91 protein-coding genes and 1 pseudogene (1 of these 92 cut by a window edge) are annotated in these 115,343 nt (G+C 52.0%); 43 read left to right on the forward strand and 49 right to left on the reverse strand.

Features of this window, described 5'->3' with window-relative positions:
- Positions 1–28 precede the first annotated feature (28 nt).
- Complete coding sequence (locus EYC82_RS14375) at positions 29–1,717, reverse strand: class I adenylate-forming enzyme family protein (protein WP_279250233.1); 1,689 nt, start codon at positions 1,715–1,717, stop codon at positions 29–31.
- Between the two features lie 173 nt (positions 1,718–1,890).
- On the opposite strand from EYC82_RS14375, the gene EYC82_RS14380 reads away from it, so the two are divergent.
- The 3 genes from EYC82_RS14380 (at position 1,891) to EYC82_RS14390 (ending at position 5,678) form a co-directional block, all read left to right on the forward strand.
- Complete coding sequence (locus EYC82_RS14380) at positions 1,891–2,367, forward strand: YaiI/YqxD family protein (protein WP_279250234.1); 477 nt, start codon at positions 1,891–1,893, stop codon at positions 2,365–2,367.
- Positions 2,368–2,529: 162 nt separating this feature from the next.
- Entirely contained in the window at positions 2,530–3,213 is a 684-nt protein-coding gene (locus EYC82_RS14385) for a glutathione S-transferase family protein (protein ID WP_279250235.1), read from the forward strand.
- A 176-nt stretch (positions 3,214–3,389) separates the two neighbouring features.
- The gene (locus EYC82_RS14390) at positions 3,390–5,678 is read left to right on the forward strand and encodes a TonB-dependent receptor (protein WP_279250236.1); all 2,289 of its coding nucleotides are present in this window, start codon (positions 3,390–3,392) and stop codon (positions 5,676–5,678) included.
- A gap of 116 nt (positions 5,679–5,794) precedes the next feature.
- On the opposite strand, the gene EYC82_RS14395 is transcribed toward EYC82_RS14390, so the two are convergent.
- Together EYC82_RS14395 and EYC82_RS14400 are read right to left on the reverse strand one after the other, a co-directional pair.
- A complete protein-coding gene (locus EYC82_RS14395) occupies positions 5,795–6,769 on the reverse strand; it encodes a nucleoside hydrolase (RefSeq protein ID WP_279250237.1) in 975 nt (324 codons plus the stop codon).
- 283 nt (positions 6,770–7,052) lie between these two features.
- Positions 7,053–7,547 (reverse strand): thermonuclease family protein, encoded by a 495-nt coding sequence (locus tag EYC82_RS14400; RefSeq protein ID WP_279250238.1) that lies wholly within the window; start codon positions 7,545–7,547, stop codon positions 7,053–7,055.
- Between the two features lie 72 nt (positions 7,548–7,619).
- Between EYC82_RS14400 and EYC82_RS14405 the strand changes: the two genes are divergently transcribed.
- A complete protein-coding gene (locus tag EYC82_RS14405) occupies positions 7,620–7,784 on the forward strand; it encodes a hypothetical protein (RefSeq protein WP_279250239.1) in 165 nt (54 codons plus the stop codon).
- 151 nt (positions 7,785–7,935) lie between these two features.
- Here the strand turns inward: EYC82_RS14405 and EYC82_RS14410 are convergent, their stop codons facing one another.
- From EYC82_RS14410 to EYC82_RS14420, 3 genes are all read right to left on the reverse strand, one after another.
- Positions 7,936–9,123 carry an alpha/beta hydrolase family protein gene (locus tag EYC82_RS14410; protein ID WP_279250240.1) on the reverse strand — a complete coding sequence of 396 codons (1,188 nt, stop codon included), beginning with the start codon at positions 9,121–9,123 and terminating at the stop codon, positions 7,936–7,938.
- Positions 9,124–9,239: 116 nt separating this feature from the next.
- Positions 9,240–9,710, reverse strand: a complete 471-nt coding sequence (locus tag EYC82_RS14415; RefSeq protein WP_279250241.1) for an FKBP-type peptidyl-prolyl cis-trans isomerase — start codon at positions 9,708–9,710, stop codon at positions 9,240–9,242.
- A gap of 68 nt (positions 9,711–9,778) precedes the next feature.
- Positions 9,779–9,988, reverse strand: a complete 210-nt coding sequence (locus EYC82_RS14420; RefSeq protein WP_279250242.1) for a cold-shock protein — start codon at positions 9,986–9,988, stop codon at positions 9,779–9,781.
- Between the two features lie 567 nt (positions 9,989–10,555).
- On the opposite strand from EYC82_RS14420, the gene EYC82_RS14425 reads away from it, so the two are divergent.
- From EYC82_RS14425 to EYC82_RS14435, 3 genes are all read left to right on the forward strand, one after another.
- Positions 10,556–11,806 carry a glycerophosphodiester phosphodiesterase family protein gene (locus EYC82_RS14425; RefSeq protein WP_279250243.1) on the forward strand — a complete coding sequence of 417 codons (1,251 nt, stop codon included), beginning with the start codon at positions 10,556–10,558 and terminating at the stop codon, positions 11,804–11,806.
- Between the two features lie 131 nt (positions 11,807–11,937).
- Positions 11,938–13,311 (forward strand): glutamine synthetase family protein, encoded by a 1,374-nt coding sequence (locus EYC82_RS14430; RefSeq protein WP_279250244.1) that lies wholly within the window; start codon positions 11,938–11,940, stop codon positions 13,309–13,311.
- Positions 13,312–13,321: 10 nt separating this feature from the next.
- Entirely contained in the window at positions 13,322–14,509 is a 1,188-nt protein-coding gene (locus tag EYC82_RS14435; RefSeq protein WP_279250245.1) for an iron-containing alcohol dehydrogenase, read from the forward strand.
- A 344-nt stretch (positions 14,510–14,853) separates the two neighbouring features.
- Here EYC82_RS14435 and EYC82_RS14440 read toward each other — a convergent pair whose 3' ends face one another.
- The 3 genes from EYC82_RS14440 to EYC82_RS14450 form a co-directional block, all read right to left on the reverse strand.
- Entirely contained in the window at positions 14,854–15,057 is a 204-nt protein-coding gene (locus EYC82_RS14440) for a hypothetical protein (RefSeq protein ID WP_279250246.1), read from the reverse strand.
- Positions 15,058–15,193: 136 nt separating this feature from the next.
- Positions 15,194–16,012: a CmcJ/NvfI family oxidoreductase gene (locus EYC82_RS14445; RefSeq protein WP_279250247.1), complete on the reverse strand. Its 819-nt coding sequence runs from the start codon at positions 16,010–16,012 to the stop codon at positions 15,194–15,196.
- Between the two features lie 90 nt (positions 16,013–16,102).
- On the reverse strand, positions 16,103–16,987 hold the full coding sequence (locus EYC82_RS14450) for an SDR family NAD(P)-dependent oxidoreductase (RefSeq protein WP_279250248.1): 885 nt from the start codon (positions 16,985–16,987) through the stop codon (positions 16,103–16,105).
- Between the two features lie 238 nt (positions 16,988–17,225).
- On the opposite strand from EYC82_RS14450, the gene EYC82_RS14455 reads away from it, so the two are divergent.
- From EYC82_RS14455 to EYC82_RS14475, 5 genes are all read left to right on the forward strand, one after another.
- On the forward strand, positions 17,226–18,107 hold the full coding sequence (locus EYC82_RS14455) for a TIGR03619 family F420-dependent LLM class oxidoreductase (RefSeq protein ID WP_279250249.1): 882 nt from the start codon (positions 17,226–17,228) through the stop codon (positions 18,105–18,107).
- An 880-nt stretch (positions 18,108–18,987) separates the two neighbouring features.
- Positions 18,988–21,051 (forward strand): SDR family oxidoreductase, encoded by a 2,064-nt coding sequence (locus EYC82_RS14460; RefSeq protein ID WP_279250250.1) that lies wholly within the window; start codon positions 18,988–18,990, stop codon positions 21,049–21,051.
- Between the two features lie 11 nt (positions 21,052–21,062).
- On the forward strand, positions 21,063–22,469 hold the full coding sequence (locus tag EYC82_RS14465; RefSeq protein WP_279250251.1) for a WS/DGAT/MGAT family O-acyltransferase: 1,407 nt from the start codon (positions 21,063–21,065) through the stop codon (positions 22,467–22,469).
- An 86-nt stretch (positions 22,470–22,555) separates the two neighbouring features.
- The gene (locus EYC82_RS14470; protein ID WP_279250252.1) at positions 22,556–23,467 is read left to right on the forward strand and encodes a phytanoyl-CoA dioxygenase family protein; all 912 of its coding nucleotides are present in this window, start codon (positions 22,556–22,558) and stop codon (positions 23,465–23,467) included.
- A gap of 68 nt (positions 23,468–23,535) precedes the next feature.
- Entirely contained in the window at positions 23,536–24,747 is a 1,212-nt protein-coding gene (locus EYC82_RS14475) for a DUF2855 family protein (protein WP_279250253.1), read from the forward strand.
- A gap of 205 nt (positions 24,748–24,952) precedes the next feature.
- Here the strand turns inward: EYC82_RS14475 and EYC82_RS14480 are convergent, their stop codons facing one another.
- The 4 genes from EYC82_RS14480 to EYC82_RS14495 form a co-directional block, all read right to left on the reverse strand.
- On the reverse strand, positions 24,953–26,203 hold the full coding sequence (locus tag EYC82_RS14480) for an EAL domain-containing response regulator (RefSeq protein ID WP_279250254.1): 1,251 nt from the start codon (positions 26,201–26,203) through the stop codon (positions 24,953–24,955).
- The gene (locus EYC82_RS14485) at positions 26,193–29,696 is read right to left on the reverse strand and encodes a PAS domain S-box protein (RefSeq protein WP_279250255.1); all 3,504 of its coding nucleotides are present in this window, start codon (positions 29,694–29,696) and stop codon (positions 26,193–26,195) included. The genes EYC82_RS14480 and EYC82_RS14485 overlap by 11 nt, the downstream gene beginning before the upstream one ends.
- Positions 29,697–30,100: 404 nt before the next feature.
- Positions 30,101–30,292, reverse strand: a complete 192-nt coding sequence (locus EYC82_RS14490; RefSeq protein WP_279250256.1) for a hypothetical protein — start codon at positions 30,290–30,292, stop codon at positions 30,101–30,103.
- A 193-nt stretch (positions 30,293–30,485) separates the two neighbouring features.
- Positions 30,486–31,094 (reverse strand): response regulator transcription factor, encoded by a 609-nt coding sequence (locus EYC82_RS14495; protein ID WP_279250257.1) that lies wholly within the window; start codon positions 31,092–31,094, stop codon positions 30,486–30,488.
- 308 nt (positions 31,095–31,402) lie between these two features.
- On the opposite strand from EYC82_RS14495, the gene EYC82_RS14500 reads away from it, so the two are divergent.
- A complete protein-coding gene (locus tag EYC82_RS14500) occupies positions 31,403–33,400 on the forward strand; it encodes an ATP-binding protein (RefSeq protein ID WP_279250258.1) in 1,998 nt (665 codons plus the stop codon).
- 166 nt (positions 33,401–33,566) lie between these two features.
- Here the strand turns inward: EYC82_RS14500 and EYC82_RS14505 are convergent, their stop codons facing one another.
- A complete protein-coding gene (locus EYC82_RS14505) occupies positions 33,567–33,815 on the reverse strand; it encodes a GlsB/YeaQ/YmgE family stress response membrane protein (protein WP_279250259.1) in 249 nt (82 codons plus the stop codon).
- Positions 33,816–33,835: 20 nt separating this feature from the next.
- Positions 33,836–34,069, reverse strand: coding sequence for a hypothetical protein (locus EYC82_RS14510; protein ID WP_279250260.1), 234 nt, complete (start codon positions 34,067–34,069; stop codon positions 33,836–33,838).
- Between the two features lie 460 nt (positions 34,070–34,529).
- Here EYC82_RS14510 and EYC82_RS14515 point away from each other — a divergent pair, with 460 nt between their 5' ends.
- From EYC82_RS14515 to EYC82_RS14560, 10 genes are all read left to right on the forward strand, one after another.
- Positions 34,530–35,471: a zinc-dependent alcohol dehydrogenase gene (locus EYC82_RS14515; protein ID WP_279250261.1), complete on the forward strand. Its 942-nt coding sequence runs from the start codon at positions 34,530–34,532 to the stop codon at positions 35,469–35,471.
- A gap of 12 nt (positions 35,472–35,483) precedes the next feature.
- Positions 35,484–36,338, forward strand: coding sequence for a sugar phosphate isomerase/epimerase family protein (locus tag EYC82_RS14520; RefSeq protein ID WP_279250262.1), 855 nt, complete (start codon positions 35,484–35,486; stop codon positions 36,336–36,338).
- A gap of 53 nt (positions 36,339–36,391) precedes the next feature.
- Positions 36,392–37,165 (forward strand): SDR family NAD(P)-dependent oxidoreductase, encoded by a 774-nt coding sequence (locus EYC82_RS14525; protein WP_279250263.1) that lies wholly within the window; start codon positions 36,392–36,394, stop codon positions 37,163–37,165.
- A 1-nt stretch (position 37,166) separates the two neighbouring features.
- Positions 37,167–37,820 carry an HAD-IA family hydrolase gene (locus tag EYC82_RS14530; protein ID WP_279250264.1) on the forward strand — a complete coding sequence of 218 codons (654 nt, stop codon included), beginning with the start codon at positions 37,167–37,169 and terminating at the stop codon, positions 37,818–37,820.
- A 25-nt stretch (positions 37,821–37,845) separates the two neighbouring features.
- Entirely contained in the window at positions 37,846–38,949 is a 1,104-nt protein-coding gene (gene dinB / locus EYC82_RS14535) for a DNA polymerase IV (protein WP_279250265.1), read from the forward strand.
- Between the two features lie 342 nt (positions 38,950–39,291).
- Entirely contained in the window at positions 39,292–40,578 is a 1,287-nt protein-coding gene (locus tag EYC82_RS14540) for a serine hydrolase domain-containing protein (protein WP_279250266.1), read from the forward strand.
- Positions 40,579–40,810: 232 nt separating this feature from the next.
- Positions 40,811–41,869, forward strand: coding sequence for a sensor histidine kinase (locus tag EYC82_RS14545; protein ID WP_279250706.1), 1,059 nt, complete (start codon positions 40,811–40,813; stop codon positions 41,867–41,869).
- Between the two features lie 9 nt (positions 41,870–41,878).
- Entirely contained in the window at positions 41,879–42,253 is a 375-nt protein-coding gene (locus EYC82_RS14550) for a response regulator (RefSeq protein WP_279250267.1), read from the forward strand.
- Positions 42,254–42,956: 703 nt separating this feature from the next.
- Positions 42,957–43,361 carry a hypothetical protein gene (locus EYC82_RS14555; RefSeq protein ID WP_279250268.1) on the forward strand — a complete coding sequence of 135 codons (405 nt, stop codon included), beginning with the start codon at positions 42,957–42,959 and terminating at the stop codon, positions 43,359–43,361.
- Complete coding sequence (locus tag EYC82_RS14560) at positions 43,358–43,768, forward strand: group I truncated hemoglobin (protein WP_279250269.1); 411 nt, start codon at positions 43,358–43,360, stop codon at positions 43,766–43,768. The genes EYC82_RS14555 and EYC82_RS14560 overlap by 4 nt, the downstream gene beginning before the upstream one ends.
- 217 nt (positions 43,769–43,985) lie before the next feature.
- Here the strand turns inward: EYC82_RS14560 and EYC82_RS14565 are convergent, their stop codons facing one another.
- On the reverse strand, positions 43,986–44,846 hold the full coding sequence (locus EYC82_RS14565; protein ID WP_279250270.1) for an NAD-dependent protein deacetylase: 861 nt from the start codon (positions 44,844–44,846) through the stop codon (positions 43,986–43,988).
- 866 nt (positions 44,847–45,712) lie between these two features.
- On the opposite strand from EYC82_RS14565, the gene EYC82_RS14570 reads away from it, so the two are divergent.
- Positions 45,713–47,302: a BCCT family transporter gene (locus tag EYC82_RS14570; RefSeq protein ID WP_279250271.1), complete on the forward strand. Its 1,590-nt coding sequence runs from the start codon at positions 45,713–45,715 to the stop codon at positions 47,300–47,302.
- Positions 47,303–47,833: 531 nt separating this feature from the next.
- Positions 47,834–49,075: a cytochrome P450 gene (locus EYC82_RS14575; protein WP_279250272.1), complete on the forward strand. Its 1,242-nt coding sequence runs from the start codon at positions 47,834–47,836 to the stop codon at positions 49,073–49,075.
- Positions 49,076–49,390: 315 nt separating this feature from the next.
- On the opposite strand, the gene EYC82_RS14580 is transcribed toward EYC82_RS14575, so the two are convergent.
- The 6 genes from EYC82_RS14580 to EYC82_RS14605 all read right to left on the reverse strand — a co-directional run bounded on the left by EYC82_RS14580 (position 49,391) and on the right by EYC82_RS14605 (position 55,234).
- The gene (locus tag EYC82_RS14580) at positions 49,391–50,224 is read right to left on the reverse strand and encodes an SDR family NAD(P)-dependent oxidoreductase (protein ID WP_279250273.1); all 834 of its coding nucleotides are present in this window, start codon (positions 50,222–50,224) and stop codon (positions 49,391–49,393) included.
- Positions 50,225–50,315: 91 nt separating this feature from the next.
- Positions 50,316–51,707, reverse strand: coding sequence for a hypothetical protein (locus tag EYC82_RS14585; RefSeq protein WP_279250274.1), 1,392 nt, complete (start codon positions 51,705–51,707; stop codon positions 50,316–50,318).
- Positions 51,700–52,779, reverse strand: coding sequence for a sulfotransferase family protein (locus EYC82_RS14590; protein WP_279250275.1), 1,080 nt, complete (start codon positions 52,777–52,779; stop codon positions 51,700–51,702). Before EYC82_RS14590 ends, EYC82_RS14585 begins: the two co-directional genes overlap by 8 nt.
- A 609-nt stretch (positions 52,780–53,388) precedes the next feature.
- A complete protein-coding gene (locus EYC82_RS14595; protein WP_279250276.1) occupies positions 53,389–53,958 on the reverse strand; it encodes a DUF3833 domain-containing protein in 570 nt (189 codons plus the stop codon).
- 96 nt (positions 53,959–54,054) lie between these two features.
- Entirely contained in the window at positions 54,055–54,597 is a 543-nt protein-coding gene (locus EYC82_RS14600; RefSeq protein WP_279250277.1) for a hypothetical protein, read from the reverse strand.
- A gap of 229 nt (positions 54,598–54,826) precedes the next feature.
- Positions 54,827–55,234, reverse strand: a complete 408-nt coding sequence (locus EYC82_RS14605; RefSeq protein ID WP_279250278.1) for a VOC family protein — start codon at positions 55,232–55,234, stop codon at positions 54,827–54,829.
- A gap of 491 nt (positions 55,235–55,725) precedes the next feature.
- Between EYC82_RS14605 and EYC82_RS14610 the strand changes: the two genes are divergently transcribed.
- The gene (locus tag EYC82_RS14610; protein WP_279250279.1) at positions 55,726–56,832 is read left to right on the forward strand and encodes an NADH:flavin oxidoreductase; all 1,107 of its coding nucleotides are present in this window, start codon (positions 55,726–55,728) and stop codon (positions 56,830–56,832) included.
- Positions 56,833–56,878: 46 nt separating this feature from the next.
- On the opposite strand, the gene EYC82_RS14615 is transcribed toward EYC82_RS14610, so the two are convergent.
- On the reverse strand, positions 56,879–59,338 hold the full coding sequence (locus tag EYC82_RS14615) for a TonB-dependent receptor (RefSeq protein ID WP_279250280.1): 2,460 nt from the start codon (positions 59,336–59,338) through the stop codon (positions 56,879–56,881).
- Between the two features lie 226 nt (positions 59,339–59,564).
- On the opposite strand from EYC82_RS14615, the gene EYC82_RS14620 reads away from it, so the two are divergent.
- From EYC82_RS14620 to EYC82_RS14645, 6 genes are all read left to right on the forward strand, one after another.
- On the forward strand, positions 59,565–60,218 hold the full coding sequence (locus tag EYC82_RS14620; RefSeq protein WP_279250281.1) for a TetR/AcrR family transcriptional regulator: 654 nt from the start codon (positions 59,565–59,567) through the stop codon (positions 60,216–60,218).
- A 144-nt stretch (positions 60,219–60,362) separates the two neighbouring features.
- Positions 60,363–60,743, forward strand: a complete 381-nt coding sequence (locus EYC82_RS14625) for an META domain-containing protein (RefSeq protein ID WP_279250282.1) — start codon at positions 60,363–60,365, stop codon at positions 60,741–60,743.
- 666 nt (positions 60,744–61,409) lie between these two features.
- Positions 61,410–63,308, forward strand: coding sequence for a glycoside hydrolase family 2 protein (locus EYC82_RS14630; RefSeq protein ID WP_279250283.1), 1,899 nt, complete (start codon positions 61,410–61,412; stop codon positions 63,306–63,308).
- A gap of 228 nt (positions 63,309–63,536) precedes the next feature.
- On the forward strand, positions 63,537–64,121 hold the full coding sequence (locus tag EYC82_RS14635; RefSeq protein WP_279250284.1) for a hypothetical protein: 585 nt from the start codon (positions 63,537–63,539) through the stop codon (positions 64,119–64,121).
- 194 nt (positions 64,122–64,315) lie between these two features.
- The gene (locus EYC82_RS14640; RefSeq protein WP_279250285.1) at positions 64,316–65,356 is read left to right on the forward strand and encodes a Coq4 family protein; all 1,041 of its coding nucleotides are present in this window, start codon (positions 64,316–64,318) and stop codon (positions 65,354–65,356) included.
- Positions 65,357–65,576: 220 nt separating this feature from the next.
- Positions 65,577–66,914 (forward strand): cytochrome P450, encoded by a 1,338-nt coding sequence (locus tag EYC82_RS14645; protein WP_279250286.1) that lies wholly within the window; start codon positions 65,577–65,579, stop codon positions 66,912–66,914.
- A gap of 50 nt (positions 66,915–66,964) precedes the next feature.
- Here EYC82_RS14645 and EYC82_RS14650 read toward each other — a convergent pair whose 3' ends face one another.
- Positions 66,965–67,924: an alpha/beta hydrolase family protein gene (locus EYC82_RS14650; RefSeq protein WP_279250287.1), complete on the reverse strand. Its 960-nt coding sequence runs from the start codon at positions 67,922–67,924 to the stop codon at positions 66,965–66,967.
- Between the two features lie 266 nt (positions 67,925–68,190).
- Between EYC82_RS14650 and EYC82_RS14655 the strand changes: the two genes are divergently transcribed.
- Positions 68,191–69,258: an NAD(P)H-dependent amine dehydrogenase family protein gene (locus tag EYC82_RS14655; protein ID WP_279250288.1), complete on the forward strand. Its 1,068-nt coding sequence runs from the start codon at positions 68,191–68,193 to the stop codon at positions 69,256–69,258.
- 136 nt (positions 69,259–69,394) lie between these two features.
- Here the strand turns inward: EYC82_RS14655 and ypfJ are convergent, their stop codons facing one another.
- Entirely contained in the window at positions 69,395–70,294 is a 900-nt protein-coding gene (gene ypfJ, locus EYC82_RS14660) for a KPN_02809 family neutral zinc metallopeptidase (RefSeq protein WP_279250289.1), read from the reverse strand.
- An 81-nt stretch (positions 70,295–70,375) separates the two neighbouring features.
- Here ypfJ and EYC82_RS14665 point away from each other — a divergent pair, with 81 nt between their 5' ends.
- The 3 genes from EYC82_RS14665 to EYC82_RS14675 all read left to right on the forward strand — a co-directional run bounded on the left by EYC82_RS14665 (position 70,376) and on the right by EYC82_RS14675 (position 73,725).
- Positions 70,376–71,839 (forward strand): helicase HerA-like domain-containing protein, encoded by a 1,464-nt coding sequence (locus EYC82_RS14665; protein WP_279250290.1) that lies wholly within the window; start codon positions 70,376–70,378, stop codon positions 71,837–71,839.
- Positions 71,840–71,957: 118 nt separating this feature from the next.
- Positions 71,958–72,389 carry a DoxX family protein gene (locus tag EYC82_RS14670; RefSeq protein WP_279250291.1) on the forward strand — a complete coding sequence of 144 codons (432 nt, stop codon included), beginning with the start codon at positions 71,958–71,960 and terminating at the stop codon, positions 72,387–72,389.
- Positions 72,390–72,681: 292 nt separating this feature from the next.
- Positions 72,682–73,725 carry a TIGR03857 family LLM class F420-dependent oxidoreductase gene (locus EYC82_RS14675; protein ID WP_279250292.1) on the forward strand — a complete coding sequence of 348 codons (1,044 nt, stop codon included), beginning with the start codon at positions 72,682–72,684 and terminating at the stop codon, positions 73,723–73,725.
- A gap of 50 nt (positions 73,726–73,775) precedes the next feature.
- Here the strand turns inward: EYC82_RS14675 and EYC82_RS14680 are convergent, their stop codons facing one another.
- Positions 73,776–75,710 (reverse strand): DUF3604 domain-containing protein, encoded by a 1,935-nt coding sequence (locus EYC82_RS14680; protein WP_279250293.1) that lies wholly within the window; start codon positions 75,708–75,710, stop codon positions 73,776–73,778.
- Between the two features lie 562 nt (positions 75,711–76,272).
- A complete protein-coding gene (locus tag EYC82_RS14685; RefSeq protein ID WP_279250294.1) occupies positions 76,273–76,767 on the reverse strand; it encodes a hypothetical protein in 495 nt (164 codons plus the stop codon).
- A 149-nt stretch (positions 76,768–76,916) separates the two neighbouring features.
- Between EYC82_RS14685 and EYC82_RS14690 the strand changes: the two genes are divergently transcribed.
- Positions 76,917–77,477: an NUDIX hydrolase gene (locus EYC82_RS14690; protein WP_279250295.1), complete on the forward strand. Its 561-nt coding sequence runs from the start codon at positions 76,917–76,919 to the stop codon at positions 77,475–77,477.
- A gap of 135 nt (positions 77,478–77,612) precedes the next feature.
- Here the strand turns inward: EYC82_RS14690 and EYC82_RS14695 are convergent, their stop codons facing one another.
- The 6 genes from EYC82_RS14695 to EYC82_RS14720 all read right to left on the reverse strand — a co-directional run bounded on the left by EYC82_RS14695 (position 77,613) and on the right by EYC82_RS14720 (position 85,207).
- Entirely contained in the window at positions 77,613–80,117 is a 2,505-nt protein-coding gene (locus EYC82_RS14695) for a penicillin acylase family protein (RefSeq protein ID WP_279250296.1), read from the reverse strand.
- A 264-nt stretch (positions 80,118–80,381) separates the two neighbouring features.
- Positions 80,382–81,191: a hypothetical protein gene (locus tag EYC82_RS14700; RefSeq protein ID WP_279250297.1), complete on the reverse strand. Its 810-nt coding sequence runs from the start codon at positions 81,189–81,191 to the stop codon at positions 80,382–80,384.
- 75 nt (positions 81,192–81,266) lie between these two features.
- Complete coding sequence (locus EYC82_RS14705; protein ID WP_341475063.1) at positions 81,267–82,394, reverse strand: choloylglycine hydrolase family protein; 1,128 nt, start codon at positions 82,392–82,394, stop codon at positions 81,267–81,269.
- A complete protein-coding gene (locus tag EYC82_RS14710; protein WP_279250299.1) occupies positions 82,351–82,638 on the reverse strand; it encodes a hypothetical protein in 288 nt (95 codons plus the stop codon). Before EYC82_RS14710 ends, EYC82_RS14705 begins: the two co-directional genes overlap by 44 nt.
- Positions 82,639–83,010: 372 nt before the next feature.
- Complete coding sequence (locus tag EYC82_RS14715; protein WP_279250300.1) at positions 83,011–84,390, reverse strand: endo-1,4-beta-xylanase; 1,380 nt, start codon at positions 84,388–84,390, stop codon at positions 83,011–83,013.
- Positions 84,391–84,739: 349 nt separating this feature from the next.
- Entirely contained in the window at positions 84,740–85,207 is a 468-nt protein-coding gene (locus EYC82_RS14720) for a nitroreductase/quinone reductase family protein (protein ID WP_279250301.1), read from the reverse strand.
- A gap of 481 nt (positions 85,208–85,688) precedes the next feature.
- Between EYC82_RS14720 and EYC82_RS14725 the strand changes: the two genes are divergently transcribed.
- Complete coding sequence (locus tag EYC82_RS14725) at positions 85,689–85,844, forward strand: DUF5993 family protein (RefSeq protein WP_279250302.1); 156 nt, start codon at positions 85,689–85,691, stop codon at positions 85,842–85,844.
- A gap of 10 nt (positions 85,845–85,854) precedes the next feature.
- Complete coding sequence (locus EYC82_RS14730; RefSeq protein WP_279250303.1) at positions 85,855–86,400, forward strand: disulfide bond formation protein B; 546 nt, start codon at positions 85,855–85,857, stop codon at positions 86,398–86,400.
- Between the two features lie 30 nt (positions 86,401–86,430).
- Here EYC82_RS14730 and EYC82_RS14735 read toward each other — a convergent pair whose 3' ends face one another.
- Positions 86,431–88,197 (reverse strand): acetate/propionate family kinase, encoded by a 1,767-nt coding sequence (locus tag EYC82_RS14735; protein WP_279250304.1) that lies wholly within the window; start codon positions 88,195–88,197, stop codon positions 86,431–86,433.
- 412 nt (positions 88,198–88,609) lie between these two features.
- On the opposite strand from EYC82_RS14735, the gene EYC82_RS14740 reads away from it, so the two are divergent.
- Entirely contained in the window at positions 88,610–89,539 is a 930-nt protein-coding gene (locus EYC82_RS14740) for an alpha/beta fold hydrolase (RefSeq protein WP_279250305.1), read from the forward strand.
- 8 nt (positions 89,540–89,547) lie between these two features.
- Here the strand turns inward: EYC82_RS14740 and EYC82_RS14745 are convergent, their stop codons facing one another.
- Entirely contained in the window at positions 89,548–90,582 is a 1,035-nt protein-coding gene (locus EYC82_RS14745) for an NAD(P)H-dependent amine dehydrogenase family protein (protein ID WP_279250306.1), read from the reverse strand.
- A 673-nt stretch (positions 90,583–91,255) separates the two neighbouring features.
- Here EYC82_RS14745 and EYC82_RS14750 point away from each other — a divergent pair.
- Complete coding sequence (locus EYC82_RS14750; protein WP_279250307.1) at positions 91,256–91,912, forward strand: LON peptidase substrate-binding domain-containing protein; 657 nt, start codon at positions 91,256–91,258, stop codon at positions 91,910–91,912.
- A 146-nt stretch (positions 91,913–92,058) separates the two neighbouring features.
- Here the strand turns inward: EYC82_RS14750 and EYC82_RS14755 are convergent, their stop codons facing one another.
- The 5 genes from EYC82_RS14755 to EYC82_RS14775 all read right to left on the reverse strand — a co-directional run bounded on the left by EYC82_RS14755 (position 92,059) and on the right by EYC82_RS14775 (position 98,377).
- Entirely contained in the window at positions 92,059–92,451 is a 393-nt protein-coding gene (locus tag EYC82_RS14755) for a VOC family protein (protein ID WP_279250308.1), read from the reverse strand.
- Positions 92,452–92,859: 408 nt separating this feature from the next.
- A complete protein-coding gene (locus tag EYC82_RS14760) occupies positions 92,860–94,536 on the reverse strand; it encodes an aspartate:alanine exchanger family transporter (protein ID WP_279250309.1) in 1,677 nt (558 codons plus the stop codon).
- Positions 94,537–94,747: 211 nt separating this feature from the next.
- Positions 94,748–95,656, reverse strand: coding sequence for a glutathione-dependent disulfide-bond oxidoreductase (gene yghU, locus EYC82_RS14765; protein ID WP_279250310.1), 909 nt, complete (start codon positions 95,654–95,656; stop codon positions 94,748–94,750).
- Positions 95,657–96,028: 372 nt separating this feature from the next.
- Positions 96,029–97,492, reverse strand: a complete 1,464-nt coding sequence (locus EYC82_RS14770; RefSeq protein ID WP_279250311.1) for an alpha/beta hydrolase — start codon at positions 97,490–97,492, stop codon at positions 96,029–96,031.
- 588 nt (positions 97,493–98,080) lie between these two features.
- Positions 98,081–98,377, reverse strand: a complete 297-nt coding sequence (locus tag EYC82_RS14775; protein WP_279250312.1) for a hypothetical protein — start codon at positions 98,375–98,377, stop codon at positions 98,081–98,083.
- Between the two features lie 432 nt (positions 98,378–98,809).
- On the opposite strand from EYC82_RS14775, the gene EYC82_RS14780 reads away from it, so the two are divergent.
- Complete coding sequence (locus tag EYC82_RS14780) at positions 98,810–99,340, forward strand: dienelactone hydrolase (RefSeq protein ID WP_279250313.1); 531 nt, start codon at positions 98,810–98,812, stop codon at positions 99,338–99,340.
- Positions 99,341–99,519: 179 nt separating this feature from the next.
- On the opposite strand, the gene EYC82_RS14785 is transcribed toward EYC82_RS14780, so the two are convergent.
- Positions 99,520–101,316, reverse strand: a complete 1,797-nt coding sequence (locus EYC82_RS14785; protein WP_279250314.1) for a carboxylesterase/lipase family protein — start codon at positions 101,314–101,316, stop codon at positions 99,520–99,522.
- 251 nt (positions 101,317–101,567) lie between these two features.
- Positions 101,568–102,818, reverse strand: coding sequence for a cytochrome P450 (locus EYC82_RS14790; RefSeq protein ID WP_279250315.1), 1,251 nt, complete (start codon positions 102,816–102,818; stop codon positions 101,568–101,570).
- A 539-nt stretch (positions 102,819–103,357) separates the two neighbouring features.
- Here EYC82_RS14790 and EYC82_RS14795 point away from each other — a divergent pair.
- Positions 103,358–105,091: an alkaline phosphatase D family protein gene (locus tag EYC82_RS14795; protein WP_279250316.1), complete on the forward strand. Its 1,734-nt coding sequence runs from the start codon at positions 103,358–103,360 to the stop codon at positions 105,089–105,091.
- 117 nt (positions 105,092–105,208) lie between these two features.
- On the opposite strand, the gene EYC82_RS14800 is transcribed toward EYC82_RS14795, so the two are convergent.
- From EYC82_RS14800 to EYC82_RS14830, 7 genes and pseudogenes are all read right to left on the reverse strand, one after another.
- Positions 105,209–106,240, reverse strand: a complete 1,032-nt coding sequence (locus EYC82_RS14800; RefSeq protein WP_279250317.1) for an alpha/beta hydrolase — start codon at positions 106,238–106,240, stop codon at positions 105,209–105,211.
- A 253-nt stretch (positions 106,241–106,493) separates the two neighbouring features.
- Positions 106,494–108,530, reverse strand: a complete 2,037-nt coding sequence (locus EYC82_RS14805; RefSeq protein ID WP_279250318.1) for a neutral/alkaline non-lysosomal ceramidase N-terminal domain-containing protein — start codon at positions 108,528–108,530, stop codon at positions 106,494–106,496.
- Positions 108,531–108,570: 40 nt separating this feature from the next.
- Positions 108,571–109,575: a class I SAM-dependent methyltransferase gene (locus EYC82_RS14810; protein ID WP_279250319.1), complete on the reverse strand. Its 1,005-nt coding sequence runs from the start codon at positions 109,573–109,575 to the stop codon at positions 108,571–108,573.
- Positions 109,576–109,785: 210 nt separating this feature from the next.
- Entirely contained in the window at positions 109,786–112,683 is a 2,898-nt protein-coding gene (locus tag EYC82_RS14815) for a hypothetical protein (protein WP_279250320.1), read from the reverse strand.
- A gap of 442 nt (positions 112,684–113,125) precedes the next feature.
- Positions 113,126–113,755: pseudogene (locus EYC82_RS14820) on the reverse strand (TylF/MycF/NovP-related O-methyltransferase); the annotation flags it as partial.
- A 925-nt stretch (positions 113,756–114,680) separates the two neighbouring features.
- Positions 114,681–114,818 (reverse strand): VOC family protein, encoded by a 138-nt coding sequence (locus tag EYC82_RS14825; protein ID WP_279250321.1) that lies wholly within the window; start codon positions 114,816–114,818, stop codon positions 114,681–114,683.
- A 185-nt stretch (positions 114,819–115,003) separates the two neighbouring features.
- Positions 115,004–115,343: the 3' portion of an SDR family oxidoreductase gene (locus tag EYC82_RS14830; RefSeq protein ID WP_279250322.1), read on the reverse strand. The gene runs 596 nt beyond the window's last position; only the last 340 of its 936 coding nucleotides appear in the window; its start codon lies beyond the right edge, outside the window; it ends in the stop codon at positions 115,004–115,006.

Below are 115,343 nucleotides of genomic sequence, written 5' to 3' on the forward strand. Positions count from 1 at the left end.
GTGTGAGTCAGGTTCAAAGTCCGTTTCGTCAGGCGGCAGTGTCTAACTGCAGCCTGGCTTGGAGATCTTTTTTCAGGAACTTGCCGCTGGCATTGCGTGGCAGGGGCTCATCGAGAAACCAGATGTATCTGGGGATTTTATATGCAGCAAGGAGGCCACGGCTAAACTCGCGCAATGCCTCTGCAGACACAGTGGCGCCTTCTGACAGGTGTATCGCGACTCCCACTTCCTCGCCCATTGCCTCGTCTGGTACTGAAAATACTGCCGCTTCAGTGACGCCCGGGTAGCGGTAAAGCACGGACTCTACTTCACCGCTGGCGATATTCTCTCCGCCTCGTAGCACCATATCCTTTGCACGATCCACGATATATAAAAAGTCATCTTCGTCCAGGTAACCGATGTCGCCGGTATGTAGCCAGCCGCTAACAATAGTTTCAGCGGTGGCCTCTGGGCGATTCAGGTAGCCCGAGATGATCTGCGCACTGCGCAATAGTACCTCGCCGCGCTCCCCACTGGGTACATCCTGATCATCAGTGTCAACAATCCGTATTTCAAATACCGGCATTGCCGGCCCGACACTGCCTGGTCTGTCCTGCAGATAAGGTCCAAAAGCTCCTGTGGCAAGACCACAAGTCTCCGTCATACCGAAACCTTGTGCGGGCGCAACCTTCGCCTTGCTGCCAATTTTCTCCACCAGATCAGGGTGTACTGGTGCGCCGCCACCGCCCAATGATTTCAATGAAGAGGTATCAGTGCTTTCAAAATCTGGATGGGCCAGAAGTTCTCTAGACATAACGGGTACGCCCGACAGTGCAGTAATCTGCTCTCGCTCTACCAGCTTGAGCGCCTCTCCTGCATCCCACTTATACATAAAGACTAATTTGCCACCAAGCATGCTGTTGGTGTGAGCGATAACGTTATTTGCTGTTACATGGAATAGCGGCGTCGTCAGCAGGACTGATTGGGTGCCACCGGTTCCGAACTCCTTGCCTTCCATAGACGAAAGAGCCTGAATTTGCGACAGGTTTCCAAACAGGCTGCTCATGATGTTATTGGTGCAGCCCCGATGAGTCAGTTGGGCTCCCTTGGGTCGTCCCGTTGTTCCGGAGGTGTAAAAGATGCAGGCGTCGGTATCCGTATCGATTTCGACATGGGGCATATCGGCCGCCGATTGCAGAACCACCGACCAGGGAACATCGTCCTCTGTAAGGATGTCATCACAGCGCACGCCGACCACCGTCATGGTGGGGCACGTGTTGCGAATTTCGTTGTAGCGCTGCAGGCGCTCACGATCGCAGATCAGAATGACGGGGGCGCTGTCATTGAAACCGTAGGCAAGTTCTTCCGGCACCCACCAGGCATTTACGCCAACAGCGACCGCTCCGATCGAGACGATTGCCCAATAGCTCAGAAGCCACTCCGGGTAGTTGCGCATCGCTATAGCGACCCGGTCTCCTGGTTTTACTCCATTGTCTGTGAGCCATCGTGCGATGCGACTCACCTGCTCGTGACTTTCGGCATAGGTCCAGCGCTCGTCATCATAGACCAGATAGGTGGCATCACCGTGCCCGGCAGTAGACAGCCAGAAGTCTCGAAGGTTGGCGGCAGCGTTTTTCCAGGATCGCACTGTAATACCGTTAATCTCAACATTTTTAAGTTCAAACGCTTGCCCCTCGGCACAGAGTTCAGCCCTGGCGCGGGCTAATTCAGCATACATACGATGTCTCCTTTTGAACGTGGTGTCGTGGCGCAGCGAGCTTCGCGAACGAAAACAGCTTATTATTGCCACAATGGCCACTCTAATCCAATGGCTGCGGGCGGTTTTCCGCAACCGGCTTCCGTTGCTTTTGCCTGTACAATAGCCGAAAGATGGCGCGATAATTGCAAGATATGTCTGATTACAACGCCATCTGGGTTGACGCCGATGCCTGCCCCAAGGTGATCCGGGAAATCCTGTTCCGGGCTGCACAGCGAGTAGAAATTCAGCTCATCCTGGTGGCGAATCACGCTCTGCCTGTGCCGAAGTCACCGCTGATTCAGTGCATACAGGTCGAGCAGGGGTTTGATATGGCCGACAACTTTATCGTACAGCACGTCAAAGCGAACGATCTGGTGATTACCTCTGACATACCGCTAGCGGCAGAACTCATAGAGAAGGGCGCACACGTCATTACCTCCAGAGGTGAGAAGTACACCCGTGATAATGTTCGTCAGCGGCTTAATATGCGCGATTTCATGGACACGATGCGTTCCAGTGGTGAAATGACAGGCGGCCCACCAGCACTGGGGCAGCGTGAGCGGCAGGCATTTGCCAACGGCCTCGATCAGTATTTGGCTGGGTGTGTCGGGAGATCAAGGAGTAAGTGATTTTGCGACAAATTCGATCTACCTTTCACAGCGAGAAGTGGGCGTGCGATAACGGACATGCGGGTTGTCAATAGTAAGCAATTCTCATCATTGTATAGACGCCCCATTGTGGATAAATTTCACTTATAGTGATGACATACCCCCAAAATCGGAATAGATTTTATGGTCACCCTGCACGGATTTTCCTCCAGCAATTATTACAACGTGGTCAAGTATGTGCTGCAATATAAGGAGGTCCCCCACGAGGAACACCTTGTTTATGGCGGCACTGAAGAGTGGTTATCGATTAGCCCTGTTGGCAAGGTCCCCGCCTTGACGACGGAAAGCGGGAATCACTTGTCCGAGACGGTGGTGATCTGTGATTACCTCGAAGAGGTTTATCTCGATAAGCCTCTGTATCCTTTCGGTGCCGAGGCGCGAGCCCATGTTCGGCAAATCATGAAAGTGATGGAGCTTTATTTGGAGCTTCCAAGCCGTCGCCTTATTCCTTATGCCTTTTCAGGTATGCCGGCGCCAGACGCTGTGCTTGCGGATGTGAAGCATGTGGCAAGCAGGGGAATTGAGGCAATGAAACAACTAACTGGCTTTACGCCGCACATAGCGGGAGATCAATTCACGCTCGCCGACGTTTACGTGCATTACTGTAACGCGGTTGTGCAGGGAATCGGCTCGAAAATAATGGATTGGGATATTCTGGCTGAAATTCCCGGTATGCGTGAATGGAATCGGAATATGCGCGAATCTGATATCGCGCGGGCTATAGAAGCAGACCGTATTGCCAATGAGCCGGAATTTCATGCTTATATCACTCAGTATATGGCCCGAAGTAGCGTCTCCGATAAGTAAGCTTGCCGGGCGATCGATGGTGGGCGGTTACGCCGGTATCGACCACTAAGGGCGTTAAGTGATAATCTGTTAACTCGAGCTGTAAAAAAATAATACGCTGTTGGTAGGCGCTCTCTTTAAGAATTAACATCCAGGGCGCACGACTGACACGTTTGGCTATGAGAGGACGCGCTGCCATGTCGCTGAACCCCCGCCTTTTGCCTGTTGCGATACCGCTTTTTTCGTTTTTTTTCTTTGTTAATGTGCCCGCATCTGCGGATGATGTAGAGATACCACTGGCGCTCGAGGAAGTGCTGGTTACCGCGCGTAAGCGAGAAGAAAATCTGCAAAATATTCCTATCGCGGTGAGTGCTCTTAACGCAACTCAGATCTCCAACGGAAATTTTAGGGATTTGCGGGATATCGCCAGCATGTCCCCCAATCTGATTATCGATCATATTTCTGCTTCGCCTCAGGCGGCGGCTATTTCCCTGCGAGGCATTAACTTTCAGGATCTGGAACGCAGTTTTGAGCCGACCGTTGGCGTCGTGCTCGATGGTATATTTCTGGGCACCAATTCAGGGGCCGAGTTGAAAATTTTTGACATGGAGCGTATCGAAGTGCTCCGCGGGCCACAGGGAACCCTGTTTGGTCGAAACACCGTTGGCGGCGTTATCAATATCATTCGCACCAACCCAACCGGCGAGTTCGGGCTAAAAACAAGAGGTCGCTATGGCAACTACGATAGCAAGGAGTTTGACGGCGTATTTAATTTTCCGCTTTGGGAGGAAAAGCTGGCCGGAAAGCTCACGTATGCCAACCGTAAGCAGAATGACGGCTATAACGAAAACGAGTTTAACGGCAAAGATGAGGCCAAAGTAGATTATAAGTCGTGGTCCGCTAATCTCCTCGCACATCCGAACGATAACCTGACGCTGGAATACATTTATCAACGGCAGGACGACAATAGCGAGGCAGGGCCAGTGTTTAATGTGTCGCGTCCAGCCGATCCCGCTAGCGGTTTCGCGGGCGACGACCTTTGTGTACGTTTTAATCAGTGCCAGATTAATCCGCGTACACCGCAGACCGGCGATCGGCACAAGAGCAATACTAACTTTCCGTTGGATGCATACTATAACGTCAACTCGCACACCTTTGAGGCCGCATGGAACGTTACGGAAACAGCCCGACTGACTTATATATTTGGTCGCATTGAGTCAGATGAAGAGCTTAATCAGGATTACGATGGTACCGATCTCGATTACTTTCACGTACGCCGGCAGCAGGACTACCAGCAAACCAGCAACGAACTGCGCTTGAACGGCGATGTTGGCGAAGATATTGAATACGTAGTTGGCGGCTATCTTTGGAAATCGGACTATCAACTCGACCAAAGTAGTTATCACCTATTCAGAATTTCCCTGACAGAAGAATTCTTCAATCCTACGAATACTCGTGGCGATGCCTTCACAGATCACGAAACAAAAGCCTGGGCCGGATTTGCAGAAGTTGATTGGGAGTTTATCGACCGCTGGACGCTGACGCTGGGGGGGCGCTATAGCCACGACGATAAAGAATTCAAACGCAGAACGGAGACATTTTTGCCCTTTGGCAGTGAAGTGCCGGTGAACGTTGGTGGATTTAACACATACGATAATCCCACCAAGGATGACTGGTCGAAATTCACTCCCAAGGCCAGCCTACGATATCAGTGGACGGATGATCGCATGGTCTATCTCACGTACTCGGAGGGTTATCGTAGTGGCGGCATGAATGGTCGTGCTAACACGCTGGAGAGTGCCACGCAGACCTACGATCCGGAGACCTTGAAGAGCTGGGAGCTGGGTATGAAGTCTACGTGGCTTGATAATCGCCTGCAGCTCAATTTGGCGGGCTTTCTGCAGAAGTATGAGGACAAACAGGAAGATATTGTTATCTCTGTGCCTCCCCCCATCAGTCAGGAAACGATCACGCTGAACGCATCTGAAGCTGACATTAACGGCCTTGAAATGGATTTGTTAGCTCTGCCGCTGGAGGGTTGGACTTTGCGCGTGAACGTAGGTTTGCTCGATGCACAATACGACGACTTCATCGCTGATTTGACTCAGGACGGTGTTGCAAATCCGCAAGATGTATCGAACTTGAAGTTGCGACGTACACCTGATTACAACTACAGCATAAACTCCGTGTATGAGTGGCAGTGGGGGCCGGGAGTTGCCAGCGTACAGGGCACATATTTCTACAGGGACGATTTCGAAACCGAATTCCTCAACCTGGAAGAAGGGCATGTCGATGGCTTCGGTATTCTCGATGCCTCGGTCAACTACGAGTGGCAGGACTGGCGCTTCAGTATTTTCGGGCGTAACCTGACCGATGAGGACGCTACCAGTACGGCGCTCAATATTGCCAATAATCTGACGTTTTCTGCCTATCGTCAGCCATTGACCTACGGCCTTGAGCTGACTTACACGTGGGCTCAAAACTAGCGAAGAAAGACTTTCAGCGAATATCAGACTGCAGTTATGCGGCGATCAGGACAAGGATTGCAAAGGCCAGCAGAACCTGGAATCTACTAACGTGTCGAACTCACTCACGTTCCGCATCATTTTCCTGCAATACGGTTTAGCACCCTCTCCTGAAAAAGACTGTTGAACCGCTCGATATTTACCCCCGTGGCCACCCTGGCATTTATATTTGGCTTTTGGAATACGATTCGCTGAAACGCCTTGTGGTGGGACACGCTCATGCCCTGTGCGGGCCCATTACCGGTCTCTATCGCTACGTGTGAGTCTTCTGTCGTAATGATATCTGGCTCCATGACGGCGGCAGCAGCCAGGCTATCGTAAAGATGCAGTGCATCGCTGCCTCCCGCGCCAGACATGACCTGAAACCAGGGCGCAGTCGCTTCTTTGACAAATTGTCCAAGCGCTGTGCCACCCTTTGCTGCCTCATCGACGTCTTTGGGATACAGGTGGGTTTGGTGACAGACGTCCAGCCCTACCATTGTGAGTGGTGCGCCGCTGTTGAAGACGATATCGGCCGCTTCGGGATCCTGCCAGAAGTTGAATTCTGCTGCGGGTGATATGTTACCGGCACAAGCTGCCGTGCCGCCCATCATGACAATATTTTTGACCGCTGCAGCAAAACCCGCGCTTTGGACGATCGCCGTAGCAACGTTAGTTAGTGGCCCGATAGTAAGTAAAGTGATTTCTTCCGGATTTGACAGCACCAAATCCACCATGAACCCGACAGCATCTGCGTCTGCGCCCTGTGGGTCTAACATCTCGGTAATTTGTATTGCGGAGTAACGTTGCTCTAGCCACCTCACCTGAACAGCTCTTTCGAGATTGAGAGGTCTGAGGCAGCCTCGTCTCAGCGGAATATCCTTGCGATCCAGCAGAGTGAGTAGATGACTTGCGTTCGAGTATCCCTTTTCTGCTGGTACGTTGCCTTGCACGATAGTGATCCCCTCTACGTTCACATCGGGGGAGTTCACGGCGAGCATAATGGCAAAGCTGTCCTCAGGGTCGCCCCCAAGAGTGCCCATGGCAGGGTCAGTATCTATGAGGAGGCGCAAAATATTCCGTATCTAATCTATTTGGTTACAAGTTATCACGCTTGAAGGCGCATAGAAACGGTGCATCGTCTAAAGAAAAAGCGATACAGGCCGTTGTTTGCAGCTCTTACAGAAGCTGAGGACACGCAGCAGGAGCGAGGCACAGGTGAGTGAATTATTCTGCGCACGATCAACCCGTTGGCGACGGCGCTGCGTCCGGACTGGCTAGTTATAACGAAAGACGCGACAACGTTAAGTACACGGGTGGCCGAGTGATTTTTTTATCTCTCTGGTGTCAGCTTGACTAACGGCGGCGATTGATCACGTTGTCTACCGGCATACCCCACACGCCAAAACTGCGTGAACGGGCTATTTTCTCCAGAGTGTGATATTCAAAAGGCGCACCAGGTAACGCTACTGCCCAGCCTTTTTGCAGCAAATAGGCGCTGAGGTCATCACCCTCCTCAAAAGCAGACACGTTCACTCGACACTGACCCGTGTAGGTGCTGTCCTTGTGACGCTCGAGTAGCGCACAACTGACAAAGCCCTCTATTTTGAAATCCAGCGCTACGGACGCGCGCGAACCGCAAACTCGAGGTATGCGGTTTGGAGAGCAGGTCCGAGTTGTCTCAGGTATATGGATACCGAAAAGTCTTATTGTCTTGCCTTTGATACGCAATGTGCCGTCGTCATTAACGCCCGCGTAGCTCGATATTTCATACCCCAGCGCAGGTGTCGCAAGGCATAGGCCTGTTACTAAAATAGCGCGAAAAAAAAACGTGTTCTGAAAAATAGCCATTTGCCAAGTATAGAGCACTGCAGTCAATTAATGTATTGAGGCCTCAACGGAGGGGATAAACACCAAGATTCTGTGAGTTACGACTCCGTGTTGTCGTTTTCACAGTCGCTGCACGTTGTTAAGGATATCAGTGTGCACGCACCAAGCAGCATCAAGACGGTTGTTGCCATTCCCGGTGCAGATGTCTGCATGGCGAAGACTGTCGTGGCGACGACGGTATCCATAGCTTTTGCCTAATCAAGTTGGTTTTTCTCTTGCACTTATGCAGCAATAATAAAAGTTGGCGACCTCTGCCTCCACCGTCTTTTTTTTGAGAGTGTGTTGCAATCGATTGGCGCATTGATGCAATACGTTTGAGCCGCGGCAGGCCGCGATGTGCGTCTTATTGCTATTTTACAGACAATGTCGCATTGGTTTCGTTTTCCGCAAAATCTGCGGATAGCCAGAGGTCATATCGCGTATCCTCTTGCAGGTGTCGACGGAAGAATGCCACGGCATAAAGATTTAGTAGCCGGTCAACTTCCTCGATCGGGAAAGCCTGCGGTGAGCAGGTTGATGCGTAGGGTTCCAGTAAACCCTCAGCGCCAATCGCGCCCCAGCTATCCTGATTGATACCCAAATTGATGAGCAAGTTGCCGATATCACAAACAGCTATAAAGTGATTGTGATTGGCCCCGCGCAGATTCAGTTGGTAAGTAAACGGTGAATTGATGATTTCCATGAACGCAATAGTATTATTTTCAATGAATACGTCGACGTCTTGCGTGCCTCCAATCAAAAGAGTGGGAACAGTAATTTGTTCGAGTTGCTGTTTGCTAAAGCCAGCGTTGGGCTCGCCGCTTCGATCATCTTTCTGTAACTGCGCCCTGATGACCGCGGATATGGGCACGATTGCCCTTACGCGTTCATCCGGCGATGCGCCCGCCCATCCGGCTGCCATGCCCAATGCAGTCATGCCGCCGAATGAATGACCAAGTACACCGATATTGTCGGCATCGATTCGGCGGTGGAACATATCGCCTTCTACCTGACTGCGTTGCACCATGGTATCGATCAGGAAGGATACGTCAGGAACACGGCTTCTTGCGGCCTCATCAAATGACTGAGTATTGGAATTTTGTGAGTTCCCTGTGTGTTCCGGTGAGATGATTATGAAACCGTGGCTTGCCAAGGTCTCCATCAGGCGAACTGAGGCGGTACTGATGCCACCGAGGCCGTGGGAGTAAATGAGTAGATTCTGACTGGTTCTTGCCGATACCGGCAAATTGTCTACCGCTATGGTTGAATCGAGCCCGATTCCGGGCGCCAGCGCGTAAATGGTTAAGGGTGAATCTTGTCGATCAGGAGCGTCAACCGGATACCATACGTCTATTGCGAGCGAGCGGTTGTCCCGCAAGGTATCAATTGCCGTGAATGTGCTATGGCCTACGCCGAACGAACCAAGCGCATCGGGTGCGTCTGCGCTTAACTGAACACCGAGGCTGACACCGTCTGAACTATCGCTGCACGCCGCAATCGTGCTGAATAATATAAAGGTCAGAGTGATGTGCAGGGGAGCGCTAGTGCCGCTAATCATTATTGTTTACCACCTGTCCTGAATTAGCTCATGGCTGTCTTAGGCAACCGGGCGAGGATGGGTGAAGTGTAGCGGGGGGGATCCCGAGTGACAATGGCGGCCAGAATTTTGTCGTCTCAGTGAGCGTGACCGTGAGCAATTTCTTCCTCGGTCGCGTTGCGTACTTCGACGATTTCAACATCGAAGTGGAGCTCGACACCGGCCAGTGGGTGATTGGCGTCGACGGTAACGTCGTCTCCATTGATCGCTGTTACAGTGATACGCCGACTTTGTCCATCTTCGCCCTGTGCTTCGAATGCCATGCCCGGTTCAATGGTATCGACGCCTTGGAATGCTGCCTTGGGTACTATGTCAATCAGGCCGTCGTGCACAAGACCATAGCCCTCTTCGGGAGCGACTTTCACTTGCATCGAATGGCCAGCGCTTTTTCCCTTGAGTTCTTTCTCCAGTCCGGGAATAAGATTGCCTGCGCCGTGGAGATAGATCAGAGGGTCGTTCCCCTGGGAGCTGTCCAGCGTTTCTCCCTCATTGTTCGTGAGCGTGTAGTGAATTGAGGCAACAGTGTTGTCATCAATAGAAAGCGACATTCCTGAATCTCCGGTATTTCTATCTTTAAAATAGGCGGCCCAAAGGCCGCCTTGGCTGAATTCAGGATTTAGGCGACAACAGAGATGTTTTCAGCCTGCGGACCTTTCTTACCGGCGGTTACGTCAAATTCGACTTTCTGACCTTCCAGAAGAGTCTTGAAACCGTCTCCTTGAATAGCGCTGAAGTGCGCGAATACGTCCGGGCCAGATTCCTGCTCGATAAAACCAAAACCTTTGCCTTCATCGAACCATTTAACGGTGCCTGTTGATTTGCTCATTGATCTTTCCTGTCTAACATAGATGAGTTGTACCACTTGGGTATAGTGTGCGTGATGACGGCGAATACTCATGAAAAACAGAAAGAGGATCGAATGAGGTGAACGTAATTGCAGAACACAAATAGAAGAGCCATCAGGCACGCGCAGTATATAGCCCCCGTGCACGGAGTCAATGAATCGATATAAGGGTTTCTTATTCCCCTATGGCATATCTGAACCTGCCCGGGCTCCCTCATCGTTTGCTCATTCGGGTCCGATTGTCAGGACGGCTGAACGAGCCTGTACGAATCGTTGCACCCACCCCTGTTCAGGAGCGAGACTGTCAGATACCACCAACAATGCTACGTATCGCACGTTTCCGCGTAATAGATGTCCGAAGAACAACGCTAAAATCAGAGTTTTCTATCGCTTCGCGATCCTTGGGGCGCAGAGGTTACGCCAATAAAATATGAGGTAGGTATATTAGAGGTTGGGAAAGACGGGCGGCTAGACTTCCATTTTGGTAACGGCTGAAATAACACGCTGCCGAGGGATTCGCAGATTATTGGCTTGAAGGGGCAGGAGAATATGTCGATACATAGATCGGTGATGACGCTAGTCTTGCTCTCTTGGCCAGTAATATCCCCATTAGCGGCCCTTGATGAAGCGCGCGCGCGAGTAGGTGCTGTGCAGTTGGGGTTGCGGCCGCAGCAACTGGTGCACCAGCTAGCGGTGGGACCGTTGAAAACTGAACTGCAGGCTTGCCTTCGAACAGACAAAGTATTTTCTCCCGCCAGCTTTTCTATAGGACACCGAGGTGCACCATTGCTTTTCCCTGAGCATACAGCCGAGTCCTATCGCGCGGCCGCAGCTATGGGCGCCGGGATTCTGGAGTGCGATGTAACCTTTACTCGCGACAGGGAATTAGTCTGCCGACACGACCAGTGTGACCTGCACAACACTACCAACATTCTCGAAACGGCTCTCGTGGAAAAGTGTGTGCAGCCACCCGGACAGCGAGTGAATGGTGTTGATTTGGAAGCGCAGTGTTGTACAAGTGACATTACACTACAAGAATTCAAGAGCCTCAAGGGAGTATCGCGTAACGCCAACTCTAATTTGCGACAGGAAGATGAGTTACTTGAGACGAATTCTCCGCTGCGTGACATGTTACCCCGGCAAAGTGGTGGCACCTTGTTGTCTTTTTCAGAGGCCCTGCAACTGTTTCGCGAGTTAAATGTGGGAGTGGCGCCCGAGTTGAAGTCGCCACATGTTTCGATGCCATTTCAGGGTGAGTACAGTCTACAGGATTACGCGACACAACTGGTCAATGAGGTGGAGGCCGCAGGCATAGCGGCTGAGCGGGTTTGGTTACAGTCGTTTTCATACGACGATATTTTGTACTGGTTAAAAGCCTATCCGCGTTACGCCAAGCAGGTAGTATATCTGGACGATCGTTACAATACGGATGTGAATAACCGGGAGTCAGTTATAGCAATGGACCCCTCTTTATCGAAAATTGCTTCTGACGGTGTCCGTATACTCGCGCCGCCCCTTTTCATGCTGCTGGCCGTCGAGCAGGACCATATTGTTCCGTCAGTCTATGCGCGAGAAGCGAACAATGCGGGGCTGGATTTGATCGCATGGACAACAGAGCGCTCCGGTTCTCTTGGTGATGGTGGCGGCTTCTACTATTCCACAGTGCGGGATGTTATTCGAAACGACGGTGATATCCTCACGGTAGTTGATGTGCTTGCTCAGCAGGTTGGGGTTATCGGAATATTTTCTGACTGGCCGGCAACAACGACATTTTATGCTAACTGTAAATCAACACTATGATCGATCGTTGTGGCCTCGCTCTTTAGAAATATGTGTGGGCATGGGTTGTGCATCTCACGCCTGCTTGTTGCGTATACTTAGACGTCCACATGACTTAAGGTGATCAGGCTGCATCTAACGGAGGAGCTGTTATGCGTGCATCAGAGGTTAGGACTGCGGCGGATGCTCGCCGCATCGTAGAGGAACGCCAACTACGGCATGTCAAGCTCGGTGTTTTTGATGTAGACGGTGTCATGCGCGGCAAGTATATGAGCCGCGAAAAATTTTTCTCTGCGTTAGACAAGGGCTTTGGCTTTTGTGATGTGGTGTTGGGCTGGGATAGCAACGATCAGCTTTATGAGCAGCCGGGCGTCGAGTATACGGGATGGCACACTGGCTATCCCGATGCTCCCGTTCGCGTGTTGGCCGATACCTGCCGGGAGCTGCCTTATGAAGATGGAATGTTGATCTTCCTCGGAGAATTTAGAGACGAGGCGGAGGGGATATGCCCGCGGGGAATTTTGCGTCGTGTATTGGAGTATGCTGCCGAGCAGGGTCTCGAGGCCAAGGCAGCCTTCGAATACGAATTTTTCCTCTTCAGGGAAACACCAGACAGCGTGCGGGAGAAGGGGTTTAGGAACCTGCAGCCTGCAACGCCGGGCTTCTTCGGTTATTCCACACTGCGAAATTCAGTACATTCCCAGTGGTATCACGATATTCTTAGTCTTTGCGAAGAGATGGACTTCCCGCTGGAAGGGTTGCACACAGAGACGGGACCGGGCGTACTGGAGGCCGCAATCGCGGTGGACGGGGCTCAGCGGGCGGCAGACAAGGCCGCGTTGTTCAAGACGTTTCTAAAGGTGTGGGCTCAGCGTAATGAGTTGATGGCAACCTTCATGGCACGATGGTCACCGGAGTACCCCGGTCAGAGCGGCCATATCCATATTTCTCTTGTCGATGAGCAGCAGCGTGCGGTATTCCATGACGCAGGCGAGAAACATCAGATGAGCGCTGCACAGCGACATTTTGTCGCGGGCCAGCAACAGTTGATGCCAGAGCTGTTGGCTATGCTGGCTCAAACGGTCAACAGCTATTCCCGTCTCGTTCCAGGCTTCTGGGCTCCTACCGATGCAACGTGGGGGGTAGAAAATCGAACCACCGCTCTGCGTGTGATACCGGGTAACGAAAGATCACAGCGCGTTGAGTACAGATTGGGTTCGGCGGATGCGAATCCCTATATTGCTCTCGCTGCGGCGCTGGGTGCGGGCTTATATGGCCTTGAGAACAAACTTGAGCCATCAAACCCGGTAACAGGTAATGCCTATGAGCAGCAGCATCCGCCCGAGCAGGCGCTGCCAACCAGTCTGGCTGAAGCCAGTAAGAGACTGCGAGCGTCACAGGTAGCGCGCCAATTGTTTGGTGACGCTTTTGTCGAGCACTATGCCACCACTCGGGAGTGGGAGCAGCGAGAGTTCAACAAGCATGTTACCGATTGGGAACTCCAGCGATACTTCGAAATTATCTAGGGGCACGGCCGTGGATAACGTTACAGCCGACTGGAACTATCCCACCCGTATACTGTTTGGATATGGTCGTCTAAAGGACTTGCCCCATTGCTGTCATGCGCTGGGTATAAAGACGCCTTTGTTGGTTACTGATCCCGGTCTTGCTGCACTGCCTCTGGTCGCCGAAGCGGTTCAGCACTGTCGCGACGAAGGATTGAAGGTTGCGGTTTTTTCCGACATAAAGGGCAACCCAACGGGGTCACAAATAGACACGGGTGCGAAAGCGTTTCGTCAGGGGGGGCATGATGGCGTAATAGCATTTGGCGGAGGCTCAGCACTGGATGCCGGAAAAGCCATAGGGCTAATTGCGCGGCAGACGGTGCCGCTGTTTGAACTGGCCGAACCCGACGGCAGGCTGGACCGCGTCGACGAGAACGCGATTGCGCCCGTTGTGGCCGTTCCAACGACCGCAGGTACGGGTTCTGAAGTGGGGCGTGCGGCGGTGATTACCGATGAGTTGGCGGGTAAAAAACGGGTCATCTTTCACCCTGCCATCATGCCCGCAAGAGTGATTCTTGATCCGCGACTTTGCGCAGCACTGCCGGCCGCGCTCACAGCTGCGACGGGAATGGATGCACTGTCTCATAACCTGGAGGCGCTTTGCGCTCCCGGATTCCATCCGCTCGCCGAGGGTATTGCACAAGAAGGCATTCGGTTGGCGTTCACCTATTTGCCTCGCGCATACGATGATGGCAGTGATATAGAAGCCCGTGCCCAGATGTTGGTTGCGTCTTGCATGGGTGCGACAGCTTTCCAGAGGGGTTTGGGTGCCATGCATGCTCTTGCTCATGTTCTCGGTGCGCTTTACGACAGCCATCACGGCTTGCTCAACGCGATTCTTATGCCGTATGTTCTGCAGGTCAACCGGAGTCAAATTTGCGATGTGCTGGAGCGCAGCTGTCGCTATCAGGGGTGGGCTAATCCCGGCTTTGATACATTCTTCGAGCAGGTGATGAAGTTGCGAGAGAGTGTGGGGATCCCTCACAGTTTGGCAGGCGTGATAGAGAATGATGTCCGAGCTATTGAGATAGGCGCTCTGGCCGCGGTAGACGTGGCAGCAGCGGGGAATCCACTAGAGCTTACAGCCGCGCAGTACTCGGAGTTGTTTTGCAACGCCTATGCTGGCAATCTCACCACGCGAGAACGGCACCGGCAGTAGCTTGCGCCCGTTTCCGGCAGCGCCAGCGTAGTGGCGTGGTCACCGGGTCGTCAGTATTGGCGTTCAGTATGTCGCTGGATAACAGGAAGATGAGCTGCAATGGTGCGCGAATGCGCCTCACAGAGCGCGTAGTTGCGGGTGAAAAACGTGCTCGATGTCGTTGTTGCGCCTGAAAAATTGAAGACTTGGATAATATCCCCCGTCTCAGGCTGGTGGGTGCACGGTGGACGGGTGCCACCATGGATCACTGCACTGGCGGTAGACCTAAGCAATCGGCTGCGGTGGCTAGCGGCCGCCACAGCGATTGTATTCAGGCTACCAAGGCAGCCGGGGGCGCGTCAGTGTCAGGCGTAGGCTAACAGCACTTTGCCCGACTTTTGCTCCAGCGCCTGTAATTGCTGAAGCTGCTCTGCATTGAGCTGCGCAGGCTCGGAGCTACTGTCACAGTCCATAGCGACCAGGGTGACGCCCAGATTCTGCTCCAGCGTTTGTATATCTTTCAAATCCGATGGTCCAAGTTGCGCGGTGTAGAAAAGTGAAGAAGTCATGGGTGCCGCCCTCCGGTGAGATATATAAGGACTTACGGTAAGCGCCCTTGGGTGGATCATGTTTCAGGGCTGCTCTAGACAGTATAGTCCGGATAGATCAGGTGACCAGCAAAGGGTTTAGGCATGCGTTTGAGGCTTAGTCGAAAAACACAAGCAGACGCGATTCAATGCTCTCCCGGGGCGGGGCGGTTTCTGGCGAAAAGGGATCATCGAACGCGGTGTGAATTGTTCTCGTAGCGATACCCGCAGTAGAAGAATCGAAGGTTTTTATGAGTAGTGCCTCGTTATTGGCGAGTTCGGGGTAGTAGTACCAGCGATGTGCTGGATTCCAGGTCGCCAGTTCGATCTCACCAACGCGTTCCTTTGCACGTCGTTCCGATGCCACAAGGTCCTCCGGCGCAATAGTGGTTGCGTCGCAGCAGGCCATGGGGCTTCTGAGTACTGCGCCTGCTACTGAGCGCCACACGTTTACAATAGCGAAGCGTTTGGTAAAAACGTCTCTAGCTTGTCGAGCCCCTAATAAGTCGACGACACGCTGGTGGGCGGATTGATCGGTGTAGTCGTTGTGAATAATGGCAGCGGGTTCTCGAGTATTTCGACGTGCGCGCACCTGTGCAGAATCAGACCTGAGTGTATGGTCGAATACCAATGCACGGGTACTTCCCGACGCTTGCATCACGAGCTCCGATATTTCCTGTTCGTAGAGCTGCTGTTGAAAGTCCAGACCATAGAATGTGTGAACATTGGTGTTATGCCGAGCTAATGCGAAACTTTCTCGATCGAGGCTCGCAGCGGGTCGCACGTCTCGCGCGTCCTGAACGTTAATTTTTCTTTTTTCAAAGTCCGCGCTGATATTCAGTGCGGCATCAGCGCCTGCCTCAGAGGCAAAGTACACCGGGCGCTTCTCGCCCGAAACGAGGTACGTGACCTCAATAGTGAGTGGAATATTTTTCATAGGCACACTGCGTCGGTCATTGTGTTTTCCGGTGTGACGCTAAAATCGCCGAAACGTTAAAAGCGTGAAAAAGATTATGCGGTAAATAGACTATGGTCCCCGGTATTCAGGATCTCCCGGGGCTCTGTAAAAGTGCAGCGGACTGCGTTTTGCGTCGCTGCCATAATAATGGCCGCTAGCCGGCGGCATCCCGAACAGTAAGAAGAGTATCGGTACGGTGCCATGTTCCGGTGGCTTCATGCCCAGATCAGCGGGTGAGGCGCCACTCGCTTTAGCCTGCGGTCGCGTTAAATCGGTCTCAATATAGCCGGGCGTGCAGGCGTTGATAAACAAGTCGGGATTTTCTCGCGCGAGCAGCATCGTATACAGGCTAACGCAGGCCTTGCTGAGGCCGTATGCATTAATCGCTCCCAGCCCTAACGATTGGAAGTGCCGAGCGTCCTGTGGTCGGGAAACAACCGAACGCAGTAGCTTTTCGATTTCATCCCAGTTGACCGAAGCGTCCTGAAAAAACACACGCATCTTCTCGGAGCAAAGGCTGACGAACTTGGGCCCCGATGCGGATGAAATAGTGACAACGCGCCCCGCTGACTCAACGAGTGGGATAAAAGCATCACAAATACGTTTTACGCCGATCGTGTTGGTATTCACGACGGCTTCCATATCGTTGGAGCCAAGGCCGATACCAGCATTATTCACTAGTCCGAATAGGGGAGAGGGGTCTGTTCCATGGCGTGTGGCAAGAGTGTCTCTTGCTCGCACAACAGATTGGTCGTCGGCGACATCAACTTGGAGCAGCTCCAGCCGGGAAGCGCGCGTCGGATGATGTTCACAGAGTGTATCAATGGCCGCCTGACCGCGCTCGATATCCCTTACGCCAAGAATTATTGCGGTATCGTCGTGATGATCGAGAGCGGCCTCTACGGTAGCAAAGCCGATGCCCTTATTGGCACCGGTAATCAGGATCCGTTTCATGGTTATTCTCCCGGGGTGTCTGACTGACGATGGCCGCTTGCCCCGAATCCGGCTGACGCGTATCTTGCAGATATCGGATTTGGGTAGCAACCGCTATCTATGACTCAAATAGGCCCCTCATTGGGGGCGAAATAAGACAAAATGTCAGCTCATCCGCGCAGAGTGGCTGTGTAGGCTAATCTGAAGGCGGGTTGGCCGCGTACAACACCGTTAACCAATATCCTAGGAGGATTTGATAGTGAAGTTCACTTACCACGCCACCATGTGTGCTCCTGACCAGTACCTGCCCTTGGCCCTGGCTACCGAAGAAGCGGGGTTCGATGGCTTCACCTTTCCAGACAGCATCTGCTATCCCGAGGAAGGGTCCGACGTATATCCCTACAACGACGACGGAACACGGGAGTTTCTCGATGGTGTGCCGTTCCTCGAGCCGTTTGTGGCCATACCCTACCTCGCTGCCAGAACCGAGAAGCTGCATTACACAACGTCGGTCATCAAATTGGCGATTCGACAGCCGGTTATCGTAGCCAAGCAGCTGTCTTCGCTGGCTGTCATGTTGGGGGATCGTTTCGCTCTTGGCGTGGGCATCAGCCCATGGCCTGAGGATTTTGAAGCGTGTCAGATACCGTGGGAGAAGCGCGGCAAACGCATGGATGAAATGATGGAAATCATCAGTGGTTTGATGAGCGGGGAGTACTTTGGTTATGAGGGCGAAATCTTCAATATAGCGCCCCTCAAGCTGTGCCCAGTGCCAGAGCATCATATACCGCTTCTTGTCGGCGGGCACGCGAAACCCGCTCTGCGTCGGGCGGCGCGGTTGGGTGATGGCTGGGTGTCAGCCGGGTCTTCCCTGGATGAACTGCAGTCTATGATCGGGCAGATTGAAGAGTTCAGGAAAGAGTACAACCGCGATACCGGAGAATTTCAATATCACGCGATGACCGAAGCTGCGTATTCTGCTCAAGGGCTGGATGATCTTACTCGCGCCGGTGTCACCGAAGTCATCATTGCCTTTCGTAACCCCTACGACGGCAAGCCGGACACCCAGTCGCTTGAGGAAAAGATAGGGATGATCAACTGGTACGCGGAAAATGTGATCAAGCCCTATCGTGGCGCCTGAGGGGCCGTTTTTGATGCAGTGTGGGTCGCGTCCCCGGTCATGGCCTGGCGCTAACGGCGATTCTTCTGGTTGGGGTGCGCCCGGCGCCGCGTCATTACGCGGCACCGGTGGAGGTGAACGGTAACAGCGAAGCGTTCCGCGAGCCTGTTTCTCTGAGACGATTTCAGGCTGGGTTTACGTAGTGGCAGCACCGCCGGCCGGTAAGCCATCAGAGGTGTTTTTTGGGGCGACAGGCGCCGAGGCGGTCAGAGTGCCTCTTATTTATCCGAAAACCGCGCCCAGCCCTTCATAACGCACAGCGGCTTTCCACGGAGGGCGGGGACTTGCTCGTAGCCGGCTTGTCCGAGTTGATTGTGACGGCACGGTGGTTTGTATAACCGTGATCACTCAGCGCTGCATCCGCGCTATTCGGCTCAAGGGTGATGTGCACGGACAGACAGGCAGAGTTTATCGGGGTGTTGCGGAGAGCCAGTGCGGAGAGTGCCTTGGCACGGAGTCTTGGCGAACGCCCTGCGTCCCTTCATGTTGGTGACATAGCGCAGAGACGCGAGCACGCTGTGCGAGCATAACGTCAGCGTAACCGCTTTGTGCTCACCGCAGTGATTTCTGGCGGTTTTCGACGCACGCAGCGGGGGCCACATCCCCACAATCCGAAGACGGCCGGTGCATAAGGCAAAACCCACTGCGCGCTAGCTCCGTGCAAGTTTTTAGAAAAATGGTTGCTGCTTTTTAGCAAAGATCCCCGCTAGATTCGCGAGGCAAAGCCGGCCCTTTTTGGTATGCTCCGCACTGAGCCCAGAGCGACAGTTGTTAGGCACGGTGCGCCTCGTCTATCCTGTCTCGAAAGGGCGTATGTTTACCACCTTGGCGGGATTTTTGTATGCATTACTTTGTTACTGGCGGAACGGGCTTTATTGGGCGGTTTCTGGTGCCGAGGCTACTGGAGCGGGGGGGTACGGTGCATGTTTTGGTCCGACCCGGTTCCGAGTCGAAGTTAGAGGCTCTGCGAGTTCGCATGGGGGTCAGCAAGCAGCGGTTGCGGGTGGTGAAGGGCGATCTACGCAAACGCAACCTCGGCGTCGCACCTGCAACGATTAAACGACTGCATGGATTGGGGATAGCCCATTTTTTCCACCTCGCTGCCATCTACGACATCGCCGCTCCCGCTCAAGAGCAAATCGATAGCAACGTTACCGGAACAGAGCAGGCCGTTGACCTTGCGCGAAAACTGGGGGCGGGCTGTTTTCACCATGTGAGCAGTATTGCTGCCGCTGGCCTGTACCAGGGAAGTTTCACTGAGGAGATGCTGGAGGAGGCTGGCGATCGGGATAATCCCTACTTTCGTACCAAGCACGATGCCGAGGTGATTGTGCGCGGCATTGAGGATATGGCTTATCGCATATATCGTCCCGGTATTGTGGTGGGGGATTCCTACACCGGTGAAATTGACAAGATCGACGGCCCGTACTTTTTCTTTCCCATCATCAAGGCACTGGGTGATTCATTACCCTCGTGGATGCGCAGCCTGGTATTCGCAGGCGGCAAGCTCAATATTGTGCCTGTGGACTATGTGGTAGAGGCCATGGACTATCTCGCCCACGAGGAAGGCCTCGATGGCGGGTGTTATTACCTGACGCAGGAGCAGGAGCTCGCTGTTGGCGAGCTGATTCAAATCTTGCTGCGAACTGCGGGCGGGCCGGGTTTGACCGTGATTCCGGGTGAGGGCTCTGCAGCGGTGCTGGGGCGCGCCGGGAAGGTATTGGGCCGAGTGCCGGGCGTAGAGACCGCTACCCGCCGCTTGATGGAACAGGCAGGAATTCCGGGGGAGGCAATGAAATTCATGACCTACCCCACTCATTTCGACAGTACCGCGACGCGAGCAATTCTGGATCCGGCGGGAATTGTGTGTCCCGAGTTCGAACAGTATGCGGGGGCGCTGTGGGACTATTGGCTGAACGATATCGACGAGCCACCTGCGCCTGCGCACAGCATGCAGGTAGTTAGCGCGTTCAGGGCAATGGCTGCCCGCTCACTGCAAGGGCAGGATAGCGAGGCCCTCATGAAAGCGGTAAGAGGGCAGGTCGTGATGGTAACAGGCGCTACCTCCGGCATTGGGCATGAGGCGGCGTTAAAGCTTGCCAATGCTGGCGCGATCGTTCTGTTAGTCGCTCGCACGGTAGAGAAGCTGCAGGATACCGAGAAACAGATTGCGGACTCTGCGGGTAAGGCTTACAGCTATCGCTGCGACCTGGCTGATGGAGTGGATTGCGATCATTTGGTGGAACGTGTGCTGTTAGAGCATGGCCGTGTGGATATCCTTATCAACAATGCGGGGCGCTCCATACGCCGCTCCGTTGAGTCTTCGTTTGATCGTTATCATGATTTTGAGCGCACCATGCAGTTGAACTATTTTGGTTCACTTAAGCTGATACTGGGGTTTACCCCCGGCATGTTGCAGCGTGGCCGGGGTCAGGTTATTAATATATCTTCAATCGGAGTGCTGGCCAGTCCGCCAAGGTTTTCTGCATACGTAGCATCCAAAGCGGCTCTCGATGCGTTCAGTTGGTGTGCCGCTGCGGAGTTTGCCCACCGCAAGGTGCAGTTCACCACTATCAATATGCCCTTGGTAAAGACGCCTATGATTGCACCGACCAAGTTATATGATGCATTTCCCACCCTGACGCCCGAGCAGGCGGCTACTCTCATCATGAAAGCGATTGTAGCCAAGCCAAAGCGCGTCGCCACAGGTCTGGGGCTGGTAGGGGCAGTAGCGCAGGCGCTTGCACCCAATTCGAGCGAATTCGTCCTCAACCAGGCGTATCATTTGTTTCCAGACAGTGCGGCAGCGGCGGGCGCAGAGGGAGAGGAAGCAATCGGGGCGCGTTCGCCGAGAGATATCGCTCGGCAACTGTTCGCGCAGGTTTTGCCGGGGGTTCACTGGTAATGGGAGATACAATGCAGCCACTTTCAGACATTGATGCCCTGTTTTTGAATCTGGACACACGTAATACGCCAATGCATATCGGCAGTTTGAGTATATATGATCAGTCTAAAGCCCCGGGCGGCTTTCTGCGTTTCACCGACATACTCGCCTATTATCGCTCGCGTCTGGACCGGGCCAAAGTGTTCCGCCGGCGCAGGGTCAACGTGCCATTCAATCTGGGCAATCCCTATTGGATTGAAGACCCGGAATTTGATATCGAGTTTCATATTCGACATATCGCGCTGCCAGAACCGCGGGACTGGCGACAGCTAACCATACTTGCGGCCCGACTGTTTTCGCGTCCCCTGGACCTCAATAAACCTTTATGGGAGGTCTATGTTATCGAGGGGCTCGATAGTATTGACGGAATCGCGCCCAATAGTTTTGCTCTTTTACACAAGGTTCATCATTCCGCCATTGACGGGGTGTCCGGCGCAGAGTTGCTGGCTGCGACGCATGAGTTGGGTCCGGATTATGACATTCCTGCAACGTCACGCTATGACGGGTGGCAGGCTGGTAGCATGCCTTCAGATCTGGCGATGTACGTGAACGGCTTGATACAGTCCACGCGCATGCCGGGCAAATACGCCCGCTATATGCGAAACTTTGCGGGCCGCTGGGTGGACGCGCGGCAATGGCTTCAGGGCGGTCATCGTTCCATGCAGGTGGCCCCGGACAGTCCCTTCAATCAGGGCGTGACACCGCACCGCGTTTTTGATGGTGTGCGCTTTTCTCTGGAGCAGATAAAGGCGGTAAAAAACAGAGTCGAGGGGTGCACTGTAAACGATGTCATTATCGCTATCTGTGGTGGTGGTATGCATAAGTATCTCGCTAGTCGAGAAGAAGGTATAAGCGACAGCCTCCTGGCGATGATGCCCAAGTCGACGCGCAGCGAAGCTGCCATGCGAGACGAGGGCAATCAGATTTCCATTATGCGGGTAGCGATTGGCTCGCATATCGAGGATGCTCGGGAGCGCTTGGAATTTGTTCGCGACTCCACGCATGATGCCAAGGAACTTCTGTCGATCCTTGGTGAGGACGTAGTGGCAGAAACGCTCGCTTTGATCAGCCCTGCGGTCGCCAACTTGGCGGGCAAGGTGTTAATGGCGACGGGTTTGTCGGAATCGGTCAGGATGTTTAATACGGTCGTCACCAATGTGCCTGGTCCTCCTGTGCCGCTTTACTTCATGGGCTGTGAAATGCAGCAATTCTATGGCATGGGGCCTGCTGCAAGTGGCCTAGGGTTGTTTCAGGTGGTCTTTAGCTATAATGGTATAGTCAGTATAGGTTGTGTCAGTTGCCGCGAGATGATGCCCGATCCGGCCTTCTATGCCCGCTGCCTGGAGGAGGCATACCAGGAAATGCTGGAGCTTGGCTGAGTCGCTTTACAAAATAATGCGCGGCGATATACCGGATCTTTCATTGTGGCTGCGAAAAAATACAATAATGCCGATGCCTTGAATCGATGATCGATAGTCCTTTGCGCGCTATAGCACCATCAGAGATCGCTAGCCTATACCGTGACGGTGCGGTTTTGCTGAAGAACGTATTGCCACAGCGCTGGCTCAATATTTTGGAAGAAGGACTGGAACAGGCCAATCGGCAGCCGGGAGGTATGTCCAGTAACGTCGATGGGCCGTTGCGAATAGATCAGTTTCCTTCGAGTCAGTCGCCCGCGCTTGCGCGGTTTGTTGCCGAGTCTCCGATAGCCGAATTGGTAGGAAGGGTTTTGGATTCCCCGGTACGTTTCTACATGGACCAGATGTTTTACAAGCCTGCCGGCGAGATAGAGCCTACGCCCTGGCACCAGGACACCTGTTACTACAACATTGAGGGTCAAGACCTTGTGCGCGCCTGGGTCAGCCCCGACCCTGTGCCAAGGGAGATCAGTATGGAGGTTGTGAGAGGTTCCCACCGTTGGAATGTTACTTATCACAGTTGGGTGGGGCGGCCATTGGAGGAGGACCCGGAAGGCGCCGAGCGCGCAATAAAGGCTATGGCTGCTGGTGAGCCGGTGATCGGGGTCGAAGCACACAAGACATGGTCTTACGCTAATGCCTTTCGTGATAAATCCATGCCCGCAGCGCCCGATATCGCGACCTACAAGGATTCCTTCGACATTTTGGGTTGGGACTTTGAGCCGGGCGATGTCCTGCTATTTCATGGGCACATCCTTCACGGAGCGGAGGGCGGCTGCCATTCTACCCAGCCGCGCAGAGCGCATGCCTCTATGTGGGCAGGCAATGATATTCGCTATATGCACCGTCTGGGTCAGGTGGTTCCGGACCCTGAAGGCCTCTACCGGTACAAGCCCCGAAGCGGAGATTTGCTGGCGTCATTTCCCGATATATTCCCTATTGTGTGGCAGCCCCGGTAGGCCGTTTGTCAGCTTGGCTAACGCGTTAAATATGTTTTCACCTGTCTGGATAAAGGGAGCACACAAAGATGAGTAATAGTGCAAAGCGGATCACTATTTCGAGCCGACGCAAGCACCTGGCCGAGACCGTAGTGATTAACGACGAATTGTCTCCGCTGCAGGGCGGTGATATCCGGATGCGCGTGGACAGGGTGGGCTTGAGCGCGAACAATCTGTTCTATGCGCAGATGGGTGAAGCACCCTTTTTGAAATTTTTTTCCGTCTATCCGTTAGCCGAGAAATACAAGGAATTGGCCAACGTGCCAGCGTGGGGCATTGCTACGGTCATCGAAAGCGCCAACCGGGATTTCAGCGTGGGCGAGCGGTTCCGTGGTTTCCTCCACATGACTAACGTCGTGCAAATGAAAGCGAGGCGCACACCAGAAGGCTTCGAGGCTTTCGGTGGCGCCCGCGATAAGATTAATCAGGCATATAATGCCTTTCTCACCGTCGATGCATCAGATGCAGCGCCCATAAGCGGCAGCGGTGAAAGAGCTGAACTGGCGATGACAGCAGGTCCTGGTGCCGGGAGTGGATTTATTCTCTATGAACTACTCAAGATGCATAACTTTTACGGAGGCAATAGTATCGTTCTAACCTCAGGGTCCTCAAAGCTTTCGCTGGCTACCGCGTTGTTGCTGAAAGAAGATCGTCGCAAGGGCAGCCTGCAGCAGTTGATCGCCTATACAGCATCGCGCCATACCGCATTTGTTGAGTCAACAGGTCTGTATGATGAAGTCATTACCTATGATGACGATATTCCAGCTGACTCGTCACTGCGTCACGTATTAATCGATGTAGCTGGCGACGCTAAAATCTATAAGCGTGGTAAATCCAGATTCGTTAAAGCCTTCGCCGTAGGGGGGACTCATTCAGATGCTGAGTCTTCTGTTTTTGGCGCGTTTGGTCCCGGCGGATTCTTCAAGATGTTTATCGATATGGTGGGTCCACAGCGATTAAAGCAGTGGGCTGCGCATCGCCTCAGCCCGCGGTTGGAAATGTTCTTTGCCCCAACGGTGATCGCCGATTTATTGAATAAGTGGGGACGGGAAGAAATGGACCGAAAATCAGACGCTGCTTTGGCGTCGTTCGTCGATTCGGCATTGAATGAGGGCTGGATCACGGTTAATCGTGCAGATTCCCCGGAGTCCGCGCAGGTTGCCTACAGGCGTATCGTGGAGGGCAACGTGCCCCCATCGGAGGCAGTGATACTCTCGCTGGCGTGCGAAGAGCAAACCTAGCGTTGATCGCAACGAAAGATCATCCCCTGGCCGCACGCCGGCCCCGTTCTGTGGCGATTGGCAGGATACTTTGTGACACTGATTTTCTTTTATCTGGATAGCAAGAGCAGAGATTGCGTAGCGTATCAGTGCAGCGTGATGTCCGGAAAAATTACCGTGACTTGAGATGTTAGGCACACGGGAAATGTTGATCAGGCAAAAAGTATTAGTCGCCTTCTTGATGACTAGTGTGGTTTTTCCATTTGTCCGCCCAGACACTAATGTCGTTACATGACATTGCTTTGGCTATAACCCATCCTTGAGCGATGTCACATTGCTCATTTCGCAGCCAATTATATATTTTCCAGTTCTCGACACCTTCCGCGACCACCTGCAAATTCAGCTCGTGACCGAGTTTGATCGCACTTTTGACGATAACACTAGCCGTGACGTCCGAATCTATCGCTCGAACGAAACTCTGATCAATTTTTAGCTCTGTGAAGGGAAGCAACCTGAGTTGCTCCAGACTCGAATGTCCCGTTCCAAAATCATCGATGGCCAAACCCATGCCATTAAGTCGAAGGCGGGTAAGCACATCGGCCGCACTGACTGGATCGGATGCTACGGAAGTTTCCGTTAGCTCAAATACAAGTTTCTTAGCGGGAAAATTGAACTCTTCTGCAGAGTGCATTACCTCCTCGGGAAAGTCGAAGCCAGTCAGGGCTGCCGGTGGGAGATTAATCGCGATAGTGCCAGAATAATTGGCGCTGGGACCCCAGTGTGCATAATCTGTAAGCACGTTTTTTAGTACGGCTCTGGTGAGCGCCATGCCCAGGCCCCGCTTCTCGATCGTGTCGATGAATTGGTCCGGATACAGCATGCCCAGTGTAGGATGTTGCCAGCGGACCAGCGCTTCCATTCCTACCCATTCAGCCGTATTAAGATCGATCTGTGGCTGGTAATGAACCACGAATTCATTCGCTTCGAGGCCTCTGACAATATCCTCCTCATCGACGGAAGACGTTTGCTTGGTGTCTGGAGCGTCAGTGTGTGATTCCATGCGGCGCCCATGAATTTCAGCGACTGCTGTAATCAGTTGGTCTTTTAAATTCTTCTTTCGAAACGGTTTCTCAAGGCAGCCGTGTAAATTTAGACCCTGCATCGTTGCGATATGACTAGCGGACATCAACACTCGCGAGTCGACCCCGCTCATTAAGATGAGTAAAGAGGTGCAACCAGCAGAAGCCAGATCGCGAATAACCGATATACCATCAGCGCCCGGCATGGAAAGATCTAGCACAATGATGTCGGGCATGTTCACAAGGTGCTTGTCGAGAGATAACGGCTGTGTGCAAACAGACGTTTCGCAGCCGGTAGCTGTACCTACGGCTGCCACGTAATCTGCGATAGCGGCCTCATCGTCGACCACCAGAAGGCTCGGTGAGAGCGAAGGCGTGGCTCCGGCATTACTGCTCATCGATTTGCCTTGTGACCACTGAGCCAGTCTCCTGCGACGATTGATTTAGTAGATTGCTGACCGCTGAAAGCATTTCGTCCTTTCTGAATGGCTTCTCGAGTATGGTCGGGTCTGTATCGCCAAAAATAGTCTCTGTGTGCCCCGATAACGTGCCCGTGATGTAAAGCGTCTCTACTTCCGGCATTTTCTCCTGGATAGCTTTGGACAGCTGAAAACCGTTGGTCGCTGGCATTAAAACATCTGTGATCAGTAGGTCAAATGGTAATGTTACCTCGGAAACTAACTTTATTGCCAAGGATGGCGTCTCAGCGCGGTGCGCCTCGTAGCCTCCAGATTCGAGCCAGGAGACAATAAGGTCTACCATTTCGGACTGATCGTCTACAACAAGCACCCTCGCGCGATTTTGTGATAAAGCTTTAAGAGGCGCCTTTTCATCAGCTTCGCTGCCAACAAGCGGTATGCACACACTGACGCTAGTGCCACTATTAACCTCGGAGATGACAGAAATATCACCGCCGTGTTGTTTTGCGAAGCTGGAGACCATAGACAGCCCTAGACCACTAGCGCTGCTTCGCTTCTTGGTCGTAAAGAAGGGGGCGGCGGCTCGGTTGAGGACATCGGGCGACATCCCGGAACCGTTATCCGTGACGCTAATGACAGCATAGTCGCCCGGCACACTCGAAAATTGCGTATCTGATCGGCCAATAGTGTGTTTTTCAACGGAGATCTGGATTGTCCCGATCCCAATAATAGATTCAGTTGCGTTTACGGCGAGATTTATCAGCGCAGAAGTAAGGGCGCTGTCGTCGGCTTTGACTAACAGGGGCTCTGGTGGAGCCTCGTAAACAATTGTAATGCTGTCGTCTACACCGCTTTGTATGAGTGGCAGGCACTCCTGAATTTTTTGTCCGACGTCGAAGGCAAGGGGTATCATGGGCTGCTGCTTCGCGACTGAGAGCAGCGATTTCACCATTGACGAACCCCTCAGCGCGGCATTGAGTGCAATGTCGATATATTTGCCATCAACGTTGGTTTCTTTTTCGTTGGCTATTTGCTCGCCCACAAGGTCGAGGTGCCCAATAATAATTGAAAGTAAATTATTGAAGTCGTGCGCAAGAATCCCGGTCATGCGGCCTAGTGATTCAATCATCAGGCCCTGTTGCCGCCTCTGCTCGGCTTCATACTGCTCTGTATTGTCACGTAAAACTGCGATGTAGTTAACCCCGTCAGAGGTTTGCTGTGGGCTTACGACAGCCTCGACCGGGAACTCAGAACCATCACCATCGATGCAATAAAGCTCATCTCGCTCACTTATCCAGCGGTTTCCTGCTCCGTCCGTTAATGCTGCTGTGATCCTCGGCAGAGATTCCTGAGAGCGTTCCGCGATTATGTTGATGAAACCACTGCCAAGCAGCTGGTTTCTGCTGGTTTTAAATAATTGCGCTGCCGCCGTGTTACATTCTATTAGTTTTCCCACAGTGTCGTAGACAACAATTGCATCCGGGATTGCTTCGTAGAGCCTTTTCAGGTTGTCGTGTGCCTGATTCAGCGCTAACCGGTTATCTTTCTGTTCCGAAATATCTGATACAAAAGCAAAATAATGCCACTGGTTCTCATATTTCACTGAGTTTATGAGTAACGAAACAGGGATCTCGATGTTGTCGGAGCGGACAGCCTCGATTTCTAGTGGTTTGCCCAGAACCGGACCCGTCCCAAGCCTGCTGTATCTTGCCATTCCTTTTTCATGGGCGTCTCTGTATCGCTCGGGTATTAACGTTTCGCTAAGTTTGTGTCCCAGTACTTCCTCTAGGGACCATCCGAATGTTTTTTCAGCTGCCTTGTTCCATTCCAGTACTCGGCCATCCTGATCCAGGTGGATGAAGGGTTGTTGGGCGCTCACGACCACCGCGTCACGCAAGGCTATTGTTCTCTCGCGCTCCAGTCGAGTGTTTTCGCGGGTGCGCAGCATAAAAATGACAAGCATCCCGAGCGCCATAATTGTGCCCGCTTGAAAGAAGGGCCCCCAGCCTCGGTTATGCAAGACAAATTCTGGCCCACCGCTCGAGACAATGGTCCAGTTTGTATCAGCAATTTTCACGGTGTCTTGTTTTATAAACCCTGTGATTTTCTTGAGCGCGGATATAAACTCTTTGCTCGATGTGACTCCATCGAATTCAGTCTTGGCAGACGGGCTGCTCCAAATCGGACCATTTTTAACCTGATCGGCAAATACATAAATCTGTATTTCGTCAGCGCTTTTTGTGTAAGCATCGTTGACTAGATCAGAAAGTAAATACTCCGCTACGATGAATCCTCGGAGCTCGCTTGCTGGAGGCGTTACGGTCCGATTAGGACCTTCCCGGTAGACTGCTTTCGCGAGTGTGAGAGTATAACCACCCTCATGGCCCCAGTGAATTTCTTCATTATGCAGTTGCGCAGAAACTCCTCTTGCAATATTAGGATCAGTGCTTCCTAAAATTTTCCCAATGGCTCTTTGCGAACCCAGATCTAAAGTGCCTCCGACCGCTGAACTGTATGCAGCAGGCATTATGTATTTAACAGTGAAATTGCTGGCGCTCATCTCGCTGCTTTGACCGTTGAACGCTTCTGATCCTTCTGAATACGACAAACGATCTACGGGTGCCCACATAAGGCAATGAAGGCTATTTGGCAGACTGTGCAATTCATCAAAAAAAGTAGTAAATGATACACCGGAGGCTCTTTCATCAGATGCTAAATATGCGTGTGTCGCCGACACCTCCGCCGCGGCGCGGCGATATGATGCTTGAAGTTTTAAGCTAAATATACGCACCTCTTTATCGACTTTTTCTTGTATTGCAGCTGACTCAAAGTTGTAAAAAAAGGTAAAGATTAGTATCGCGAGGATAGAGCTTATGCTTAAGGAAAGTGCTGTGCGCGCAGGCGGCAAACTGTTGAGGTTGTTGTTTCCCCTTAGATATCCTATGGAGATATATAGCGCAGGTGTCAGAGTGATCATGCCTATCACATCACCCATCCACCAAATAAGCCAAGCGGAGTAGATGTCCGAGATTGGCATCAACCCTGTGGCATATAGCGCTGCTGTGCCAGCGCTTGCCGGAATAGTAGCGCATGCGACGATAACGATGGCTCCCCGTATGTATGCCCTTATACTCCCCCACGCCATCGGTAGCTGGAACTGCCGCACGAGTAGGTATGCTGCGACAACGGGTTGAAGTACCCACGCGATCATGGTGATGGTGCCGACGCCGGCAATAACTATGAACGGCACATTTGGCTCACGACTGATAGCCATGGCGAGGGTGAGAATTGCGCCAATGGCAATTCCGGGAAGGGCTCGATTCCCCAGAATCAAGACAGCTGCCAGCGCTATGCCGGAAGGGGGCCAGAAAATAGAGATCTGATACGGTTCTAGTTCAAGATATTTCCCCAGTGCTGCACCCAACGTAAACAGAGCCGCAATTCCCAGAGTTGTTGTTACTGGCCTGTTCATAAGCTCAGCCAATTAGACAGTGGTGAGATTTGATGGTGTTGAGGCAATGAGTGTGTCGTTTGACGCATGTTCCAACTCAGTGTCGTAAATGATTTAGTCGCAGGTGAGAATCAAATATCCTGTCGCTGGTTATGATGACATAAAAAGTGCATTGGTGTTGCCGTAGATTTGACGATTGAGACGCGCAATGCGGGCGGTACGGCATTGCGTTGTCTTGTGTGCATCGGCGGTTTGACTAGAGACGCATGGTGCTTTGGGCGAAATGTCCCGCATATAATAATGCGACTGAAATACCCTTCGTTAGAGTTTCCGTAAGTCTGGATGGAGGGGTGAAGAGTACGATATTAACTTGGGGAAACAACGTACACGAGAGGCCCGTCATAAATCGACGTCGGTCGACCCTCCTAGTGGGCGCTTGATTCTTCGAGTGCGTCGTCGTAAAACTCTCGGGTCGCCAGGTGCATGGGGTGCTCCGCGTCATTTCCCTTGACCTGCTTCAACAGCACACCGATCGCGGCCAGTGCTATAGCGGCTGCTGGCATAAGCAAGAAAAACACCGCGAGTATAAAAACGACTTCCATAACAATCGAAAACATCACAAGCACTCCTGCTAGGACGGCATGTGGTGCGCTCCGGTTTGGAGCATAAACACATGTCAGATGGTGTAATTCTAGTGGAATGTGCCGGGCTAACAATCCGTATGACTACTTAGGTCGGCGAGATGAAAGATTATAACTAATCAGGTGTATAGACGGCTGCTGGTGAGGCTGATTGCGTGGATAATACTCGCTATTCCTCCAATAATAGCTTCATTTTTACAATTTCGGCAACGGAGCTCGCCTCCAGCTTGTCGTAAATATTTTTTCTGTATATCTCAACGGTGCGACTACTGATATCCAGGATGCCAGCGATAACCTTGTTAGCCTTGCCCTCTGCCATCCAGAACATCACTTCTTTCTCTCGAGCGGTTAGCTTCTCATAGCGCCGGGTAACATCTTCTAGCGCACCGCGCTGATTTCTGCGCTCTTTATCCAGTACGAGTGCATTGCGGACTGATTCAATAAGTCCTGCAGCCCGATAGGGTTTTTCGATAAAGTCGACTGCGCCGCACTTAAGTGCTTCCACAGCTGCACCTACGGTAGCCGTGCCGGTCAAAAATATGACCGGCGTCTGGTTAGATTTCTTGTTAAGTACGTCCAACAACTGCATGCCGTCCATTTCCGGCATACTGATATCCAGCAGTATGCAGCCCGGCCTTTCGGCGTCATAAGCGGATAGGAACAGCTTGCATGAGTCGTACATTTGAGCATCTAGACCGGATCGGCGGAGTGTCTGTGACAGTACACTCAATATTTCCGGATCGTCGTCTACGACATAGACTTTTTCAGATGGGGGCACCAGAAAGTCCTGTAGGGTCTTAATCCCCTATGTTATAAAAGATTCCATTCTTATGGCTGTTTAGGCTAAGAGATGCGGTATAGAGCCCGAACATTAGGAGAAGTGTATACCGCACTGTCGCATTTGTGTAGTAAGTATGGGGTGCTCTGTGAATACTTCTCGTCCCTCGCGCTGCGCGGTGCTGTAGCATTGCGGTTGTAACGTTTTGCAGGTGTCTGCGCTAATCTGGCGCAGTGGCGCATGTGCGACTACATTTTAAGGAAGAAAGTCCGGTTGGCAAGGAAGCAAATGACTGTTTCGAGTAGCGAATGGTAATTACATTCACGATCATGATGTTGATTGCAGGGATCGGCCTGTTGTTGTTTTCCCTGCGGTCCCTGCGAATCCTGACTAATGCAATCGGCAATGACGGGACCCGCCGCTATTGGCGGTTTGTCCGAGGTCTCATATGGCTATTTCTAACAAGTTACCTGCTGGCGCTATACATGACTCTGCAGCCGCACTCTCCTCACATGGTTGCCCTGACGGGATTTGTATTCTTTTGCGGCGGTATATTTGTGATGCTGGTGCTGGAGCTATCGAAGCGATCAATCGCGGAGCTTGAGGCGTCTAATGAGGCGAAGAGAAAAGCGGAAACAGAAGTCGCCCTGCACCGCACTCAGGCGTTGGAAAGGCACAAATTGGTAGCGATAGGTCAGATTTCTGGCGGCCTTGCCCATGATTTCAACAACTTATTGAGTATAGTCGTTGGTAATCTTGACGAAATTAAGGAAATTGTGCCCGAGAGCGATGCAGTGGCGCATCAGCAGATTGATTCAGCTTTATCGGCGGCTTTGCGGGGGGCTGAGGTTACGCGCGCATTGTTATCGGTGGCTGGGCGAAGACCACGAGAATCGCTCGAGCATAATATCAACGAGCTTGTGCAAAGCATCATGCCGTTGGTGAACAGCTCTGTCGGATCGGATGTCACCTGCCTGTCTCAGTTCACAGATTTTTCCCTTGTCGCCAGGTTAGACGCCACCGGGCTGAATAATGCCATATTGAACCTTGCAAATAACGCTCGCGACGCAATGAAGCAACGCAGCGGCAACAAAACACTGAGTATAAAAACCAACTACACAACCATCGCAGACGGCACCGATAAGGAAGAAACGGGTCTGTCAGAGGGGCACTACGCGGTTATCGAGGTAGCTGATAGTGGCGAAGGGATGGATGAGGAGACCCGCAAGCATATATTCGAACCATTTTTTACCACCAAGGACAAGGATAAAGGCACCGGGCTGGGTATGCTGATGGTCCATAACTACTTCACAGATCTGGGCGGGACCGTTAGGGTCCGCAGCGAGGTCGGTGTCGGTACCAGCATGACGCTTTATATACCGCTCAACACGAGTTTGTTCGAGGCCCAGCAAGCCATTGAAGAGCAGCGACTGGCGGCACTCAGGGCAACAGGTATAGCGGATTCGTCCCACGACCCACGTTTTGACGCTATCGTGGCGGAGGCTGCAGCTATATTTGACGCTTCTATGGCGGTTTTGACTCTTGTAGATGATGAAACATTACGGATTAAGTCAGGACTGGGCATTCAGGCACCAGAAACGGCTCGCTACGGCTCAATTAGCGCGCACGTCGTGGCACTGCGGCAGCCTCTGATCATTACCCAAGCCAATGCTGACCCGAGGTTTTCAGGACACCCGATGGTTACGTCAGATATAGCAGTACGATTTTTTGCCGGTGTGCCATTATTAAGCTCAGGCCACTATGCACTGGGCGCGCTGTGTGTATTGGATCATTCACAGCGAAGCGGGGGTGTATCTGAATATCAGCTCACGCAACTAAAAATGCTAGCCGAAAAAGCGATGAAAATCATGGAGGCGCCTTCAGTTGATGCGATCGTTCGCGATGTTGATGATGGTGATTTGCATAATGCCGAAAAGGGAGCAGCTAACGTTAGTAGCGATGTATTCTCTGTGTTAATTGTCGATGACGAGGCCGAGTTGGCTGAACTTGCAGCTACATGGTTGGGTTCGTTTGGCTGGAAGGTGTCCATTTCGGAAAATGCAGCGCAAGCACTAGACCAGTTGTCCAAGCATTACTATTCTGTTTTGTTTACAGATATAGTCATGCCCGGAGGTATGGACGGCATAGAGCTTGCACATGAGGCGAAAAAAATATACCCAAATATCAAGGTGCTGTTGGCTTCGGGGTACGCTGACCGTCTTCGTCGAGAAAGTAGTTTACCCGGTGATCTCCTTACCAAGCCCTACCGAAAAAGCGATTTGATCGAAGCGCTCGGCAGGCTATAGAAGCTGTTAACTCACTGCGGCGAGAGTATCTGTAGTATCGTAGACAGGCGTTACGCTCATTCCGCCAGGAATGCCTCGCCTGCCTTTTCAGCAGTTTTCTATTTTAGCTTTAGCGGTCTCACGCAAATCGGCGTAAAGACCGGCAAATGATACGGCGGCCGCGACGTCACTTTTTGATCATTGCAACAACCCATAAAAGGATGACCGCGCCGACGGTCGCCATGATCAATGAGCCCAGAATTCCGTAGGCATGAAGGCCAAGCAGAGTGAAAATAAAGCTGCCTACAAGTGCACCCACAATGCCGACGATGACATTGCCGATCACACCGAAACCGTTACCCTTCATGATGTTCCCTGCCAGCCAGCCGGCAACGCCGCCAATAATCAAAGACATTATTAATCCCATGCCACCCATAACTGATACTCCTCTTTGCGTTAGTTTTCTTTGTGGATATTGTGTATCGCATAATCCGTGGTGCGTTTGTCCAGCATGCGAGCATTGCCGGCAAGGGCACTGTCAGCAGCTGAAAGCCCGGCGATTGTATCACTGCCACTTGCTTCAGGGGCAGGCAAGCGGCGTGTGCCGGCAATTTCTGATGAGGCGTATGACAGCGCGATTGGCGTAGAGCCCGAGGCTGCCACAAACAAAAGTATTTGATCGTTGATCACGATGTCTATTCCACTGATCTGCTGTCACTTTTGCAGTTACTATAGCATTAATTGACAGCGGTAGACGGTGCTTCCGCCGTGTCCGGAGCGTCTGTACGAGATGCCGTTATATCGAACGTAAATGCGGCGAGGTATCGCACTACGGCGACAAAATATTTGTGAAGATACCGAAAACTTAAGCGAACTGCGTTTGCGATATTCTTGCGAATTAACTTGCACCGCTTTACCCACACCAAGGCCTGAATCGCGATTATGTTTGATGCGTTCTCGGGCGGCCCTGAGGCCCTTGCGGTTGGTCACATTGCCCGGCTGACTGTTACAGCGCGAAGACAGAGTTGAATGGGTGAAATTAAAGACTTATAAATTCAACGTTTTTTAGGGAACAACAGATCGATTGTTCGTAACATTGCTTTGCTCGCGAATTTCGCGGGTAGCACCGAGCGCGTGCTAAGGTAGAATGATGAAAGCCATTAAAGTCGAAAACAAAACGCCCCTGCTTGTTGATGTACCTGAACCGATCGGCGATGGCGTGGAAGTCAAAGTCGTATCTGCCTCAATTTGTGGCTCAGATATTCATATGATGTCCCTCGGCGCATTCGGGGACCACATAATCGGACATGAATTTTCTGGAATTACAGAAGACGGTAAGGCGGTCGCAATAGAGACCCTTGGCGGGTGCGGGCATTGCTATTTTTGTAGCGAGGGCAGTGCGTTCCACTGCGAGTCGGGTTTTTCGCTAATGGGGGTTAACGAAGATGGTGGCATGGCGGAATTTATCAAGGTGCCAGCGGAGCGATTACTGATCCTACCCTCTGGGCTTGATGTTAGAACGGCTTGTCTTGTAGAGCCCCTTGCGGTGGCAGTTCATGGTGTCACTCGCAGTCGCGCGAGACAGGGTGAAAGAGTACTCGTTATTGGCGCAGGCCCGATCGGGTTGGCAGCCGGCGCGGTGCTGCGCTCAAGAAATATTACTTACGATATTATCGCACGCTACGATCACCAGAAGTCCGTGGCGGAAACAATTCGAGGCGGGCTGGTGCCCGATGGACACTACGATTTAGTAATAGACGCAGTCGGTAGTTCTGCATCGCTGCAAGAAGCTGTGCAATTTGTTCGCCCTGTGGGTCGTATCGCACTGCTTGGGGTTTTTTGGGAAGCGGTGGAGCTGACAGCAGAATTTTGTGGAAAGGAGCCCGAACTAATATCATCAACGGGCTATCGCTGCGGTGGATCGGGTAGTAGTTTCCGTGAGGCAGGCGAAATTTTGCACCAGTATCCGGATTTAGCGACCGCTCTGGTTACTCACCGGTTCCCACTGGATGGAGTTGCTGAGGCCTTTGCGACGGCCGCCAACAGAGCTTTGGGGTCGATAAAAGTCGTTTTTGATATTGCCGCACAGTAGGGTCTCCGTGAAATGAGTTTAGAAAACCATTCAGTCAATAAATTGTCACTCTGTTGGGGGAGCCTTGATGGCGTGGCTTATCCCGAGTTTTTATCGGCTGCTTCGGAGGCTGGCTTTGAAGCGGTTACCCTGAATTCGGCTCTTTATCGTCAGGCGACAGCCAGTGGGCTCTCGGATACGGACATCACAGCGAGTCTGCGAGACCAGGGTCTGCAGGTTAGCGGTATCGATCCGTTGTTTAATTGGCTGCCCGGCTCGGTCGTTCTTGATGGAAGTGACTCTATCAGCGTTTGTACACAAGTATCCATGGAAGAGGTTTTTCATCTTGCACATGTTGCGGAAACTGATCTTGTGAATGCGCCGTTAGGGCTCGCTATCGCGTCATCGGAACAGGAAATAGTCGATGGTTTCGGTATATTGTGCGAAAAGGCGAAGCGTGAGTCTTTGCGCGTCAGCTTGGAATTCATGCCGTTCAATCAGGTGCCCGATCTCGAGACAGCCTTTAGAATTGTCGAACAAGCGGGTTACTCTAATGGTGGAATAATGGTCGATTGCTGGCACTTGCATCGCGGTGGTGGAATGGCGGACGATTTACTTGAAATCCCTGGGAATCGAATATTCGCAATGCAGATCGATGACGCGCTGAGCGAACCGCTCCCGGATATTATTGAAGAAACGATGAATCAGCGACTTCCCCCAGGCGATGGCTGCATAGACCTAGCGCGGGTTGTCCGTAACCTGCGTTCTATTGGTGCTGCGGTCTATGTCGATGTCGAGGTTTTCAATGAGTCATTGAGAGCCCTGCCCGCTGTTCAAAGGGCACGTAGATTATATGACGCTACGGCGGCCGTGTTGGGTCAGGCGTGATTAGTGTCTGAAGGATGCCTCAGGGCTTTCTGTGACAATGGAGAAAAGAAGTGGTGAGAGAAAAAAAGACGGCTTTGGTGACCGGGGCATCCGCTGGTTTGGGGGCGGAGTTCGCCAGGCAATTGGCTGCAAAGGGTTACGATCTCGTTCTGGTTGCGCGGCGTCGCGATCGGCTGGAGATATTGGCTCGAGAACTGTCGGATCACTACAAGGTGCAGTGTTGGATCGAAACTTTTGATCTTTCGGATCCAGTGGCACCTCAAGCTCTTTTTTCCGCTTTGCAGGCACGGGATCTTGCCGTGGACTATCTAGTAAACAACGCGGGTATAGCTGGCCCGGACCTGTTAGATGAACCCGACTGGAAAAAGCATCAGGCTTTCTATCAGTTGATGATGACCTCGGTAGCACACCTTTGTCATTTGTTCATACCGACAATGCAGGAGTGCGGTTTTGGCCGTATCATTAACGTCGCGTCCGTAGCTGGGCGGATACCGCGTGCGGACGGTTGTAATTATTCTTCGAGTAAGGCTTATGTTGTGGCGTTGTCCGAGTCACTTGCCGTAACACTATCCGGCTCTGGTGTGCATGTTACTGCCCTATGTCCAGGATTTACGCACACGGAGTTTCACGAGTCGGCCGGAATGATAGAGATGAAGAATTCGTTGCCCCGATGGTTGTGGTACTCCGCGGAAACAGTAGTTGCAGATGGTCTCCGGGCGGTAGAAAAAGCAAAGCCTGTTTATATTTCCGGACGTATTTATCGTTGGGTCGACCCACTGTTCCAGTCTGTCTGGACCAGGCGCCTATTCAAGGCGCCTGGGCGGTAATATGAATATTGTATTTGATCTCGACGGTACGCTGATCGATAGCGCGCCTGATATACGAGCTATTGCCAATACCCTCTTGACGGACATCGATAAACGAGGGCTTACCCTTCAGGAAACTCGCGCTTTTATTGGTGAGGGTGCAGCTGTACTGATACAACGAATGATGGAGGCAAGAAATATAGAAGCTGAGCCTGATATGCATAAAAAATTGCTTGCTACGTTTATCGGCCGTTATGAGACTATGCCGGTTGAATCCCCGTTTTATCCGGGCGTATTGCGGCTACTAACTCAGCTGCAAGCCCAAAAACATTGCTTGGCCATTTGTACGAATAAGCCGGAGGGTCCCACGCGGGCTGTGCTGCGGCAATCCGGGTTAATCGATATGGTAGATGGGTTTATCTGCGGCGGTATGCTCAATACCCGCAAACCAGATCCGGCAATGCTACACCACGTGATAGGCGAACTGTCCGGTGCTCAAACATTGTATGTGGGTGACAGCGAGACAGACGCCGAAACCGCGATACGTGCAGGCGTGCCATTTGCTCTTTTCTCCGGCGGTTATCATAAGGGAAGAGCAGAGGAAATACATCACGACTGGCTGTTTAGTCATTTTGATGAGCTTGGCAGCATCGTAAATCAAATAATATCGCAATGAGCTCGCGTTAAACGATGCGTGTCGAATGAAAGACGATCAGAGCGAACCTCTGCGAAAAATCATCCACATCGATATGGATGCTTTTTTTGCCAGTGTTGAACAGAGAGATAACCCCCTTTTACGTGATAAGCCCGTGGCAGTGGGAGGCTCTGCCCGGCGCGGCGTAGTCGCCGCAGCGAGTTACGAGGCTCGGCAATATGGTGTGCGATCTGCAATGCCCTCGATAACCGCGGCTCGACGCTGCCCGTCGCTGGTATTTGTGCCGCCACGCTTTGAGGTGTATCGGAGTGTCTCGGAACAGATTAGAGATATCTTCAACCAGTACAGTGATTTGGTTGAGCCACTATCATTGGATGAGGCGTACCTCGATGTCACTCAAGACAAGCGGACTGTTGGCAGCGCGATTCAGACGGCAGAGTTAATTCGGGCTTCGATACACCAGCAGACTGGCCTTACAGCCAGTGCCGGTGTTAGTTACAACAAGTTCCTTGCCAAGGTCGCGTCAGATCAGAACAAACCTAATGGTATCTTTGTTGTAAGACCGCAGGAGGGCGCTCAATTCGCGGCAGGTCTGCCCGTCCGGCGATTCTACGGTGTCGGTCCCAAGACTGCAGAGCGTATGAATCAATTGGAAATACATATGGGAGCGGATCTGCGAGCGCAGTCGATAGTCTTCCTGCGCGAACATTTCGGGAACTCGGCAGATTACCTCTATAACGCTGTCAGGGGTGTAGATCACAGACCGGTTCGGCCTGACCGCATAAGAAAATCGGTGGGCCGTGAGCGGACCTTCCAGCATGATCTGCAGTCCGAGAATGATTTGAGAGATGCGTTGAATCATGTCATTGAAAGCGTCTGGGAGAGGATCACTAAAAATGAGGCTGCCGGGCGAACTGTCACTCTGAAGGTGAAGTACTCCGATTTTCGACAGATTACGCGCAGTAAGTCATTCGAACGTTGTGTTAACGGCAGACAACATTTATCCAGCGTGGCCCATGAATTATTGACTCAATTGCTTCCCGTGCCCCTCGGCGTTCGTCTGATTGGTCTTACGATGTCGAGTCTTGTTGATCAATCTTCTCCGGCCACAGCACCGACTCGTGTCAGGCAGCATACATTCGATTTTTAATCTTTTTTTACGGCTTGAATAGGGTGCTGCCGTGTAATTGCGCATTCAGTGAAAAATTTGTATTTAGTTGCTGCGCGCAGATTACACCAGCACCGCGGCAAGTGAACTGGCCTTTGTCGTGATTGTGGGCCTCTCTTTCGTGCAATGGGTCGAACGATGTCAGTGCAGCGAGTAATCAATTGGAGTTTAGTAATGTTTCATAGGCCACCTGCTCAATCGAGTGATAGCTGTGGCTCCAATAATGTCAGAACACTGCCGAGTTCTAATCATCACCGCATCGGAGGCGCGATACGGAGGTTAATCTGTTATGGTGTCGGCCGATATGAAATGAGAATAAAAACAATGCAAATACTTCGTGCGTGGATGCTGGTGTTCTTTATCACACTCGTGGGCTGCAGTGGTGAATCACAGGAGATTACCACCCCTCCAGTGAGAGAGGGCCTTGCGACACCAGCAGATCTCGCTTGGTGGAGTCGTGCCGCAATGAATGCCTACATGCGTTTTTCCAGTTGGCGCGGAGAGCGCTCTGGATATATTACGCTGTTCGCTCGTGACGGAGTCGTAATTCATGCTGATGCGGTGGGCTATAAGGATATTGAAAGCGGTGCGTTGATGACAATGGACACGCAGGTGCGAATCGCGTCTATGACCAAGCCGGTGACCGCGGTAGCAGCGATGATTCTTGTGGAGGAAGGCAAATTACATCTGGATGATCCGGTGGCGCTATATCTGCCGGAATTTTCTGATATTCAGGTTGCTACGAGCCACATTTCAGATGAGCAAGGAATGTTTTCGACGCGAGCGCCGCAGGTAGAGTTGAAAGTACGACACCTTCTCATGTTTTCATCGGGAGTCGGACCAGGCATGGTGACGTCGCCCCTGCAGACCTATTGGAACGAAAATAATCTCCACTCTCAACAAAGCGGAGGTTTGAGGGAAAGGGTGGCACATCTCGCATCACTACCCATGTTTGAAGATCCTGGCATCCAGTGGCGATATGGAGCTTCCGCGGATGTAATGGCCGCGGTGATTGAAGTGGTGACGGGCCAGCTTATTGGAGCGTTTATGAAGGAGCGAATATTTACGCCCCTGGGTATGGCCGATACCCGCTATGAACCCCCTGTCGATGAACGCGCTGGCATGGCTACCGTCTACACACAGGACGCGCGAGGCGATCTCGTCGAAGCCGAGACTCACTATGACCCCGCGTGGAGCCCGGGAGGCGGTGGACTCGTTTCCACGGTTTCTGATTACATGCAGTTTGCCCTGATGCTATGGAACGGCGGAGAGTACCGCGATACGCGTATACTGACGCAAGCAGCCGTGGACGACATGACGCGTCTTCATGTAGCCGATGGAGTCCTTGGCGGCGGCGGCCCCGGAGGGGCGCCCGGTATCGAAGGTATGGGATGGGGGCTTGGCATGGCCGTGGTCGCCGATTCAGAGGCCACTATGACGCCTGACAGGAATGGCGATTTCTGGTGGTCGGGTTATTACGGTACGACCTTTTTTGTCAGTCCAGAGACCGATTTTGTTGGGGTAATTATGACGCAGAATGAGCCGGGCGAGTATTCAGGGGTGAATTACCAGGCTTATGTGATTCAAGGGCTGGCAAATGCTGGGCTATAGGCAGCGGTGGGCACGTTTGACTACGCAGCTGTAAACGGATGTCTCGCTCAACATGAGAGAATACTGAAAGACGAAATCGAATGCTGTAAATCTATGACATCGAGAATAAAGAGTTCTAGGTAGATCGTGGCCTGCAAAACGGATTGATTAAGTGCAGTATAGGCAGCGAATTTTGGATGAGAAATGAAAATCGATGAAAAATAGTCATTTAGACCTGGTCTCACTCGATGAGATGTTCCAGTCAACGCCGTCTTGTCTAAAAGTGATTAGTTCGAGGGGGGAGCTTCTACACATGAATCCCCAAGGGCTCGCTCTGGCTGAAGCAGAAAATATGGAAAGCGTTTTCCGCGCCAATGTTTATGATCTGGTGGCTGCGGGACACCGAGATGAATTCATTCGTTTTAACCGGCGGGTCTGCTCAGGAGAGCGGGGCTCCCTAGTGTTTGAAATGATAGGCCTAAAGGGATCTCGGCGATGGATGGAAAGCTATGCAGGCCCCTATAAACTGCAAAGCGGTGAAATAGCTCACATTGCCATCACGAACGACATCACGGACAGAGTCGAAGTGGAAAAGGAAATCCTGGAACAAAGGCAAGCACTTGCAAATTCAGCTAGGCTTGCGGCGCTCGGCGAATTCGTAGGAGGTATTGCACACGAGATTAACAATCCTCTGGCAATCATCTCCGGAAAGATGGCCTTATTGGATATCTCTTTGGAGTCAGATGAGATAGATATAACAGCGTTCAAGAAAAATATTCGCGAGGTCATTCAGACGACAGATCGAATTTCAAAAATTATTCATAATTTAAAAACGTTTTCTCGCGATTCGAATAAGGATGATTTTCAAGATTGCAGTCTGGAGAAAATAATCGCGGAAATGCTGAGTCTCTGTGCGGAAAAGCTGCGCTTGAGCGATATAGATATTGAATGTCAGATTGATCCAGAGATTCGTGTTTTTTGTCAGAAGGTGCAGATTTCACAGGTAATGATGAATTTGATAAATAATGCTTGCGACGCAGTGATGGAAACAGACGTGCGTTGGATAAAAATTCTTGGCCGACGAATCGGCGGTTTGATCGAATTGAGTGTAAGTGACAGTGGTCGCGGCATTGCTGAGGATGTGGAAGAGAAGATATTTGACCCTTTTTTTACTACCAAAGAGTTGGGCAAAGGAACCGGGTTGGGTTTATCAATATCTTCCAGTATCTTGTCACATCACAATGGAAAATTGATTCATAGAAAGGACTCTATAAACACGCAGTTCGTATTACAGCTGCCGATAAGTGAATAGGGAACGTACATGAATGATCGCCCCAGAAAGACTGTACTGGTTGTCGATGACGAGCAGTACCTGACAGGCATATGGCAGGAGATCCTTAAAATGATCGATACGGACTGTGTGACAGCCGATTCAGGTGATAGTGCAATTTCAGTTTTGAAGGATCGTGACGTAGATTTGATCATTACTGACCTGAGGATGCGCGGCTCAGATGGTTTCGTTCTCTTGCGTTACCTAAAGAACGAAGCGCCGACCAAAATTCCTGCCGCAGTATGCTCCGGTTTTTACAATGTAAGCAGTGAAGAACTTATGTCTCATGATGTTGTGCGTGTAATTTCCAAGCCGTTTGACGTCCGCGAAGAGCTGGATTTTCTAAAAGCGTTTCTTTACGGATAAATTGAGCCCACTGCGATTGACTGAGAAGGGCCGCCAGTTTTCCTTTATCGCCAGAGACAGCCATAGATTACGTTTGAATTATCTCTTACGGTGCGGGTTCTCTTTTTTCTACACATGCTGATATCCCTCCGCGTTTTTTTAGCTGACCGTCACTGTTGTTGTAGTGAACCCCAAAAAATTAGTTGCCCTAAATGAAGCCCGCCGCGCTTTAATGCCGGAGCGATTTCCTCCACCACATATAGACTGTGTCGCTCGTCCCGGTGGACCGCCTTAAATCAATACGATCACTGATTCGTTGAGCTGCATTCCAGTCATATAAAAATAGCCAAGCCTTGCCAGCATTCTTCCCTTTACGGTGTATTACGTTGATAGCGGGATAGATGCATGGTGTGCAGCTGTGAATGACAGCACGAATTCGACCCGGCTTTAGGGTCGGAGGCAGCAGGGTAAAGGCCGCTACAACCGTATAATTGTGTGAAAAATCACAGTGCAACGCGTTGTCGTCCATGAATGTTAGCCGAAAAGTGCTTATCAGGCGGTGTTTTGCTCGTAGCTGAAACAATTCTGTATAAATTTGGAAGATAGAGCTAGGTAATTCTACCTAACGTAATTCTACCTAACGTATTTCTACGGATTGTTACACCGTTGCGATCCTTTAGGATTAGACCATCTGAAAGAAATAGCCGTGTATCGGCTCGATTCCATGAAACACGGTGTCGAAGGTGGCGAAACCATGACTTACAAAATGTCCGTAAAAACAAAATCAGCCCTGTTATTGTTACTGGTGTTTCTGCTGCCTAGTTCGATGGCAAATGCAGAAATAATCACGAGGCAAGACAAGGCGAAGCTCATGGGTCAATGCATGAAAGCACGCGAGAAGCTGCTGGCACCAGAGAGGGCAGAAGCCGTGCAATGGTGTATAGAGAAGCGATCGCGGGGTAAGGCATACTGTCAGCGGTACCACAGCGGCTATGGTGACCGACGCTACAGACCTAATGGCACCTGGGAGACGGCGCTATACATGGATCTGCCTATTTGCCAGAAAGCGGTCATGGTGGATAAATACTTCTTCAGGAACCCACGTACTCGTTCATTCGTCTCGAGATGATGTCGCAACAGGCCTCGGTGCGATTTATCGGGGAGAGCAAGGCGGGTCCTGCAACGACACTCTACGATCGCATTGGTGGAGATATCATGGTGGATAAAGCCGTGGATATTTTCTATAAGAAAGTTCTGACCGACGAGCGTATCAGTAGTTTTTTCGAAAATATTGATATTATGAGTCACGGCATAAACCAGAAAAAGTTTCTCACCATGATGTTCGGTGGCCCCAATACGTATTGCGGAAAAGATATGCACTCGGCACATGCACACATGCGGCTGAATGAGAGCCATTTTAACGCGATGCTAGATAATCTTATCGAAACGTTGAGAGACCTAGACATCTTTGAAGACGACATTAGCGAGATAGTGGCCGTAGCCAATTGCGTTAAGGATGATGTGCTAAATCGTTAGATAAAGATCAGTCTCAGGCGCACGGAGTCGACGCCTGCAAGACTGACTGTATGATCCTCGACCAAACGGTGAGACGTTGATGCCGGTGCCTGAGGTAACAAGTATATTTTTCCCTTCCAAGACAGTCTCCGAGACTGCTATCGCTCGAGCATGTAATCTAGTGGTAATGCTGCTATTTCCTGATATCCCTGTGGCCTACTTCAGCAATAAATTTCTTTTATTTATCGGCTGATTTATCAGTAGAGGCGGTAAGTGGCTGTATTACCGATTGCAGAACGGCAGCGGCATCGTCGGTGATGGACATTAATGCGAGTTCGTCGGCTCGGGTAGGCCCTGTATTTATGATGCCGATGGGGACTCCAAGCTTATTTGCATGGCGACAGAAGCGGAATCCGGAATATACGGTCAGTGAACTACCTACGACTAGTAACGCATTACTCGCAGCCACTGCATCAAGGCATTTGGCCACCTTGGATCGTGCGACCGAGCCGCCGAAGAAAACCACATCTGGCATCAGCGTACCTCCGCATTTTTGGCATTGAGGCGGGTGCACCGCTTTGATGATGTAATCAGGAATATCCCAATCGCCATCTGGACGAGGACTATCACTCGTGATTGCAGGCCATTCGTTGTCTGCGGCGAGTTGTTCCTGAACGTCTTGCCGGTGAAAAAATACAGCACAATCGAGACAGCGCACGCGGTCGACTCTGCCGTGTAAATCGATTGCCAGCTGGCTTCCAGCGCGGGCGTGTAAACCATCCACATTCTGCGTGATAAGCGACTCAATTTGCCCAGCCCGCTCCAGCGCCAGTAGCGCAAAGTGCGCAGCATTGGGCTGGGCATCCCTGATCAGCGGCCAACCATACCAAGAGCGAGCCCAGTAGCGCTGCCGTGTGCTCCCCTCCTTGATAAAGTCCTGATGCTGTATCGGTGTGCGGGATTGCCAGTTGCCTGTGTGATCCCTATAGGTAGGAATGCCTGAAGCAGCGCTTATCCCCGCACCTGTGAGTACTGTCAGTCTGGGATGATCGGCAAGAAATCGTGAGAGTGTTTGGCTGTTGGCATCAAGAGTTGTCATAGCGTTTCGTTGTCGGAAATAGTGTTAATTTTTTGCAATACTGTGGTAAAAAAATTGTTTTTCGAAGATGTCTACGCAGGCGGTGTATTTTTTCTGGGTGCCGGCCTGCATCTACCACGTCCGAATGCATTGTGTACTGATCTGTTGCTTCGGCAGTTTGGATTACGCTTTCGCACTATGTCAGGTTTAACGCTCACATGCTTCGATGGCGCGCTTCACGCGATCCTATCGTCTGTGGCGTTGCCAGCTTAACAGTGGTCTCCAGCGGAGCAAATACCCAGCGATTGAATTGTGAATTCATTCCGGTGTCGTGCGGCTATAGTACCGTGACCAGCGGGTGTAGGCGAGTCAACGAAGGGGTCTAACGTACGATGCCTTGCTGCAACCGACGCGGGATTGTGCGGGTCGCAGCAGCACGCTATTGGATAGCTCCGTGTGAAGTATTCGCAGGTTGCGGCCCGAATGGGGCGTATCGAGCCGTGACAGTTTCGGCGGGCTTGCTTAAATACCAGTTCGGACCGTTCGAGAAAAAACTGACTCGACAGGTCGATTCAGCCCGTGCGCCAGCGTAATTGATTCTTGTCATAGTTCGGGTTTACGCCCGGTCGCGCCTATGCTGACCGAGTACTTGTGCGTTCCGCAGGATGGATACTATCAGCACACGTTGCCGGCATGGTGTTAACCGCCGTCGCAGTAATAAGGTTGCACGACTGGCCTATGTGAATGTCTGCTATATATATTTTTTCGGCGTTGCTGTTTTTTTGTCCGCTGAAGCCCCTGTTTCAATCGAAAATTCGGATCAAAGCTTGCCAGCCTACGTATAATGCACGACAGCCCAATAAAATCGCTTATGCTCAGAGGCATTTATGGCTAGGAAATATGAATCGGATCATGCCATCGGGGATAACAATGTCCAGATATGGGGTATGGACATCCACAGCCCAGTATTTTTTGTTAGTGCCACGCTTATCATGGTTTTCGTGTTGGCAACCGTGCAGTTCCCCGGCGAAGCAAATAGCATGCTCACATCCGTGCGGTCATGGTTCGTGGCAACGTTCGACATTTTCATGATGATCTCAGTGAGCAGCATACTGATCTTCTGTCTGATGCTCATTGTGCTTCCGGTGGGAAAGATCAGAATCGGAGGCGATAACTCAAAGCCTGAGTTTAGTCGAATAAGCTGGTTCTCGATGCTATTTGCGGCAGGCATGGGCATTGGACTAATGTTCTGGGGTGTCGCTGAACCCATGACATATTACCTGGGTGAGGGCGGGACGCCATTGGGAGTGGTTCCGCAGACACCGGCAGCGGCAGACATGGCCATGGCGGCTACTCTTTATCACTGGGGTTTACACGCATGGTCTATTTATGCGGTTATCGCACTGGCGCTGGCTTTTTTTAGTTTTAACTGTCACCTGCCCCTGTCGTTGCGCTCGGCCTTCTATCCTTTACTGGGCGAACGCTGCTGGGACTGGCCCGGTCATGTGATCGATATCTTCGCAGTGTTGGCAACAATCTTTGGATTGGCGACATCTTTGGGGCTGGGTGCGTCCCAGGTCAACGCGGGCCTTACCATGTTGTTCGGTACGGAGGATGGCTTGAGCTCCAGAATCGCGATCGTTATTGTGGTTACCGTGGTGGCAATCGCATCGGTGGCGCGGGGACTTGATGGCGGTATTAAGGTGCTGAGTAACATCAATATGATGCTGGCGGCGTTACTATTAGCGTTTATTGCTTTTGTGATTGGTAACGTTGGGATACTTGATCCAGTTTTGCAAACAGCCGGTAATTATCTCGCCAACATCGTGCCATTGAGTAACTGGACAGGGCGCGAGGATGAGCAATGGCTTCGCGATTGGACTGTATTCTACTGGGCTTGGTGGGTTAGCTGGTCGCCTTTTGTAGGTTTGTTCATCGCGCGGGTATCGCGCGGGCGGACTGTCCGGGAATTTCTGATTGCAGTACTGCTTATACCCACTTTTGTCACTCTTCTCTGGATGAGCGTATTGGGTGTAAATGCGCTGTACCAGGTGCAGAATGAAATCGGCGGGCTTGCCAACGGCATGGCTAGTATAAGCCTCGCTACTTTTCAGATGCTCGAGGCATTACCTTACAGTGGCATAACGACGGTTGTTAGCTTACTACTTATTCTTGTTTTTTTTATCACCTCTTCTGATTCTGGGTCGCTCGTTATTGATGGCATCACAGCCGGCGGTAAAAGTGATGCACCAATAATCCAGCGTATATTCTGGGCCACAGTACAGGGACTGCTAGCCGCGACGTTACTCTATGGTGGTGGCGACCACGCTTTGGCGGCCTTGCAGGCGGGCACTGTGGCGGCTGGAATTCCGTTTACAGTAATTCTTTTGTTAGTATGTGTGAGTCTCTACAAGGGTCTTCATGCCCACATGTCAGAATTAAAAATCACTGATGGGCCGCGTACGTCATCGCGTTGAGGTGATAAAGGGACTAATTGAATGAGCTCGGAAAGGAACCATAGGCTTGCGCAGAATGACGCGGGTCACGAATCGGTATTCGACATGACTGACCAGCGAAGCGGGCTTGGCTTCATCAAAAATGCTGTAGCGCAGAGAAAATTCCTCAGGTGCCTTAGGGACGTATAGGGATAGTAACAGGCCATGCTGATATCTGCCTCGCAGCGGTGTGGTCGATATTCTCTGCAGAGAAATGAACGAATTTCTGACGCTTTCCGACAGCGCTCTTGATTTCCCCTGAAAGACGGTATTTTCGATGATGGGCACCCGTGAGAGATGCAGAAGTTACTGTATCCGGAGAAGGCGCGGATGCCGGCTGTACGTGAGGTTCTGCCAGGCCACTACGCTCAACGCATACAAAGAGTAGGTATGGTTAGTTTGTTTAGACCGATGGCAGAATATAAAACAGCTTCCTGCTCAAAGATAGTTTGCGTCATGGCAGCGGGCTTGTATGATATTGGGCCCTAATATTGAGATCTAAGGTAAACCGCGATGTCCGAATGTCCTTTTGCAAATATCATGGAGCCGACCTACCTGGGCGATGGGTTTACCGGCGACGATGTCGCAAAAATACGCGCGGCTGGGCCAGCAATACAAATAGATGATCCTGCAACAGGGGTTCCGTATTGGGCGATAACTCAGCACGCTGCGATTGATTTCGTTTCCAGAAACAATGATTTGTTTTCTTCGCGGCTGCGCACAGCTATTCCTATGGAATTCGACCAGGAGATGGTCGATAACATACAGTCGCGTATGTTTATCAATCTCGATCCGCCGGATAATATCGATTACCGCAAGCTAATTCGTGATCATTTCACGCCTGCAGCAGTAGCAACTTACGAGGATCGCGCCAGAGAGTATGCAGGAGCAGTCGTGGATCGGATCATAGATAAGGGTTCTTGCGAGTTTGTTACGGAAGTCGCAGCCGAACTACCTTTACTCCTCATTATGGATTTCTTTGATATCCCTGCAGAGGACCGTCACAAAATTTTTGAGTGGACTAATACGATGATGTTCGGGGACGATCCGGATGTATCCGGTGGTCGTGATGCGGCCGACGAGGCATCACTGAACCTCATTGTTTACGCCAATGAACTCGCCGCCAAGTACAGGGGTTCCGACGTCAAGAACGTGAGCAGTCAGCTGCTCAACGGTATTATCAACGGAGAGCCGGTTTCGGATGAAACGTTTGGCTGGATATTTCTGATGATTATTGTCGCCGGTAACGAGAGCACCCGTACTACAATTTCACACTCGATGCGGAATCTAATGGAGCGGCCCGAGCAGTATCGGTACCTCCAGGAAAATCCCGAAAAAATAGAGAGCGCAATATTTGAGATGTTGCGCTACAACCCCCCTTTTATTTGTATGCGTCGTACTGCAACGCAGGATGTCACAGTGCCCGAGCTCGACAATGCACCAATCAAAAAAGGCGACAAAATCATCATGTACTATCCCGGTGCTAACCGCGATCCCAAGGTTTTTGACGATCCTGAGAGCTTCGATGTACACCGTGCTGAGCGGCACGATCTATCGCGCGATATCCGTTCTTTTGGCATTGGTTATCACAACTGTTTCGGTATGAATCTTGCCAAAATGGAAATGCGCGTGATGCTCGAAGAGATACTGGCCCGAATCGACCATCCTCAGTTTGATGGCGATGTGAGATACATGAAGTCGAACTTTGTGCAGTCCATCAAAGCGATGCCCATTACCTTTAAAAAACGCGCCTGACGGCGCATTGACGGTGGCGCCGCGGTAGTGCGCGTCCTCGGGCTGCAGCGTACCCCCCGATCTCACGAGTACAGTGCAAGCCGGGTGGCGCCTGCAGAGCGTCGTAGTGCCTAAATGTCGTCAGCAGGGCTTTTAAGGAAACACGGTCTGTAACTATAACTCCTGAGCCTGCGAGAACAGACGGCTTGCGAGCGAAAACGGCAGGTCACGCAATAGTAAGTTGCGATATCAAGTTGGTCTTAAGTCCGCTTTCTTCGAATCACGCACATACTTTATCGAATACCCTGCCTGAATAGAGTTTTTCACGGATGCAGTTTAACCGGGAGAAAAAGCATCGCCTATGATTTTGCGGCCATCGAGGGAGTGTAATTTTTGACCCGTGGTGTGCAGCAGATCGCGGCTGTACACGATTTGTCCGACATGTCGTCCTGTGCACAGCTCGAGTGCCGCCTCTGCCATCATTTCTATGGGCTCGACCATGTCGGGCCTACGCGTGGCTATTCCCTCTACGGCTTTACCCACGTTGGTTAGCACGATGTTGTTGGGCGCCAGCGCGTTTACGTAAATTCCCCTTTCAATCAATTCGTCTGCTAATGCCTGGGTATAACGGTTCAGAGCAGCCTTGGTCGCACCATATGCGCCAATCATGTGTGCGGCGACTTTAGAGTCGGGGTAGGGGGGCCTGGGCTGCTCCGCTGAACTACTGCTTATGTTCAAACACCAGCCGGCCCCCTTTTTCTCCATGGCCGCTAGTGCCTGCTGTATGAGCTCCACGGGCACGTTTACGTTCAGGTCAAATATCTTATTGCGGGACTCGGATGAGATAAGACTGGGCAGATTGTATTCTGCCCTGGCCGCATTGTTCACTATAATATCGACGGTGCCGAATGTCTCGCTGGCTCGGGCAATTAGGTCAGCCCTGGCGTCACAATTGGAAAGGTCGCACACGAGTGCGGTCGCTTTGCCGCCGGCGGCATTGATGCCATCTACCGTGCCTTCCAGTGTGCCTTCCAGCTCGCCGTGTGGCCCCAGGCGAGAAGCGCAGGCCACGACGCCGGCGCCTTCTGCGGAAAACCTCTGCGCGATCGCCCGACCTATTCCGCGACTGGCCCCGGTGATCAGGGCAACTTTTCCTTCCAATCTTTTCATCCGTATCACCCTCAGAGACGACGTCGCACTATCTAATTTCACCGAGTTATTTACAATCATATTTTTTTGAACTGTGCCTTTGAGCATAGCCCTAAAATACACGAAAACGCTTTTGTACATGACGCTGGCGTATCTTGATAGTCTCTCGGCGCTGTGCTTCGGTCAGTATTGGTTGATCCGCTGGGAAATGCGACGCTGCCTGATCGAATCGAATTTTTTTGGCATTGATTTTTGGCCATTGTTCCTTGGCCGGTAATTCGCTGTAAGCCCAACGATGAGACAGGTAACCCTTGGGTAAGCCCGTGGTATCCAGCCAGTTTTGTACGCCAGGATCGCGATGGGCCACCACCCAGCGCTGCACCTGATCTTTTCCCATATACATTTGGTAGCCATTCAGACTGCTTTGGTGGTTGGCGTAGTCTGGTGATTCGCCCCAGAGATTTCCAAGGTGAAAGCTCGTGTAGACGGGCTCGCCGCTATACTGTGCCTCGATATAAAGTGCCTCATCCTCGGCCAGATCGAATAAACCACCGGCATAAATGTTGGTGCTCATGCCGCCCCCTGTGTCAGTTGAAGCGGCATTGGGGGTGTTATAGGCGTTGACCGGCATAAAATAGGGGCTGTTATTGATATTTTCATGCGTTCCGTTGCAGTTGAGAACCACATCGTAAAATTGCAGCCAGAATTGCATTTGGCCGTGAATGATACTGCCCATACGATGTAACTGGCCTACAACTCTTTCAGTTGTTAACGGCGCCGGGTATTGATCGACATCGCCCAGCGGGGTAATAGTAAGGGCTACGGGTTCTTCGAACTCCCAGTCGTGAAATAGCTGTCGACCGCTGATATAAGTGGCGTAGCGGGTTTCGCCGTCAGGCGAATCCTGTTTTGGCGGCTTCTCTGTACAGATGAAATGACCATTGTAATCCGAAGGCTTGTCAGGACCGAGCATAAGCTCAAACTCGCCATTGGGTCCGAGTTCGATAGCGGAGGAGTCCAGTGTGCCGAAACCTGTCCTAGTGCCCGGTATCAGCTCTGTGAGCTCTCCGGTATCACCGGCGATGCCACCGTCGCTGGTTTCAAAAATCATGTATTGTGGCGCGATCGCTGTGCCATACAGGCGTTCCTGCCCGCGCCAGTGACGGCTATCTTCAATGATTGCCGTGATTCGATAGTGCTTGCGTCCGTCAATTGGCGCATAAAAATAAATAGCGTCCGCATTGTCGATGGTCGCCTTATTAAAAATCGATAGCGCATTGCGAAAGGCCGGAAAATTCGGATCCTCGTGAAAGGCTCTTTCTATGCCGTGATGAAGGTAACCGGCGAGATAGCGATATCCCTCCGCGAGAACGCGATCCGTCGCGGCCGGGGCGAAGTGATCGGGGCTGTCAATAATATCCCGTGCCGCTTGCAGTTCGCCTATCATGTGGTCAAAGGCGTTACGGAGTTCGTTCTTTGCCGCGTTAACATCCTGTTCAGTCATTTACGTGGTCCCCTTGTTGCGTATTTGGTATCGGCCACTGGTACTGTTCATAAAATACCTTTAACCGTGCGTAGATATCGTCGCTACGCAAAAAGAATTCTCCAAGGCTGTACTCAAATTTTCCCTGGTGCTTTTTTTCTCGCTCGGCCTGCGCTAGTAGCCAGCTATCTAACCGTTCACTCATATCGAGATTCAGGGCTTCATATATCGAATGAACAGTCTCGCGCGGGGCAGTGGTAAGCTTTCGGTAGTCTACGACAATTTGCGGTGTCTGCTCGTGCCTAGATAGAACCTGGCGCGGGTTCTCGAAATGCTCGAAAGAAATTTCTGTCAACAGTTCAAGCGATAAGGCGTAATCATCGGGCTGCCAGCCTTTGCCTTTCCACGTGACCTGAACCAGTTTCAGGCAACTGGGCATACACTCAGCAGGATCGCGCATCATGACCACAATGCGTGCGTCCGGGAACGTCTCAATCAAAGCATCTAGCCAGCCGCTCATCACGGGGTTTTTGGAGAGGTGGGTTTTGCCTCCTCCGTTGAGGAGTAGCTGGCGCTTTACCAGTTCGCGGTAGTGGTGCATCCAGCGGCGCCGTTTGACCGGCATGCTGTCAAGGTGAAAGAAGTCCACCACGTCCATCATCGGTATATCCAGGGACCACTGTTGGGATACGAAAGCGGCAGCCATGGCGAAGCAGTCTTCCTCAGGATTCCATAGGCTCATGTAGTGCATGTGGCGGTAGGGTCCAAAGGTTTTTTCATCCCAGGCTTTGAGCTTGCGGTTCAGGCAACCACCTAAAAGGCGAGCGTCCAGCCATCCAGCACCGCGTACCACTTTTTTCTGCAATAATGATGGGAAAAACATCTCCCAGTAAAGAAAGTAGCTAAACGTTTCTCCGTCGGCACCCATCAGACGGTGGACAAGGGTTGTGCCACTGCGTGCGTGTCCGACAATAAAAACAGGGCGCTCTACTCGTTGCGTCCACAGCCTCGGAAAGAACAGGTAATCCAGCACGAAGCAGGCGCTATGCAACAACGTACGGAGGGGTATCCAAAGAATCAGACGTACCAGCATGCTGGTGCGCTTGTGCCACCCTCTCAGTCCCCAAACGTGGCGTACGACCCGCCACCAGTAGTCGATATCAAAGTACATTGTGATTAAGGTAGCTGCCCAGACGGCCAGCTGCAACCGGCGTTAAGGAGTTTTGGTGGACCCTGAGAGCGACAATACACCGGAGGGTCTGATGAAAATGAGTGCTCGGCGGCAAATTGTCCTGCCGTGACCGCTGAAACGCAGCCGCGGTCGAGTTCCCAGAGGTTGGTGCAGACTTGCCTGCCGACTTTGCATCAGGATGGGACGGACGACAAGAATTGCGCGACTTGGGGAGGGCGAATGGTTTTCGCGCTGCATTATTGCTCAACGGTTACAACGTGCACATGTGCAGACGTCGATCGTTAGGACATTGCGTTCATCGGCAGCTGTGGGGGCAGGAGCGCCTGCACCACTGTAATCAATACAGCGGAGGGATGAGGTACTCCGGCTCTGTCATTTGCAACGGTATCACGAGTGTCGTTGAATATTTTTGGCAAACCAAGATTGAAGAGCCTGCATAAAACCTCTCAGGAAAAAAGCCGGTAGAAAAAACATTGAGGCCGGGTTATGTACGTTGTCGCCTGCTGCTACCTAGCTTGGTGCTGCACCTGCGGTGGGTGGTTGAGCGTCGGGCTGCAAAATGACGAGCAAAATGCTGCCAACTCGTACACCGAATTTCCGCATTTCCGATTCGTTCAGTAACACTCCCGGGGCGACGAGGTACATACGATCGTCGACGTGAACGTCTATGCTGTCTTCGTCCAGAGGAATTCGGAGTGTGTAGTCAAGGAAGACGCTATTGCCCGCTACCTCGAGTACACCCGCCCCCACAACGTCGCCAGCGGTGCCGGTGTAACGGTTGTCTCCTGCCGGCGTTAGTATCCACTTGCGCTGGTCCAGCTGACCATCGTTAAACTCAAAATGCTCGTCCAGTATGCCCTCGCCATTCTCCCAGCTAGCGGCGATAGTGGCGTTGAATGTGCGAATAACACGGCCACTGCGATTCTTAACCACGCCGTGCGCGGTCAGCTCTCCCTGAAAAAATGTCTCCAGATCAAGCACTGGTGTTGCGTTTTGGTAGTCGGTGACAGACACAGAGCCACAGCCGACAACGCAAGACATGAGTAGCAGGGGAAAAATCAATTGAACGAGAGTACGCATGTGAGTATCCGGGAAATGCTAATGATAACCAGTACGCACTGCAGTGCCAGTTGGATTGGCCTGCGGGCCCGGGCGCAATACTCGCTTAATTGGGCCTCAGGCGGTGAGGTAGAGTATGACTGCGGTGTAAGCTGCGAAAGAGATCGATATGACCCGAAATAGTTTGGGAAAAAGGATGACAAGGCTCATCAGCAGTATGCCCAGAGCCGGTAATACCAGCGATGTCACAAGATCATTATCGAACAGCCTGATATTTACATACGGCCCGACACCGAAATACAGCAGCATCGACAGTGCCGACAGGCGGCCCAACCCCTCACTGTGCGTTAAAAAGTCTGGCTCGTCGTCGCCATCGGGGAGCGGCAGAGCCATCTCCGCTGCCCCATAAACAAAAATAGAGCCAGCGGTGAGCAACACAAAACTGCTGAAAGTCCATGTCTCCAGATTCCGTAACTCCCAGCCCACCCACCAAAATTGCAAACTATAGGCCATTACGCAGATAGCCCAGAGTACCGTGGCCCAATGGAATACAACTCTTCGGCGAGCACGAATCAGTAGCCCCATCGTATGCAATAAGCGGGTGATCGCCAGGCCCAGAATAATAGAAATGGCGACAAAGACATACTCGTGTTGGGTCATGTAAAAGCTACTGTGATGGCATGAGAGCCTAGTTTAGCGCAAATCGCGCGCTAGATGCCCGGGGTATCCCCGGCGCCCGATATGTCAGGACATCGACGTGGCGAAGAGGGCGTGTGGACCAAAACGCAAAAATAGTAGGCCGCTAGGCCGGTGTAGCGCTGATTACTGGGAGAAGGGGTATTTAGTGACAACAGAGCGTTCCCGGTAACGCCTTTGTTCTTGCGCCCAGCTACTGATTGGGTGGTGTCTCGGCATGATGTTCCAGAAGTTCAACCTGATAGCCATCTGGGTCTTTGACGAAAGCAGCGGTCACCGGCCACCCCTCGAGGCGCTTGGGCTCTACCATGGACTCCGCCCCCGCCTCTATGCAGCGCTTGTAAAGGCCCGCGCAATCGTCTGTGCTGATATAAAACTTCCACAGGGCATTGCCATGATCTATTGATCCGGTCTGATCATGATGGCAGGCGATCTGCAGGCGGTTACCGCTGTCGCCCTCAAAAATCACTTCGGTGACGTTCATTCCGCCGGGCTGCTCGATACGATGAGTAATTTTGAAACCAAGCACCGTCTCGTAAAAGTAAATGGAGCGATCGAGGTCGCTGACGTTAATACAGAACTGGTCGAAACTGGATTTCATAGCGCTGCTCACTCCATATAGAAAATGCTGGTAAGGGGTATGGCTAGAGGGAATGTACCACGCCCATCGTGCCGCTGCTATGCAGCTATCTCGAGGCTGGCAGGCGCATTACAAATTTCTCTTCAAATCAATGAACAACAGTGAACTAAACGTCAAATAGGTAATCTTCAGCGGAAGGAATAGTGCGGTTTTGTTGAATTCAAAGCACGGTGTTTGAGTAAAGTCACTCAGGCACGTCTCGTCAGGCCGGTTTTTACAGGTGCACTGGACTCCGCGTTAATGTGCCGCGGAGCAGGACCGTGCATGGACACGTATTTTGGAGAATAGCGGAAGGAAATGACGTACGCCGGGTATGCAATATAGTAATACGGTAAAAATAGTTTACACTCTCGAACACGGTAAAACTGTTACGTCTTGCGCCGGTGTCTGTGGAACGATTACAGTCGCTCTGCGACGCGTTACCACACTTGAAAAACGATCAAGGATTTATGATGAGCAACCCGCTAGACAGTCTTTTCAGCGGCTATACGCTGAACAAGCTTACACTCGAAAATCGCATTGTTATGGCTCCTATGACTCGTGAGTTCTCCCCGCAGGGAATACCGGATGATGACGTCGCAGCTTATTACAAGCGCCGAGCAGCGGGCGGTACCGGTTTGATCGTTACTGAGGGAACTACGGTTAATGATGCGGTTGCCTCTATGGGGGAAAATATTCCGACCTTTCATGGGGAAGAAGCGCTGGCTGGCTGGAAAAAAGTCGTGGAGGAGGTACACGGCGAGGGCGGCAAGATTTTTCCACAGCTCTGGCATGTTGGAAGTGCTCGTAATCCGGCAAAAATGAATAATCCCGACACGCCCAGCGCTAGTCCGTCGGGGTTGCAGACACCCGGAAAGCAAGTTTCCGATCCAATGACAGGCGAACATATCGAACGAGTTATAGCCAGCTTTGCCGACGCGGCAGCGGATGCACAGCGCCTTGGTTTTGATGGTGTCGAAATTCATGGCGCGCATGGCTATCTGATCGACCAGTTTTTCTGGGAAGGCCTGAACCAGCGCAGCGATGCATTCGGCGGGAGCATGGATAATCGTGGTCGCTTTGCTGCTGAAATTATCAGGGCGGCCAGGGCGGCCACAAGCTCAGACTTTCCTATTATCTTGCGTTACTCCCAGTGGAAGCAGCAAGACTTCGAGGCAAAGTTGGCGGCTACACCTCAAGAGTTAGAACTATTTCTGCAGCCGCTCGTTGATGCGGGCGTTGATGGCTTTCACTGTTCAACTCGGCGTTATTGGGAGTCGGAATTCGACGGCAGTGATTTGAATCTTGCTGGCTGGACCAAAAAGCTGACCGGGAAAACCTCTATTACTGTTGGTTCCGTAGGGCTCAGTGCAGATTTTATCGGTGCGATCGCGATGAATGAATCGAGTGAGACTCGAGCGATTGATGATCTGCTATCCCGGCTTGAGAGGGGCGATTTTGACCTGGTCGCTGTTGGTCGCGCTCTACTGCAAGACCCTGAATGGCCCAATAAAGTTCGCGAGGGCCGAACAGAATCTATTAATAGCTTTAACAGTGACTCGTTGGCGACACTGTCATAGCGATCGCATAAAAACCCTGCGGGCCCACATTTTCACTTGTCGGCCTCTAAAAGTTATAAGTAAGCTTTAGCCCATAGGTCCGTGGATCGCTCAGCGTCGACGCAGCAAGCCCGGATACAGGGCTTGGCCGTGGACGGAATATCTCGTCTCGGTCATCAGAAATATTCTGCACAAAGGCAGTAACCTCCCAAGTAAGTTCCGCATCAGAAATATTCATTCGCAGATCCCAGCGATCATAGCTATCCAGCGTGTCGTAGAGGCTGTTGTTAAACGGCGTGAGTTGCTGATTGCTGGTGTACTGATACCCCAGAGTCGCACTCCAGTCCAAGGTCAATAGATTCCACTGGTATGTCAGGTAGGCGGAGGCTTTGTGCTCTGGCGAGAGAGGAAATTCATTGCCACTGAGATCCAGCGCAGTTGTGCAAAGGGGATCGGATATATTGCCCACACGTTCGGGACCAAGATTGCACGCCGTGCTGTCGATTGAGCTGTAGTCGTCGTATTCAGAATTGTTGTAGGAGTACGTTGCGCCGAGAAAAAGACTGTCTGTGATCAAGGCACTGACCTCATTCTCAATACCCCAGGCTGTTGCGTCAGCGGCGTTCTCGTAGGTCGCTACGCTCACGCCGTTGGTGAGTTGGACGTTCAGTACCTGCAGGTTATCGTAGTCGTAGTAGTAAACGGCCGACGTAATATTTAAGCGCTGATTAAACAGCGTAGCCTTGTACCCCACTTCGTAAGAGATCAGTTCTTCCGGATTCACTGTATCTAGCGCTGCGCTCTGATTTGGAGCGAGCAGGTTGTATCCTCCAGACCGGTAGCCCGAGGAGACTACGGCATAGAGAAAATGATCGTCTGAGAGAATATGGTCTACACCCAGACGCCAAGTTGGCTTGTCCCAGCTTTCTTTATCGTTTCGGTCGACCGTGGTTGGATCGGTGGTCGGAGTTTTGGCGTTGTCGGGTATGACCCACTGGACATAGGTACTGTCTCGCGCCTTTTTCTCATCATAGGAGTAACGCACGCCCAAAGTCAGCATCGTTCTGGCAGTCCAGTCCCAGTTTACTTGACCATAGGCAGCGTAAGACGTGGTTTCCAGTTTGCCGTCTCCGCTGTAGAGAATACCGTCAGGGTCGGTCGGCAAGCCTGTGAGGTTGCCGAGAAAAGTGTAATTTGCTACCAGCTCACTGTTGTTCTCAATGTAGGATAGCCGCTGTGTTTCTTTGTTGTCGAAGTAATACAAGCCGGTAATATAATTCAGGGGTCCTTCCAGTGCAGTGATGAGCTGTAATTCATGTGACCAAGTATCCGCCGCCTGTTTGTAAGGCTCGGACACAATTGATGGAGTGAGTGCAAAGCCAGTAAATTGATCTACTGTTGCGCCGCCGAATGACGACAGCGGCATCTGGCTGTAATCGAGTCCGGAGTCTCGAGCATTTGTCACATCACCATCGTTTATTCGCTTGTACCTGAACTCTGAGTAGCCCGCGGTGTATTTCAGCGAATAGTTATCCATGTCAGACTCGCTAATAAAGACATAGGAATCCCGATCGTTATCAGTTGAGGGTACAGTGTCTACCGCCACTCTTTCGGCATTGTCCTGCAAGGCAGGGTTCTCGATAGTCATCCCCTGATTGGGGTTTACAAAGCTATTTCCCGGATAGGTGCTAACAAAGTTAAGCTGTTCTCCCGGAGGACTGGTGTTGAAGACCTCTTGCACTAAACCCGTATTATAGGGGGTAAGGATGTAGCCAGCGTCTTGATGGAAGTTAGAGTCAGCACTGCTGGCCTTGAAACTGTTACGCCAGCGGTCGGTGGTCTGGTGAGCCAGTGTAATCGTGCCGTAGAAATTATCCCGATCATCGTAATCCTTGCCTGAATAGATATCTCTTTGAAAACCGTCTCGTTTGATTTGAGATAAGGCAAACAACGCGGACAGCTTTTCGGTGATTGGTCCGCTGGTCAGGCCCTGCGCAACCCAGTAGCCATGATTGCCCAGTTCTCCAACTACCTTACCTCCCCAGTCCTCCGTGTCGGGTTGAATGCTGTAGAGGTTTAATGCGCCGCCAATCGAATTGCGCCCATACAAGGTGCCCTGTGGGCCACGCACAACCTCGATGCGTTCGATATCCAGAAAATTAGAAAAGTTGAACAGGTCTGTCTCTGTGGTGTACACGCCGTCCCAGTAGATACCAACGCCCGGGTCAGAGCCGAGTGCAAGGTTGGGGCGCCCGACGCCCCGTATAGCAATTCTGCTAGGAGCGATATTTAGCGAGGGTGTATAGCCAGCGAGGTCATACTGATTATCAATACCCAGTTCGTTCAGCATTGAAGCGTCAAATGAGCTGACGGCGGCGGCAGTATCCATCAAATTGGATTCTCGCTTGTTAGCGGTTACCACAACCTCTTCCAATACCGCTTCCGCGCTCGCCGCAGCGCTAGCAGCGAGTAGAGCGCCGATCGCCAAGATTATCTGTTTGTTTAAGCTGCGGTCGAGTCGATGCATGTCTGATTCCCTGTATTGTGGGTCGGGTCTGTGCGGAATCACGCTGTCGTGGCTTACACCCATTTGCGCTGGTGTCACGGGATCCTATAAACTTGATCAATGGCAAATATAGTGACTGTAAATTGTCTAGTCAACAATTTTATGGCAGGATGGAAGGGTTGAACGGCGATGATAAAACGTGCATAACGAAGGCTGTCGCGCTCGCTGCCAGTAGAAGGATCCCATCATGGCCCATACCCCGTCACACAGGGCGGTCTTGCCCAAAAAGCGTGTCCGCCGTACTCAGGAGCGAGCTGAGATAACGCGAGGCAAATTGATAGATGCGGGCAAGGAGCTTTTTTCCAAACAGGGCTTCGACGGAGTGTCCGCGAGGGAGATTGAAGTCACCGCTGGTGTGAAACGTAACTTGCTGGCCTATCACTTTAGCGACAAGGAGACGCTTTGGAAGGCTGTCGTTGATGCCATCTACGGTGTAATGAAGTCGGAGTTCGATCAGAGACTGGCTGTTTTGAAGGAAATGTCGAGCAGCGAACGACTGGGGTTCATCGTGCGTTTCTACGTTTATTTTCATGCCCGGCATCCGGAACTCAGCCGCCTGATGAGTCAGGAAGCAACACAAAATAGCTGGCGCATGCTTTACATGATAGATAATCATATCCGTCCTGCGACCGCGGCTATGGAAAAGCTGGTCAAGGAAACCCGGGGTCTGGATAGAGAAGCGTTCGTCCATTGGTACTACATAATGATAAGTGCGACCGCGACAATTTTTTCATTCGCTTCCGAGTGCCAGGCACTGTTTCACGTAGATCCGTGCGAGGAGAGCATGGTGGAGGCGCACGCCGATATGTTAGTCTCGATGCTAATTAATACGAGTGACTGATCCGGTCACAGATGTGTCTCGAGGTTTATTCGCACTGGCTACTTTTGGCGGATTTGAAGAGAGAAAACGGTGTCTCAAAAAATATTTTCATTTTCCAGCGCGCTCATGTCTCTCGTTGTTGCACTCACTGCCGCAGCGTGCAGCATGAAAAACGTTGATGATGCGGCTCTCGCCGAGTCCAGTTTGGTCGGCAACTCTTGGTATGTTGAGTACATTCATGAACGGCCAGTGATTGACCGCAGTCCTGCTTATTTTCTTTTCGATAAAAACGGAACGTTGAGGGGAAATGCCAGCTGCAATCAATTTGTGGGTAAATACGAGCTCTCGCATGGTCAAGTCACGTTGTCTGAATTAGCGACAACTAGGCGAGTGTGCATTGAGTCGCTGGGCGAGCAAGAGAGGCGATTTCTGTCGGCCGTTAGTGATGTTGCGAAGTGGAAGATTGAGCGAGGGTTGCTTCTTTTGTTAAGCGCGCGAGGCGAGATCGTCTTTCAGTCTGCCACACACGCGCGAGCAAAAAACTAGCATTCCATTATGCGATGGATACAGCGCTTCTACTAAACGTCTCCTGCAGTGGAGAGCAAGTGGGCTTCGCCTCATTGATCTAAAACCACTTTATAATCGCGGTAATGTCGGTAAAAAACGTCGCTATGGCGTTTGTCGCAGCGACGAATACTAAAAGTGAACCCCGCAATTTGTCCGGCTCAAACAAACAAAAAATGTTACAGGTGAACGTCAAGCGAGAAAAATCGCAAGATTGTTCTCGCCCAGCTAAAAACTCCAAACAGAACGTGCTCACGGGCTAACAATTGAAAGTAAAAAGGGCCACGCAGGTAGATCGAACAGGCGAGAAAAACCCGTTAACGCTAGAGCCGCATCGAATTTCTTTTTAGATGCACGATTTTTCTGTGCTGCCTGGGTGCCTCAACGCGATCCGGACAGGTGTTCGCGAGGGTGCGAGGATTGACCGGGGTCGGTTCACTAAGAGCCATCTAATTCATTGAAATAGTGTAAATAAATGCTTTGGCAACGGATTGCGGCAGTGACGGCCAGCGTTTGAGCCTCAGGCAACCCGATGGCTAACCTACGACCGACGAAACCGTTCGCGGTTCGTGCTTGTTTACTGGCAGGAGGGATCAGGACAGGGTACAGTGGCGCGCTAACGGAATTTGATTCCGGACTGTCAAGCCTATGAAAAGATTTCTCATTGCGGGTGCACTTGCCCTGCCCCTTGTCCTCATCGGGATAATGGTTGTGGTGGGTTACGAGGTCTACACATTTACCCGTCCAGTCGAGGTGACTGCGCTTTCCACGCCCTGGACAGAAAAAGTAAATCCCGACGCCCCTCTCAAGGAATACCCGCGGCCCCAGCTCCGTCGGGATAACTGGCAGAATTTGAATGGCCGCTGGCAGTACTCCATTACCAGCAAAGACGGGGTGCGGCCTGAGAATTTTTCTGATGAAATAATTGTCCCCTACGGCATCGAATCGTCTCTATCAGGTGTGGCAGAGACGCTATTACCGATCCAGCGGCTCTGGTACAAGAAAACGTTTACTGCGCAGGTCATGGATGCGGAAAATCGCCTGCTCCTGCATTTTGGCGCGGTGGACTGGGAGGCGGAGATTTGGCTGAATGGCAGCAGGCTTGGAAGCCATCGTGGGGGTTACGTTCCCTTTAGTTTTGATATCACAGATGCGCTTCGCCCATCGGGATTACAGGAGCTGGTCGTCGCCGTATGGGATCCGACGAACACCGGCCCCGGAGCATACGGGAAACAGCATCTGGTCCCGCATGGCATACGCTATACGCCTGTAAGTGGTATTTGGCAGACAGTCTGGACAGAGGTTGTACCTGAGAGTCGTGTTGAAAGCATGATAAGTGTTACGAATCTGGCAGGAGGAGAAGTAACGCTCAAACTGAAAACGCGTGGAGCAACCTCGAGCGATAATCTGGATATCACGGTTTACAGCGGCAATGAAATCGTGGCACAGGGGCGAGCTTCTGTTATTGAGAATCAGGCCGAATTGCGCATCGCGCCAGAAATTTTACGCCTCTGGTCGCCTGACGACCCATTTTTGTATGACGTTAAAATCGAGCTGGCACGTGACGGGATCACGCTGGACTCTGTGACTAGTTATTTTGGTGCCAGGGAAGTGATGACGGCAAAAGATAGTCAGGGAATCACCCGTCTGTTTTTGAACGGACAACCCATTTTTCACCTCGGTCTACTCGATCAGGGTTGGTGGCCGGATGGTTTGTATACTGCGCCTACTGACGAAGCGCTTGCATTTGACATTGAAGCAACGCGACGAATGGGTTTTAACACCATTCGTAAGCATGTAAAGGTTGAGCCGGCACGCTGGTATTGGCATGCGGATCGAATCGGGGTGTTGGTCTGGCAAGATATGCCAACAGGCGATGGGGGGGGTGAGCGGTATGGTCAGGTTTTTCGACAGGCCCTCGATATTTTTTCAGCCCACTCGACAGGCAAGCCCTTGAGGAATCTTGATCGGTCAGTGGAGTCAGAAGCGCTGTATAAACAAGAGCTGAAAGAGATAATGGATTATCTTGAATTTTTTCCGAGTATTGTGGCGTGGGTCCCTTTCAATGAAGCATGGGGACAGTTCGATACGGATGAGGTGCTTGCCGAGGTAAAGAAGCGCGATCCACACCGCATAACCGGCGGTCCCAGTGGCTGGTTTGATACAGGTATCGGAGATGTACTCGACTTGCATGTTTATCTCCGTGAAGCAGACTTCGTCGAAGAGCTCCCGAATGGTCGGGCAGTAATATATGGCGAGTTTGGTGGTCTGGCCTTGCCTATAGAGGACCATATCTCTGCGGTCGATGGCTGGGGCTATTCCAATTTTGATGACGATAAGGATTTCGAAGGCGCATATCTGGCGGTACTGTCTATAATAGAAAGCCTGAGGCCGAGAGGTCTGGCAGGCGCCATATACACGCAGACAACAGATGTGGAGAGCGAGATTAATGGGCTGATGACTTACAACAGAATGGCGTTCAAGATCGCGCCAGAAAAATTAGCTGAAATAAACCAGCGATTGACCGTTCCTAATGGGCCACCATGATTGCCCAGAAAACAAGAGGGTTCTGCCCTTCGGACGCTGTCAAAGAAATTGAGCTTCGATAGCGTGCTCTCGGCAATCATTAAGGCGGTATGCAAGCTTATTTGCTCGTGCAGTTTCAGCTGGAGCCGCGTTAAATTAGCAGGGTTTTTTAGTAGCCGCCCTGGTTGCGCCAACATCGAGGAAAACTGAATGTCCCCCGAGCATCTTCGCGTAATATTGGTCGTATACATGAGCGCACTATTACCCTTGGTGATACTGCCCTGGCTCAGAAGTCGCAACAAGGTTCCCGCCTGGGCGACTAGCGTCTATGTAGGTAGTTTCTTGCTGTGTGCGTTCGGCTGGGAAATCTGGTTCACCTACGGGTTAGTGGCTGGTGACCCTGTGGATTTGCGCCGGACTGATGTGTTGACTCAGTTTTTGCCGATTCATATTAACTGGTTGCTCAACTCTCTGGCGGATGCGGGTGCTATCACGCTGGTTGGATTATGGCTTATGTGGCTCACTGCGGGAAAGAATGCTCAGGTCTTCCAGTCGTGGCACTGGGGGGCATTTGCAGTCTTTATGCTTTGGTGCCTCGGCCAGAATATTTTAGTCGAAATGTTCTTGTATCATGATCAGCTTGCTGCGGGGAAGCCACTGTCCTGGGCGCCGCTTGCGCCCGGAGGCCCCTGGTTGAACCCTACTTTGTTTCAGTTCAGTGACCGCACCATAACGTTTCAAGGTCAGGTGCCCTGGTTGTTGGCGCCATGGCTAATTTATGCGGGAGTCATTGCGCTCGCCCGCAAGGACAACAGCGCGCATGATGGTAGCTGAACATCCGTCGCCCGATTGACTAACGTCAGTCGATTAACTTGGCGAGAGTTCTGTGCGCGATTAACTGGATAGAGCCACTGAACCCGTGGCGAGTTGTAATAATCTTGGAGATAGAGGAAAAATTCGAGCGCCGGGCCCGGGTTGATTTTTTCTCACCGTAGGGGTTTTACTGACGATTTTTTTCAGGAGGAGTCATGAGCAGCCGCGATAAACTACAACAACTTACGCGTTACACCGACAGTGACACCATTCAACGAGCGGTTGCAGATGCTAAGCGAGGCCGGCGAGAGGGGCGTTTGCAGCTGACCGCCGCAATGGCTTGGGCCGCCTTTGCCTGCCCCGATGCCTGCCCCGCTATCTGTGACGCTATTGCGAGCGCATGGCTTGGTCGAGGCCCCATACCAGAGGTGCCCCGGGGGCTCCCCGAAGCGCCTATCGAGGCGACGTTTTGGGAGACATTCTGGGCTACCGTAGACGGTCCTGAGGAAGGCTATGATGCCATTAGTATCACGGTTGCGGTCGCTGCACTGGGCGACGCCCTGCACGAGGACTTTGGCACCCTTGCCGAGCAACATGCTCTGAATCATCCTGGTGCTGCTGCCGCACAGCGTAATCCAATTCCGGGCTATACGGATATGAGTCCGTTGGCGACTTGCCCCGAGGACAGTCTTGGTTACGCGCTGCATCGCCTTATTCTCGATAATGGATACGATCCAGAGGTATTGAAGCGGGACGACATTGGTTTGCAGGAGCTGCCGCGCGCCTTGCATTACCTGAATGCAAGGATTCTGCAGATGCACGAAGTGTGGCACTTGGTGGCGGGCTATGAAACCACGTCCTCCGGCGAGATCGCTATTTCCGGATTTCAGCTCGCACAGTTCGGGCATAACTATTCATCGATGTTTCTTGCCGTCGGCATGGCAATTGGTGCGTTTAAAGAGCCCCATGGCTTTAACGTTGCGATGCAAATTATCAGTGAGGGCCTGGAGCATGGGCGTAACAGCCCGTGCATGATGGATATTAACTGGGAGGATGAATGGAATAGTTCCCTGGAAGACATTCGCGCCAAATATAATATTCCACGTTACAAGAGTGTGTTTCCGCAGGATATTATCGAGACAGCTACTGAGGCGCCCCTGTGGCGGCGCGTTCTGCCGATACTCAGGCTACTGCATTTTAACCTGTGTCTCCGACGAAACGCGCTGCATATCGAGACTCAACTCGTTATGCAGTGAATGGGAATGGGGGCGTGGTTTTTTAAGCGTGTGAGCCACTTTCCGAGGATACGGTGAATGTCACGCATCGCAGGTAGCCATCAGCTTGAGTGCTGCCAGTCTCGCTGAGAAGTTCACCCTCCCTGTATGACAGCTACCGACGCTGAAGAGGCTGTTTTCCTACAAGCGCTTTATTCCAATACTGAAAGATTCCAAGTATGTTGTGTAAACTCAGCGCGGGGTGCGCGGCGCATCATCGCATTCAATAAGCAGTGTTATTTTTTTCCTCACAGCAGAGTACACTGCAACACCAGAAAATCTCGCAATTAAGGAACACACTATGGCTACTTGCCCATTCCAGAATCTGCTCGACCCTGATCTCTATATGGATGGAAATCACCACCGGGTGTTTGCGGATGTTCGGGAAAAGTCTAATGGACTGGCATTCATAGAGGACCCTCTGACCGGAGTTCCCTATTGGGCAGTCACCCGGCGCGAGATTGCGGACTACGTGTGCAAGAACCCTTTGTTGTTCTCCAGTGCAGCTAAAACCATCTTGCCTAAAGAGATGCCTGAAGAGGAAATTGCTCTTTCCCGCTTAATGCTTGTCAATATGGATCCTCCCGAACACGTCAAATATCGAAGAATCGTGCGAAATGCATTTACTCCGAAAGCTGTTGAGGGATACGAGGAGCGTTTTCGAGAAGTCGCAAAAGAAACCATTGAACGTGTTGTCACTAAACAGCACTGCGAATTTGTCACCGAAGTGGCGGCGGAATTACCGTTGATCGCAATAATGTCATTGTGCGGTATCCCTATGTCCGATAAGAAAAAGTTTTTCGACTGGACAAACACCATGATTTTTACCGAAGACGAGGACATGAGCGGAGGGGAGGGTGTGGCTGCGTCTCAGGCCGCAGCTATTGAGGTCTATGCATATGCTGAAGAACTTGCCAAACGGCACGAATCGGAGCCGCTGACAGACATTGTCGGAGCCCTATTAGATGGAAAGGTAAACGACGAAAAGCTCACGCCTGAGGAATTCCAGCTTTTTTTCTTAATGCTTATTGCTGCGGGTAATGAAAGCACTCGCTCCGTAATCGCTCATGGCATGCGTCTGCTAATAGAGCACCCAAAACAGTTACAGAAACTCGTTGATGCCCCTGAGCTCATCCCGTTTGCAGTAGAAGAAATGCTGCGCTTCAACCCCGCCTTTGTCCAAATGCGCCGCACGGTGATGGAGGATACAGAAATTGACGGTCGTCAGCTTAAATCAGGGGACAAGATGGTGGTTAATTGGCAGGCTATTAATCACGACCCCGAGATATTCGAAAATCCTGAAGAGTTCGACGTAGAGAGGTTTAGGAAGCGACCAGAGCTTACAAGCCAACACAGGGCGTTCGGAAATGGAGAGCATTTTTGTATCGGCGCTCATATGTCACGGCTTGAAATGAAGGTTATGTTTGAGGAGCTGATACCAAGGCTTCGAAACCCCACGTTTGCGGAGCCAGTGAGCTTTGTCCGAGATTTTTTCGTGAATGGTATCAAGACAATGCCGATCAATTTCGAAGGGCGTTGATGATTTTTTCACCCAGTGTTTCTTCTGTCTAACTGATGCTCTTAGTAAAATTATTCGAGTTCTGCGTAGACCAGGACATCTGTGCTGGTCTGCGCCAATTTATTTTTCAGAAAGTCCTGTGCAGCAATTCGGTTTTTTTCTTCTCTGTTAAATACAGAGGTCAAGTAAGCAAAAACCGAAAGTCTTACTAAGGCCTGCTGTCGCTCTTGCTCCATGCCCGCCCCAATGTTTACTTCGTTGGAGCTGGTAAAACCTACATGTCCTCCTCCTTCAAGGGTAATCAGGTACTTTGGCCGGTTGGCGGCCTCATAGATAGCTAGCCCTGAATTATAGGGAATCAATATGTCCTCTGTGCCGTAAAGGGCTAACAGGCTGATGGCCGGATTTATGGGAGGGGATTCGCTTCCTAGCGCCGCCATCAAGATGACGGCGTCTATTCTGGCGTCGCTATAAAGTGGATCATAGGCAAGAAGATAAGTGGCGGCACCACCAAAAGAAAACCCTCCCACAGCGACTTTATTGTCATCAATACGGTTCAGGAACATAGCCTCTGTATCATTCTCACCTAACACTGCATCAATCAGAAAACTTACATCCCCCGGATGATTCACCAAGTCCCCGGTACTGGCCAACGTGCTGCCCGTGCTGGGAGCCACTACTACATAACCATGACTTGCCAGATGAGGCGCGAGATAGGGCCATGTTGCCGGTGCGTTATCTTCGATCCCATGCACCAATGCCACGAGCGGGAATCGTGCGTCACCGCTGATCAATGCGGCACCCTCTTCGGCGCTTGTGAGCTCGTGATTTTCGCCGTTGGCGGGGTACCAGAAAGTAGCCGTCACGTCACGGCCTCGCGCCGCATCGCGTATGACGACATTTGTTCGCTGGCCGACATTCAATGGCCCAGGGGCGTCTTTGAACGAGACAAGGTCAAGTGCGCTCTCGTTGCTACTATCACTGCAAGCGATGAGGATCATGGCTAAAACGGATATCAGCAGGTGATTCATGGAGTCTCCGGTAAATAATCTCCGAGTAACGTAAGTTAGCAAAAAATGGCGAGAAGCGTATGAAAAATGAAACTACCTACGGGTTTTCGCTGGCTTTGTTCGTAATCAGGACGCATTTTTCTCTTTGAGGTAAAAATAATCGCTAAGATCGAACAATGGGCGCGGTCTGAAAAATGATGTGGTTGCAAGCCTGCGGGGGATGTTCCCCGGAGCGAGAAAACGAAAATCAAAATTGACCCTGCTGAACTAACGTAACAGGAGCTACCATGCCATACAAAGTTGTCACCTGGGGTACCGGCAATGTTGGAAAATACGCGATCCGTGCGGTTGTAAATCATCCGGAGCTAAGCCTTGTCGGGCACATAGTCAGCAGTGACGACAAAGCGGGAAAGGACGTTGCCGAACTGGCGGACCTTGATGCGCCCACCGGTGTGCTTGCCTCTACCGACATCGACGCGATGCTGGCCCTGAAACCCGACTGCGTATGCTACACAGCGCATTCTGAGACTCGCATGATGGAAGCGGCCAAGGATCAGGCGCGCTGTTTGCAGCAGGGCGTCAATGTAGTGGCGAGTTCCCTGTTCATGCTGCAAGAACCGGACAACCCGGATGTTGCTTTCTTGGCGGAGCCGGTCAAGGCTGCTTGCGACGAGGGTCAGACTACCTGCTTCAATAATGGCATTGATCCCGGGTTCGCCAATGATACGATGCCTCTGGTGTTCACGGGCCTGTCAGAATATTGGACCAGCATCCGTATGCAGGAAATCATCAACTATGCCACCTATGAGCAGGAAGATACTATCCGGGAAGTCATGGGGTTTGGCTATCCCATCGACCATGAGTGCATGCTGTTTGCCCCTGGCGCCTTGTCACTGGGCTGGGGTGGCGCGGTCCGATCCGTTGCCGCCGGGCTGGGAGTAGAGCTGGAGAAAGTGTATGAGGTCCATGAGCGTCTGCCGCTGGATGCCGACACTGAAAACGCAATGGGCATGTTCAAAAAGGGCACGACAGGTGCCATGCGCTTCGAGGTGCGCGGCGTTATTGATGGTAAAGATGCGATCGTGTTAGAACATATCACCCGGATTACTGATGACATTGCCCCTGAATGGCCGCAGGGCAAAGGCTACCGAATTACCATCGAGGGTGAGCCAAAAATGGTAGTCAATATGGATATGGAAGACAAGCACGGTGACCATGCTGTGGCCGGAGTGATACAAACGGCGACTGCTATCGTGAATGCCATTCCGGCCGTCGTGGAGCATCAGCCCGGTTTGGTGTCGGCCTTTAATTTACCGAAAATATCAGGCAAGGGGCTTTACCGGGGTTCGGCTTAAATGCCGATTCATAAAGTACGAACACCTGCCGGTCTTGAGCACTCGTTCCATGTCAGTTCGCGTGCTGAACAAACGTGCAGCAGCGGAACAGTGGGGGATAGGAAGATCAGCGCGTCAGGCGATTCAGGGCCTCTTTCTAAAGGTGTTCTGCAGAGAAGGTATCACAGGCGTTGAGGTCGCCGGTCTCAAAGCCAGCCTTGAACCAACGCATCCGCTGGGCCGACGTGCCGTGGGTAAAGCTGTCCGGCACCACTGCCCGTCCCGCCTCGCGTTGCAGGCGGTCGTCTCCGATGGACGCCGCCGCCTGAAGAGCCTCTTCAAGATCGCCAGGGTCTAGCATTTGGCGCTCGCGACTGGCGGCATGACCCCAGATGCCGGCAAAACAATCTGCCTGGAGCTCCTGACGTACAGAGAGCGCGTTAACTTCCGCCTTGCCGCGACCCTCACCTGCCTGCTGCACCTGCTCACTTATGCCCAATAGCGTTTGCACGTGGTGTCCGACTTCGTGAGCGATTACGTAAGCCTGCGCGAAATCCCCCGGTGCTCCATGCCGTTGCGCGAGATCCTGAAAAAAAGACAGATCAAGATAAAGTTTCTGGTCACCGGGGCAATAGAATGGGCCGACCGCTGCACTGGCCCGACCGCAGGCAGAGCGCACACTACCGGTAAACAAAACAAGCTTAGGATAACGGTATTCCCGCTGCATTTGCGAAAAATACTGCTGCCAGGTCTGCTCGGTATCGCCCAGCACCACAGAGACAAAATCGACCATTTCGTCGTCGCCTGCGGCTTGCCTTGGTGGAGCCTGACTATGACCGGATTGTTCACCGGTCAGCAGTGAAAGGGTATCCAATCCCAGTATCTGGCCGCCGAAGATAACCACGACACCACCGATAAGTAGGATGCGGCCCACTTTGCTGCGCAGTAGCACGGGTAACACTCGCAAGAGTGCCGGGGCTGCGCTGGCACCCATGTGAGTGCCGTTTCCTCTTCTATCTTCGACATTACCGCTGCGTCTTCCGCGTTTCCAGCGCATCGCATATTCCTGTCGCCACCTTATCCGTGGTTCACTATACTGGATGCCGGTTCAACAGCCCATCACCAGGTTAAACGAAACATGACGGAAGGTATTCTCATTGGCGGCTCCGATGCCGGACACGTCGCGCTTAATCCCCGCTATGCCAATCGTCACGGACTGATTGCGGGCGCTACCGGCACAGGTAAGACCGTAACGCTGCAATGCCTGGCCGAGGGTTTTTCCGATCTTGGGGTCCCGGTTTTCATGGCTGACGTGAAAGGAGACCTTTCAGGTATATCACAGGCGGGCACAGCGAATCACAAAGTAGAAGAAAGGGTACAACAGATCGGCATTAAGAATTATGCGCAGCGGGGTTATCCCGTGGCGTTCTGGGATCTTTTCGGAGAGAAGGGGACGCCGATTCGTTCTACTATTTCCGAAATGGGGCCGCAGCTGATGTCGCGGCTGCTGAATCTTAATGAAACTCAAGAAAGCGTTGTTACGCTTATATTTCAATATGCCGATGAGCAGGGCATGTTGCTGGTAGATTTAAAAGACCTGCGAACCTCACTGGAATTCCTGAGTGAGCATCGCAAGGAAATGGGCCCGGGCTATAACGTCTCTACAGCGTCTATCAATGCTATTTTGCGCCGCCTGCTGATGCTTGAACGAGAGGGGGGTCAAAGCTTTTTCGGTGAACCCGCTCTCCAGTTACAGGATTTTATACGCACCTCTCGCGATGGTCGCGGGATGATTAATATTCTGGCGGCTGACGCTTTAATCATGAATCCAAGAGTCTATTCAACCTTTCTTCTTTGGTTACTGTCCGAGTTATTTGAGACACTACCGGAATTGGGAGATCCAGAGCAGCCTGTGCTGGTGTTTTTTTTCGACGAGGCTCACCTTCTATTCCGCGATGCACCGAAAATACTTTTGGAAAAAATCGAGCAGGTTGTGCGTCTGATTCGTTCAAAAGGCGTTGGTATCTATTTTATTTCCCAGAGTCCAGGTGATATTCCCGACAGTGTACTTGGGCAATTGGGAAACCGCGTGCAACACGCACTCCGCGCCTACACCCCGAAGGAAAGAAAGGCTGTCAATGTCGCCGCGCAGTCATTCCGTGAAAATCCTGCTCTCGATACCGTGACCGCTATCAGCGAGTTAGGCGTGGGTGAAGCGCTGGTTTCTACGCTACAGGAGAAAGGTATACCGGCGCCGGTGCAACGTACACTGGTACGTCCACCCAGCTCGCGTATGGGGGCAGCCACTGCGGAGGAGCGTGCGCTCATTATCGACGCTGATATAAATCAAAAGCGCTATGCGGAGGCCATCGACCCACGTTCGGCGCATGAAATATTAATGGAGCGCACTGCTATGCGGCAGAAAGAAGAGCAGGAAGCGGATCTGGCTGAGCGTTCTGCCAAGGCCGACAAGTCGGTCAAAAAAAGTTCCAGGACTCGCGAGAGCGCCGGCGAAGCTTTCTTAAAAAGTGTCGCTCGCGCCGCGGGAAGCAGTTTGGGGCGCAAATTATTTCGGGGTTTGCTTGGTTCTCTTCTCAAGTAGAGAGTCGGGCTGACGCCGCTAAGGTAGCGGTCGAAGTGGCGGTTAAAAAAGCACAGAGATATTATTGGCACTGGAAGCGTTGCAGGCAGTCTATAGCGCAATAAAAAGAGGTTCGTCGATGACCCATAGTGATCGCCCCCGCACTGGCGCTTTGCGCACCCTATCAATCGCAGCGCTAGTGCTTGGCTTTTGTGTGGCGGGCCTATTGCACTTTACTCACACCGCAGGGCTCGCTGCGATCACACCGCTCCCGTTTGCCAGAGAAATTGTGTGGATAACCGGCATCATGGAATTCCTTTTTGCCGGTTTTCTGCTCTGGAAACCAACTCGCCAGTTCACCGCTTTGTGGCTATCGGTATTCTGCATTGTGGTGTTGCCCGCTAATATCAATATGGCCATATATAATTTGCCCATGTTTGGCTCGCAGGCGCCTCCAGTCGTGCTGTGGGGCCGGATTCCAGCACAGTTTTTACTGATCGCATGGATACTGTATGCGGCGGATGCGTGGCGTCCATTGCGCGCTAGGGGCTGGCGCGCACTGCTGGGTTAACCATCTGTGATTGAGTGCTTAATGGATCGACATGTTAGTAGGGAAAATACAGCCCTCAGGCCAAGTAATTGATCACCCGGTTTTTGCGCTGCAGTACCGTTTTACCGTGTCGCCAATAGGCCGGAATTCTAACGAATCAGTGCCAAGTTATAATTTTTTTGTAGCAGTAGGGCAGGCCGCTTGTTCGAGGTATACAGCCTGTGCCGATATCAGTTTATAGATGTGATTGATGAGCGCTGTCCAGCGGCGTCTGGCGATCACGATTCACCGAGTAGAATTATGGAGTATGAATATGGACAGCCCGTCTGAATTCGAGGAGCTTAGTTGCTATCTTCTTCCTGGTCACACGACAACCCCGGCCGATGCTATTACAGAGGCGCGCCAGGCAGAATCTATGGGTTTAGGTCGGGTCTGGCTGTCGGAGCGATTCGATGTAAAAGATGCCGGTGTCATATGCGCAGCGGCGTTGTCGGTTACCGACAATCTGCGGGTGGCGACTGCGGGAACGAATCTTCACACTCGACACCCGATGGTTCTTGCTAATATGTGTTCCAGTTTGCATTACCTGTCCGGTGGACGGTTTGAGTTGGGGCTGGCCCGGGGAGTGGGCATACGGAATGACCTCATGGGCCTCAGCACCGTGACCAACAAACAGTTGGTAGATGGACTCAATATTCTGCGCACTTTATGGCAGGGAGAGAAAGTAATGGGCTACGAAGGGCCTATGGGAAATCTCCCGTATCTAAGCATGGGCGACTGGTTAGACGTCGACATGCCAATTCTTTTTGTTGGGTTTGGCCCCAAAAGCCTGCGCTTCGCTGGTGCTCACTTCGATGGAGTGCACTTGCATACATTTATTACTGATGAGGGCCTGCGCCGTGCCAAGGGCTTGATTCAGGAAGGTGCTGAGGCGGCTGGTAGGGACCCCGATAGCGTTAAAATTTATTCCGTTCAGGCGACAGTTCTCGACCCCGATCGGGAAGATTATCTGCGTAAGCTGGTGGCTCGTATGGCCACGTATATGCAGGCTCCGGGATATGCAGAGATGCTTATTACTTTGAATGGATGGGACGCAAAGGTTCTGGAGGAATTCCGTAACAATACGATTGTTAGTTCGATGCCAGGGGGTATCGATAGTGTTGCCAGTCTTGAACAGTTGGAAAAAATTAGTGCACTAATCCCCGACGATTGGCTAACAGCAGCTAGTGGCAGCGCGGTGGACTGCGCTCAGGCATGGAGGCATCAACTGGCCAATGGCGCCGATGGCGTGGTAATACATGGTTCTACGCCCACCGAGTTTGCGCCCGCTATTGAGGCTTACCGCGGTCTCGAGTGAACGTGCCGGGAAGCAAGTCAGTATCGGTGCTATGGGCCACAATCGAGAGATTAGGGCTCATACCAGATGGGTGAGGTGTAGGCCCGTTCTTGTTGAATCACATTCGCACCTTCCGGTATTTCGCTGCCGTACCTCACTTTGTCGTAGACTATCCAGCGTGGTGTTGGAATCTCGATCACCCTGGCGTAGTAAAACGCCTTATCTTTCGGATCGAAATCTGGATCGATCCACACGGCAGCGAGTTCTGAGGCGCCAATAGTGTTGGTCCAGTTTGCGGCTTCGAGATCGACAGTGTTTCCTACCGGAGGCAATTGACCCCCAGTGTCGATGTCGCGTCCGTTTGACCACGCGACATTGTAGACCTTTTCGTGTGTTGCCCCGTCTGCATCAAGCCAGCCTTTGATGATTTGGATGCGATCGAGGTTGGCGCCCATCGGGTCGCGCAGTGCATACACCATAAAAGTGGGCGATTCGCCGCTCGTTACCGGTAAATCTGAACCCATTGGAACCCCTTTTTCATAACCGCGAAAGGCAGGGGCGCGGCTTCTGAGATCTTCCTCCGTAAAATTCCAGCCGCCGAAAAAACGAACGGAGATCCTCGGCCCCGTGGTCGCGTAGGTTTCCTTGCGTTCCATGGCATCAAAAATTGCCTCACGGGTATTCTCCTGAGCCCACACCGCCTGATAGCCTGATGCGGCCAGTTCGTAGCCCTCAATTGCGCCCAACTCTGATTTCACAAAGGGGTGGCCGATTCGCATTGGTGAGGGCTCGGCGCTCGTTGACTTACCGAAGAAATTGTCCTCCTCTGCCGTAGACAAGCTGGTGTGACTGTCAGTTCCGCCCACCATGCCAAACTTATAGGGGTTGGTCCCGAGTCTGGACTCGAGTGCCAGGCCGGTCTTCAGTGCTTCCCGCGCATACTCTCGCTGCAGCATTTCCTCTTTTTTCAACTCGGTGAGATCAAGATTCCCTTTGTCCAGCGTCTCATAATTAGCGAATTCGTCGTCTGGTGACAGAAGCGGGTGGGTTTCTCCATCTCCCTTTATCTGGGTTACCTCATAAAGTGGCTCCCACTTCGCGCGAAGCTCTACATACTCCTTATCGACCTTGCCGCCCGCGTAGGTATGGGTTAATGGGAATAACCAGCCGTTCGATAGATTACCGTTATGGGATATTGCCAGTGCTTGTCCATCGGTTTTGTCTTCATAATCTTGCAGCCACTGGTACAGGTCGAGTGGGTCTGTGGTGCCCGCAGGAGGTTGCGTGGTCAGTGGTGTAACCTGCCTCGCTAACTCTCCCCCATCTCGCAATATCACATTGCGATGAAGATTGAATCCTTTTGGAACAGAGGTCCACTCAAACCCAATGAGTGTGGTAAAACGTCCCGGCTCGTTGAACCTGTCTGCCGTGTAGGTGATTTCATTCCATAGATCGTCGTACACTTTAGAGCCCGGAGAATACTGATCAACCAGCTCTTTGGGAATTTTCATTTGCGCGAAGTGCGTGATGAGATCGAATGCGGCTCTACCGGCAGCCTCACCGCCTTGCTGAAAACCCTCGGCCCATTCTTTACCCTTGGGGTTGGCTAGAATATTGGGTGTACCTTTCTGGATATCTGTAGCGATACCCATCATGTCTGAATGATCCGTGATAGCGAGCCAGTCCAGCGGTCGGCCCAGTTTTACCTGGAGCCCGCCCGATGATTGTATTTGTTCGCCTCTGGCAAAGCGGTAAGCATCCTCATGACCGAGAATGTTTCCGAAAAGACCGGCGTCCAATGACAAGCCTGTATGGAGATGAGCTTCACCCCAATAAACCTGATTCGGAAATTCACGTTCCGCGTAAGGTGAATAGGCTTTGCCTGGATAGATTCTTGTTAAGAGATCAGGGTCTGGGGTGCCAGCGTCCTGAGAATGTGCGGGCATGCTGATGCATGCGGCTATGATAAGGGTAGAGACGATGCGAGCCTGTGCTGCAGAGACCATAGATTAAACCTGTATTGTCTGACGTCGATTTGCATCGAGGCGTTTATTTTTTAGCGAAAATACCAGATTGAGTTCGCCCTGTGAAGTCAGGGGAAGCGCAGTGTGCGAAGCGATACGGCCCCGCAACCGGTCTTCTTATCTGGATTAGAATGCGATTGGGAGCGCGCAAGCTATCTCACAAAAAAGCGAGCAGTACCAATAATTTGCAGAAGCACGCCGCTTGAGATATCAAAGGGCTGGGAGTGCGGGTATGCTGAACGCGCCTGGTCACGAGCGGGGCTTCTAAAAAACGTCTTTTAACATTGTGAGAATGTTCGAAAGTACGCTAGGTGCTGTGCATCCCAGAGGGAATGGCCAAGTTGCGAGGGGGCAATCTGTTGCTACTCACTGTGCGTTTCAATATGGGTGAGTAGGCAGCTGGCGCCAACCGCTGCATCGAAAAAAACCATCGGAAGACAAGAAGTTTGCCAACCGATGGTTTTGTGGATACAAAAACGGTGGGAGCGCCGAGTCCACCCGCCAGCGGCTCACATAATGTGGATGGAGGCTCGATGCACTGTCCCTATTTTTTCATTTTGTCTATGGTGTCCTCCGTAGCTTTCACCGCATCGTCGGTGGCACCTTCTACTGCGTCCGATGCTTCACCGGCCGCTTTGGTCGTGGCGTCCCAGGCATCGCCGGCGTTCTCGCTAACAGCATCCGCTGCATCGCTAGCCGCACTGCTGGCGGCATCCGCCGCATCGCTGGCAGCTTCACCCGTGGCCTTCAAGGCATCTTCCGTGGTCTCAGAGACAGTATCGGCTGTTTTACTGGCCGCGTCTGCCGTGGCATCCCACGCGTCATCCGCTGTTTCAGAGACCGTGCTCGCGGCATCACTGAGCGCGTTGCCTGTCTTGTCCATTGCGTTGCCAGCAGCGTCTTTTGCACTATCAGTGGCCTGCTGTATGCTGTCAGCCGCATTGCTGGCAGCCTGGTTTGCGTCTTCTTTGCTGCAGCCATAGGTGCTCAGCATTAGTGTTCCGATAAGCAGCATGATGGTTTTCTGGATTCTGTTCATAGTGTGGTTTATCCCCGATTATTTAAAAAAGCCCGCTGCGAGTTATTGTACTGGTGTGAATCTGCGGCAGACGTGCGGTATCCACAGTATAACCGATAATTCTAATTTTGCTGCTGCGATTATCAACCGAAAATAGATAGGATGAAGCGATGATAAGAGACTGGAAACGACAGCAAACTACTGTAGTGCAGAAAACGCGTATTCTGGATCTCTGCGAAGTGGTGGATGTGTCACCCTATACTGGAAAAACACATAACTTTGTTCTCATTGATAGCCGGGCATGGGTGAATATGGTGCCAATAACTGCGCGAGAAGAAATCGTGATGATTCGTCAGTTTCGGCATGGTAGCCAGCAGGTGACATTCGAGATACCCGGCGGGATGAACGACCCGGCGGAGAGTCCCGCGGAGGCTGCACTGCGGGAGTGTCATGAGGAGACGGGTTATAGCGCAAAGGTCGCGCATTGCCTGGGAGAATTGAATCCGAATCCCGCCCTGTTCAACAATACGCTCCACACCTTTTACGGCTTCGTATCAGAGACTACTCCTTCAGAGTATTCCAGTGAAACAGAAAAAACAGAGGTCGAACTCGTGCCAATCGACGCGCTAAAGCCGCTGCTACTGGGCGGCGGTATTGGCCATGCACTGGTTTGTGCAACGCTTTGGCGATTTCTGTATATGTGGGAAAAGAAAGAACTAGCGCTGGACTAGCAATAAAAAAACATCGGCTGGTCCAGGCGCAGTTATGACAAGCATCACTGAATGAACGATGTCATTCAGGTCATCTGGTGCGGGAGTGCGCGACCCCGGCCGGGTCGCGCATTCAGACGTTAGCTAACCGATAGGCTATGACCCGTCGGGGCGCTGAGGAGCGAGCTCCAGGGCTTGCTGGAACGTCGGTCGATTAGTAGGCCGAAACGTATTGCTGATGAGCCCTGGTGTGAACGAGAGGAGCCTTGCTGTGCTCAGCCACGTATCGGGATTGTCATTGCCGAATTCTGCTGAAAGTTCCTCGCCTATGATCTCGACGACGGCCCACAAAGAATCTCGGCATGCCTCTACTTCCCCGGCGCCGCAATACTGCAGATTGAACGGTCCTTCCACGTCTTTGCCCAGAAGTGTTCGCAAGTCCTTATAAATATAGCTGGAGCCGTCGTTGCCTCCCAGGTTTCGAATGTTATCCAGGGCATCGACAGTATCGCCGAATACAGGAAGCATAACTGCTCGGCCCAGCGGCTCCCACAAAGCATCCATAATCGTGGGGCCTGACTGATCATAAAATCCATTGTTGTCTGCATCCAGTATTGGCGCATCATCGGCGACCCAGGCATCCAAAACATCTACGATTTGTCCGGCCAGCACTGAGGGCGCCTCGCTGGCTCGCAACAACTCGCTGACGATGGGCCACGCCGGAGATCGAACATCTTCAGTGGCGGAGCGGTTCATGATGCCTACCACTCCCGCTAGATCGACCTTGTCAGGAAATTGATCAAAAAGTTGTACACGATGAACGGAACCGTAGGGTGTGCCATCTCCGTGCATGAAGCCTGGCGCTGACTGATTGTTCCAGTTTAGCAGTCTGTTATCGGGCCCATCCAGCGAATGGGGGTGCTGCTCCTCGGTGAGGAAACCCTGCCATTCGTAATCGCCTGTGCCCAGAGTCGGAAGACGTCGGTCGAGGCCGTCAGCTCTAACTGGTAGGCGACCGGACGAGAAAAAAGCAGTGCTGGTGCGCGAGGCGTAGGCCCAATTAAACGTAAAACCAAATTTATTGGCGTTTTCCCAGAACAGTTCTGGCGTGCTTGCCTTGCCCTCTGTCATGGCTTTCAGTGCACCGAGATTGAGTCCGTCACGTCCGAATGTGGACCGCTTTCGAGTGAGTGCCACGGGTCGACCGTCCGACGTTGCGGTGCCAATGACGTTGCCGTGGACAGACTGCGGGTAGACCAGGGGTACGCCGCTGAGCTCGCCCGCATTGAAGATGTTGAATGGCGTACAAACACCGTCGAATTCATAATGCATAGAGTCGCGAGTCGGTTCCCCTCCATCCGGTTCGCAAAGGACCTCTGCAAACACATCCCTCACGTCGTGACTGGCCGATGTAAGGCTCCAGGCATAATCCTGCGTGCGACCGATTAACAAATACATGGCGAGTCCTGGTACACCGACGCCCTGGGCTTCAATACCCGCACCCGACAGATGCAGTTGGTACACGATCTCGGGGTAGTAATAGCCTAGTTGTGGACCCATTACAGCGATGGTTGCATCATTGGCTGCGACCTCACCACCTGCGACTAGAAAGTTTGAAGCCTGGCGATCCGGGGGGGCACCCGCGGCGGGGAAAAATACGTCACCACCGCTATCAGCAAGCCCTGTGTTGGTCGACTCAGGCTGGCGAGGATCAAGGTTGATTACTGAACCTGCGTCAATAGAGACACTGCCGGTAACCGCGCCACCGGTTATCGGGCCATAATCAAAGCGTTTGTCGATGGTAGTGGGTGCCTCAGGGTCTCCAAAGAGCATTGTGTCCTCCCAGGCCAGCTGTGCCTGCCCGTCGCCCAGCCCTTGCACGAGTGTAGAGAGAAATTCAGCATTGCTTGCTTCACTGCCGCCACCCGCGCCGAAGATCGATCCGATAAATGCGGTCACCGCAATGACATCATTAACGTTGTAGGGCTCAGGGTTGGGAATGTCATTAGCGGCCTCGTATGCGTTGAGTCCGTCGGCGTAGGATTGCGCATCGTCGAGAATTTGCTGGCCTTCTTCCGCTCCATACACCTCAAGAATGAGCGCTTGCTGATCTGTAACAAGTTGTTCTGTAGCCGCGCTGGGTATGAATGTCTCGGAGGGGTTGGTAACGAGCGAAAAAGCGTTGATGCCGGGAACATCTGCTACTGCGACTCTCGCGGGATTGCGTCCAAGATTTAAAAGCAAAAATCGGTCTCTCGCGGTTACCCAGCCCGCGCCAAACGCGAGGTCGGCGCGAGTCTCACCGGTGATGTGGGGAACGCCAAAACTGTCATAGAGAATAGTGAGCCCCTGGCGACCGGTTACCTCTTCTGTGGTTGCACCCACCGGCTCTAAATTTTCGGGCAAAAAAAGCGCGTCTATATCTTCGTCTGTCACGTTGCCCCGAAGTGGCGTCAAGCCGTCGTAAAGAGGGAGCTGGTCAAGCGAGTTGTCATTGGTGGGAATGCCACCATAGTTGCCCGGCGGCAAGATGTAGTAGGCGCGATCTTCTTTGAGAATGTTTGAACTTTGGTTGTTATTGTTCGAACTGTCAGAGCATGCTGCGAGGAGTGCACTGCACAGGGCTGTTACAAGGAAAGCACGGTGGAATATATTATTCATATTAAGACTCATTAAATGTGCGGTTATCGAAATTACGTTACTTGGGTTGTTACGGATCACTATCCGTTTAAAAAATGCAGTCGCATGTGGCGCAGCAAAACCACAGCGCTCACCGCCCAATTTTGACCCCGACGTTGGCTCTGCAACGGCCGCTAGTGTGACGCCGTTCTCATTGCACCAGAGGCTTCAGGGTAAGTAAAGCGCCTAACTGACGGCGAGTGGGTCGTTCAGGGTGATTGGAACCGAACCCACGCCTCTCCAGGATCAGAACTTCAGCGCGATCCCCGCGATCGGTCCCTTTTGGGTCACGTCCCACTTAAAGGTTGAGCGCCCAGACCCCGTCTCGTAATCCTGGTGCAATGCTCGGTATCCGCCACGAATAATCGCCTCGCGACCGAAAAGCTGGAGCCGATATCCCATAAGCAGATGGATGTTCCAGGCGGAGTCTGACCCGATGCCAAATCCGCCCACGTCTGCAGAAAAGGCGATATCCCAGCGAGGATCCCAGACGTACATAAGACGACTACCCACAATAGGATCCAGCCAGTTTTCGCTCTCATCGCCCTGACCCTCCCCGTCGACATCGACTTTAGCACGCAGATAGGTCCAACGGACGCCAGCGTAGGGCTCAACCACTAGTCGCCCGGTGTCGCCACCATTGCGACCACGAACGTTGGTGTCAATCCATCGGTAGTAACCTCCTAACGCCAATATTGCTGTATCGGCGGTGACATCGATCTGTTCATCGTCCGTATTTTCTTTGGCCGTGAGTCGGGAGTAAATCGGATTAATGAAATAACCAACCCTCCCTTTCCGCCCATCGACAAAGCCCATCGCTCCAATATTGATGTCGTCCAGAATATCGCTGAAACTGACATCGACGTCTCCCGTTTTATCCCCGACCTGGGCGTCACCGCTCAATGATAGTCCCCACAAATAGGGTGCCACCCAGGTTTCCCATTTATCTTCCTCGGCGACGCTATTTTCAGTCGCCGCTAATCCGTGTTCACCAAGTAACAGGGCGGATACAGCGACTAACGAGATAAATAAATACCTACTAGTGCTAGCGTGCATAAGGGTGTGCCTCTCTTTTGCGGTTTGAGTAACTGCGGCTCTGTTGCTTGGTCGCGCCGTCTAATAATGCCACGCTTAAAAATCCTGTGTTCTGTCTTTGACGCTGAAGCCACTTTCCATTGTCAGCGTGGAGGGCTTTGTAATTGAGGCAATGGCGGCGCGAACATCAATGCTCTCTACTGCTTGAGTCAAATAAGTCTTGAAATAATAGGTTGCATTGGCTGTATCAGCGGCTGATGTCCATAAAGTGTAGTCAGTCAGCGTTTCGCCTTGATCTCTTTCTCTGATGGCGCCCTTTGGAATATCGAAAGTATTGAGAATGTGAAAAGCCTGGAACACCGCCTCGCTGCTATTGGCGGCAGGTACGGCGCTGTTTGCGAAGGCGGCAGCACGAACAAATCGCGTGGGCGATGTCATGTCGCCGGGCAAGCCGAGCATGCCTGTGCCCTGACCCATGGGAGCGATAACCTCTTTTCCGACGGTAACCTCAGAGCGGTTGCCTGTTTGTAAACCAACATAATTGCGGAGATTGGTGATGTGCCAGTCATAGGCTGGATTGTTAGTAACGACGTTCACAGTATTGCGGTAGACGGCTAGACCCTGCTTCGTGTACTCGATGACGATTGATTCACCAGTCGCATCTGTGACGGCATAATGAAACGGTGCAAAACCGTTAATCTGTTTGATATAAGTACCAACTACCTCGATATTGGTCAGGGCGGCCTGCACTTCGGCTACAGTTTTGAACTGACCGAGTATCCAGTTGCCCATTTCCTCAGAGGAAACTGCTTTCTCACGGTTCTCATCGGTAAGCTCTACAAATTTGGCGGGTCCGGCGAAATAGAACGCTCCAAAATACAGGCCCTCTGTATTCATGCCGTCGAACACGATGGGCATATCCAGTCCGTTTGCACCGAGAAAGCCATAGGTCGTTGTATAAGTAAAACCGGATACATCCGGGTTGAGTTGAAGTGTCTCTATCTCCGTGCCGGCCGGAACAGCGTAGATATTTGAATCAATGTCAAAGCCAAATTCCATGGTCCTCGCCGCAACGGTTGATCCGTCCACTGACTGTAAGACGATACCCGTGCACGCAAGTGTTGAAGATATTGTGCTCATCAGGACGAGGCAAGCCGCTATCGTCCTGGCTAGCGGGGTTCTAGACGGAATACTTTTGCAGGATAAGCGCATGTTTGTCTCCATAGTCGATTTGCGAGAGGTACAGATAAAATGGATTGATGATCTCTGCTTTAGATTTACTCATGGCAGCCTGAGCACCAGGTGCTAGCTTGAGGCTGAATAGTAAATAAAAAATGAACAATACAACGTCGCGGGCAAGCGACTGCCTGATGCTGTCCATTTGCATTTTCGCAATGAGTAAGAGCAAATCGTCTCGAGTGGCGGTTCGACGAGCTAGGCGCACATTGCGAAGGGTTGATACGGTCATTCAAAAAGGCTTCCACAGCGCATAAGAAGTTGAGAGAAGCGAATCTCCGGACTCACGTAATCTGCGACGCAAAGATTCTAGGTATAAACCTTAGAGTTCAAGCGTCTGCAGACTGTTGGGTGCCGTAGCAAGAGCTTCCATCGTGCGGGCTGCTGTGCGTATCTTCCTGAAATTGGGCCAGCGAAAGCATAAAGGTAATCAATAAAAATTTAAAGGTTTAGGCGCAAATAGCCTCCAGCGTCGCCAATGTCGTTGCGAAAGTCCCGGAATAAAGGCTAAGGACAGTTAGAGATGTGACTTCTACAGCGCCTGCGTGCTGGTGAAAGGCAATGGTCAGGTGTTTTGAATGTGCCGTTCCCGGGTTTCTCCCTTCTAGTCTTGGCTAGCGAGAATCTCTCGCTTGGCCTCTTCATAATAGATGTTCTCTACAACACCGGATGAAGGCACGATGGCCAGTGCAATCCGTTCGCCCTCCAGTTGATCGAGTAGTGCTTTCTTGAAATCGTCAATAAGGTGATGGTCGTCGATCAGATCTCCCTCCTCGTAGACAGCGTTATAAATAAAGGGCTCCTCAATGCCCTTCAGGCCATTCGAAAAGCCATAATAGGCAGGTTTCTTTTCCAGACTATCGTCCCAGAGCAAAGGCCACTCTGATCCGCCCCCCGGGGCCCTGAACGCTTTGAAGATATCTCCAAAGCGCGTGAACCCTTGATAATCAGGCACGCCCCACGTCACCACGCCCCAGCGCTGTTTCTCCGGCACTGCATCGATATAGGCTCTGATAATGTTGTTAAAGGCTTTACGCTGGATCGAGTGCAGCAAGCGTGTTTGGCTTTGATTTCTGCCTGCAGCGGGATAAATGTTCAGCGCAACGTTTAGCTCTGAGAGGGTAACCATGTAGCCGGCATCCGCCGCTTTTTTAAATCGATCGTAATTGTAGGAATAGGTAGTGAAGATCAGGGGAGAAAATATATAAATCCCCTCAAAGCCGATAACGTCAACTTTGCCTCCGCTGCGTCCGATTTTATTGGCGAGAGCTATTAAGTCATCCGTTTTTCTATTGCCGCCGGGACCGAGGAAAAACTCGTTCAGTACGAGTTTCGCCCTGGGGTCAGTTTCCCTTGCCCATCGAAAAACCTTGGCGTAAATATCTTCTCCCGCGACATCTATGAACACATTTCGAGCCTTCGGATCATCCGCAATAACTCTGGCCAAGGGTTCGTTCAGGACATCCCACGAGGCCACTTGGCCCTTGTACCTGCCCACCTTATCCTTGACATACCGTTCGAACCATTCGAGCCATTGATCTCTGCTCCATGCCTCGCTTTCCCGATATTCGGCAATCCAGCTCTCGGGTCCAATGTCAGAATAGAAAAGCAGATTGTGCCCATGTATACGATAATCGTTGCTGGTTGCATCCTCGACAAACGCATCGAGTCGCGTGTAATTACTGGAAAACGGGGTCGGGTTAGTTTCACGTATGCGAAAGAGTTCATCATGTCCGACGTAGTCGAACTCCTTCGCAATAATGTCAAGCACGTCATTGTAGTTGGACTGGTAGGCAGTAAATCTTGAATCGTCCTCCGTATAAACCACATTGCCCACAGGGAACATAGAGCGGCTTTTAAGGGTGAGTTCCGCCCCGCCGTTTTCCACGGCGCTTCGATTGGCGCTGTCGCTGCAACCCAGTGCTAGCAGAGAAAGAAAGACAAGAGTGAAGCGCATAGTGCTGTTGAGTGCGAGAGTAATCATAAATGGCACCGTTCCTTGAATAGCACGATCAGGAGCAGCGCGTGACGACACTGCAAGCAAGGCCTGCCGCATTGTATAGTGTTTCAGTGGCTCGACGTAAGAATATCGACTTAGGATCTGTGAAGCATGATTCACAGAACGTTGGTCAGTGACAAACATCGGTTTGAGAATGCGTATCCACACGGATTTCGCAGTAAATCCACCAGAAAGCGCTGTATGAACGGCCGGTATCGTTGAAGAGAGTAGATGTGAAAGCCAGTGTCGCTTCTGCATCGCGGATGTTCAGCGGCAGCCGTAAAACGCAATCTGGGTGTATCTCTTATCGGTCGATGAACGACTCGCCCAGCCGCTAATCAGGCCTGTGCATAAGGAGGACCGGCAGACGGCGTTGGGTGTTGTCCTGATAGACCCCGTACTGCGGGTTGTAGTGAACGAGGTGTTGCCACATGTCGCTGCGCTCCCGTCCCTTGAGCTCCCGGCCGACCATTGTCCCACTGAACCCACGGTAGGTGATGTGAGCGGTTGGATTTGCCCGCAGATTGTGAATCCAGGCGGGGTCGCGATCTTGCCCCCAGTTGGAACCGACCAGCGCAAGGTCACGGCCAACCGGCATACAGAGCGTTGCAATTTCACGCTCGACGCCTGACTTTGCGCCAATGGTGCGAAGTAGAATGACCGTCTGCAGACCCGTATTAAGCCAACCGCGAGAGCCTCGCAGCAGTGCCTTATCGAGCCGTGGCACGGTGCCCTTGAGGAGAGAAACCATAAGGTCAGAGGCGAGTGCCTGTCTTACCAGATTGGTGCGAATGAGTTCCATAGAGTGATCAAAGTGTAGTATGTGCAAGAGATACGGGGGCGTGTGTCTGTTGGATTACAACGTAATAGAGGTTTGAGCAGAAAAACAGGTTTCATCAGTGCAGTTTAGTGCAGCCCAGCCCAGCCCAGCTAATAGAAAGTATCGTTGACTACTGGATTACATGCGCTGTCGCCCGCTGCGTTGTTTGCCCTACTTGGTCGAAGATCGCATAATTGCAAAATTGCGTCCTGAATTTGCAGAAACTCTCTCGGATGCGGTGAACTCGGTGGATAATCCAGCGCCACAGGCGCCTAATAATGCGTTTCGGCGCTGCAGATCATGATGAAGTGAATACGCCACACCGGGCGGTTTGCTATGGAATGTGCTTGATCGCAATATTCAGAGGATGGATGACAGGCTGGGACAGTGCCGATATATTACTGTCCCAGGTGCTGCAAGAAAAGTGAGCAGTAGGACGTAAGCGCAGTAGGAGGAAAACGACATGATGGCACTTTTGTTTGGACTGTTCCTAATGGTCGCATGCGGCGTGGTGTTTGGTGAAAAAAAATATATGTTGGCAGGCGCATACGTAAGCCTTGCAGTAACCGCCCTGTGGTTTATGCACCATGCGAGCGATCCGTTGAGCATTCTGCTGTAGCGAGGCTCCTATGTCTGTATACCGAAAATTGAATGCGTTGGGCTTGATTGTTATCAGCGGGATGCTGTGTTTTGCATTGCTTGACCAATTTGTGGCTCATGAGTTGCCGTGCCCCCTGTGCTTGTTGCAGCGCGTAGGTTTTGTTGCAGTGGGCATGGGTGTCCTGTTCAATGTTATGCGGGGGCCTCGTCCTGCCCACTACAGCTTTTCTATGCTAGCTGCGTTAGTCGGTGGAGCGGTAGCTTTACGTCAGGTAAGCCTGCACGTGATACCCGGCACGCCACCGTACGGCGCGCCGTTCCTGGGTTATCATTTCTACACATGGGCGTTCATTTGGTTTGCTGTGGCGCTGACAGTGCTTGCAGTAATTACCAGTTTTGCACGACAGTATGTAAACGACGATGGGTTTTTGCCACTGACGCGTCAGCCATGGCTTGGTAAAATTGCGGTGATCATGTTCCTGATTATTATTGCCGTAAACGTCTTGTCAACATTTGCCCTGTGTGGTCCCGGAGTTTGTCCGGATAACCCGGTGAGCTATTGGATATTTGGCTGAAAAGAAACGTAGCGTGCGGTCCTTCTGCCGCTAGACGTTTCCCGTTCGAGTCTTGGTTACCCTGAGTTCTGCAGTGGCCGAGTCAACATCAGTGTAGACGATGGTGCCGCTGGTATTAGACGCCAGTTCAGCTGCATTGGCCTCATCGGTATCAATATGCATTTCCAGTTTATAGCCTGGACTCACTCTTACCAGCACGTCACCGAAGATGAGTTCACGGGGACCTCCGGTAATAGCAACTTCCACTTCATCTTTATTATTAACACCGAAACGTTCCGCGTCATCAGTGTGCATATGTATATGACGGCGAGCGCAGATAAGACCTTCGGGAAGGCTTACCGCGCCTTCAGGCCCCTCCAGCCTGATGGGCGCGGAGCCCGTTATCCGGCCTGAGTCACGCACGGGAGCGTCAACCCCCAGCAGAAATTCATCAGTGCGGGACACCTCTACTTGATTTTTCGATCGCAGCGGGCCCAGCAATCGTACGCCATCGATACGTCCTCTCGGTCCCACCAGGTCTACCTTTTCCTGACAGGCATACTGTCCAGGCTGAGACAGGTCTTTGTAGTGTGTGGGTTCGGCTGTTGTGCCGAAAAGTCTTGCGAAAGTTTTTCTGTCCAAGTGAACATGGCGACCGCTCACGGCAATTGGAATCCCAAACTGAGCGGGTTTTCCTAGCCTTAAAAGTGCCTCGGTCTGCCTAGCGATCATGCCTTCCTCATGAGTCTTGACGACAAGAGCCGGGGTGCGGCAGTGGCCCAGGCACAGATTTTCCACCCTATTTTCGTGGCTAACACGTGCACTGTCGTTTAGATCTTCGTCCAGAGTAATGCCAAAAAAATCGAGGCGTTGAAGGATGCGGTGACGCAGAGTGGCGCTGTTTTCGCCGATGCCCCCGGTCAGTATGACAGCATCAAGGCCGCCCATCGCAGCGGTGTAGGCACCAATATACTTGCGCGCCCTGTGCGAAAAGACTGTTATCGCCAGCCGGGCACTGTCTTCACCACCGGCGGCCGCAGCCTCTATTTCTCGCAAATCGTGACTAAGGCCGGAGAGCCCTCTCAAACCACTGCAATTATTGAGAAAGTCGTCCAATTCATTCACGTTATCGAACTCGTCGCGCAACATTGCGAGTAAAACGCCGGCATCAATATCACCGCTGCGGGTGCCCATCACCAGCCCCTCTAAAGGCGTCATTCCCATGCTGGTATCTACCGAGCGGCCATACTCAATAGCACAGGCGCTGGCCCCGTTGCCAAGATGCAGCGACACAAGGCGTAATTCCTCTAACGGGCGCCCCATAAACTTTGCGGCTTCCTGCGCGACGTACTGGTGTGAGGTGCCATGGAAACCGTAACGTCGAATTTTATGCTTTACCGCCATTTTTTGGTCGATAGCATAAGTACTGGCTCGACGTGGCAACGTGGCGTGAAAAGCTGTATCGAACACTGCCACGTGCGGGATGTCCGGCATCGCAGACATTAGCGCTCTAATCCCAGCCAGATTGCGCGGATTATGCAAAGGTGCAAGGGCGCTCCAGTGCTCGATGTTGTCAATCACCTGATTGTCAATCCGCACGGCGTCGCTGTATGCGTTGCCACCGTGAACGACGCGGTGGCCAACCGCATCCACTTTATGCTGCTGTGACACCGCAATCAGCGATTTCACTCCTGCCTGAAATGCTTCTGGTGTCATGAGGTCCTCGACCAAACCCCTTGTGACCGGGTCGCCGGTTGCAGCATCCAATACCTCGTACTTGATACTGGAAGAACCGGTATTGATCGTCAGTACATTCATTGGCTCGACCTTTTAATGAGGGCAATATGCATTTATCTTTCTGGCGAATAAAATCGAAAACAGATAATACGATACGGTAACCGCCTCCAGGGTAGACGTCCAGAAGCAGTATCAGGTGACTTCTGTTTCACCGCATGTGTGAGTCATGCACCAGCAGGCCACAACCGTCTTTTTTTCAGGCGGTCAAAAATACGGATGGAGAAATAAAGTATACCGGGTAGTCTTTAGGATGCTAGATCATGCGTTTATAGGTGCCAATGCGGTTTCAAGCCGGGGCTGCGTGGCGAAGGGAACCGTTTGTTTGTGCGGTTTTCCTCGATCCTGTATCCTGCGGTCGCACCGTCAGTAGGGCACTGACGCCTGAGTTATAGTGGCCGTTTCTGCCTTAATAATGAGATTGGAATAATTGTTTATGATCCGTTTTCTCTTGTTGTCTTTTTTAGTCTGTGCCTATCCGGTAAGAGCAGAATTCAGCCGAGAATACCTGGATCAGCAGCCTCTTGAGGTCTCAACTGCCAATGGCATGTCGATAGCATACCGCAGTCTTGGAGTGCCGGGGCAGCCGACGATCATTATGATCATGGGTCTGGGAGCGTCTCATGTGGTGTGGGGAGATGCGATAGCGCAGGGGCTGCAGAGCAACGGATTTCGTGTAATCCTGCTTGATAACCGTGATACCGGCGCGAGCACCCGCTTTGATGACTGGGGTCAACCAACTCTCTGGTGGCAAGTGTTGAAATTCCAAGTGGGCTTGCCGGTCGATGCTCCGTATACCCTGAGGGATATGGCTGCGGATACAATCGCGCTTATGGATATTCTGGAACTGCAGGACGCCCATATCGTTGGAGCGTCGATGGGGGGAATGATTGCGCAAATCATAGCAGCGCGCTATCCCGAGCGAACGCGCAGCCTGGTCTCGATTATGTCCACAACCGGCGCACCACACTTGCCGCCGCCCAGTACCGAGGCGTCTAAGTTGTTGCTTGGAACGGCTACTGACAGCGACGAAGCCGCTGAACGCAGAGCCGCGATGGTGTTGAGGGGCTTTTATCCCGAGGTGATGGGGCGCCAGATGATGGCTGTTTTTGAGAGTGGCGATCGCTCTAAGGAGGTCGCGACTATTTCTCGTCCGACGCTAGTGATACACGGAGGCCAGGACACTCTGATCCCACCCCCTCATGGAGAATACACAGCTGAGATGATTAAAGGCTCAGAACTGGTCGTATTTAATGGCATGGGGCACGATTTACCCGAAGAAATTCTGCCTGAGATGCTGACGAAAATGACGCAGCATATGCAGGGTGTTGATAGGGCCCGGATACCGCCGTTGTCCGTTAAGTAAAGTGGGCATCAGTCAGGCGTATAGTAGGGTTTGATCAATGGTAAATCGGCGTAGGTCTGTATTCCCGCTGCCGCTGCGCATACGGCAGGAATCGCGTTTATCACGGGCATCGCTGTTACCACATTGGCTAAATCAGCGGGTCGCCCCCCCTGCATCTGACTCTCGGAAGGAATAAATTTCACTCGCGTGTGGATTTGCGGATCACCGTCAATCTCCATAGTGTAGCCGTGGCGCACCGGCCATTCAGGTTCCAGTCCCTTGCCGGCATTCCAGACGACCTCTAATTCTATGACATCATTATTACCGACGCTGCCGATCCACCGGCACTTTTGACCTGCGATGCTGCCGGCAGGCAACGGGAATCCAAAAAACTCGCGGTCATTCGGTGTAGTGGCGTGTTCGTACTCGAAACGAATACCGGAGACAGGCACATTGAGCAGGCTTGCGATTACATCGATACATTCTGAATAGGTCCCTAATACTTGCTCACTGGTATCGCGCCACTGATCGCTCGGAGTTTGGCCCCAGCCCAGGTTGGCATAGTTAGCAAAAGCTTCATAGTGTGATAGATCGACCGATTCAAGAAAACGAATCTTCTTAAAGCCGTAGCTGGCTTGTGCCATGATGGCAGCGACAAAATTTGCGAAGCCAGGAAATATACCGGAACCAAATAAACTGACGTTACCTGTTTCCGCCGCTTTCTGTAAGCGCGACTGAACGTCGTTTCCCCAGGATCTGGCATTTATGAAATAGCTAGAAACGACATTTTTTCCTGATGCCAGAATACGCTCAACCTCATCTATATCCGGGAAGGTTGGCATGTAGCAAACGCAGTCAGCATCAATAGCAAGCAGAGCATCAATGTCGCCGCTGGCGCTAATGCCCACGGGCGCTAGCCCACAAAGCGTGCCAACATCCTGACCGATCTTGCTGTCACTCCAGGCGTAGCAACCCACTAACTCCAACTCCGGATGACGTAAAATACCCTTGACCGCTTCGCGGCCGACATGACCTGTGGTCCACTGAATAACGCGGATAGACATGAGATGCTCCTCAAAAGCGCGAACGAGTGAAGGTGGCACGCGGACCTGTTCAACAATTGCGCGCCACCAATTCTTTCGCGTCATTATGTCCTATGGACTCTGGTGGCGTAAATTGACGTACGCGCTAACAGGCCAACAGTGTCAAAAAGAGCGGAAACAGTTCAAAATTAACTACTCTTTACAGCCGATTTCTTGCGGGCACTCGCGGTGGCTCGATTTTCAGATTCAAGCAACGCTGAAGTGCCAGCACGCGCTGAGTGGCTTTTATGCCAGTGGCCCGGCGACAAACGTTTTGATATACGCGAGGTTTTTTTAACACATAACGATCGTCATTACGGATGATGCAAGTTTTCGCGCGGAAAACCGCCTGTAGTATTTCAAGGAGATACAAGGCATCCCGCAAGGTTGTCAACGCACGATGTGAAAAAAGGGCGCCGACGCGGTCAACCCCTTGCGGCTGTAAGCGACTGACAAGCGTAATCAAACGTTGCTAGGCTAATCTGGATTTGGGGTGTCGCAAACCATAACTCCAGCGGTTTCTGCGCCATGCAGGCCGGGAGCTTGCGTATTTGTTTGCTTATCAGGGGTGTGCGATGCAGACCAATCTGTTGATGGCGGCGTTGCGTATAATCTTTAATTGCACAATGTAAACCGCATCAGCGCAGGGAGCGTAATGATAGAGGTTGCCCTGTTCCCAATACCCAATTCGGTGAATTTCCCCGGGGTGCCCTGTGCACTTCATGTTTTCGAGCCACGCTACCGGCAAATGGTGAGACACTGCATCGAGACCGATATGCTTATGGGCATCTGTCATACTGAAAAAGTGTTGCATGATGGCGGTGATGCGCAAAGCATGAGCGAGGCACTTAACAGCAACCAATCGACTTACAAGCCGTGTCGCATTTTCTCTGCGGGCACCGTAAAATTGCTGCAGGAGTTGGAGGATGGTCGCCTGTTGATTGAGGTGGATACCTCTCTCCGCGTCCGACTGGAGACGGAAAAACAGACTCTGCCTTTCAGCATTTGGGTTTGTGAAGAGCTTTTGGACCAGAGCTTCGATGCCACATCAGAAGCGCTTTTGGCTCAAGCGCAGGAAAAAATCCTTCAGCGTCTGATCATACTGACTCACGATAATGAAAAAGCACAAGCGGAGCTGAAAAGCGCGCATTGGCAGGAGATGTCGGCGCACAAGTTCAGCTTCGTGATAGCGGGTCTGCTAGGTATGCCTCCGGAGACGTCGCAGAGGTTGCTGGAAATGACCAACCCCCAGGAGCGCCTGGACGATGTTCTTGGCATGATCAATGAGATTGGTGCTGATATCGGTGGTTAAAGCAGTGCTGAGTAAACGCGAACCACGTTGCGTGGTTCGCGCGAAAAGCCAAAAAACAACGCCACTGACAAACGGGGCGGGTCGCACTGGGTTAAGCGCAAAACCGGAGAAGGGTGGATCGAAATGACACAGCCTGTCCGCCCCGTTTATCCAGGTCGATGAAAGCCACAGATTTTGTGGCCATCAGGGTCGAGAAAATAGCACAGATAAACCGCGCCCATATCACTCTCACGAGCGCCGGGCGGCTGTTCCACGCTCGTGCCGCCACTGGCAATCGCGGTATCATGGAATGCCTGTATTTGCTCCGGCGACTCGCAGGTAAACCCGATCGTCGAGCCGTTTGCGACAGTCACTGGCTCTCCGTTGATAGGCTCGCTGATACTGAATGTGGAGCCGTCATGCATGAAGAAAATACGTGTTTGCCCGGTATCGTTAACGTGATCAAAGGGCGGGCTCGCACCTAGAACACCTAGTACTGCAGTATAGAATTCGCGCGTTTTTTCGATATCGCTGGAGCCAATCATTACATGGTTGATCATCCGTCTCTCCCGGGTTGTCTCGTAATCGTTTGTGGTAGCCAGAGTATCTCTAAATTGGAATCAGGGCCATAGCGGCAGCGTATCCTGACCGGATTTACATCCGGCCACTGCGGTATCGGTCAATGACTTCTGCAGTTGGCCGGGTGATCTCGAACAGCACTTCTTGCATGACCTATCGCGTGTAACACCAGCGTCACCTTGGTGTGTCGCCGAGAAAACGAAAAAATCTCAATTAATGAGTTACTTAGCCGGTAGAGAGAGGGTTTTTATCGGTGATAAAACAGTGTGTCGTTGGCTCTATTTCGCATCTGACCCCAATGTGGAAATGCTATGTGCATTTTTTTCTTAGGCTCGAAAAAGAGCAATAAACAGCGACTCTGCCTTGTATCTTCACTCTCTGACGAGGCTCTAAAAATACAGTATGAGGCTGCCAGCAATAGTCAGGAGAACATTGGCAAACGCATATGCGCCAGTGTATCCGAGCGACGGCATTGGGCTTTTTGCTTCACTGGTGACTACGCTTAATGACGCGCCGCTTGTCATCGAGCCGGTGATGCCGCCAAGTAACAGAACAGGATGGATGTTCAGCACTTTTCGTCCGAACACATAACCAATCAGAACCGGAATTACTGTGACGCAGGCTCCGGCTATAATCAATGCTGGTCCAGCGGTGACAAAGGTGGCGATTATGTCGCCACCCGCGCGAAGCCCTACCCCTGCCATGAACAGCAACAAGCCAAACTCCATCAGGATCCAGAGTGCGCCATCTGGAATGCGCCCAAATACCGGATAGACACCACGGCAGTAACCGATGACGAGGCCTGATGCGAGTAACCCCCCGGCAGAGCCGAGTCCAATAGAAACCTGTCCAAATGTAATAGCGAACAATCCCAGCAGTACACCCGCTACTATGCCAAAAGAAAAAGTTACCATATCGGTTTCCGCGATTGGACGCTCGACATGTCCGATTTCGTCTCCTAATACGTCGATATTTTCGTTCGTGCCGACCACTGTCAGGATGTCACCCCTTGATATCTGTACTTCTGCTCTCAACGGCACGCTAATATTCATGCGCGATAACCGGGTGATGATAACCCCGAATTTATGTGCAAAATTCAACTGATTAACTGTCTTGCCTACAACATCTTTGTTGGTGACGACTACTTGCGCCGTCTGCGTTGCTTCGTCTCTATTAATGTCGGGTGTGATCTCTTCAGCGATCTTGGAGATGGACGTGGTAAAAAACTCTACATGGCCCACCACAAGAAGCTCGTCCCCAAGTTGAACTTGATCAGTATCACCGTGTTTTAGAATACTGCCGTTGCGACGTATACGGACAAGAGAGCGCTCATCCCAGTACTTTTCGCGCAGTTCGGCGATTGTCTGGGCAGTAATATCAGGGTTGGTAATACGATAGACGCGCGCGTCGACATTCGCATCTTCCGTTGAGAGGGCTTCTTTTTCAGCATTCTCGAGTGCAGCTGCTTCCGCTACAAGATCAATCCCGAGTACCTGTGGCAACAGCTTGATGATGGCAATGAGGCCAGCCAGGCCGAAGATATAGGTAATGGCGTAGCCAGTGGCCAGGTTGTCCATCATCTCATCTGAAGTGAAACCGGGTGGTGGTTGCACCTGACCGGAACGTATCGCTTCTTGCGCGGCTGCGAGGGTTGGCGAGCTGGTCAGTCCTCCGGACAATATGCCAGCGGACGTGCCGGGGTCGAGTGCTAACAAACTAGACGCGATCACCGCAATCGTGAAGCCACAAACGGCTATAACCACAGCCAGCAGAAAATAGCGCAAACCGTCTGTGCGCAGCACGTCGAAAAATCGCGGCCCGGCTTGGTAACCTACAGAAAATATAAATAGCGCAAAACCGACCGCTTGAGCGCCCGGTGACATACGGAAATCGAAGTGTCCTAAAAAAAGTCCGCCGAACAAAACCCCAGCCACCGGCCCCAATGAAAAGCTGCCTAAGTTAATCCCACCGATCAAGTAGCCGATGCCGATGATTAAAAATAGCGATAGCACCGGCTGGTTGCGCAGTACACCGAGAAAGGAGATGAATAAGTCTGTCTCTAGCATGGGAGTAGGCTATCATCTTGCGTGCAGCAAGGCCTAATGGAACCCATGTTTATTCGTATCGGCTATTTTGTGTCAATTAGCGGGTGATATCTGCACGCTGACGCGTTCATTGGCCTGGCCGCGATGGTCGCAGTGATCGCTCCATGCTCTGCCGGGGCGTGTGAGCCCGACAGAGCTTAGCGGCGGGCAGCTGATCAAAAAAAAGCCAATATCAGCCACTCTTGCCGGGATTGTTGTCCGCTTCTGGTGGGTCAGGATCAAGAATATCCTGTGTTCTTAACTCGAAATCGCTGGCATCGTGACGTTCCCACAACTGTTTGGATTTGTCTCCGAATGGCCGATTCACCATTTGACCCCGTTTGAATGCAGGCCGCTTATTCATCTCGTCCACGTAGCGGCCCAGATGAGTGTAGCTGTGCGCCTCCAGAAACTCGGCAGCGTTATAGGCGAGACCGCGGATCACGGCTCCGTACCAGGGCGCTATCGCCATGTCTGCAATGGTATAGTCATCGCCGGCAATGTACTGTCTCTCTTTAAGCGTCTGATCAAGTAGGTCAAGTTGGCGCTTCACTTCCATGGTGTAGCGATCGATAGCGTACTCGATCTTGATCGGGGCATAAGCGTAAAAATGACCGAAACCGCCGCCCATCAGGGGGGTTGCCCCCATTTGCCAGAACAGCCAGTTCAAGCACTCTGTGCGCTCTGCGTGATCGCTGGGGATGAACTCACCGAATTTTTCCGCCAGGTAGAGCAGGATTGCGCCGGATTCAAACACGCGAAGTGGTTTGTCACCACTATGGTCAATCAGTGCGGGTATCTTCGAATTGGGGTTGGCGGCTACGAAGCCGCTGTCAAACTGTGAACCGTCACCAATGTTTACCAGCCAGGCATCGTATTCGGCGCCGCTATGCCCTTTAGCCAGCAGCTCCTCAAGCATTACAGTCACCTTGATCCCGTTAGGCGTAGCAAGGGAATAAAGTTGCATGGGGTGCTTGCCCACTTGCAGTTCTTTTTCCTGCTGCGCGCCCGCGGTGGGACGATTGATGTTGCCAAAGGCCTGGTTACTGTCAGGTTTCCATTTCCAGACAAGGGGTGGCTCGTAGTTGTCTTGCTCCGACATGAATCAGCTCCAAATATTAAGGTTATGAAATTCTATACCAACTGCCGTATCAGATTGATCATTGTTTGATTTTATCGAGCCTCGCTGGACAGTCGAAAATGAAGAGACGAAGCATTCAGTGTATTCGCTAGAAAAAAGTTTCGCCAGAGCAGTGCTCGTAGTGCCGGCTTGCCGCTGTACTTTGCCCCCCACTGTCTATATTCGGTATTTAGCGCTGTGATTGCGGTTTCGATGATGGAATACGATGCTGTGAATAACGACGTTACGAACCCCGAGATGCCAGCAGCCCGGCTGCAGTTTATTAATGTCTCCTGAACCGTGCGCCAAGGAGTATCTGAGAGAATTAACGTGTGGATGTGGTGGCCATGTCTACTATAGAGACTCATCAATCTCCGCGTGTATACGCGTTTCGATGTAGTCAAAAAATGGGTTATGCCGTAGGCGCATAAACTGGCTTAGCGGAGCAATAAGCAAGCGGGTTTCCCCGCGTGGCTGCATTGCTCCCAGAGACAGGCCACGATAAACGTTTTCTTCCGTTAGCCCGTTGCCATAAACCGGGTCTTCTGGCGCAAAGGGAATGGCTACATGCGACAGCGAATAAACACCCTGCGGCCAAATGATTGGCAGGGCCGTCGTCTCTACATGGTTACTGAATGGCGCTTTTGTTCTCTGTGCCAGTTGCAGTGAACCGGGCGAGGTGTTGGTGATCACGGTGAGCTGGTACGACAGATTTTCATCGGCCTTCAGGCGTAAAAGCGGCGACGCGTTAGCTGCCGGGATGAATGGCGTCAATTCAGCGTTGCGGTTTACATCAAAGATCACAAGCTCACTGTCGAGATTATCTAACCGCCCGTAGAGTCGCTGGATAGTGGCGGATGTGTGTACCGTGGCATCTGTCCAGGATAAAAATGTCAGAATGCCTGGAAAATTAGCCAGCCTCTCTGCGCTGTGCGCACGTCGCATACCAGCCCGCAAAGCGGCGGTGACTGCCCAGGCCTGTTGCGCCGCGTTTTTGGGAAAAGAGTTGTATTTGAAAGGGTCGAACTCTGGCTGAATCCCCAGCCAGCGCGACTGAGCAAAATAGGGGATCCAACCCCACATCTTGTACCAGTTGGCGAACTTGGCCACTGCGGCGATACCGATTTCTGGTGAGAATAGCAGCAATTGCTCTGGCATTGGCAGGCTGTCGTCGAACAATGCATCCAGCGCATATTTAACAGCGAGGCCCCCGCCATTGGAGTAACCCCCCAAAAAAAAGGGCAGATCACTACCAATACGTTGACGCACATGCCGGGCGCCAAGACGGCTGGCGGCCTGCCAATCCTCCCACTTCACTTCGGTTAGGGCTGCCGGTATCGTGCCATGGCCGGGCATACGTAAAACGAGCACATAAAAACCGCGCGTGTAAAGAATTTCGGCAAGCTTCCTCATACTGTAAGGAGAGTCTGTGAGTCCGTGCAATAACAGGGCGCCGCCTCTGATATTGTCTGGGATCAATTCAAAACTGCGATTCCAGTTTTGCTCCGGCCAAGCAGGGTCCTGAGGACCGCCGCGTCGGTAGCGGCTATAGTGCATGGCACCGGTGTCCTGCTGCGGTTGGTAAATCTCGCGATCCAGTTCGTCAAATAAGCGCTGTTCCTGAGTCAGGTAATCGGCTAGGTGATAGCTTTCATTCAGATCGTCAGCACGGAACTCAGACCTCAGCTGTGTGCTATGCCAACTTTGTAAGGCCGGCATGGTGCGTGATTCGAAAGCCCAGGCGAGCAACAGCGCAGAGACGATGAAGACAAGACCGAGTAGCAGTCGGAAGCCAAGCCTAATCAGCTTTATAACCATGAAATCCCTTCTCCTAACTCTGCCATCAGTGGCGGGTGAACTCTGATCTTAACATCGCATCTTGAGACTAAATACGCCGGCTACAGGAAAATAAGTTGCTATTGCAGTGTGTCAGGCAGTGTCTGCTTCGCTCGTCATCGATCAACCCCATCAAAATATAAAGTCATCAAGGAAAAAGTCAGCTATAACTGCGAGGCTCTTCTGCGCTCCGAGCGCTCGATAGTGTTGCCAACACCGATGAGATGAGCACTCATCGACAAGATCCTCTGACATTGGAGTGAAAAGTATAGATCAAAGAGTGAGCCGTTGGGAAAAACAGCGGGTTGCGATTAGTGTGAGGCTATCGGGGAGACAACCGGTGCGTGGGCATAGTGGCACTCACGGGAGTAGTGCGTTTGTGTTTCTGGCAGACAATAAAAACCCGCCGAAGCGGGTAAAAAGCGCCTGGATGGCTGGAAAAAGATACTGTGTGTGGGATGAGCGGGTTGCGTAGGCAGGTACTATGGATGGTCAGACAGATCCTAAATCATCCGCGATTAACCGAGGCAGGTGCTCGCCAATGCCTTTTAGAGTATGCACTGCCGTGCGTCAATCTTGCTGCTCCTTACGCAGATGCAGCAACCATGAGCTCCCGTTTTTCTCTGCATCGTAAAATACGGCAACGGTAAAAAAAATCATTAGCAGCAAGACGATGTGCGCAGCGACGCTGATCCCGAAATAGATAATGCTCCCGAGATAAATGGCGAACGTGCCACTCCACATAGTTGCCAGAATGATCATAATAAATAGTCTGCTGGGCGGATCGGGTATGTGACGCAGCGGGTTTTTGGTGGAATCAAATATGTAGGTATAGGCGTCATAGAGGCGCAGTGCGAGTTTCTTCATGTTCGTCACCTTTTATTGTCTGTTTAGGTGTTTACGCCCAACCTGCTCAATTGGATTATCCTGATGACTAATTCGGGCTGGGCAGACGAAATCCGGCGGTTTTGTGCACTTTATGGCGGCAATATCCGATGATAGGGGGATATATCCGGGCCTGGGAGCGGGAAATGATGCGGTTACGCCCTGCGTATAGTCTAAAATAGGGAGGGAAACTCCTGTCAGGATGCGGCTGCGTGGCTTGACAGCAGCATCAATCCTTGGGGTAGAGGGCACGTTTTGTCAGATAACGCGCAATGAGCAGTGAAGAGACTGCCCCTGCCGGCGCCTTGCATTGCTGGGCAGACCGAAAATACCCTAAAGCAGTGATAGCGGCGCTACACCGGGTATGCTGGAACCTAAGTGCAACCGTAAACGTTTAACCAGAGAGAAGACAACATGACAAGCCCCAATCTGAAGGAAAGACTCGATGCTATTTTCGACGCACACATGAATGCAGAACTGGCTGGCAATCTCGATGAGACTCTGGCGACCATGGCGCCGAATCCACATCTCGTGAATGTTCCTACAATGGTTGGAGGACAGGGCGCGGCGGCAGTGCGGAGATTCTACTCCAAGCGACTGATCGGGCAGTTTTTCCCTCCTGATGCCGTATTTGAGACAATTTCGCGCACTTACGGCGAGGATCGGCTCGTCGATCAGCTGATCATATCGTTCACCCACACGATAAAGATGGACCATATTCTCCCCGGCGTTGACCCGACCGGAAAACCTGTAGAGGCGGTTTTCGTTGTGATTGTTGGCATAGAAGGTGACAAGGTCTCCTACGAGCATATTTTATGGGATCAGGCGAGCGTTCTTGTCCAGATTGGGCTGCTCGACCCTGAGGGGCTGCCGGTTGTCGGAGCAGGTGCTGCAGCGAAACTACGAAACCCCGCCTTGCCGGATCCTTTCTTCAATGAGGGATAACAGAGGAAAATGCAGCTGCACTGGCTGGGGCGCATATGCGCTGGGTCTGCAGAGTGATGGTGGGTGCAATCGCAGCCGCGGTACTTTCGATCGAGCGTAGGTGGGAAAACTGACTATAGCCTGCGCAAGGTTGGACTATTCAGCCGTCCTGTCGGCATTTTTAACACACAAGGCAGTCTTTAAAGCACGTTAGTAGAGCCATGCTCAGCTATGATTTCAGCGTTAATGGCGGCCTGTTCAGCCCCGGCATCTACCGCACTGCAACGACCGTTTTCCCATGTTTCGTACGCTGTATAGTCTGGCTCGCCGACTTTTGTTAACGTATCCCACACAAGAAGGCAGAGTTCCAGGCCTGACAAAAGCTCTGACTGCTTGGCTTCGTTCAGCAGACTTGACATCGTCGATCGATCACGCGAAACACGAAGGCCATCGGCTACATCCAGATGAATGAAGTCTCGATCATCCGTCGAGAAAGCTGGCCAGTCTATGGGCAACTTGGGCTTACCGGTTCGGGCGAAGCCAGCCCATGCAGACATCATAATTTCGCGCATTTCCTCTCGCGATTCGCTTTCGGGGTAAATGTAGTCAGATATTGGACCGTAAGTATAATTTCCGGTCACAAATGCGATATCAATACCATGCGCGGCCCCGATCAGTTTTGGAAAATCTGCGAAAAAAGAGTCTTCCTGATCATCCCAATCAAAACGGTAGGCATATAAGTCTGGGTATCCTGCTGTTTCCATCGCGGCCAGGGGCTCGTCAACGCCCCTTACCTTCCATGCGTCTGATCGGATACGCGTCCAGAAATCATAGAGATCGGGATTTTTAATCTTGAGACGCGGCGGCAACAGCCGCGTGAAAAGATAGTCGGCGTCTACAAAGTATCGATGCGTACCCAGCCATAGTGTAACCTCGTCACGGTTTGCTCCCGCGATAACAGGCACGTCCTTGGCTCTCGCACTGTCTGCCAGTGCCGCGAGCATGCCGTCCTTTGGAATAACGATTCCATCAGCTGTCGACAGCGGTATATCACCATCGTTGTCGAGTGCGGTGTAGTGTTCTAAAAGCCGAGTACCTGAAACGCCATAGATGGATTCTGATGAAACATCCGGAATCTCGCCCGACTCAAGCATGGCCGAAAAGAGTTGTGAACTGGAGCGGCGCATTTCGGGGTGGTCATCGCTATGATTAATCGCTTCATTTACCGTAGCTGTTTCCAGATAACCTGATTGTGAAATTGCTTTGTGAAATAGACCCTCACTCAACGGACTAGCGAGCAGCGCAAAGACATTATGCCCACCCGCCGATTCGCCAAACACCGTAACGTTATCTGGATCACCGCCGAAGTTTCCAATATTATTTTGCACCCAATCCAGTGCCAGAATAATATCCAGCGTTCCGAAATTCGAACTGCGATCGAGCCCTTTCGCCGTCTCTTGCACGGCTGGATGACTGAACCAGCCGAGTGGTCCGAGCCGATAGTTGATCGTAACGACGATCACGTTTTCCGCTTCAACCAGTGCGGAGAAGTCGTAATAACCCTTGTAGCCTGCAGTATTTCCCCCCCCGTGAATCCAGAACATGACGGGCAGAGGCTCGCTAGTCTCAGTCAGCGACGGTGCCTTTATATCTAGGTATAAACAGTCCTCTGACCCGACTACGCCTTCACCGGGTACGCCGCCTGCGTTACTCGCAATCTGCAGACACGCGACAGTATCTCGAGTAATAATTTCGCTTAAAGGCGACTCGACAGATCTCGGAGCACGCCAGCGTAAGTCGTTTATTGGAGGTTGCGCATAAGGAATATCACGCCAGGTCTTCACCGCATCATCAATTTCAGCGAGAACTGGGCCGGAGGTTGTGTCCACGGGTAGGTGATTAGATGACGTATCGGTGTCGCTTCTAGGCGAGCATGCCAAAACGAGAACGAGTGCCATCGCTATGAGTACAAACCGGTTAATGCGGGTTACAAACATGTAGGGAATCTCGATTCGCTGCAGGTGAGTGGCATCGTATTATAGGCCTGAGGCAGGTCTAATACCTAGAGTCTTGACCGAGATGCGGCAGAGCTGCAGCGCGAGTGACAGTGAAAGGTTTAGAATTATAAAACTTATATAAATCAATAATATGCTGAAGAAAAACTGGTTTTCGGCTCGGCCGTCCGATCCGCCATCTATCGATCGTGAGTAAACAGGGCGGAGGAGGTCAGATGTACGGCCTGTGTTGCTTATGCGCTGGCTTCGGGATCGAAAGTGATCTGCATTTCTTTGATGCCGTTCACAAAATAGTCCCGAACATATTTTACTGGCGCAGAAAATTTTGGATTTTTTAACCTGGGAAGAAGTTCTTTGAACATGATATGCATTTCCATTCGGGCAAGATGCGAGCCCAGGCAAAAATGCTGGCCAATCCCAAAGGCGCGGTGTTCTCGGTAAAGTCCAGGCATACGCTGTGAGCGCGTTATATCAAAGCTCAGGGGGTCATCGAACACTGTTTCATCGAGGTTAATAGAATGCCAGTGCAAAATGAGCTTATCACCTTTCAAAAGTTGCTGGCCTCCGAGTTCTACATCCTCTTTTAACGTGCGCCGCATGCCAGAGAACGCCGCATTGTAACGTAGCATTTCTTCACAGGCATCGGGTATTAAATCTGGATTATCCACCAGCATTTGGAGTTGATCTGGATGTTCCATCAAGAGCCGCATGCCGTGCGCAGTGACAGACCTCGTGCTTTCGTTACCGGCAACTATAAGTAAAAGGAAGAAAAGTTGAAATTCAGTTTCAGTGAGTTTTTCATTTTCCACTATCCCGTCCAGCAAAGCTCCAACAATATTCGTCAGCGGCGTCTCGGCATGCTTTTTTGCCAACTCTCCTGCATACAGATAGATGTTTGCCGATGCTTCCTGCGCCGTAGCTTCAGGGTCATCCCCTGACATGTCTGAATCCTCCATAAACATCATCTGGTTGGTCCACTTAAAGATTTTCTTACGATCCTCTTTTGGTACCCCACACAGATCCAGTATCGCCATCAGCGGCAGTTCGCTCGCCACATCATAGACAAATTCGCACTGTCCCCGTGATGCTACCTTGTCAATTATTTCTCTGGCATAACGGGAAAACGTCTCATGATAATTCTCTACGGCTTTGGGAGTGAATGCATTACGGCCGATACGGCGAAATTTTTGATGTTTTGGCGGGTCCATATTGACCAGCATCTGTGCTTGCATGGCAATCGTTTCATCGTCGAACTCAGTAGGAACGGCCGTTCTCTCTTCACTTGAAAAGATCAACGGATGTTTGCCAATAAAATCAGCTTCCGTTCTGCCCATTACCGCCCAGTAAGGAATACCCGTTAGTGGATCTTCGATTTTAACAATGGGCCCTCCGGCTTGTTTACGAAGTTCCTGAAGCTTGACCTGATGATTCCCCGTGACGTAAAAATCCGGGTCCAGAATATTGGCGTAAGGGCAAGCGGACATTAACGGCACTCCTGTGCATGATAGGGAGGACTGGGCCTCGGGCGGAATTTGTCAGGCTAGAGACAGTGTAGGCGCTAATTCGGCCATAACAAGTCAAAACGTTGCTGAATTTGCAGGATTTTAGCGTATCCATAGCCCAGTGTTTCGTGACCGGCTGGCAGTAGCTGAGTCTTCATTATCCAGCAGCCCTCACTTAGGCAGATTTATGTCAGCGATAGACGGTGGATCGACTGTAATTCGTTATTGCCACTACTCACATTGTGTGGTTTCCCTCGTTCAAGCTTCCTATATTCATCAGTCGACGGATTGACGGACGGAGATTCAGTTTGTGGTGGCAGAAAAATCGAGCTATCTTTAATTTAAGGCGGCTATGTGGTGAGCAACCCGAGACGCTGGAGGCAATCGAGTCCTTGACGTAACTGCTCGACTACCAATTCTTGCTGTTTTTAAAGGGCGCACCCGAGCAACACAGGATTGCCTACAGCACTTGGTTGCTAGTTTTTCGCTAGTGTACGCAATTGTGACTACAGGAAATGTTCATGACCAAAAAGTCGATGATGAAGCGCCGTGCCGTAGTGAAAGGTATTGCAGCCTCCTCGCTACTTCCGCTATTGGGAATGAACCTGATGGGCTGTTCCGATAGCTCAGACAGTGGTGGCGCGCAAGAATTCGATGATATCGACGTGGAATTTCTCCACGGCGTTGCCTCTGGCGATCCGCTGCATGACAGGGTCATCCTCTGGACGCGCGTCACCCCGCAGGCGGAAGGTCGACCGAGGGTAACCTGGGAGATAGCTAACGATGCGGCGTTCAGCGAGATCGTGGCAAGCGGTTCTGGCACCACCTCGGCAGACGTAGATTATACGGTAAAGATAGACGCCGCTGATCTGCAAGCAGGAAGTCATTACTACTATCGTTTTACAAGCGGTGGTGTCGTCTCTGCAGTGGGTCAGACGCGTACCCTCCCGGCTGGCTCGGTCGAGACTGCCAATTTCGCGGTGGTATCTTGCTCTAACTACCCCGCTGGGTTTTTTCATGTGTATCGGGAGGTTGCCAACAGCGACGTCGACGCGGTGCTGCATCTGGGCGACTATATTTACGAATACGGTGTGTCAGGTTATGCAAGTGATCGCGCAGAGGAGCTGGGTCGCACGGTTCAGCCCGAGAATGAGATTATTAGTTTGTCGGACTACCGCACTCGCTATGCGATTTATCGTACTGATGTGGATCTGCAGGCGGCCCACGCCGCACATCCGTTTTTTATCACCTGGGACGATCACGAAATAGCGAATGATGCTTGGCGTGAGGGTGCAGAGAATCACGATCCCGCCAGTGAGGGTGAGTATCAAGCTCGGAAGCTTGCCGCTATTCAGGCCTGGTATGAATGGCAGCCGGTGCGCCCGCCCCGAGACGAGCGCGAGATCATCTACCGCCAGTTTCGATTCGGTGATTTATTGGATCTTATAATGCTGGATACTCGAGTGATTGGTCGCGATCAGCAGTTCACTTACACCGAGTTTGCCAATGGCGGCAAGATCGACGTGGAGCGCGCGCGCGCTGCGTTCGGTGCCGCGGACCGCACATTGCTGGGAGGATCCCAGCTCGACTGGCTTCGTGATCAACTAGCCGCGAGTAATACTCGCTGGCAGGTGCTTGGGCAACAGGTGCTGATGGGCCGTTATCAGCTGCCCGCCAGCATACTTGAAGCGCTGGATCCGGGTCTCGCAGGTCCCGATGCAATCGCCGAGGGTACCGCCGCAGTATTCGCGGCGCTGGAGGCCAAAAATAAATCATCTGAAGACCGCACCCTGGAGGAGCAAGCCCTTCTCGATTCCGCCGTTCCATATAACCTCGATGCGTGGGATGGCTATGCCGCTGAGCGCGACGACCTGTTGCGTTTTGCCCGGGACGTCGACAGCAAGCTTATAGCTCTGGCAGGTGACACGCACAATGCATGGTCTAGCCAGCTTACGACGCCCGAGGGAAGTATTGCTGGCGTTGAATTTGGCTGTGCAAGTGTCAGCTCTCCCGGTCTTGAGGGCGTGCTTGGGGCGGAGAATGCCGCCTTGTTTGCACCTATTGTCGCTACTTTAGTCGACGACCTGAAAAGCGCTAATCTCGCCAACCGAGGGTATTTATATGTTGCGCTTACGCAAGATACGGTCGAGGCGGAACAGCGCTTCATCAGCGGTATCGATTCGCGTAACTATGTCGTGGAAGCCGAAAAAACAGTTTCTATACGTGTAAACCGCGGTGATATGGTTTTACGCTGAGCCTGTTGGTAGGTTAACAGCTGCTTGTAGTGACGAGGCTATCCCAAAAAGCTTTGAGGCATAGCGCGTCCTCATAGGGGGCCTCGTGGCGCTGCTAGCGGTAAGTCTGCCTTACCGTTATTGTTTGAACACCTCCTCTAGCAGCTCTACATGAGCTTGATGTGCGTCACGCATGCTCTCGAGAGATCCCATCAGGCCGTGTATTGCGCCATCGTATCTGATCACTTCAACGGGGACACCCGCCTCCTGGAGTTTTCTGCCATAGGCTTCCCCCTCATCTCGCAACGGGTCGTATTGCGCTGTGATGATCAGTGCTGGCGGCAGATTCTTATAAGAGGTTGCCAGCATTGGGCTCGCAGTCGGATCTAGTCGATCTGTGGCATTTGGCAAGTAGGCTGCGATCATTGCCTCAACGTCTTTTGAGGTTAGTACATAACCTTCTGCAAAAGTGCGTGCTGAGGGGTAAACGGTATCACTCGCATCTGTGGCCGGTACTGTCAGCAATTGAGCAGCGATAGCAGGGCCATTTTCGTCCCGTGCTTTTAGAGAAATTGCCGCGGCCAGATTGCCGCCCGCGCTGCTGCCAGCCACTGCTATTCGGTTGGCATCCAGACCCTGAGATATTGCATTATCGTGGATCCAAAGCAGTGCGGCGTAACAGTCATCAACCGCTGCAGGCCAGGGGTGCTCAGGGGCAAGTCGATAGTCTACAGAGAAGATTGCTATTCCGGCATCCGCGGCCATTGCTGCGACACGGCTATCCCAGTCTTCCAGTTGATTACCCATCCAGAAGCCGCCTCCGTGAATCCACAGCATAACTGGCAATATGCCTTCATGAGGAGGAATATATTTTCGTAACCGAATAGCGCCTCCCGGCCCCGGAATAGCGATGTCTGAAATAGTTACCGCCGCTGTTACTGGTGCGAGACGGAGCATTGCTCCCATCTGATCGTTGGCCTGACTGCGCTGCACCTCGATTTGTGCTGGATCAAACACCAATGGCTCAGCGGTGAGCGTGCTCACCTTGGCGATGATAGCCGCAGGTAGATCCAGTCTACCTTGAGGTGTGAAAGTCCAGCTGTAGGCGATAAGGCCGAAGACTCCAGCCAAAAGAACAAAGACAAGTAAAAACCGCTGCAGTGTTTTCATATGGGATTTTCCGGAGTAAAACTGGTATCAGTTTACATAAATCTGTGTGCTTTGACCGCGTGTTAATGACCTGACGAGCAGCTTCTCGCATACATCGTTTAGATAAAAATTGGTTGAACGCCAGGCACCACGCAGAACTCGAAATCTTCAAGCCCACTAGACAACGCAGTCGTTAGTATGACCTTACTCATCTTGTTCCCTTCCTTTTTGAAAATGCCAATTGCTTGTTGCGCTTGGAATTCGGTAGTTGATTTTAATCCTTGGGGCTGACCGAAAATGCGTTAGTTGTGCCTACAAAGTTATGGCCATTCTTGTCGACACCTAAATGGCGCATTTGGTACGTTCCGGCTGCGATGTCTTCCGGGATTTTCCATTCAAGCATTGCGATTGCGCGGTTGCCTTGAAAGCGCCAGCTCACTCGAGTCGACCACTCCGCATCGGTTGCAACGGTCTGCCAGCCGGCCGTTTCCTTACGTCGCACTTCAAAAAAATTATTGCCGGTTGCATAGTTTTTGCTTGGATCAGCTGAGAGAAATTCAGCCGTTACCGTGTCTGCAGGAGTATAGTTGTCACGAACGGGAGACACGACATCCCCCGCTTTCCTATCGCCGTGATCGGCAGAATCCTCACGGTAAGGCAAGGCCAGCTCGGTTGATCTGCCGCGCCAATCATCATATGTCTGTTGCGAAGCTATTTCCTGATCTGCGCGCAGCGCAGCGGCCAGCTGGCTAACCACTTGCTGATAAGCGGGGAGTGACCAGCGTCCATGAAGGTTGTGCGCGGCTTCATATTGCTGCAAGTCGTATTCTTCTGGTGTCGTAATATAGCCTGCAAATTCGTTGACATAGCCTGCGAGCACAATATGTTTTGCCGAGCCATCCAGCTCACTCATTACGGTGTCGCGTAAGCGGCGCCCAGCCATAGTGGTGACTTCACCAGGCATTGCCAATATGACGAACTGACCAATACGTGCCACGGTGACCGAGTGTACTTGCGATTGCAATGGCGGGTTTTGGCTTCCGGTTTCGAATAGTATCGCTTTTGGCGCCTGGCACAGACGAACCTCCTCTGTCCAGGCAGGTGCGCCCGTGACCAGGCGGATCAGCCAGTCCCGCCAAACACTTTGCTCGGTCATACCTTCTTCGAAAAGAAAGTGACCACCTCCGTCCTCTGTAGATCCTCCCGCGAAGGAATAGCCGTAAGCCGACGGGCAGGTGTGCTGAACGCCACTGCCTGTGAATCGATCGTCTACCGCATAATTTGCCAAACTAACGTACACCTGGCGCGAATCAATGGGGCCGCTGAGCTGCTCCTTCGCTGATTCAAACAAAGCATATGCGCTTGCGACCTGCCGTTCGCCCATCATCTTCGTTGTTTCCACATCTGTCTCACCCGGGCCGGTATTGTCGAGGTTGAGATTAGGGGTTACATCGCCGGGGTCTGACTGAGCAAAGGCCGCCACAAATCCGTTCTCAGCACGAAGCGGCGTGGCGTGCGCTTGCTCCACTGCAAGCGAGGCATAGCCCTTGTGATCGCCGGAGACCAAACGGTTGTAATAGTTCATCGCTGTCGGATGCAAGGCGTACCAATTAATCAGGCCGATGTCTCCGGTCTCGTCTGTGAACTTGAGCAGCGTCATCGTTTTATTTGTGTTATCTGTGTAGCGCGCACGCTCATCGGCAGGATTTGCAAGGTAAGCGACCGCTGAGCGGTTTGCTCCCCCGTTCTCTACACGTCCTGTGTTAACGAATACATTGCCGGGTTCAAGATCATCATGGGCGCGGATAATAGAATCGGCGATGCCCTCGACTATCGCGACGTAATGTTCAGGATAAAATCCGCCATCAAGGCCCGTGTCTGTGCGTGAATGCCAGTAGCCAGTGGGTCCGGCATGCGTGTGGGTGGCACTGATAATGACATTGTGCAGCCCATAGATATTCCCGTAGCGTGCTTGCAGAATTTCAACAACCGCTAGTACTACGTGGTGGTCGATACTGCCCAGGTCAACACTGGCGAATACCAGACGCTGCGCTGGATCATTTAACTCGCCAATAACGAAAGCTCTGGAGAAGAGGCGTATATGCAGGCCTTCGCCAATTTGATCGGGTCGTCCGAAGCCCCACAACGGCAACCCCACTACGGGTCCTGTCACATCAGCCACTCCGCGGCCTACCAGGTAGTGGTTGGCAGATAATTCAGTTTCTTCGACGAAAGTATCGACCTCAATGCGGGCTGACGCACTGGCGATAAACAGCAAAAACGACAAGGCACCAGAAATAAAGGCGTTCATATCAGGTTCTCGCGGTTGTGAAAAAGGCGCTCACGGATGGCTACTTTTCAGCGACAATTCGCCAATTTAGATCAGCAATCTTCGCTTTTTCGGCGTCGGTCCATGCCTGGCCGCCTTTCTGTAATAGGTCAAGAGACTGCTCGACCCAGGGAGGCATCAACTTGATTTTTTCCAGCCCGCGAACAATCCTTCTCACCCAAAGGATCAGGTCGCGTTTCTGCTCACAGATTGGCCAGGCTTCACTCTTAGAGGGTGCCGAGAGCACTATATTAAATCCCGCTCTTTCCAGTGCGGCGCAAACATCGGTGGGGTACATTGACTGAGTCGCGGCCAACGTGGGTAAAAAAGTTCTATGAAGCGTGGCGTGTTCGTTGTTATTCCAGTCAAAGTAGGGAGACAACAAATACTCCGAGCAGGCATACCGCGCGCCCGGCTTTAGTACGCGGTACATTTCTCTGGCGTGGTCATCCAGCTCTTCTTTTTTGAAGAAGGGCCAAACGGCCTGAAAAGAGAAACAGCCATCGAAGCTCTCTGCAGCATACTCCAGAGGGTCATGATGATTGCCTACTTTAAAATGCAGTCGATCACTCATATTGCACTCGTCAGCCCAATCAATCGCATTTTCGATTTGATTCGGATCAATGTTGTAGCCTGACACCTGACCACCGGAGAGGGTTGCAAAGTGATGGGCGATTCTCCCTCTGCCACAACCCATGTCCAGCAAATGTGTGTCTGCGGGCGCCTCCAGGTTAAGCTCCTTGAAAATGGCCTCTTCAATAATTAACTGGTTTCCATAGAGGCCTTGGGAGTCGTCAAGCTGGGGCGGGATGTAGAGCTTTTCCAGGTCGAAGACAGACAGCATGTTGTTCAGTACCTTGTAATAGTCTGCTACTGCTTTAGTTTCGTCTTCTGTACTGGTTTCCTCACCCGCCTGCATCCGTTGAAAGAATTTGTAAGCGTTAATGCAATCCTGCTTATCCTCGTCGGACAATGTGATCAAGCGTTTGATGCCGACAAAGGATGTTTTGATTCTGTACCAATTCATGGGATTACACGCGCCCTGTTGTAGTGAGTGGAGGTGGTTGACCTTAACGCAGAGTAGCACCATTTCTACGAGTGACAAGGTAACCTGGGTGAAACCAGCGCGAGGGCGGATTACAGGGGCCTCATACACTTGTAGCGGCACCACATTTTCCGCGGAATGAAAAAGGGCGCCGATTGGCGCCCTCGTTCAAGCGTTTAGCCTATCAGACGACTATTTGACCTGAATGATCACCTTTGCTTCTACGCCAAGAGAGTGGTGATCCGCCGCACGCAGGCTTACACGAATCTCGTGTGAGCCAGGTGCAATGTCATCGGGAAGCTCCAGCTGAGTAGTCTCAGACCAGTCGGTGACGTGATCGGCATCGTCATCATCGGTGTCTAAATAAACGTGATAATGCCCCTCAGTGACGTCACCGTGGTCACCGTCCTCCATCGAGTGGTCTCCATCTCCCATCGAATGATCATCGTCGTCCATAGAGTGATCGCCGTTGTCCATGGGATCTTCACCACCGTGGCCGTGATTGTCATCGCTATGGTTTTCTGGCGGGATCAAATCGAAGTTATCGAAGTCAAGCTCGATAACCACAGTATCACCTGGTGCGAACTCGGCGTCGGCGACTGGACCCACGATAGCCACGGTCGCATGTTTGTGCTCCGCGTTTATCAGCATATCGTAATTAGCCATTTTGCTGCCAATCAGGATAAACATCTCATCATCGCTGGAAACACCCGGCATTATGATGCAGGCGTCACACCAGCCATCACCGGCGCCCGGCGAGGAATCACAGGATTCGTTGTCACTGGGCCCAGCACACGCTGCTCCTACATTGCCTGCAACACAGGCTCTTGCGGGGCATGGCGATGCGTTGACCGGCCGACGAGACAGTCGCGTGACTACCTCGACATTCGGTGAACCGTCTTCATTGACACCGTTATTCCAGGTGGCGCAGTAGGTCAGGGTGCGCTCTGCGGGGTCCGGACTGTTGAATACCATTGCCGGATCGAATCGCTTATTGAGCGGCTCGTCGTACGTAAACGTCTCGTAGATCAACTCATCGCCGACCGTCATGAAGAAACGCTCACCGCGCTTGTGCGTGTGAGAGGTAATTGACAAAAGTCCATCGCCTTGATCGAAAACGTAATCGCGACACTCGGTTTTCTTCTCGAAGGGCTTCGTGCCAGTGCCTGCAGTGATGTTATCGATCTCATTGATACCCTGCGCCTGAAAGCGGCGGTCATCGGCAAAGTACAGATTGCGCCACAGGTGATGTACCGCATCCTTTGTGGACAGATTGAACACGTGAGAATTCCAGAGGAAGATACCGACTGCCGGGAATTTAGTGTAGAAGCCCTCCCGGTCTGGCCCTGAACTCAACCCCAGTATGCTTCCGCCTCGTGCGTCCGCTTGCGGTCCGTAGCCGCGGCAGGCGACGCTGTTTTGGACTTCGCTGATGCACTGACCGATACCACAGGAGTTCTTATCCAGAGGCTCACACAGCTCGCCTTTTTGCGGGCCGTCGGCGCAGGTCCAATCGCCGAAGGCCGGGTCGTGAATTTTATCGATACCCACCGGGGACTTATATAATAAGTTATGGTGGGTGTAGGGGTCTTCCCGTGTCTCGCCGTTCTTCAGGTAGAAGTAGTCCCCCGTCTCGTCGAGATACTCCTCAGGGATATCATCGCGGAAGTCCTCGTAACGGGCAAAACAGATCTCGCGCTCACCTTCTGCTTTGACATCGTGCGGAGCCATCTTCACTTGTATGCCTTTGGTCGGATCGGGCGGATCCAGCGGATCAACGTTCACGACATCAGGTTCGGGCAGGCAGACGCCCAGCAGGCGCTCCAGCTCCTCCTCACCGCGTCCGAGGGTGTCACCGCATGAACCTTCTTTTGGAGCCCCACATTCTATCCATAGACGAGTCGTTTCGAGTTGTCCCGGCGAGATCGCGCCTCCCGCACTCGGCATCGGTGCACCGGCGACATCATAGCTTCCGGGGAACGTCTTCGCGGACAGCTTGTGGTAAAGATAGCTGGAGGCAGGTCTGCGCGGATTTACAAGATCCAGTGATGACCCGGTGGCCTGCACACCAACGAGATTGTCCCACGCGTTTTCGGGAGTGAGATCAAGTCCGCCAGCCTTGGCGTCGCCGTGGCACAGTGAGTTGGCACAACCGGCTTGCTCGAAAACGACTGCCTGAATGGCTTCGAAGGTAGAATCGTAAGTCGGGCAATAGGTCAGCTCTGTATCGCTCGATACAATCGCTTCCAATGAGTGAATAGTGTATGCGTTGCTGCCGTGGTTACGAATATTAAGTTCGATCAAATCGCCAATGTTAACGGCAACGGGCAATATAATGGACTCTTTGATCAGATTGCTCTCACTTGGTATATCGATAGCAATCTCGTAAACCGTTGTACCGCCGATGGACAGCGCAAGGTTGGCAGTGGAGGGTGCATTGTAATTCAACACACTGTGGCTAAATGCGAACTGCAGCTCCGTGCCCGCCTCAAGCTCGAGTAAAGCCTGCTGGGAAAGCGAGGCCCAGTTGCAAAATTCGGTGCGCACCTCAAGACCATCATCTTCAACGAACCAGCCCCTATCGCGGTCGCAGTCAACTTCTGCAGGGCGCAGGTTGATGAAAACGTCGCGATTTTTTGGCTGCACATCCCATGCCAACGGTTCGATGAGGGATACTCGCAGTATTTCCTCCTCTGGGTCGTAGGCTTCGCCATCAAGCCATGCCAGTAATTTCGCTTTCTCGGAATTGGTCAGCGCTAGTGCGCCCGCGGGGGGCATGGAGCCGCTTTCGAGAGTAAAGTGGATGGCCGAGCTAAATGATTCGACGAGGGTCTTGGTGTCCAGTGCAAAAGGTGCGAGCGGATTTTCGCCACCGTTATGACAGCCCGTGCATTTTGCCTGCAATATCGGCGCGATATCTGCCTCGTAGTCCAGCATTCCCGCGGTACTGGTGTTGTTGTCTGCGGTGCCCGTGTCGTTCGCAACGCTGATTCCACCACCACCACCACCACCACCACCGCCACAGGCGGTCAGGATGGCAACCAGGAATGAGAGAGAGACAAGGTTAAGAGAGGGGGAAAATAATCGCATGAGAAATGCCTCGCCGAGACGGATCATAGCGCTCGACTTTGACTGGAAGTATTGTTATGAAAATCAGGCAAAAGTTTACCTGACGACGGGTGGTAGTCAACCCATATAACCACACGCTAAAAATGGTTATAGGTGTCTTATACAGAGCGGTGACGTGCAAGGCAGACGGCACGGCATTCTCGTCGTTGGTGGGCCACAGAGCGACTTGTAGTAGAGAGACCCACAGGCAACTGAAAATAGGCCTCTTGACTGGGCTGCACCCGCCCGGATCCAACCTTGAATGCATTGGGTAAAAGAATGCGGAAGATCTGCGACAGGTGGCAAGGCACACGGAACAAGCACAGGCCGCGAGCATGTGTCAGGTTGTAGCAAGTCTGGGTCGTCCACCGGATTGACCCGATCTCTTTATGAGGCAACAGGACATTCCTTGGCAGGGCGCGTGTTAAGGCGCTGCGCTGGTTTTTGCCTGGGCGCCTTCCGCCATTTCATCAGGATAGAAATCCCATAGGGCTTGTGTGCCTTTGATGCAGAAGGCGACACTCTCCGGGCTGCGAATCTGGCACGGATCCTGACGGACATCTGGATCCCAGTAGATCTTGCCCAATTGCACGCCAGTGCCAACACCAAGGAGGCCCGGAGGCGCGCAGGAGAAGTATTTTTGCCAATACTTTTCTGAGTAGAAAACGGCGCAGTAGGGAAGGTTGGTATACTCGTCGAGAAACAATATTCCGCCGGGTGCGAGATACGGCCATAGATGGATGAGACATTCGTGCAGGCTGGAGTAGAAATCAACATCCAGAAACATCATCGCGATCTTGCCCTCGTGGTGGGGCAAAGAGTGTTCAAACCAACCGGGGTGAAGACTGCAACTGGCTACTTCGCCGAAGCGCTCAATATTCCCTTTTACTTCGTCCAGGGAGCCACCGAATAGCCCTGGGATAAAACCTTTAGCAAAAGTCTTCTCGGCAATGGGATCGCCCTCTGTCGTCGGCGGCAGACCCTCGAAAGAATCATAGACTTTAAGTTTACGCCCCACGATAGCGCAAATAATAGATAAATTAACTGTGGCGCCGCCTTTCCAGCAGCTTCATCGCCATCAGAAGGTGTGCTCGCCAAGATGTGCCCGATTTGATTTGGCGGGTATTGCGCCAAAAGCGAAAACCCAGGCCTATGCGCTTGTTCCAAGGCATGCCATAGGCTCTGTGCACCTTGAATGAATGGCTCAGGATGATGATGGTCAGAGGTGTCGCGAAAAAGACCAGCAACCTCGCAGAAATTTGACTAGCTTAAGTTTATTTTTATAGGACAGTTTCATTATATTTTTGCCATTACCGCTTTATCCTGCGCGTCCGTGTATGCTTGCACTTCAAGCTGAAGTTTATCTTTATAGCGCACTGAGTAAACGCAGAAGATGAATGCTTTGCTTTATACAACACCCTTTACGCTGGTACTTCTTATTCACGGTGGCGTGTCAGCGTGAACGACAGGCGACTTGTTTTATTGTATCGGTCGAGCCTGACCTATCCAGTGTGGACCACCTGCAAATTCCAACTAAACAATGCTGCTATGAACGATAAATCAGTGACAATGTCCGCAGGCCCGCATCCGGTTTGCCGCCGCTAGCATAACAGGCATACCTGCAGTGTAGCCACAATATCAGCGTGTAAAGTTAGTCGAGCTACATTCCATCTACCACTAAATCTCAAAGAAACGCAGCGCCACAGCAGGGTGCGTTTATTGGTTGGGGGTTGCTGCTTTGCCCTTGTAGAAATTGCTCATAGCGAGTGACGGGGTAACTGGGGCAACGCGGCCGCCTTGATCTCGCAAAGCTCAATAATATTGGCGATGGGATCATAACCATATATCGTCGAAGCCTGCTCGCCGCAAACAGCATCTCCGATAAAAGTTATGCCATGAGTCCGCAACCGGCGCACCTCAGTTTTCATGTGTTAAACCTACAGTGCCATATGAGAGTAACCTTAGTCGCAGAGCCTTGGTCACCTGTATTCAGGCTCGGGGTGGGCATATTGCCAGAGCTCAACAAACGCGTTGGGCGCTTTCAGCATCACCATGCGCGCCCTGATAGCGTCCATGCCGATCACGCGGTTTGCCAGCAGGTCATTTTCTTGCTGCACCGGCTGAAAACTGAACGCGTTGGCCTAGAACGTTACAGCTTCATCTATATGATCAACGCTGATGGCGATGTGATGACTGCCAATGAACATAATGTGTCATCGACGTAGTCGCCTCAGTAAAAATTTGCTCGTGCAGTGACTATTCTGCTGAGTCCTGTTTAGACTTGCTCCGGAACGGTGAGCGTTCAGCCACCAGATGGTCCAGCCTTCCTAAGTGTCCAGTCTTGCTGTTTCGCCCAATCGGAAAACGGCGTGAGCTTAACGGGTATGCGCCGGAGAACCGGTGCCATGTCCACCTGGAAGGGCAGTCCGTCTTGCTCATTGTTATAGATATAGAAGGCGTCGAGCGCGCTGGCATAATCTTCTCTCGACAGGGAAGATACATGCTTGAATAAATCGTACATCAGTTCGCCATACTTTCGCGGGGTAATGTACTGGTAACGGATGGGCTTGCCTATCGCTTGTGACAGCGCCTCCGCTATATCGAGGGGGGATAGAGCTTGCGGACCGCCGACTACGATCCGC

The sequence above is a fragment of the Candidatus Marimicrobium litorale genome, from assembly GCF_026262645.1.
In the GTDB taxonomy this organism is placed as follows: Bacteria; Pseudomonadota; Gammaproteobacteria; order Pseudomonadales; family Halieaceae; genus Marimicrobium; species Marimicrobium litorale.

Coding starts and splice junctions, on each gene's coding strand:
- EYC82_RS14375 (WP_279250233.1), bottom strand. CDS start 1,717: ATGTATGCTGAATTAGCCCGCGCCAGGGCTGAACTCTGTGCCGAGGGG.
- EYC82_RS14380 (WP_279250234.1), top strand. CDS start 1,891: ATGTCTGATTACAACGCCATCTGGGTTGACGCCGATGCCTGCCCCAAG.
- EYC82_RS14385 (WP_279250235.1), top strand. CDS start 2,530: ATGGTCACCCTGCACGGATTTTCCTCCAGCAATTATTACAACGTGGTC.
- EYC82_RS14390 (WP_279250236.1), top strand. CDS start 3,390: ATGTCGCTGAACCCCCGCCTTTTGCCTGTTGCGATACCGCTTTTTTCG.
- EYC82_RS14400 (WP_279250238.1), bottom strand. CDS start 7,547: ATGGCTATTTTTCAGAACACGTTTTTTTTTCGCGCTATTTTAGTAACA.
- EYC82_RS14410 (WP_279250240.1), bottom strand. CDS start 9,123: ATGATTAGCGGCACTAGCGCTCCCCTGCACATCACTCTGACCTTTATA.
- EYC82_RS14415 (WP_279250241.1), bottom strand. CDS start 9,710: ATGTCGCTTTCTATTGATGACAACACTGTTGCCTCAATTCACTACACG.
- EYC82_RS14420 (WP_279250242.1), bottom strand. CDS start 9,988: ATGAGCAAATCAACAGGCACCGTTAAATGGTTCGATGAAGGCAAAGGT.
- EYC82_RS14425 (WP_279250243.1), top strand. CDS start 10,556: ATGTCGATACATAGATCGGTGATGACGCTAGTCTTGCTCTCTTGGCCA.
- EYC82_RS14430 (WP_279250244.1), top strand. CDS start 11,938: ATGCGTGCATCAGAGGTTAGGACTGCGGCGGATGCTCGCCGCATCGTA.
- EYC82_RS14440 (WP_279250246.1), bottom strand. CDS start 15,057: ATGACTTCTTCACTTTTCTACACCGCGCAACTTGGACCATCGGATTTG.
- EYC82_RS14445 (WP_279250247.1), bottom strand. CDS start 16,012: ATGAAAAATATTCCACTCACTATTGAGGTCACGTACCTCGTTTCGGGC.
- EYC82_RS14450 (WP_279250248.1), bottom strand. CDS start 16,987: ATGAAACGGATCCTGATTACCGGTGCCAATAAGGGCATCGGCTTTGCT.
- EYC82_RS14460 (WP_279250250.1), top strand. CDS start 18,988: ATGCATTACTTTGTTACTGGCGGAACGGGCTTTATTGGGCGGTTTCTG.
- EYC82_RS14465 (WP_279250251.1), top strand. CDS start 21,063: ATGCAGCCACTTTCAGACATTGATGCCCTGTTTTTGAATCTGGACACA.
- EYC82_RS14470 (WP_279250252.1), top strand. CDS start 22,556: ATGATCGATAGTCCTTTGCGCGCTATAGCACCATCAGAGATCGCTAGC.
- EYC82_RS14475 (WP_279250253.1), top strand. CDS start 23,536: ATGAGTAATAGTGCAAAGCGGATCACTATTTCGAGCCGACGCAAGCAC.
- EYC82_RS14480 (WP_279250254.1), bottom strand. CDS start 26,203: ATGAGCAGTAATGCCGGAGCCACGCCTTCGCTCTCACCGAGCCTTCTG.
- EYC82_RS14485 (WP_279250255.1), bottom strand. CDS start 29,696: ATGAACAGGCCAGTAACAACAACTCTGGGAATTGCGGCTCTGTTTACG.
- EYC82_RS14490 (WP_279250256.1), bottom strand. CDS start 30,292: ATGTTTTCGATTGTTATGGAAGTCGTTTTTATACTCGCGGTGTTTTTC.
- EYC82_RS14500 (WP_279250258.1), top strand. CDS start 31,403: ATGGTAATTACATTCACGATCATGATGTTGATTGCAGGGATCGGCCTG.
- EYC82_RS14505 (WP_279250259.1), bottom strand. CDS start 33,815: ATGGGTGGCATGGGATTAATAATGTCTTTGATTATTGGCGGCGTTGCC.
- EYC82_RS14515 (WP_279250261.1), top strand. CDS start 34,530: ATGAAAGCCATTAAAGTCGAAAACAAAACGCCCCTGCTTGTTGATGTA.
- EYC82_RS14520 (WP_279250262.1), top strand. CDS start 35,484: ATGAGTTTAGAAAACCATTCAGTCAATAAATTGTCACTCTGTTGGGGG.
- EYC82_RS14530 (WP_279250264.1), top strand. CDS start 37,167: ATGAATATTGTATTTGATCTCGACGGTACGCTGATCGATAGCGCGCCT.
- dinB (WP_279250265.1), top strand. CDS start 37,846: ATGAAAGACGATCAGAGCGAACCTCTGCGAAAAATCATCCACATCGAT.
- EYC82_RS14540 (WP_279250266.1), top strand. CDS start 39,292: ATGCAAATACTTCGTGCGTGGATGCTGGTGTTCTTTATCACACTCGTG.
- EYC82_RS14545 (WP_279250706.1), top strand. CDS start 40,811: ATGTTCCAGTCAACGCCGTCTTGTCTAAAAGTGATTAGTTCGAGGGGG.
- EYC82_RS14550 (WP_279250267.1), top strand. CDS start 41,879: ATGAATGATCGCCCCAGAAAGACTGTACTGGTTGTCGATGACGAGCAG.
- EYC82_RS14555 (WP_279250268.1), top strand. CDS start 42,957: ATGAAACACGGTGTCGAAGGTGGCGAAACCATGACTTACAAAATGTCC.
- EYC82_RS14560 (WP_279250269.1), top strand. CDS start 43,358: ATGATGTCGCAACAGGCCTCGGTGCGATTTATCGGGGAGAGCAAGGCG.
- EYC82_RS14565 (WP_279250270.1), bottom strand. CDS start 44,846: ATGACAACTCTTGATGCCAACAGCCAAACACTCTCACGATTTCTTGCC.
- EYC82_RS14570 (WP_279250271.1), top strand. CDS start 45,713: ATGGCTAGGAAATATGAATCGGATCATGCCATCGGGGATAACAATGTC.
- EYC82_RS14575 (WP_279250272.1), top strand. CDS start 47,834: ATGTCCGAATGTCCTTTTGCAAATATCATGGAGCCGACCTACCTGGGC.
- EYC82_RS14580 (WP_279250273.1), bottom strand. CDS start 50,224: ATGAAAAGATTGGAAGGAAAAGTTGCCCTGATCACCGGGGCCAGTCGC.
- EYC82_RS14585 (WP_279250274.1), bottom strand. CDS start 51,707: ATGACTGAACAGGATGTTAACGCGGCAAAGAACGAACTCCGTAACGCC.
- EYC82_RS14590 (WP_279250275.1), bottom strand. CDS start 52,779: ATGCTGGTACGTCTGATTCTTTGGATACCCCTCCGTACGTTGTTGCAT.
- EYC82_RS14595 (WP_279250276.1), bottom strand. CDS start 53,958: ATGCGTACTCTCGTTCAATTGATTTTTCCCCTGCTACTCATGTCTTGC.
- EYC82_RS14600 (WP_279250277.1), bottom strand. CDS start 54,597: ATGACCCAACACGAGTATGTCTTTGTCGCCATTTCTATTATTCTGGGC.
- EYC82_RS14605 (WP_279250278.1), bottom strand. CDS start 55,234: ATGAAATCCAGTTTCGACCAGTTCTGTATTAACGTCAGCGACCTCGAT.
- EYC82_RS14610 (WP_279250279.1), top strand. CDS start 55,726: ATGAGCAACCCGCTAGACAGTCTTTTCAGCGGCTATACGCTGAACAAG.
- EYC82_RS14615 (WP_279250280.1), bottom strand. CDS start 59,338: ATGCATCGACTCGACCGCAGCTTAAACAAACAGATAATCTTGGCGATC.
- EYC82_RS14620 (WP_279250281.1), top strand. CDS start 59,565: ATGGCCCATACCCCGTCACACAGGGCGGTCTTGCCCAAAAAGCGTGTC.
- EYC82_RS14625 (WP_279250282.1), top strand. CDS start 60,363: ATGAAAAACGTTGATGATGCGGCTCTCGCCGAGTCCAGTTTGGTCGGC.
- EYC82_RS14630 (WP_279250283.1), top strand. CDS start 61,410: ATGAAAAGATTTCTCATTGCGGGTGCACTTGCCCTGCCCCTTGTCCTC.
- EYC82_RS14635 (WP_279250284.1), top strand. CDS start 63,537: ATGAGCGCACTATTACCCTTGGTGATACTGCCCTGGCTCAGAAGTCGC.
- EYC82_RS14640 (WP_279250285.1), top strand. CDS start 64,316: ATGAGCAGCCGCGATAAACTACAACAACTTACGCGTTACACCGACAGT.
- EYC82_RS14650 (WP_279250287.1), bottom strand. CDS start 67,924: ATGAATCACCTGCTGATATCCGTTTTAGCCATGATCCTCATCGCTTGC.
- EYC82_RS14655 (WP_279250288.1), top strand. CDS start 68,191: ATGCCATACAAAGTTGTCACCTGGGGTACCGGCAATGTTGGAAAATAC.
- ypfJ (WP_279250289.1), bottom strand. CDS start 70,294: ATGCGCTGGAAACGCGGAAGACGCAGCGGTAATGTCGAAGATAGAAGA.
- EYC82_RS14665 (WP_279250290.1), top strand. CDS start 70,376: ATGACGGAAGGTATTCTCATTGGCGGCTCCGATGCCGGACACGTCGCG.
- EYC82_RS14670 (WP_279250291.1), top strand. CDS start 71,958: ATGACCCATAGTGATCGCCCCCGCACTGGCGCTTTGCGCACCCTATCA.
- EYC82_RS14675 (WP_279250292.1), top strand. CDS start 72,682: ATGGACAGCCCGTCTGAATTCGAGGAGCTTAGTTGCTATCTTCTTCCT.
- EYC82_RS14680 (WP_279250293.1), bottom strand. CDS start 75,710: ATGGTCTCTGCAGCACAGGCTCGCATCGTCTCTACCCTTATCATAGCC.
- EYC82_RS14685 (WP_279250294.1), bottom strand. CDS start 76,767: ATGAACAGAATCCAGAAAACCATCATGCTGCTTATCGGAACACTAATG.
- EYC82_RS14690 (WP_279250295.1), top strand. CDS start 76,917: ATGATAAGAGACTGGAAACGACAGCAAACTACTGTAGTGCAGAAAACG.
- EYC82_RS14695 (WP_279250296.1), bottom strand. CDS start 80,117: ATGAATAATATATTCCACCGTGCTTTCCTTGTAACAGCCCTGTGCAGT.
- EYC82_RS14700 (WP_279250297.1), bottom strand. CDS start 81,191: ATGCACGCTAGCACTAGTAGGTATTTATTTATCTCGTTAGTCGCTGTA.
- EYC82_RS14705 (WP_341475063.1), bottom strand. CDS start 82,394: ATGGAGACAAACATGCGCTTATCCTGCAAAAGTATTCCGTCTAGAACC.
- EYC82_RS14710 (WP_279250299.1), bottom strand. CDS start 82,638: ATGACCGTATCAACCCTTCGCAATGTGCGCCTAGCTCGTCGAACCGCC.
- EYC82_RS14715 (WP_279250300.1), bottom strand. CDS start 84,390: ATGATTACTCTCGCACTCAACAGCACTATGCGCTTCACTCTTGTCTTT.
- EYC82_RS14720 (WP_279250301.1), bottom strand. CDS start 85,207: ATGGAACTCATTCGCACCAATCTGGTAAGACAGGCACTCGCCTCTGAC.
- EYC82_RS14725 (WP_279250302.1), top strand. CDS start 85,689: ATGATGGCACTTTTGTTTGGACTGTTCCTAATGGTCGCATGCGGCGTG.
- EYC82_RS14730 (WP_279250303.1), top strand. CDS start 85,855: ATGTCTGTATACCGAAAATTGAATGCGTTGGGCTTGATTGTTATCAGC.
- EYC82_RS14735 (WP_279250304.1), bottom strand. CDS start 88,197: ATGAATGTACTGACGATCAATACCGGTTCTTCCAGTATCAAGTACGAG.
- EYC82_RS14740 (WP_279250305.1), top strand. CDS start 88,610: ATGATCCGTTTTCTCTTGTTGTCTTTTTTAGTCTGTGCCTATCCGGTA.
- EYC82_RS14745 (WP_279250306.1), bottom strand. CDS start 90,582: ATGTCTATCCGCGTTATTCAGTGGACCACAGGTCATGTCGGCCGCGAA.
- EYC82_RS14750 (WP_279250307.1), top strand. CDS start 91,256: ATGATAGAGGTTGCCCTGTTCCCAATACCCAATTCGGTGAATTTCCCC.
- EYC82_RS14755 (WP_279250308.1), bottom strand. CDS start 92,451: ATGATCAACCATGTAATGATTGGCTCCAGCGATATCGAAAAAACGCGC.
- EYC82_RS14760 (WP_279250309.1), bottom strand. CDS start 94,536: ATGCTAGAGACAGACTTATTCATCTCCTTTCTCGGTGTACTGCGCAAC.
- yghU (WP_279250310.1), bottom strand. CDS start 95,656: ATGTCGGAGCAAGACAACTACGAGCCACCCCTTGTCTGGAAATGGAAA.
- EYC82_RS14770 (WP_279250311.1), bottom strand. CDS start 97,492: ATGGTTATAAAGCTGATTAGGCTTGGCTTCCGACTGCTACTCGGTCTT.
- EYC82_RS14775 (WP_279250312.1), bottom strand. CDS start 98,377: ATGAAGAAACTCGCACTGCGCCTCTATGACGCCTATACCTACATATTT.
- EYC82_RS14780 (WP_279250313.1), top strand. CDS start 98,810: ATGACAAGCCCCAATCTGAAGGAAAGACTCGATGCTATTTTCGACGCA.
- EYC82_RS14785 (WP_279250314.1), bottom strand. CDS start 101,316: ATGTTTGTAACCCGCATTAACCGGTTTGTACTCATAGCGATGGCACTC.
- EYC82_RS14790 (WP_279250315.1), bottom strand. CDS start 102,818: ATGTCCGCTTGCCCTTACGCCAATATTCTGGACCCGGATTTTTACGTC.
- EYC82_RS14795 (WP_279250316.1), top strand. CDS start 103,358: ATGACCAAAAAGTCGATGATGAAGCGCCGTGCCGTAGTGAAAGGTATT.
- EYC82_RS14800 (WP_279250317.1), bottom strand. CDS start 106,240: ATGAAAACACTGCAGCGGTTTTTACTTGTCTTTGTTCTTTTGGCTGGA.
- EYC82_RS14805 (WP_279250318.1), bottom strand. CDS start 108,530: ATGAACGCCTTTATTTCTGGTGCCTTGTCGTTTTTGCTGTTTATCGCC.
- EYC82_RS14810 (WP_279250319.1), bottom strand. CDS start 109,575: ATGAATTGGTACAGAATCAAAACATCCTTTGTCGGCATCAAACGCTTG.
- EYC82_RS14815 (WP_279250320.1), bottom strand. CDS start 112,683: ATGCGATTATTTTCCCCCTCTCTTAACCTTGTCTCTCTCTCATTCCTG.